The 112,805-nt window shown below is 72.0% G+C and carries 99 protein-coding genes, 3 tRNA genes, 13 pseudogenes and 1 riboswitch; of the genes and pseudogenes, 64 read left to right on the forward strand and 51 right to left on the reverse strand.

Features of this window, described 5'->3' with window-relative positions:
• The 5 genes and pseudogenes from ACIQ1J_RS07085 to ACIQ1J_RS07105 all read left to right on the forward strand — a co-directional run.
• On the forward strand, nt 1–435 hold a 435-nt coding region (locus tag ACIQ1J_RS07085; RefSeq protein ID WP_403554848.1), incomplete at its 5' end, for a flavodoxin-dependent (E)-4-hydroxy-3-methylbut-2-enyl-diphosphate synthase.
• Between the two features lie 63 nt (nt 436–498).
• A pseudogene (locus tag ACIQ1J_RS07090) lies at nt 499–797 on the forward strand (1-deoxy-D-xylulose-5-phosphate synthase); the annotation flags it as partial.
• Nucleotides 798–2,183 carry an aspartate aminotransferase family protein gene (locus tag ACIQ1J_RS07095; protein WP_403554850.1) on the forward strand — a complete coding sequence of 462 codons (1,386 nt, stop codon included), beginning with the start codon at nt 798–800 and terminating at the stop codon, nt 2,181–2,183.
• A 118-nt stretch (nt 2,184–2,301) separates the two neighbouring features.
• Nucleotides 2,302–2,940 (forward strand): helix-turn-helix domain-containing protein, encoded by a 639-nt coding sequence (locus ACIQ1J_RS07100; protein ID WP_403554852.1) that lies wholly within the window; start codon nt 2,302–2,304, stop codon nt 2,938–2,940.
• Nucleotides 2,937–3,059 (forward strand): DUF6126 family protein, encoded by a 123-nt coding sequence (locus tag ACIQ1J_RS07105; protein WP_403554854.1) that lies wholly within the window; start codon nt 2,937–2,939, stop codon nt 3,057–3,059. The genes ACIQ1J_RS07100 and ACIQ1J_RS07105 overlap by 4 nt, the downstream gene beginning before the upstream one ends.
• 9 nt (nt 3,060–3,068) lie before the next feature.
• On the opposite strand, the gene ACIQ1J_RS07110 is transcribed toward ACIQ1J_RS07105, so the two are convergent.
• Complete coding sequence (locus ACIQ1J_RS07110; RefSeq protein ID WP_403554856.1) at nt 3,069–3,866, reverse strand: tyrosine-protein phosphatase; 798 nt, start codon at nt 3,864–3,866, stop codon at nt 3,069–3,071.
• Between the two features lie 423 nt (nt 3,867–4,289).
• Nucleotides 4,290–4,449: riboswitch (cyclic di-AMP (ydaO/yuaA leader) on the forward strand.
• A 2-nt stretch (nt 4,450–4,451) separates the two neighbouring features.
• Here ACIQ1J_RS07110 and ACIQ1J_RS07115 point away from each other — a divergent pair.
• Both ACIQ1J_RS07115 and ACIQ1J_RS07120 read left to right on the forward strand, forming a co-directional pair.
• Nucleotides 4,452–5,420, forward strand: a complete 969-nt coding sequence (locus ACIQ1J_RS07115) for a peptidoglycan DD-metalloendopeptidase family protein (RefSeq protein WP_403554858.1) — start codon at nt 4,452–4,454, stop codon at nt 5,418–5,420.
• A gap of 204 nt (nt 5,421–5,624) precedes the next feature.
• Complete coding sequence (locus ACIQ1J_RS07120) at nt 5,625–6,410, forward strand: SGNH/GDSL hydrolase family protein (RefSeq protein WP_403555786.1); 786 nt, start codon at nt 5,625–5,627, stop codon at nt 6,408–6,410.
• 438 nt (nt 6,411–6,848) lie between these two features.
• On the opposite strand, the gene ACIQ1J_RS07125 is transcribed toward ACIQ1J_RS07120, so the two are convergent.
• Together ACIQ1J_RS07125 and ACIQ1J_RS07130 are read right to left on the reverse strand one after the other, a co-directional pair.
• Nucleotides 6,849–7,469 carry a TetR/AcrR family transcriptional regulator gene (locus tag ACIQ1J_RS07125; RefSeq protein ID WP_403554860.1) on the reverse strand — a complete coding sequence of 207 codons (621 nt, stop codon included), beginning with the start codon at nt 7,467–7,469 and terminating at the stop codon, nt 6,849–6,851.
• 59 nt (nt 7,470–7,528) lie between these two features.
• Nucleotides 7,529–8,113 carry a carboxymuconolactone decarboxylase family protein gene (locus ACIQ1J_RS07130; protein WP_403554862.1) on the reverse strand — a complete coding sequence of 195 codons (585 nt, stop codon included), beginning with the start codon at nt 8,111–8,113 and terminating at the stop codon, nt 7,529–7,531.
• Between the two features lie 169 nt (nt 8,114–8,282).
• Here ACIQ1J_RS07130 and ACIQ1J_RS07135 point away from each other — a divergent pair, with 169 nt between their 5' ends.
• Nucleotides 8,283–9,476 carry an MBL fold metallo-hydrolase gene (locus ACIQ1J_RS07135; RefSeq protein ID WP_403554864.1) on the forward strand — a complete coding sequence of 398 codons (1,194 nt, stop codon included), beginning with the start codon at nt 8,283–8,285 and terminating at the stop codon, nt 9,474–9,476.
• Between the two features lie 152 nt (nt 9,477–9,628).
• Here ACIQ1J_RS07135 and ACIQ1J_RS07140 read toward each other — a convergent pair.
• Nucleotides 9,629–9,862 (reverse strand): annotated as a pseudogene (locus ACIQ1J_RS07140) (short chain dehydrogenase); the annotation flags it as partial.
• Nucleotides 9,863–10,253: 391 nt separating this feature from the next.
• Between ACIQ1J_RS07140 and ACIQ1J_RS07145 the strand changes: the two are divergent.
• From ACIQ1J_RS07145 to mnhG, 19 genes are all read left to right on the forward strand, one after another.
• A complete protein-coding gene (locus ACIQ1J_RS07145) occupies nt 10,254–12,143 on the forward strand; it encodes a sensor histidine kinase (RefSeq protein WP_403554866.1) in 1,890 nt (629 codons plus the stop codon).
• Between the two features lie 98 nt (nt 12,144–12,241).
• On the forward strand, nt 12,242–12,676 hold the full coding sequence (locus tag ACIQ1J_RS07150; RefSeq protein ID WP_279560566.1) for a roadblock/LC7 domain-containing protein: 435 nt from the start codon (nt 12,242–12,244) through the stop codon (nt 12,674–12,676).
• A gap of 2 nt (nt 12,677–12,678) precedes the next feature.
• Nucleotides 12,679–13,053, forward strand: a complete 375-nt coding sequence (locus ACIQ1J_RS07155; protein WP_210964398.1) for a DUF742 domain-containing protein — start codon at nt 12,679–12,681, stop codon at nt 13,051–13,053.
• Nucleotides 13,031–13,675: a GTP-binding protein gene (locus tag ACIQ1J_RS07160; protein ID WP_403554868.1), complete on the forward strand. Its 645-nt coding sequence runs from the start codon at nt 13,031–13,033 to the stop codon at nt 13,673–13,675. The genes ACIQ1J_RS07155 and ACIQ1J_RS07160 overlap by 23 nt, the downstream gene beginning before the upstream one ends.
• A 71-nt stretch (nt 13,676–13,746) precedes the next feature.
• On the forward strand, nt 13,747–14,322 hold the full coding sequence (locus ACIQ1J_RS07165; RefSeq protein WP_403554870.1) for a GAF domain-containing protein: 576 nt from the start codon (nt 13,747–13,749) through the stop codon (nt 14,320–14,322).
• Between the two features lie 175 nt (nt 14,323–14,497).
• A complete protein-coding gene (gene tdh, locus ACIQ1J_RS07170; RefSeq protein ID WP_403554872.1) occupies nt 14,498–15,526 on the forward strand; it encodes an L-threonine 3-dehydrogenase in 1,029 nt (342 codons plus the stop codon).
• A gap of 53 nt (nt 15,527–15,579) precedes the next feature.
• Entirely contained in the window at nt 15,580–16,773 is a 1,194-nt protein-coding gene (locus ACIQ1J_RS07175; protein ID WP_210964402.1) for a glycine C-acetyltransferase, read from the forward strand.
• A 59-nt stretch (nt 16,774–16,832) separates the two neighbouring features.
• Entirely contained in the window at nt 16,833–17,735 is a 903-nt protein-coding gene (locus tag ACIQ1J_RS07180; RefSeq protein ID WP_403554874.1) for a LysR family transcriptional regulator, read from the forward strand.
• A 46-nt stretch (nt 17,736–17,781) separates the two neighbouring features.
• Complete coding sequence (locus ACIQ1J_RS07185) at nt 17,782–18,369, forward strand: helix-turn-helix domain-containing protein (RefSeq protein ID WP_403554876.1); 588 nt, start codon at nt 17,782–17,784, stop codon at nt 18,367–18,369.
• Nucleotides 18,366–18,911, forward strand: coding sequence for a GNAT family N-acetyltransferase (locus ACIQ1J_RS07190; RefSeq protein WP_403554878.1), 546 nt, complete (start codon nt 18,366–18,368; stop codon nt 18,909–18,911). The genes ACIQ1J_RS07185 and ACIQ1J_RS07190 overlap by 4 nt, the downstream gene beginning before the upstream one ends.
• A 30-nt stretch (nt 18,912–18,941) precedes the next feature.
• Nucleotides 18,942–19,301 carry an MmcQ/YjbR family DNA-binding protein gene (locus tag ACIQ1J_RS07195; protein WP_403554880.1) on the forward strand — a complete coding sequence of 120 codons (360 nt, stop codon included), beginning with the start codon at nt 18,942–18,944 and terminating at the stop codon, nt 19,299–19,301.
• Nucleotides 19,302–19,466: 165 nt separating this feature from the next.
• Entirely contained in the window at nt 19,467–20,792 is a 1,326-nt protein-coding gene (locus ACIQ1J_RS07200; RefSeq protein WP_403554882.1) for an MFS transporter, read from the forward strand.
• Between the two features lie 103 nt (nt 20,793–20,895).
• Nucleotides 20,896–20,969: transfer RNA gene (locus tag ACIQ1J_RS07205), tRNA-Pro, on the forward strand.
• A 116-nt stretch (nt 20,970–21,085) separates the two neighbouring features.
• On the forward strand, nt 21,086–24,004 hold the full coding sequence (locus ACIQ1J_RS07210; RefSeq protein WP_403554884.1) for a Na+/H+ antiporter subunit A: 2,919 nt from the start codon (nt 21,086–21,088) through the stop codon (nt 24,002–24,004).
• Complete coding sequence (locus ACIQ1J_RS07215; protein ID WP_403554886.1) at nt 24,001–24,762, forward strand: Na(+)/H(+) antiporter subunit C; 762 nt, start codon at nt 24,001–24,003, stop codon at nt 24,760–24,762. The genes ACIQ1J_RS07210 and ACIQ1J_RS07215 overlap by 4 nt, the downstream gene beginning before the upstream one ends.
• Nucleotides 24,759–26,420, forward strand: coding sequence for a Na+/H+ antiporter subunit D (locus ACIQ1J_RS07220; protein ID WP_403554888.1), 1,662 nt, complete (start codon nt 24,759–24,761; stop codon nt 26,418–26,420). Before ACIQ1J_RS07215 ends, ACIQ1J_RS07220 begins: the two co-directional genes overlap by 4 nt.
• Complete coding sequence (locus tag ACIQ1J_RS07225; RefSeq protein WP_403554889.1) at nt 26,417–27,016, forward strand: Na+/H+ antiporter subunit E; 600 nt, start codon at nt 26,417–26,419, stop codon at nt 27,014–27,016. The genes ACIQ1J_RS07220 and ACIQ1J_RS07225 overlap by 4 nt, the downstream gene beginning before the upstream one ends.
• Nucleotides 27,013–27,330 carry a monovalent cation/H+ antiporter complex subunit F gene (locus ACIQ1J_RS07230; RefSeq protein WP_403554891.1) on the forward strand — a complete coding sequence of 106 codons (318 nt, stop codon included), beginning with the start codon at nt 27,013–27,015 and terminating at the stop codon, nt 27,328–27,330. Before ACIQ1J_RS07225 ends, ACIQ1J_RS07230 begins: the two co-directional genes overlap by 4 nt.
• On the forward strand, nt 27,327–27,692 hold the full coding sequence (gene mnhG, locus ACIQ1J_RS07235) for a monovalent cation/H(+) antiporter subunit G (RefSeq protein WP_403554893.1): 366 nt from the start codon (nt 27,327–27,329) through the stop codon (nt 27,690–27,692). The genes ACIQ1J_RS07230 and mnhG overlap by 4 nt, the downstream gene beginning before the upstream one ends.
• A 30-nt stretch (nt 27,693–27,722) precedes the next feature.
• On the opposite strand, the gene ACIQ1J_RS07240 is transcribed toward mnhG, so the two are convergent.
• The 8 genes and pseudogenes from ACIQ1J_RS07240 to ACIQ1J_RS07275 form a co-directional block, all read right to left on the reverse strand.
• Entirely contained in the window at nt 27,723–28,250 is a 528-nt protein-coding gene (locus tag ACIQ1J_RS07240; RefSeq protein ID WP_210964426.1) for an NUDIX hydrolase family protein, read from the reverse strand.
• 16 nt (nt 28,251–28,266) lie between these two features.
• Nucleotides 28,267–28,452 (reverse strand): annotated as a pseudogene (locus ACIQ1J_RS07245) (hypothetical protein); the annotation flags it as partial.
• A pseudogene (locus tag ACIQ1J_RS07250) lies at nt 28,450–28,834 on the reverse strand (glutamine synthetase); the annotation flags it as partial. The pseudogenes ACIQ1J_RS07250 and ACIQ1J_RS07245, both read right to left, overlap by 3 nt.
• A 113-nt stretch (nt 28,835–28,947) precedes the next feature.
• A complete protein-coding gene (locus ACIQ1J_RS07255; RefSeq protein ID WP_403554895.1) occupies nt 28,948–29,832 on the reverse strand; it encodes a hypothetical protein in 885 nt (294 codons plus the stop codon).
• Nucleotides 29,833–29,941: 109 nt separating this feature from the next.
• On the reverse strand, nt 29,942–30,592 hold the full coding sequence (locus ACIQ1J_RS07260) for an endonuclease (RefSeq protein WP_403554897.1): 651 nt from the start codon (nt 30,590–30,592) through the stop codon (nt 29,942–29,944).
• 2 nt (nt 30,593–30,594) lie between these two features.
• The gene (locus ACIQ1J_RS07265) at nt 30,595–30,927 is read right to left on the reverse strand and encodes a DUF3140 domain-containing protein (RefSeq protein ID WP_403554899.1); all 333 of its coding nucleotides are present in this window, start codon (nt 30,925–30,927) and stop codon (nt 30,595–30,597) included.
• A 59-nt stretch (nt 30,928–30,986) separates the two neighbouring features.
• Nucleotides 30,987–31,204, reverse strand: a pseudogene (locus ACIQ1J_RS07270) (WhiB family transcriptional regulator); the annotation flags it as partial.
• 73 nt (nt 31,205–31,277) lie between these two features.
• Nucleotides 31,278–32,087: an alpha/beta hydrolase gene (locus ACIQ1J_RS07275; protein WP_210964417.1), complete on the reverse strand. Its 810-nt coding sequence runs from the start codon at nt 32,085–32,087 to the stop codon at nt 31,278–31,280.
• A 138-nt stretch (nt 32,088–32,225) separates the two neighbouring features.
• Here ACIQ1J_RS07275 and ACIQ1J_RS07280 point away from each other — a divergent pair, with 138 nt between their 5' ends.
• The 4 genes from ACIQ1J_RS07280 (at nt 32,226) to ACIQ1J_RS07295 (ending at nt 36,733) form a co-directional block, all read left to right on the forward strand.
• Nucleotides 32,226–33,413 (forward strand): thiolase family protein, encoded by a 1,188-nt coding sequence (locus ACIQ1J_RS07280; RefSeq protein ID WP_210964418.1) that lies wholly within the window; start codon nt 32,226–32,228, stop codon nt 33,411–33,413.
• Between the two features lie 153 nt (nt 33,414–33,566).
• Nucleotides 33,567–35,078 carry a long-chain fatty acid--CoA ligase gene (locus tag ACIQ1J_RS07285; protein ID WP_403554901.1) on the forward strand — a complete coding sequence of 504 codons (1,512 nt, stop codon included), beginning with the start codon at nt 33,567–33,569 and terminating at the stop codon, nt 35,076–35,078.
• Nucleotides 35,079–35,150: 72 nt separating this feature from the next.
• Nucleotides 35,151–35,927, forward strand: coding sequence for a sulfite exporter TauE/SafE family protein (locus ACIQ1J_RS07290; RefSeq protein WP_403554903.1), 777 nt, complete (start codon nt 35,151–35,153; stop codon nt 35,925–35,927).
• Between the two features lie 20 nt (nt 35,928–35,947).
• Nucleotides 35,948–36,733 (forward strand): cobalt-precorrin-6A reductase, encoded by a 786-nt coding sequence (locus ACIQ1J_RS07295; RefSeq protein WP_403554905.1) that lies wholly within the window; start codon nt 35,948–35,950, stop codon nt 36,731–36,733.
• Here ACIQ1J_RS07295 and ACIQ1J_RS07300 read toward each other — a convergent pair.
• The 3 genes from ACIQ1J_RS07300 to ACIQ1J_RS07310 form a co-directional block, all read right to left on the reverse strand.
• A complete protein-coding gene (locus ACIQ1J_RS07300) occupies nt 36,717–38,792 on the reverse strand; it encodes an MDR family MFS transporter (RefSeq protein WP_403554906.1) in 2,076 nt (691 codons plus the stop codon). The genes ACIQ1J_RS07295 and ACIQ1J_RS07300 overlap by 17 nt on opposite strands.
• An 88-nt stretch (nt 38,793–38,880) precedes the next feature.
• Nucleotides 38,881–39,654: a precorrin-6A synthase (deacetylating) gene (gene cobF, locus ACIQ1J_RS07305; protein WP_403554908.1), complete on the reverse strand. Its 774-nt coding sequence runs from the start codon at nt 39,652–39,654 to the stop codon at nt 38,881–38,883.
• A gap of 163 nt (nt 39,655–39,817) precedes the next feature.
• Nucleotides 39,818–40,357: a DUF309 domain-containing protein gene (locus ACIQ1J_RS07310; protein ID WP_403554910.1), complete on the reverse strand. Its 540-nt coding sequence runs from the start codon at nt 40,355–40,357 to the stop codon at nt 39,818–39,820.
• 100 nt (nt 40,358–40,457) lie between these two features.
• Between ACIQ1J_RS07310 and ACIQ1J_RS07315 the strand changes: the two genes are divergently transcribed.
• A tRNA-Pro gene (locus ACIQ1J_RS07315) sits at nt 40,458–40,531 on the forward strand.
• A gap of 88 nt (nt 40,532–40,619) precedes the next feature.
• On the opposite strand, the gene ACIQ1J_RS07320 is transcribed toward ACIQ1J_RS07315, so the two are convergent.
• On the reverse strand, nt 40,620–41,042 hold the full coding sequence (locus ACIQ1J_RS07320; RefSeq protein ID WP_403554912.1) for an ankyrin repeat domain-containing protein: 423 nt from the start codon (nt 41,040–41,042) through the stop codon (nt 40,620–40,622).
• Entirely contained in the window at nt 41,039–41,482 is a 444-nt protein-coding gene (locus ACIQ1J_RS07325) for a MarR family winged helix-turn-helix transcriptional regulator (protein ID WP_403554914.1), read from the reverse strand. Before ACIQ1J_RS07325 ends, ACIQ1J_RS07320 begins: the two co-directional genes overlap by 4 nt.
• Nucleotides 41,483–41,736: 254 nt before the next feature.
• On the opposite strand from ACIQ1J_RS07325, the gene ACIQ1J_RS07330 reads away from it, so the two are divergent.
• Entirely contained in the window at nt 41,737–42,414 is a 678-nt protein-coding gene (locus ACIQ1J_RS07330; RefSeq protein ID WP_403554916.1) for an NUDIX domain-containing protein, read from the forward strand.
• Nucleotides 42,415–42,604: 190 nt separating this feature from the next.
• On the opposite strand, the gene ACIQ1J_RS07335 is transcribed toward ACIQ1J_RS07330, so the two are convergent.
• The 5 genes from ACIQ1J_RS07335 to iolC are packed head-to-tail and all read right to left on the reverse strand — an operon-like array spanning nt 42,605 to nt 48,076.
• Nucleotides 42,605–43,390: a GntR family transcriptional regulator gene (locus tag ACIQ1J_RS07335; RefSeq protein WP_403554918.1), complete on the reverse strand. Its 786-nt coding sequence runs from the start codon at nt 43,388–43,390 to the stop codon at nt 42,605–42,607.
• 35 nt (nt 43,391–43,425) lie between these two features.
• Entirely contained in the window at nt 43,426–45,300 is a 1,875-nt protein-coding gene (gene iolD, locus ACIQ1J_RS07340; RefSeq protein WP_403554920.1) for a 3D-(3,5/4)-trihydroxycyclohexane-1,2-dione acylhydrolase (decyclizing), read from the reverse strand.
• Nucleotides 45,297–46,190 (reverse strand): 5-deoxy-glucuronate isomerase, encoded by an 894-nt coding sequence (iolB, locus tag ACIQ1J_RS07345; RefSeq protein ID WP_403554922.1) that lies wholly within the window; start codon nt 46,188–46,190, stop codon nt 45,297–45,299. Before iolB ends, iolD begins: the two co-directional genes overlap by 4 nt.
• 22 nt (nt 46,191–46,212) lie before the next feature.
• A complete protein-coding gene (locus ACIQ1J_RS07350) occupies nt 46,213–47,100 on the reverse strand; it encodes a deoxyribose-phosphate aldolase (RefSeq protein ID WP_403554924.1) in 888 nt (295 codons plus the stop codon).
• A 13-nt stretch (nt 47,101–47,113) separates the two neighbouring features.
• Nucleotides 47,114–48,076 (reverse strand): 5-dehydro-2-deoxygluconokinase, encoded by a 963-nt coding sequence (iolC, locus tag ACIQ1J_RS07355; RefSeq protein WP_403554925.1) that lies wholly within the window; start codon nt 48,074–48,076, stop codon nt 47,114–47,116.
• Nucleotides 48,077–48,310: 234 nt separating this feature from the next.
• Between iolC and ACIQ1J_RS07360 the strand changes: the two genes are divergently transcribed.
• The 5 genes and pseudogenes from ACIQ1J_RS07360 (at nt 48,311) to ACIQ1J_RS07380 (ending at nt 52,896) form a co-directional block, all read left to right on the forward strand.
• Nucleotides 48,311–49,333 (forward strand): sugar ABC transporter substrate-binding protein, encoded by a 1,023-nt coding sequence (locus tag ACIQ1J_RS07360; RefSeq protein WP_403554927.1) that lies wholly within the window; start codon nt 48,311–48,313, stop codon nt 49,331–49,333.
• On the forward strand, nt 49,333–50,409 hold the full coding sequence (locus ACIQ1J_RS07365; protein WP_403554929.1) for an ABC transporter permease: 1,077 nt from the start codon (nt 49,333–49,335) through the stop codon (nt 50,407–50,409). Before ACIQ1J_RS07360 ends, ACIQ1J_RS07365 begins: the two co-directional genes overlap by 1 nt.
• A 7-nt stretch (nt 50,410–50,416) precedes the next feature.
• Nucleotides 50,417–51,409: an ATP-binding cassette domain-containing protein gene (locus ACIQ1J_RS07370; protein ID WP_403554931.1), complete on the forward strand. Its 993-nt coding sequence runs from the start codon at nt 50,417–50,419 to the stop codon at nt 51,407–51,409.
• Nucleotide 51,410: 1 nt separating this feature from the next.
• A complete protein-coding gene (locus ACIQ1J_RS07375) occupies nt 51,411–52,313 on the forward strand; it encodes a sugar phosphate isomerase/epimerase family protein (RefSeq protein ID WP_403554933.1) in 903 nt (300 codons plus the stop codon).
• 168 nt (nt 52,314–52,481) lie between these two features.
• Nucleotides 52,482–52,896 (forward strand): annotated as a pseudogene (locus ACIQ1J_RS07380) (VOC family protein).
• A 30-nt stretch (nt 52,897–52,926) separates the two neighbouring features.
• Here the strand turns inward: ACIQ1J_RS07380 and ACIQ1J_RS07385 are convergent.
• The 6 genes from ACIQ1J_RS07385 to ACIQ1J_RS07410 all read right to left on the reverse strand — a co-directional run bounded on the left by ACIQ1J_RS07385 (nt 52,927) and on the right by ACIQ1J_RS07410 (nt 59,051).
• Nucleotides 52,927–53,931 (reverse strand): Gfo/Idh/MocA family oxidoreductase, encoded by a 1,005-nt coding sequence (locus ACIQ1J_RS07385; protein ID WP_210963313.1) that lies wholly within the window; start codon nt 53,929–53,931, stop codon nt 52,927–52,929.
• A gap of 41 nt (nt 53,932–53,972) precedes the next feature.
• Complete coding sequence (locus tag ACIQ1J_RS07390) at nt 53,973–54,752, reverse strand: SDR family oxidoreductase (protein WP_403554935.1); 780 nt, start codon at nt 54,750–54,752, stop codon at nt 53,973–53,975.
• A gap of 5 nt (nt 54,753–54,757) precedes the next feature.
• The gene (locus ACIQ1J_RS07395) at nt 54,758–55,927 is read right to left on the reverse strand and encodes a phytanoyl-CoA dioxygenase family protein (RefSeq protein ID WP_403554937.1); all 1,170 of its coding nucleotides are present in this window, start codon (nt 55,925–55,927) and stop codon (nt 54,758–54,760) included.
• A 256-nt stretch (nt 55,928–56,183) separates the two neighbouring features.
• On the reverse strand, nt 56,184–57,347 hold the full coding sequence (locus tag ACIQ1J_RS07400) for a Gfo/Idh/MocA family protein (protein ID WP_403554939.1): 1,164 nt from the start codon (nt 57,345–57,347) through the stop codon (nt 56,184–56,186).
• A 132-nt stretch (nt 57,348–57,479) separates the two neighbouring features.
• Nucleotides 57,480–57,827, reverse strand: coding sequence for a cupin domain-containing protein (locus ACIQ1J_RS07405; RefSeq protein ID WP_403554941.1), 348 nt, complete (start codon nt 57,825–57,827; stop codon nt 57,480–57,482).
• Nucleotides 57,828–58,091: 264 nt separating this feature from the next.
• On the reverse strand, nt 58,092–59,051 hold the full coding sequence (locus ACIQ1J_RS07410; protein ID WP_403554943.1) for a bile acid:sodium symporter family protein: 960 nt from the start codon (nt 59,049–59,051) through the stop codon (nt 58,092–58,094).
• Nucleotides 59,052–59,244: 193 nt separating this feature from the next.
• On the opposite strand from ACIQ1J_RS07410, the gene ACIQ1J_RS07415 reads away from it, so the two are divergent.
• The 4 genes from ACIQ1J_RS07415 to ACIQ1J_RS07430 all read left to right on the forward strand — a co-directional run bounded on the left by ACIQ1J_RS07415 (nt 59,245) and on the right by ACIQ1J_RS07430 (nt 62,946).
• Nucleotides 59,245–59,318: transfer RNA gene (locus ACIQ1J_RS07415), tRNA-Pro, on the forward strand.
• 603 nt (nt 59,319–59,921) lie between these two features.
• Nucleotides 59,922–61,163, forward strand: coding sequence for a sensor histidine kinase (locus ACIQ1J_RS07420; RefSeq protein WP_403554945.1), 1,242 nt, complete (start codon nt 59,922–59,924; stop codon nt 61,161–61,163).
• On the forward strand, nt 61,160–62,326 hold the full coding sequence (locus ACIQ1J_RS07425; RefSeq protein ID WP_403554947.1) for a hypothetical protein: 1,167 nt from the start codon (nt 61,160–61,162) through the stop codon (nt 62,324–62,326). The genes ACIQ1J_RS07420 and ACIQ1J_RS07425 overlap by 4 nt, the downstream gene beginning before the upstream one ends.
• Nucleotides 62,269–62,946 carry a response regulator gene (locus tag ACIQ1J_RS07430; protein WP_403554949.1) on the forward strand — a complete coding sequence of 226 codons (678 nt, stop codon included), beginning with the start codon at nt 62,269–62,271 and terminating at the stop codon, nt 62,944–62,946. The genes ACIQ1J_RS07425 and ACIQ1J_RS07430 overlap by 58 nt, the downstream gene beginning before the upstream one ends.
• Nucleotides 62,947–62,957: 11 nt before the next feature.
• On the opposite strand, the gene ACIQ1J_RS07435 is transcribed toward ACIQ1J_RS07430, so the two are convergent.
• From ACIQ1J_RS07435 to ACIQ1J_RS07465, 7 genes are all read right to left on the reverse strand, one after another.
• Entirely contained in the window at nt 62,958–63,812 is an 855-nt protein-coding gene (locus tag ACIQ1J_RS07435) for an ABC transporter permease (protein ID WP_403554950.1), read from the reverse strand.
• Between the two features lie 33 nt (nt 63,813–63,845).
• Nucleotides 63,846–64,781: an ATP-binding cassette domain-containing protein gene (locus ACIQ1J_RS07440; protein ID WP_403554952.1), complete on the reverse strand. Its 936-nt coding sequence runs from the start codon at nt 64,779–64,781 to the stop codon at nt 63,846–63,848.
• Nucleotides 64,778–65,203, reverse strand: a complete 426-nt coding sequence (locus tag ACIQ1J_RS07445; protein WP_403554954.1) for a lasso peptide biosynthesis B2 protein — start codon at nt 65,201–65,203, stop codon at nt 64,778–64,780. Before ACIQ1J_RS07445 ends, ACIQ1J_RS07440 begins: the two co-directional genes overlap by 4 nt.
• Complete coding sequence (locus tag ACIQ1J_RS07450; RefSeq protein WP_403554956.1) at nt 65,200–65,460, reverse strand: lasso peptide biosynthesis PqqD family chaperone; 261 nt, start codon at nt 65,458–65,460, stop codon at nt 65,200–65,202. The genes ACIQ1J_RS07445 and ACIQ1J_RS07450 overlap by 4 nt, the downstream gene beginning before the upstream one ends.
• Nucleotides 65,461–65,466: 6 nt before the next feature.
• Nucleotides 65,467–67,302, reverse strand: coding sequence for an asparagine synthase-related protein (locus ACIQ1J_RS07455; protein WP_403554958.1), 1,836 nt, complete (start codon nt 67,300–67,302; stop codon nt 65,467–65,469).
• Between the two features lie 165 nt (nt 67,303–67,467).
• A complete protein-coding gene (locus ACIQ1J_RS07460) occupies nt 67,468–67,596 on the reverse strand; it encodes a lasso RiPP family leader peptide-containing protein (protein ID WP_345638333.1) in 129 nt (42 codons plus the stop codon).
• A gap of 660 nt (nt 67,597–68,256) precedes the next feature.
• Nucleotides 68,257–69,336, reverse strand: coding sequence for a hypothetical protein (locus ACIQ1J_RS07465; protein ID WP_403554960.1), 1,080 nt, complete (start codon nt 69,334–69,336; stop codon nt 68,257–68,259).
• Nucleotides 69,337–69,408: 72 nt separating this feature from the next.
• Here ACIQ1J_RS07465 and ACIQ1J_RS07470 point away from each other — a divergent pair, with 72 nt between their 5' ends.
• Nucleotides 69,409–71,229: a LuxR C-terminal-related transcriptional regulator gene (locus tag ACIQ1J_RS07470; RefSeq protein WP_403554962.1), complete on the forward strand. Its 1,821-nt coding sequence runs from the start codon at nt 69,409–69,411 to the stop codon at nt 71,227–71,229.
• 191 nt (nt 71,230–71,420) lie between these two features.
• On the opposite strand, the gene ACIQ1J_RS07475 is transcribed toward ACIQ1J_RS07470, so the two are convergent.
• A complete protein-coding gene (locus tag ACIQ1J_RS07475; RefSeq protein WP_403555789.1) occupies nt 71,421–74,072 on the reverse strand; it encodes a CHAT domain-containing protein in 2,652 nt (883 codons plus the stop codon).
• Nucleotides 74,073–74,256: 184 nt separating this feature from the next.
• Here ACIQ1J_RS07475 and ACIQ1J_RS07480 point away from each other — a divergent pair, with 184 nt between their 5' ends.
• From ACIQ1J_RS07480 to ACIQ1J_RS07490, 3 genes are read left to right on the forward strand one after another with little or no spacing between them, the layout of a single operon-like run.
• Entirely contained in the window at nt 74,257–75,690 is a 1,434-nt protein-coding gene (locus ACIQ1J_RS07480; RefSeq protein ID WP_403554964.1) for a S8/S53 family peptidase, read from the forward strand.
• A gap of 8 nt (nt 75,691–75,698) precedes the next feature.
• Nucleotides 75,699–76,337 (forward strand): RNA polymerase sigma factor, encoded by a 639-nt coding sequence (locus ACIQ1J_RS07485; RefSeq protein WP_210963325.1) that lies wholly within the window; start codon nt 75,699–75,701, stop codon nt 76,335–76,337.
• A complete protein-coding gene (locus tag ACIQ1J_RS07490) occupies nt 76,334–76,828 on the forward strand; it encodes a hypothetical protein (protein WP_403554966.1) in 495 nt (164 codons plus the stop codon). The genes ACIQ1J_RS07485 and ACIQ1J_RS07490 overlap by 4 nt, the downstream gene beginning before the upstream one ends.
• 22 nt (nt 76,829–76,850) lie before the next feature.
• Here ACIQ1J_RS07490 and ACIQ1J_RS07495 read toward each other — a convergent pair.
• From ACIQ1J_RS07495 to ACIQ1J_RS07515, 5 genes and pseudogenes are all read right to left on the reverse strand, one after another.
• Nucleotides 76,851–77,212: pseudogene (locus ACIQ1J_RS07495) on the reverse strand (cytochrome P450); the annotation flags it as partial.
• A gap of 117 nt (nt 77,213–77,329) precedes the next feature.
• Nucleotides 77,330–78,175: an N-formylglutamate amidohydrolase gene (locus ACIQ1J_RS07500; protein WP_403554968.1), complete on the reverse strand. Its 846-nt coding sequence runs from the start codon at nt 78,173–78,175 to the stop codon at nt 77,330–77,332.
• A gap of 168 nt (nt 78,176–78,343) precedes the next feature.
• Entirely contained in the window at nt 78,344–80,563 is a 2,220-nt protein-coding gene (locus ACIQ1J_RS07505; protein ID WP_403554970.1) for an NADP-dependent isocitrate dehydrogenase, read from the reverse strand.
• Nucleotides 80,564–80,716: 153 nt separating this feature from the next.
• Entirely contained in the window at nt 80,717–81,778 is a 1,062-nt protein-coding gene (locus ACIQ1J_RS07510) for a mechanosensitive ion channel family protein (protein WP_403555791.1), read from the reverse strand.
• A gap of 235 nt (nt 81,779–82,013) precedes the next feature.
• On the reverse strand, nt 82,014–82,913 hold the full coding sequence (locus tag ACIQ1J_RS07515; RefSeq protein ID WP_403555793.1) for a lysylphosphatidylglycerol synthase domain-containing protein: 900 nt from the start codon (nt 82,911–82,913) through the stop codon (nt 82,014–82,016).
• Nucleotides 82,914–83,144: 231 nt separating this feature from the next.
• Here ACIQ1J_RS07515 and ACIQ1J_RS07520 point away from each other — a divergent pair, with 231 nt between their 5' ends.
• Nucleotides 83,145–85,028, forward strand: a complete 1,884-nt coding sequence (locus ACIQ1J_RS07520; RefSeq protein ID WP_210963356.1) for an ABC transporter ATP-binding protein — start codon at nt 83,145–83,147, stop codon at nt 85,026–85,028.
• 44 nt (nt 85,029–85,072) lie between these two features.
• Here the strand turns inward: ACIQ1J_RS07520 and ACIQ1J_RS07525 are convergent, their stop codons facing one another.
• From ACIQ1J_RS07525 to ACIQ1J_RS07535, 3 genes are all read right to left on the reverse strand, one after another.
• Nucleotides 85,073–86,854, reverse strand: a complete 1,782-nt coding sequence (locus tag ACIQ1J_RS07525; protein ID WP_403554972.1) for a SpoIIE family protein phosphatase — start codon at nt 86,852–86,854, stop codon at nt 85,073–85,075.
• A gap of 448 nt (nt 86,855–87,302) precedes the next feature.
• A complete protein-coding gene (locus ACIQ1J_RS07530) occupies nt 87,303–88,313 on the reverse strand; it encodes a LacI family DNA-binding transcriptional regulator (protein ID WP_403554974.1) in 1,011 nt (336 codons plus the stop codon).
• An 85-nt stretch (nt 88,314–88,398) separates the two neighbouring features.
• A complete protein-coding gene (locus ACIQ1J_RS07535; RefSeq protein ID WP_403554976.1) occupies nt 88,399–89,355 on the reverse strand; it encodes an endonuclease/exonuclease/phosphatase family protein in 957 nt (318 codons plus the stop codon).
• A gap of 300 nt (nt 89,356–89,655) precedes the next feature.
• Here ACIQ1J_RS07535 and ACIQ1J_RS07540 point away from each other — a divergent pair, with 300 nt between their 5' ends.
• Nucleotides 89,656–91,377, forward strand: coding sequence for a carbohydrate-binding module family 20 domain-containing protein (locus ACIQ1J_RS07540; RefSeq protein ID WP_403554978.1), 1,722 nt, complete (start codon nt 89,656–89,658; stop codon nt 91,375–91,377).
• 218 nt (nt 91,378–91,595) lie between these two features.
• Here ACIQ1J_RS07540 and ACIQ1J_RS07545 read toward each other — a convergent pair whose 3' ends face one another.
• Nucleotides 91,596–93,062, reverse strand: coding sequence for a non-reducing end alpha-L-arabinofuranosidase family hydrolase (locus ACIQ1J_RS07545; RefSeq protein WP_403554980.1), 1,467 nt, complete (start codon nt 93,060–93,062; stop codon nt 91,596–91,598).
• Nucleotides 93,063–93,772: 710 nt separating this feature from the next.
• Here ACIQ1J_RS07545 and ACIQ1J_RS07550 point away from each other — a divergent pair.
• The 4 genes and pseudogenes from ACIQ1J_RS07550 to ACIQ1J_RS07565 all read left to right on the forward strand — a co-directional run.
• Nucleotides 93,773–95,203, forward strand: coding sequence for an endo-1,4-beta-xylanase (locus ACIQ1J_RS07550; protein ID WP_403554982.1), 1,431 nt, complete (start codon nt 93,773–93,775; stop codon nt 95,201–95,203).
• Between the two features lie 157 nt (nt 95,204–95,360).
• On the forward strand, nt 95,361–96,314 hold the full coding sequence (locus tag ACIQ1J_RS07555; protein ID WP_403554984.1) for an SbcC/MukB-like Walker B domain-containing protein: 954 nt from the start codon (nt 95,361–95,363) through the stop codon (nt 96,312–96,314).
• A 282-nt stretch (nt 96,315–96,596) separates the two neighbouring features.
• Entirely contained in the window at nt 96,597–98,486 is a 1,890-nt protein-coding gene (locus tag ACIQ1J_RS07560) for a DNA/RNA helicase domain-containing protein (protein ID WP_403554986.1), read from the forward strand.
• Between the two features lie 894 nt (nt 98,487–99,380).
• Nucleotides 99,381–100,553, forward strand: a pseudogene (locus tag ACIQ1J_RS07565) (DUF2075 domain-containing protein); the annotation flags it as partial.
• Nucleotides 100,554–100,850: 297 nt separating this feature from the next.
• Here the strand turns inward: ACIQ1J_RS07565 and ACIQ1J_RS07570 are convergent.
• Nucleotides 100,851–101,186 (reverse strand): DUF6408 family protein, encoded by a 336-nt coding sequence (locus tag ACIQ1J_RS07570; RefSeq protein WP_403555795.1) that lies wholly within the window; start codon nt 101,184–101,186, stop codon nt 100,851–100,853.
• 289 nt (nt 101,187–101,475) lie between these two features.
• A complete protein-coding gene (locus ACIQ1J_RS07575; RefSeq protein WP_403554988.1) occupies nt 101,476–101,871 on the reverse strand; it encodes a hypothetical protein in 396 nt (131 codons plus the stop codon).
• On the opposite strand from ACIQ1J_RS07575, the pseudogene ACIQ1J_RS07580 reads away from it, so the two are divergent.
• From ACIQ1J_RS07580 to ACIQ1J_RS07590, 3 genes and pseudogenes are all read left to right on the forward strand, one after another.
• Nucleotides 101,824–102,324: pseudogene (locus tag ACIQ1J_RS07580) on the forward strand (nuclease-related domain-containing protein); the annotation flags it as partial. The gene ACIQ1J_RS07575 and the pseudogene ACIQ1J_RS07580 sit on opposite strands and share 48 nt — an antisense overlap.
• A gap of 22 nt (nt 102,325–102,346) precedes the next feature.
• Nucleotides 102,347–102,532: pseudogene (locus ACIQ1J_RS07585) on the forward strand (DUF397 domain-containing protein); the annotation flags it as partial.
• Nucleotides 102,533–102,792: 260 nt separating this feature from the next.
• Nucleotides 102,793–103,671 (forward strand): hypothetical protein, encoded by an 879-nt coding sequence (locus ACIQ1J_RS07590; RefSeq protein ID WP_403554990.1) that lies wholly within the window; start codon nt 102,793–102,795, stop codon nt 103,669–103,671.
• A gap of 43 nt (nt 103,672–103,714) precedes the next feature.
• Here ACIQ1J_RS07590 and ACIQ1J_RS07595 read toward each other — a convergent pair.
• The 3 genes and pseudogenes from ACIQ1J_RS07595 to ACIQ1J_RS07605 all read right to left on the reverse strand — a co-directional run.
• A pseudogene (locus ACIQ1J_RS07595) lies at nt 103,715–103,843 on the reverse strand (transcriptional regulator); the annotation flags it as partial.
• A gap of 161 nt (nt 103,844–104,004) precedes the next feature.
• On the reverse strand, nt 104,005–104,643 hold the full coding sequence (locus ACIQ1J_RS07600; RefSeq protein WP_403554992.1) for a DUF6879 family protein: 639 nt from the start codon (nt 104,641–104,643) through the stop codon (nt 104,005–104,007).
• A complete protein-coding gene (locus ACIQ1J_RS07605) occupies nt 104,636–104,905 on the reverse strand; it encodes a hypothetical protein (protein ID WP_403554994.1) in 270 nt (89 codons plus the stop codon). The genes ACIQ1J_RS07600 and ACIQ1J_RS07605 overlap by 8 nt, the downstream gene beginning before the upstream one ends.
• A 226-nt stretch (nt 104,906–105,131) precedes the next feature.
• On the opposite strand from ACIQ1J_RS07605, the gene ACIQ1J_RS07610 reads away from it, so the two are divergent.
• The 4 genes and pseudogenes from ACIQ1J_RS07610 to ACIQ1J_RS07625 all read left to right on the forward strand — a co-directional run.
• Entirely contained in the window at nt 105,132–105,542 is a 411-nt protein-coding gene (locus ACIQ1J_RS07610; RefSeq protein WP_403554996.1) for a hypothetical protein, read from the forward strand.
• Nucleotides 105,539–107,674 carry a tetratricopeptide repeat protein gene (locus ACIQ1J_RS07615; RefSeq protein WP_403554998.1) on the forward strand — a complete coding sequence of 712 codons (2,136 nt, stop codon included), beginning with the start codon at nt 105,539–105,541 and terminating at the stop codon, nt 107,672–107,674. Before ACIQ1J_RS07610 ends, ACIQ1J_RS07615 begins: the two co-directional genes overlap by 4 nt.
• A 377-nt stretch (nt 107,675–108,051) precedes the next feature.
• Nucleotides 108,052–108,571: pseudogene (locus tag ACIQ1J_RS07620) on the forward strand (DUF6079 family protein); the annotation flags it as partial.
• A pseudogene (locus ACIQ1J_RS07625) lies at nt 108,531–109,068 on the forward strand (ATP-dependent helicase); the annotation flags it as partial. The pseudogenes ACIQ1J_RS07620 and ACIQ1J_RS07625, both read left to right, overlap by 41 nt.
• A 63-nt stretch (nt 109,069–109,131) precedes the next feature.
• On the opposite strand, the gene ACIQ1J_RS07630 reads toward ACIQ1J_RS07625, so the two are convergent.
• Complete coding sequence (locus ACIQ1J_RS07630) at nt 109,132–109,326, reverse strand: hypothetical protein (protein ID WP_403555000.1); 195 nt, start codon at nt 109,324–109,326, stop codon at nt 109,132–109,134.
• A 118-nt stretch (nt 109,327–109,444) separates the two neighbouring features.
• Here ACIQ1J_RS07630 and ACIQ1J_RS07635 point away from each other — a divergent pair, with 118 nt between their 5' ends.
• From ACIQ1J_RS07635 to ACIQ1J_RS07655, 5 genes are all read left to right on the forward strand, one after another.
• A complete protein-coding gene (locus ACIQ1J_RS07635) occupies nt 109,445–109,672 on the forward strand; it encodes a hypothetical protein (protein WP_403555002.1) in 228 nt (75 codons plus the stop codon).
• Nucleotides 109,673–109,768: 96 nt separating this feature from the next.
• Complete coding sequence (gene drmC / locus ACIQ1J_RS07640) at nt 109,769–110,338, forward strand: DISARM system phospholipase D-like protein DrmC (RefSeq protein WP_403555004.1); 570 nt, start codon at nt 109,769–109,771, stop codon at nt 110,336–110,338.
• Nucleotides 110,339–110,580: 242 nt separating this feature from the next.
• The gene (gene panD, locus ACIQ1J_RS07645) at nt 110,581–111,000 is read left to right on the forward strand and encodes an aspartate 1-decarboxylase (protein ID WP_310869841.1); all 420 of its coding nucleotides are present in this window, start codon (nt 110,581–110,583) and stop codon (nt 110,998–111,000) included.
• 33 nt (nt 111,001–111,033) lie between these two features.
• The gene (locus ACIQ1J_RS07650; RefSeq protein ID WP_403555007.1) at nt 111,034–111,378 is read left to right on the forward strand and encodes a GNAT family N-acetyltransferase; all 345 of its coding nucleotides are present in this window, start codon (nt 111,034–111,036) and stop codon (nt 111,376–111,378) included.
• A 48-nt stretch (nt 111,379–111,426) separates the two neighbouring features.
• On the forward strand, nt 111,427–112,086 hold the full coding sequence (locus tag ACIQ1J_RS07655; RefSeq protein WP_403555009.1) for an aspartate/glutamate racemase family protein: 660 nt from the start codon (nt 111,427–111,429) through the stop codon (nt 112,084–112,086).
• The last annotated feature ends 719 nt before the right edge of the window (nt 112,087–112,805 follow it).

The following is a 112,805-nucleotide window of genomic DNA, read 5'->3' on the forward strand; positions in this document are numbered from 1 at the left end:
CAGGGCATCGGCGACACCATCCGGGTCTCCCTGTCCGCCCCGCCGGTCGAGGAGATCAAGGTCGGCATCCAGATCCTGGAGTCGCTCAACCTGCGCCGGCGCGGCCTGGAGATCGTCTCCTGCCCGTCCTGCGGGCGTGCCCAGGTCGACGTCTACAAGCTGGCCGAGGAAGTCACGGCCGGTCTGGAGGGCATGGACGTCCCGCTGCGCGTCGCCGTCATGGGCTGCGTCGTCAACGGCCCCGGCGAGGCCCGCGAGGCCGACCTCGGCGTCGCCTCCGGCAACGGCAAGGGCCAGATCTTCGTCAAGGGCGAGGTCGTCAGGACCGTCCCCGAGTCCAAGATCGTGGAGACGCTGATCGAGGAGGCGACGCGGATCGCCGAGCAGATGGAGAAGGACGGCGCGTCGGGGGAGCCGGCCGTCACCGTGAGCTGAACAGCACGGACCGAAGGGGGCCCGAGCGTGACGATTCTGGAGAGCATCCGGGGACCACGCGACCTGAAGGACGACAGCCGTGCCGCCGGGGCCGGTTCGGCGGTGCCGCTGGCGCTGGTGACGCCGACGTACCCGTGCGCCGGTTCGGCATCCCCGCGCGGTTCCTCGCGCACGCCAAGCGCGCCGAGGTGCTCGCCGACATCGGTCTCACGCCGGTCGGGATCGCCGGGCGGATCAGCGCGAGCCTGGCCGTTGGGGCGCAGGCCGTCGGCGCCCGAGCCGTTGGCACGCCGGCCGGGGAAGAGGCCGGAGATCAGGCCGTGGACGTACGGACCGTCACGCCAGTCCAAGGAGAGAACTGAATGACCAAGGGGTTCGATCTCGCCGCGCTCCTGGCCGAGCGCGGAGCCGAGCGGTACGAGCTGCACGCCAGGCACCTCAACCACCAGCTGCCGCGCGTGCTGCACACCATCGGCTTCGACAAGGTCTACGAGCGGGCCGAGGGCGCGCACTTCTGGGACGCGGACGGCAACGACTACCTGGACATGCTCGCCGGGTTCGCGGTGATGGGCCTGGGGCGCCACCACCCTGTCGTACGCAAGGCGCTGCACGACGTCCTCGACGCCTCGCTGGCCGACCTCACCCGCTTCGACTGTCCGCCGCTGCCCGGGCTGCTCGCCGAGAAGCTGCTCTCCTACAGCCCGCACCTGGACCGGGTCTTCTTCGGGAACAGCGGCACGGAGGCGGTCGAGACCGCGCTGAAGTTCGCCCGGTACGCGACCGGCAGGCCGAGGATCCTGTACTGCTCGCACGCCTTCCACGGGCTGACCACCGGCTCGCTGTCCGTCAACGGCGAGGACGGCTTCCGCGACGGCTTCGCCCCGCTGCTTCCCGACACCGCCGTCCCGCTCGGCGACCTGGACGCCCTGGCGCGGGAGCTTGAGCACGGCGACGTGGCCGCGCTGATCGTGGAGCCGGTCCAGGGCAAGGGCGTGCACGAGGCCCCACCCGGCTATCTGCGCGCCGCGCAGAAGCTGCTGCACCGGCACAAGGCGCTGCTGATCGCCGACGAGGTGCAGACGGGCCTCGGCCGGACGGGCAGGTTCTACGCCTTCCAGCACGAGGACGGCGTCGAGCCCGACCTGGTGTGCGTGGCCAAGGCGCTGTCCGGCGGATACGTGCCGGTGGGGGCGACGCTGGGCAAGGACTGGATCTTCCGGAAGGTGTTCTCCTCGATGGACCGGGTGCAGGTCCACTCGGCGAGCTTCGGATCCAACGCGCAGGCCATGGCGGCCGGACTCGCGGTGCTGTCGGTGATGGAGAACGAGGAGATCGTGGCGAACGCGGCCGCGGTGGGGGAGCGGCTGAAGTCCCGGCTGACGGAACTGGTGGACCGCTACGAGCTGCTCGCCGACGTCCGGGGGCGGGGGCTGATGATCGGCATCGAGTTCGGCCGGCCCAGGTCCCTGAAGCTGCGCAGCCGCTGGGCGATGCTGCAGGCCGCGCGCAAGGGTCTGTTCGCGCAGATGGTCGTGGTGCCGCTGCTGCAACGGCACCGGATCCTGACGCAGGTGTCCGGCGACCACCTGGAGGTCATCAAGTTGATCCCGCCATTGATCATCGACGTGGCGGACGCCGACCGGTTCGTCGACGCCTTCACCGAGGTGATGGACGACGCCCACAACGGCGGCGGCCTCATGTGGGACTTCGGAAGGACCTTGGTCAGGCAGGCGGTGGGCAACCGTTAGCGCGTCCCGCCCGCGACCGTCCTGGCCCTGGAGGACTGCCTCCCGTCGGCTTGTTCGCGTCGTTTGCCTCTGAGGCAAGAAAATTGCCTGACGGACAAGTCTCGGGCTGAATGGAGGCATGACCTCCCATGAGACCGGTCCGCCGTCGCCGGACGCGGTGTCCGTCGTGGCACCGCAGCTGCGCGCCCTGCGGCGCAGGGCCGACCTCACCCTGGAGGCGGCGGCCCGGGCCGCCGGGCTGTCGCCCGCCCACCTCTCCCGCCTGGAGACCGGGCGACGCCAGCCCTCGCTGCCGATGCTGCTCTCCCTCGCCCGGGTCTACGGTACGACCGTCTCGGAGCTGCTCGGCGAGACGGCCGCGGACCGGGACGCCGTCGTGCGCGCCGACGCCATGGAGCCGACGTTCGCGGGCGGCTGGACGTACTGGCAGGCCGGCGGGGCCGGGCGCGGGATGCAGGCCCTGCGGGTCCATGTGCCGCACGGCTCACAGGGAGACATCGTGCGGGTGCATCCCGGGGAGGAGTGGCTGCACGTCCTGCGCGGCCGGCTGCGTCTGCGCCTCGGGGACACCGTGCACCGGCTCGGTCCGGGTGACAGCGCGCACTTCGACTCGCTGACCCCGCACCGGATCGTCGCTCAGGACGCCGACGGGGTCGTCCTCCTCTTCGTCCACACCCTGCTGCAGAGCCCGGCGACGGCGCTGTGCCTGGGCCCGGCCACCACGCCGGCCCACCCCACACTCGGAGAGACGCCATGAACCTGCAGGAGAAGTTCCCGCGCGCCCTGTGGGTGCGGCTCTTCATCTACCTCGTCGCGGGCCACGTCTTCGCGGCCTTCATCTACCTGCTCTTCGAGGTGGGCGCCAACAGCCGGTGAGCGGGTGGCTCAGTCCAGCATCCGCTCGCGCAGCCGCTCCCGGATCTCCGGCGTGACCCGCAGGCCCTTCTCCAGGTAGGTGTCGACCCCGCCCCAGGTCTCCTCGACCGTCTCGAAGGCCGCCGCCAGATACTCGGCGCGCGCGTCGAAGAGGGGGCTGAGCAGCTCCATGACCTCGGGGGAGTAGGCGGAGGCGGCGGAGCTGCTGCGGCGCACCTTGTAGCGGCGGTGCGTGGCGTTCGACTTCAGGTAGTCGTCGACGATGGCGTCGCGCTCGACGCCCAGGGCGAGCAGGGTGATCGCGATCGACAGGCCCGCGCGGTCCTTGCCGGCCGCGCAGTGCATCAGGGCGGGGACGCTGTCCTCGGCGAGCGCGTGCAGCACCCGGGAGTGCTCCGCCGTGCGCTCCTTGATGATCATGCGGTAGGACTCGATCATCCGGTTGGCGGCCTTGTCGTCCGCCAGGATCTCGTGCAGCTGGTCGAGGTCGCCGTCGCGGACCATCTTCCAGAACTCGGCACCGTCGGCCGGATCGCTCAGCGGCAGGTTCACATTGCGCACGCCGGGCAGCTCGACGTCCGGGCCCTCGAGCTTCTGGTCGGCCGCGTTGCGGAAGTCGAAGATGGTGTGCAGGCTCAGCGAGGCCAGGAACGCGGCGTCCTCCCCGGTGGCGTGCGCCAGGTGGCCGCTGCGGAACAGCACCCCTTGTCGCACCCGCCGCCCGTCCACGGTCGGCAGCCCGCCCACGTCACGGAAGTTTCGCACACCGGCCAGCTCGGGTTCGGTCGACGGGACCTGCTGCGTCACGGGGGCTCCTCCCACTCCGCCCCGTCGGCGCTGCTCGCCGACGGGCACCACTCGAAGATACGGCACGGTCCGGGGGCCTCGGCGGCACAGCCGCCCGACTACGTCGCATATAAACCGTCTGTCCGAATTGATGCCTTCGTTCCAAGTAGCCCTGAAATGCAAGGGGCTGGAGAGACGGCGCGTGAGCAGCGTCATATCCGTGACCGTGCGTTGCCCGTCATGCTCACGTAATGCGGCCGGTTTTCAAGGCTGTTCACGCGAAAGGGCACCGCGTGAATCGACGGAGGGTGACCGGTAATTCCCGTAAAGGATCAATCGGAACACCTGTCAATGGAACCCCTCGCTTGTCCCCGCGCGTCTTGGTCCCTTACGTTCACCACCGATCCGGACGGACGCCTAATCCTGCCGCCGACCGGAGCCCGCACTCATCCACCACCCGTACACGGCAGGAGCGGGGGACCCACAGGTACAACTGCCTGTTCCGGTTCCCGGAACGGCTTGGGGTTAAGCCGCGTCTCGGCGCGGCCGGGCATCTCCAGCTCGCACCCGACAGCTCACCTCGTAGGCGCCGGAGAGGAAAACGCCATGCCCGCGAAGGGTAAGCACCGCCGTACCAGGGCCATGCGCCTGACCCGCACCATCGCCGTCGCCGGAACCGGTGGCGCCGCGCTCGCGCTGCCGCTGCTGGGTGCCGCCGGCGCCCACGCCGCTCCCGCGCAGTCCGTCTCCGAGCAGGCCGTGCAGTCCATACCGACGACCGCGAAGAAGGCCGCCGGCAGCAGCGCCGAGAAGAACTCGGACTCCCGGACGTACACCGTGAAGAGCGGTGACTACCTCTCGAAGATCGCCGACGAGCAGGACGTCGACGGCGGCTGGAAGAAGCTGTACGCGGACAACCGCGACGTCGTCGGCTCGGACCCGTCGCTGATCCACCCCGGCCTGAAGCTCTCGGTCGGCGAGCAGGCCGCCAAGTCCTCGGCCCCCTCCTCCGCCGAGTCCGAGAAGCCGGCCGAGAAGCCCGCCGCGCCGAAGAAGTCGTCCGCCGAGAAGTCCGAGCCGGCCGAGAAGTCGTCGGACGCCGCGAAGACCTCGTCCTCGGACTCCTCCGACTCGTCCAACACGAGCGCCCAGCCCGTCGGCACCACCGGCGGCTTCGTGTCGCCCGTTCCCGGCGGCACCGTCGGCACCCCGTACCACCAGACCGGCAGCATGTGGTCCAGCGGTTACCACACCGGCACGGACTTCGTCATCCCGACCGGTACCTCGCTCAAGGCCGTCGGCGCGGGCACCGTCGTCTCCGCCGGCTGGGGCGGCGCGTACGGCAACCAGGTCGTCATCCAGCTCGCCGACGGCCACTACGCCCAGTACGCCCACCTGTCCTCGCTCTCCGTCTCCGCCGGTCAGTCCGTGACGGCGGGTCAGCAGGTCGGTCTCTCGGGTGCCACCGGCAACGTGACCGGTCCGCACCTGCACTTCGAGATCCGCACCACGCCGGACTACGGCTCGGACGTGGACCCGATCGCGTACCTGCGCTCGCACGGCGTCTCTCTCTGACGACCGCTCGGGCGCGGCCTCCGCGCCGCTGAAGGCCGGACCCCGATCCCCGGGTCCGGCCTTCGGTGTATTCCGGAATTGACGAACACTTTAGGCGTGGTTTTTCTCACCGCCCGTCAACCCCTTCCTACGGTCGCGTAGGTCACATTGCAAGGTGAATCATGGGCCGACGTGGCAGACGATTCGAGAAGTGACAGCAGAGAAGTGATCGGGTCGTACGTGGCGGTGGGGGACAGCTTCACCGAGGGCGTCGGCGACCCGGGCCCCGGCGGGTCGTTCGTCGGCTGGGCGGACCGGTTGGCCGTACTGCTCGCGGACCGGCGCCCCGAGGGCGACTTCAGGTACACGAACCTCGCCGTGCGCGGCAGGCTGCTCGACCAGATCGTGGCGGAGCAGGTCCCGCGGGTCGCCGAACTCGCGCCCGACCTGGTCTCGTTCGCGGCGGGCGGCAACGACATCATCCGGCCCGGCACCGATCCGGACGAGGTGGCCGAGCGGTTCGAACGCGCGGTGGCCGCGCTGGCCGCGGCGGCCGGCACCGTCCTGGTGACGACCGGCTTCGACACCCGTGGAGTGCCCGTCCTCAAGCATCTGCGCGGCAAGATCGCGACCTACAACGGGCACGTCCGTGCCGTCGCCGACCGCTACGGCTGCCCCGTGCTCGACCTGTGGTCGCTCCGGAGCGTCCAGGACCGCAGGGCGTGGGACGCCGACCGGCTGCACCTGTCGCCGGAGGGCCACACCCGCGTGGCGCTGCGTGCGGGCCAGGCCCTCGGTCTGCGCGTCCCCGCCGATCCGGACCAGCCCTGGCCACCGCTCCCGCCCCGCGGCACCCTGCTCGTCAGGCGCGACGACGTGCAGTGGGCGCGCGAGTACCTGGTGCCGTGGATCGGACGCCGACTGCGAGGCGAGTCGTCGGGCGACCACGTGACCGCCAAGGGGACGCTGTCTCCGGACGACATCAAGGTGTGGATCGCGGCGGTGGCCTGACGGCGGTGCGGGGTGCGAGGTGTGGATCGCGGCGGTGGCCTGACGGCGGTGCGGGGCGCGTGGCGGTGGCCTGACGGCGGTGCGGGGTGTGCGGGAGCGCGGCTTGCGGCGCGGTGTGGGGCGTGCGGCGGAGGGTCGCGGGGTCGTTTGCCGGTTGCGCGGGTGGTCGTGGGCCGGGCGGGCGGACGCCGGCGGATGGTCGGTGGCTCGGGTGCGGGCGGTCGGCCGGGGTCGGGCTCGCGCCGGCCGGCGGCGCGCGGGGGCGTGCTCGGCCGCCGGTGGAACGGTGGCTGGGGGGCCGGTCGGTCGTGCTGCGGCTGTGGGGAAGGGTCCGGCCGTCGTGGAACGGTGATCGAGGGGTCGGCCCGTCGTCCCCGGGCGACGGTGCGGGGGCGCCCGTCCGCGGTGAGGTGCCGCCGGTCCCGCGCACGGCCGTCGCTAGCGGCGTGGTGTCGTCAACGCCTCGCGGCTCAGGCCGAGTTCGCGGGCGAGGGCCTCGTCCGTCCACTCCTGGGCCTTGGCCCGGGACACCGCACCCGGGTAGGACGTCAGCTGGACGGCCAGCCCGTCGAGCAGGGCGGTCAGACGCAGGGCCGCGCCGTCGGGCTCCGGGCACGTGAACTCCCCGGCGGCCACGCCCTCGGTGATGACCTCGGCGATCGCCGCCTTCCACTGACGGTCCAGTTCCCGCGCGACCTCCCGCAGCGTGGGCTCGCGCAACGCCACCGCCCAGCCCTCGATCCACAGCCGCCACCCCTTGGCCTGCCCGGTCGGGGCGTACCAGCGCACGGCCGCCCGCAGCCGGCGCAGTGCCGACGTACGGCGGCCGAGCAGCTTGCGCAGACGGGAGAGATCATCCTCGGCGGCGTACGTGAACGCGGCGGCGACGAGCTTCTCCTTGGTGGAGAAGTGGTAGAGCACCAGCGCGTTGCTGACACCGAGCGCGGCGGCCACGTCGGCGATCCGCAAGGCCGCCACACCCCGCGCCGATATCTGCTCGATCGCCGCGCGCAGCAACTCCTCGCGCCGCTCCGCGACACCCAACCGGACTCTCACCACGCCCGTCACCCTATACACGCACCCGGACATGCGGCGACGGCCGCTTCAGGCCCGCTCACTCAGTCCGTCGTCGCGGTGACCGGGCCGGTGCGCCCCGTGCCGGGCAGATCGCAGGAGTCCTTGAAGCCCTGGCTGGTGAGGTCGAGCGCCGCGTTGATGCGGGAGCGCAGGTTCTCGACGGCGACCATGGCGGTCAGCTCCACGAACGCCGGCTCGCCCAGCCGGGATCGCAGCCGCCCGGCGAGGTCGTCGCCGACGGTGGGCGGCGTCGCCGTCACCGCCTCGGCGTACTCCATGACGTCCCGCTCCAGCGGCGTGTACGCCTCGCTCTCCCGCCACACCGGAACGTCGTGGAGCTTGCGCCGGTCCATGCCGCGCCCGGCGTTCTCCCAGTACCCGAAGTCGATGCACCAGGAGCAGCCGACCGAGGCCGCCGAGGCCATCACCGCGAGCGCCTTCAGGTCGGAGTCCAGCCTGTTCCACTTGGCCACGGCCTGCTCGAAGCGCAGGTCGCCCCAGAGCACGCGCGGGTTGTGGGCGAGCGCCTTGCCGGGGTCGAGGACCTTGCCGTAGGTGCGCCGGGAGTACCACTCCATGACGCGGAGGAGGAGCGTCCGGGGCGGGGTGAGGGATACACGGGCCATGAGGGCCACCTTCCTGTCCGTGAGGCGTGCCGTTGGTTTCCGGGCGCTCCGGCGGGGGGCGCCCTCACCGGTACGACGGGTGAGGGGAACTCGGATGTGACATCGGGCGTTCGAGGTGACGTCGGACGGGGCGACAATGGGACCCTGACCTACTCCACCTGGAGGTACCGTGGCCGGTTTCCGTTCCCCGAACCCGGGGTTCCGCGTGCCGCGACCCGCGGCCTTCGGCGCGGACCCCAGCGGTGAGCGCATGGCGCGCATCCGCAGATCGCCGCACTTCCGCGACGGCGTCTTCCAGAACCCCGGAGGCGGCGCCCGGACCCGGCCCTCCGGGTCGGCCGCGGAATTCGCCAAGATCTACTTCGACCGGCAGGCCCGGCTCCGTCGCGCGCCGCTGGGCACCGTGCCCGTGCACGCCACCACGCTCGCCGACCTCGCCCGGCCGCCCGCCACCGGACTGCGGCTGACCTGGACGGGGCACTCCAGCGTGCTCGCCGAGATCGACGGACAGCGGGTGCTCTTCGACCCGGTCTGGGGCGAGCGCTGCTCCCCGTTCCCCTTCGCCGGCCCCAAGCGGCTGCACCCGGTCCCGGTGCCCTTGGCGGCCCTCGGCCCGGTCGACGTCGTCGTCGTCTCCCACGACCACTACGACCACCTGGACATGCCCACGATCAAGGCGCTGGCCGGCACGGACACCCTGTTCGCGGTGCCGCTCGGCGTCGGCGCCCACCTCGAACACTGGGGCGTCCCCGCCGGCCGGCTGCGCGAGCTGGACTGGCACGCGTCGACGCGCGTCGGCGGCCTCACCCTGACCGCCACCCCGGCCCGGCACTTCTGCGGACGGGGCCTGCGCAACACCCAGCACACCCTCTGGGCGTCCTGGGTCGTCGCCGGGGAGGAGCACCGCGTCTACCACAGCGGCGACACCGGCTACTTCGACGGCTTCCGGGACATCGGCGCCGCACACGGCCCGTTCGACGCCACGATGATCCAGCTCGGGGCGTACGCCGAGTTCTGGCCGGACATCCACATGACCCCCGAGGAGGGTGTACGCGCCCACCTCGACCTCCAGGGAGGCCGGCCGGGGGGCGCCCTGCTGCCGATCCACTGGGGCACATTCAATCTCGCACCGCACGCGTGGGCGGAGCCGGCGGAGTGGACGAGGGATGCCGCCGGGGAGGCGGGACAGGCGGTGGCTCTCCCTCGCCCCGGCGAGCCGTTCGAGCCGGCGGGGCAGTTGCCCGGGGAACCGTGGTGGCGGGCGGTGTCCGGTCCGCTCGGGCATGCGTGGCGGCGCCCCGGTGACGCCGAGAAGAAGGCCGATACGGGCAGCAGCGGTTTCGACCTCGCGGGCGAGCGGTGAGGGCGGGCCGCGGAAGATCCTGGTGGTAGTGCCGCAGCTGTCCTGATCAGCGCCCGGGCCGCCGGTCGGCGCTGGACTGAGCACGAGGCCCCGTCCGGCCCCGGGGGCCTCGGGCGAGGCCGGGCCTCCCGGAGTAGCGGCATCGGGCGGGATCGAACGCCCGTGAGTTCCTCGGAGGTCTGCCACACGCGCCGCACTTCCTCGGTGCCGCGCAGGCGGCTGTACAGCCTCTGCTCGGCCGGAGGGCCACCCAGGTGTCCGGGCCCGCTCGGCCCGTAGATCCCGCCGCCCGCGGCCCGGGGGGAAGTGGCGGCGTAGAGGGTGGGCAACTGTGCCGTGCGGACCGTGCCGACGACGATCCCGCGCGCGGACAGGGCGCGGATCAGGTGACCGGCCCGGGCCCCCGACGGCGCCCGGGCGTGCGACCGCGAATCCCCCGTCGTCACGCATGGTGACCGAATTTGATCGAGTCGGACCGGTTGCCAGTGTTTCGCGAGTGAAAGCTTCACCGGCTTATCGGGCTGTCGTACGAAGCCTCATACCAGAGCGGGACGTTGTCCGAGGGAGTTCGGCAACTGCCCACCGCACATGATGTGCGGGCGACTACTGTCAGTGTCCGTCGGGCGACGTAGACCGGATCCCCCGGTCCGCTCGGTCGACACCGCGACGACGCGTGCCCGCGTGGCGTCGCGTGTCCGCGTGGCCATTCGCCACCACGCGCGAGCATCAGGGCCCGATCCGGGCCCGACGGACCAACGGACCAGTACGAGGACCCCGATGTCTCACCTCCGCGCCCCGGCCGCGCGAGCAGACCGCCGCGAGGGCGGGCGGCACGGCCGGCCGGCCTCCCGTACCGCACCCGCGCTGCCTGAGACCCACATACGCCCCCAACTCCTGCGTCTCGCCGTGCTGCCGCCCGTCGCGGTGGCCCTCGGCGCCTGCGCGGTCGTCCTGTTCACCATCCGGTCCACCGGCGCCCGGCCCGGCCTCGTCCTGTGGGGCGTACTCGCGGGTGCGGTCTCGGTGACCCTCGCGGCCGTCGTCATCGCCGCCGTCGCCGCCGACCGTGCCGCGCGGTCCGTGCACGACCGCGTCGGCGCCCTGCGCCGCAGCACCGCGCGCTCGGAGGGCGATCTGCGTGCCGTGGTCGAGGCGTTGCGCCGCGGCGAGACCCCGCCCCAGCGCAAACCCTGCGGCGGACCGCCGGAGGACGCCGACGACTTCGAACTGCTCGCCGCCGATCTGTCCCGCGCCCACGACGGCGCCGTCACCGCCGTCGTCCGGGCCGCCCAGCTCTCCAGCCAGGCGGGCAGCGAACAGAAGCTGGAGGTCTTCGTCAACCTCGCCCGGCGCCTGCAATCGCTGGTGCACCGGGAGATCTCCATCCTGGACGAGCTGGAGAACGAGATCGAGGACCCCGACCTCCTCAAGGGCCTCTTCCACGTCGACCACCTCGCCACCCGCATCCGCCGCCATGCCGAGAACCTCGCCGTGATGGGCGGCGCCGTCTCGCGCCGGCAGTGGAGCAACCCCGTCGACATGACCGAGGTGCTCCGCTCGGCCATCGCCGAGGTGGAGCAGTACTCGCGCGTCCGGCTGGTCCCGCCGATCGACGGCACCCTGCGCGGCCACGCCGTCGCCGACGTCATCCACCTGCTGGCCGAACTCGTCGAGAACGCCACCCTGTTCTCCGCACCGCAGACCCAGGTGCTGATGCGCGCCAACCTCGTCACCTCGGGCCTCGCCGTCGAGGTCGAGGACCGCGGACTCGGCATGCCCGTCGGCGAGCAGAGCCGGATGAACGCCCTGCTCGCCGACCCCGACCAGGTCAACGTCGCCCGCCTGCTCGCGGACGGCCGCATCGGGCTGTACGTCGTCTCCCAGCTCGCCAAGAGGCACGGCATCACCGTCCGCCTGCAGACCAACATCTACGGCGGTGTCCAGGCCGTACTGGTCGTGCCGCAGGCCCTGTTGGGCACGGTGCCGGGAGCGCTCCCCGGAGGCGGGGCCCGGCAGGCGGAGGTCGGCGGGGCCGAACCCGTGCCGCTGCCGCCGCCCCGGCAGCAGCCGCGGCCCGGCGCCCCCGCGACACCGCCGGCTCCCGCCGCACCCGCAGCCGCGCCCGCTCCCGTCCCCTTCGAGCCCGGCCCCACGGTGTCCACGCCGGCCCCGGCCCGCAGGGCGGATGCGGGCGAACCCGTGCCGTTGCCCGTGCGCGGCGCCCACCGGGACCGGCCCACTCCGGCAGCCGCCGTGCCCGGTGTCCGGCCCGAGGGCCGGGGCGTCCTCGCCGAGCACGCGGCCACCCCGCCCGTCCCGCGCCACAGTGCGGTGCGCGGCACCATGGGCAAGCCCCAACTGCCCCGCCGCCGCGCCCAGGAGCACCTCGTCCCCCAACTGCGTGGCGGACCCGCACCACGCCAGGAACCCGAGCAGCACACCGGCCACGACCCCGGGCTCATGGCGGCCTTCCAACGCGGCATCGGCCTGGCGGAGGCCCAGCAGCACAGGGACTCGGCCCCCGTGGAACCGACCCGCGTCGATCCGCCGCCGGCCTCCATGGAACCCGCCCCCGCGGAGCCCATCCACATGGAGCCCATCCACATGGAGGACAGCTCCATGGAGCACAGCCCCATGGAGCCGACGCACAGGGACCCGGCCGGATGAGCAACCCCGTGACCACCCCCCGCTTCCTCCTCACCCCCACCCCCACCACCACGACCAGCGCTCCCGCAGACCTTCGTACCCCAAGGAGTCGATCCACCATGGCGAGCGACGCGCCGACCGGCCATGTATCCGACCTCGACTGGCTGATGAGCGGCCTCGTGCAGCGCGTGCCGCACACGTCCAGCGCGGTGCTCCTGTCCTGCGACGGACTGGTGAAGTCCGTCCACGGCCTCGACGCGGACAGCGCCGACCACATGGCGGCCCTGGCCTCCGGCCTGTACTCCCTCGGCCGCAGCGCCGGTGTCCGCTTCGGCGACGGCGGGGACGTACGGCAGGTCGTCGTCGAACTCGACTCGACCCTGCTCTTCGTCACCACCGCCGGCTCCGGCACCTGCCTCGCCGTGCTGGCCGGCCGCGAGGCCGACGCGGCCGTGCTCGGGTACGAGATGGCGATGCTGGTCAAGAGCGTCCGCCCCTACCTGGTCACCGCGCCCCGGCAGCACGCCGTCGAACCGCCGGCGATGAGGCCTTGAGGGTGGCCGCGGCCGGCGACGGGCCCTGGCTCGACGACGCGGCCGGACGGCTGGTGCGCCCCTTCACCGTGAGCAACGGCCGTACCCGGCCCACCGTCGAGCTCGACCTGATGTCCCAGGTGATGGCCACGGGGGCGACCCCCCTCGGTTACCTCGGTCCCGAACACACGCAGGCACTCGACCTGTGCCGGGCGCCCCTCCCGGTCGCCGAGCTCGCCGCCCATCTGAGGCTTCCGGTGGCAGTCACCAAGGTGCTGCTGTCGGACCTCGTCGACTGCGGCGCGCTGACCACCAAACCCCCCGCCTCGTTCCACCACAACCCCACGGACCGGGCCCTTCTGGAGGCAGTGCTCGATGGACTACGACGACAGCTCTGACTACGGCCACGGACCCGTCCCGGGACCCGGCCACGACACCACCGACCCCTTCCCCACCGCGCTGAAGATCCTGGTGGCGGGCGGGTTCGGGGTGGGCAAGACGACCTTCGTCGGCGCGGTCAGCGAAATCGCACCGCTGAGCACGGAGGAACTGCTCACCACGGTCAGCGCCGCGACCGACAACCTCGACGGAATCGAGAGCAAACTCGAAACGACCGTGGCCATGGACTTCGGCCGCCTCACCCTCGACCCGGAACACGTGCTGTACCTGTTCGGGACGCCCGGCCAGGAACGGTTCTGGTTCATGTGGGACGAGTTGTGCGAGGGCGCGCTCGGTGCCGTGATCATCGCCGACACCCGCCGCCTCGAGGAGTCGTTCGCCGCCGTCGACTTCTTCGAGGAGCGCGGACTCGGCTTCATCGTGGCGATCAACGACTTCGACGGTGCGTACCGCTACGACCCCGAGGAGGTGCGCGCCGCCATGGACCTCAATCCCGAGATCCCCATCGTGCGCTGCGACGCCCGGATCTCCAGTTCCGGCGTACAGACCCTGCTCACCCTCGTACGCCACCTCATCGCCCACACACCGGCCCCCACGACGGGGCACGGCGCCCACAGGTGACCCCAGGTGATTCCCGTACCCACCGCCACGGAGCCGCACATGACGCACGCCCACAGCGACGGAGCCCGCCCATGAGCTATGACCCGCCGCGCCCGGTCGGACGGCTGCTGCTCACTCCCGAGGACCGGGAGGCCCCGGCACGGGTGCGACGGCTGCGCCGGCTCGGGCTGGCGGAACGACCGGATCCCGCCCTCGACGCCTACGCGGCCCATCTCGCCCATCTCGCCGAGGCGCCGTACGCGATGGTCAACTTCCTGGTCGAGGGCGGGCAGTTCTTCGCGGGCCTGCGGGTGCCCGAGATCGCGCCGGTGACGCGGGGGGACGGCACCAGTCCCGAGTTCGCCCGGGTCCAGCCGCGCGACCACGGCTTCTGCCCCCATGTGGTGGTCCGGCGCAAGGCCCTGGTCCTGGAGGACGTGCGCGACTATCCGCGCTTCGCGGGCAACCCGGTCGTCGACGAGTTCGGCATCCGCTCCTACCTGGGGGCCCCGCTCATCGACAGCACGGGGACGGTGCTGGGCGCGGTGTCCGCCGCCGACGTGAGGCCTCGGCCCTGGGGCAGGGCGGGACTGGCGACGATCAAGTCGACTGCGGCCGATCTCGTGCGGCGCATCGAACGCAGCGCGGAGGACGGGCTCCCCCTGTGAGGCGGGCGCGACCGGTGTGAGGGCGTGAAGCAGAGCTGCGACCGGGCTTAAGAAACGCTCGATGGACCCGGGACGGTGTCGTACGGCAGATTGCTGTGCGATTCCCCTCCCCTTCCCGGACGCGGGCTGCCTCTGCATGCCCGGCGCCGGGACCTCACCGTCAGGAGCCGTAGCGTTGAAGGCGCTGGTCAAGGAGAAGGCGGAGCCCGGCCTCCGGCTCACGGACGTACCCGAGCCCGTCATCGGACCCGGTGACGTGCTCATCAAGGTGCTGCGCACCGGCATCTGCGGCACCGACCTGCACATCCGGGCCTGGGACGGCTGGGCCCAGCAGGCCATCCGTACTCCGCTCGTCGTGGGTCACGAGTTCGTCGGCGAGGTCGTCGACACCGGGCGGGACGTCACCGACATCAAGGCCGGTGACCGGGTCAGCGGCGAAGGACACCTGGTCTGCGGCAAGTGCCGCAACTGCCTGGCCGGCCGGCGCCACCTGTGCCGCGCCACCGTCGGGCTCGGGGTCGGCCGGGACGGGGCGTTCGCCGAGTACGTCGCCCTGCCCGCCGCCAACGTCTGGGTGCACCGCGTCCCCGTCGACCTCGACGTCGCCGCGATCTTCGACCCGTTCGGCAACGCCGTGCACACCGCCCTGTCCTTCCCGCTGGTCGGCGAGGACGTCCTCATCACCGGCGCCGGGCCGATCGGCCTGATGGCGGCCGCCGTCGCCCGGCACGCGGGGGCCCGCAACGTCGTGATCACCGACGTGAGCGAGGAACGCCTGGACCTGGCGCTCAAGGTCGGCGTGAGCCTCGCCCTCGACGTGTCGAAGTCGACCATCGCCGACGGACAGCGCGAACTGGGCCTGCGCGAGGGCTTCGACATCGGCCTGGAGATGTCCGGCCGCCCCGAGGCCATGCGCGACATGATCGCGAACATGACGCACGGCGGCCGGATCGCGATGCTCGGCCTGCCGTCCGAGGAGTTCCCGGTCGACTGGGCCCGGATCGTCACCTCGATGATCACCGTCAAGGGCATCTACGGCCGCGAGATGTTCGAGACCTGGTACGCCATGTCGGTGCTGCTCGAAGGCGGCCTCGACCTCGCCCCCGTCATCACCGGCCGCTACAGCCACCGCGACCACGAGGCGGCGTTCGAGGACGCGGCCGGCGGCAAGGGCGGCAAGGTCATCCTCGACTGGACCGCGTAAGTCACCTGCCTCTTCCAGCGCCCTCTCCAACGCCTCTTCCAGGAGCTTTCGACATGTTCGACTCCGTGCGCGACGACCTGCGCGCCACCCTCGACGAGATCCGCGCCGCCGGCCTGCACAAGCCCGAGCGCGTGATCGGCACCCCGCAGTCCGCGACCGTGAACGTCACCGCGGGCGGCCGCCCCGGCGAGGTCCTCAACTTCTGCGCCAACAACTACCTCGGCCTCGCCGACCACCCCGAGGTCGTCGCCGCCGCCCACGAGGCGCTGGACCGCTGGGGCTACGGCATGGCGTCCGTGCGCTTCATCTGCGGCACCCAGGAGGTGCACAAGGAACTGGAGGCCCGGCTCTCCGCGTTCCTCGGCCAGGAGGACACGATCCTCTACTCCTCCTGCTTCGACGCCAACGGCGGCGTCTTCGAGACCCTCCTCGGCCCCGAGGACGCGGTGATCTCGGACGCCCTGAACCACGCGTCGATCATCGACGGCATCCGCCTCAGCAAGGCCAGGCGCCTGCGCTACGCCAACCGCGACATGGCCGACCTGGAGGCGCAGCTCAAGGCCGCGGGCGACGCCCGCCGCAAGCTGATCGTCACCGACGGCGTCTTCTCCATGGACGGCTACGTCGCCCCGCTCGGCGACATCTGCGACCTGGCCGACCGCTACGACGCCATGGTCATGGTCGACGACTCGCACGCCGTCGGTTTCGTCGGACCCGGCGGGCGCGGCACCCCCGAGCTGCACGGCGTCATGGACCGCGTCGACATCATCACCGGCACCCTCGGCAAGGCCCTCGGCGGCGCCTCCGGCGGCTACGTCGCCGCGCGCGCCGAGATCGTCGCCCTGCTGCGCCAGCGCTCCCGGCCGTACCTCTTCTCCAACACGCTGGCCCCGGTGATCACGGCCGCCTCCCTCAAGGTGCTCGACCTGCTGGAGTCGGCCGACGACCTGCGCGTGCGGCTGGCCGAGAACACCGCCCTGTTCCGCCGCCGGATGACCGAGGAGGGCTTCGACATCCTCCCCGGCGACCACGCCATCGCGCCGGTGATGATCGGCGACGCGTCGAAGGCGGGCCGCATGGCCGAGCTGCTGCTGGAGCGCGGGGTGTACGTGATCGGCTTCTCCTACCCGGTCGTGCCGCAGGGCCAGGCCCGCATCCGGGTGCAGCTGTCCGCCGCCCACTCGACGGAGGACGTGAACCGCGCGGTGGACGCCTTCGTGGCGGCACGCGAGGAGCTGACCGCCTGACGCGGACGTGACCTGCGGTCACGGGCGCAGCGGGTGCGGCGAGTGAGAGAATCGATCCCGTGATCGAAGCGCGGCGGCTGCACATCCTCCGAGCGGTGGCGGACCACCGCACCGTGACGGCGGCTGCCGCCGCGCTGTACCTCACCCCGTCGGCGGTCTCCCAGCAGCTGGCCGCCCTGGAGCACGAGACCGGCCACCGCCTGGTCGAGCGCGGCGCCAAGGGCGTACGGCTGACCCCGGCCGGCGAGATCCTGCTCAGCCACACCAACGCCGTCCTCGCCCAGCTCGAGCGGGCCGAGGCAGAACTCGCCGCGTACAGCTCGGGCGACGCGGGCACGGTCACGGTCGCCTCCTTCGCGACCGGTATCGCACTGGTCGTCGCGCCCGCGCTGGCCCGCCTCGCCGAGTCGGCGCCCGGCATCCGCATCCGCGTCCAGGACGCCGAGGGCGACGCCAGCCTGCCGATGGTCCTCGACCGGCAGGTCGACGTGGCCGTCGCCGTCGAGTACCGGGGGGCGCCGCCCGCCGACGATCCGCGGCTGACCCACGTCCCCCTGTACGCCGAGCCCTTCGACGCGGTCGTCCCTCTCGCCCACCGCCTCGCCGATGCCGACGAAGTGCCGCTCGGAGAGCTGGCCAAGGACTCGTGGATCGGCCCCTACCCGGGCAACCCCTGCCATGACGTGGTGGTGCTGGCCTGCGAGAACGCCGGCTTCCAGCCCCGTATGGAGCACTCCTCGGACGACTTCCGCGCGGTCGTGTCGCTCGCCGCGGCCGATGTCGGGGTGGCACTCGTCCCGCGCTCGGCCCTGCACGGCACGGACCTCACGGGCGTGGTCGTCCGCCCGGTCGACGGGATCGCGCCCACCCGCCGCGTCTTCGCGGCCGTGCGCCGGGGGGCCGAGGAGCACCCGCTGATCCGCCCGGTCCTGGACGCGCTCGACGAGGCGGCCCGGGCGTGAGGTCTCCGTAACACGGCCGTCTCATATCCGGGATAGCGTCCCGAATATGAGAGACACGGATGAGGACCCGAAGGCTCCCGACCTCGTGGACGCCCGGCTCGCCGTCCGGCTGGCCGAGCTGCGCGCCGAACGCGGCTGGTCACTCGGGGAGTTGGCGGAGCGCAGCGGAGTGAGCCGGTCCACCCTGTCCCGCGCCGAACGGGCGGAGACCAGCCCCACCGCCTCCCTGCTGAACCGCCTGTGCGCCGTCTACGGACGGACCATGTCCCGGCTGCTCAGTGAGGTCGAGGCGGAACCCGCGCTGCTGGTGCGGGCCGGCGAGCAGCCGTTGTGGGAGGACCGGTCCGCCGGATTCGTACGCCGCTCCGTGTCCCCGCCGCATGCCGGGCTGCGCGGCGAACTGGTCGAGGGACGGCTCGCCGCCGGCGCCGACCTCGCCTACGACCGGCCGCCCGTGCCCGGCCTGGAACAGCACATCTGGGTCCTGGAGGGAGCCCTCAAGGTGACGGCCCAGGACGTCGAGCACCACCTCGGCACCGGGGACTGCCTGCGGATGCGGGTGTGGGGGCCGACGAGGTTCCGGTGCGCCGGTCCCGAGGACGCGCGCTATGTGCTGGCGGTGGTGCTGCCGTGATCGTGACCCGAGTGGACGAGGGGCGGCTCACGGCACTGCTGGAAGAGTTGGCCGACCTGCTGACCGACACCGTCGAGGGCGGCGCGTCCGTCGGCTTCCTCGCGCCGCTCGACCGGGCGGACTCCGTCGCCTGGTGGCGGGCGCGGGCCGCGGCCGTCGCCGCCGGGCGACTCGCCGTCTGGGTCGCGCACGAGGGGGACCGGGCGCTCGGAACGGTGAGTCTCGCCCTGCCCGACAAGCCCAACAGCCGCCACCGCGCCGAGCTGGTCAAGCTGATGGTCTCGCGCACGGCGCGCGGCCGGGGGCTGGGCCGCCGGCTCCTGACCGCAGCAGAGGAGGCGGCCGCCGCGGCCGGCATCACCCTGCTCCACCTGGACACCGAGACCGGCAGCCCCGCCGAGCACCTCTACCGCTCCGCCGGGTGGACCCGCGCCGGCACGATTCCCGACTACGCGGCGGACCCGGGCGGGCAACTGCGGCCGACGACGCTCTACTTCAAGCAGGTCGGCAGGGAGTCGGGCGCCCCGTCCGGCGCCGGGTGAATGTCAGTGGCGGCGGCTACCGTGCCTGACATGCCGGACGCAGAAGACGTACGCCGTATCGCCCTGTCCCTGCCGGAAACGACGGAGAAGGCCGCCTGGAGCATGCCCACTTACCGGGTCGCGGGGAAGATGTTCGCCACGCTGCCCGAGGACGAGACCTCCATCGCCGTGCGCTGCCCCAAGGAGGAGCGCGACGAACTCGTGCTGGCTGAGCCGGGAAAGTTCTGGATCGCGGGCCACGAGGCGCAGTTCGCCTGGGTGCGGGCCCGCCTCGCCGTCCTGGAGGGCGAGGACGAGCTGCGCGACATCCTCGCCGACTCCTGGCGCCAGGCGGCACCGACCCGGCTGCTGGAGGCCCACCCCCGGCTGGGGCTGCCGGCCGGGGGCTGAAATCCCCTCGGGCGTTGTCAGTGCCCCGTGGCATGATCCGGGGCGTGCGTGGAGCCGGGGCCAAAGGGGGCTCCGGCTGTCGGACGTACGACGCGCGCGGGGATCAGCAGGGGCCGCACGGGGCGGGTGGCCGGCGGGGGCCGGCCGTGGAGGGGAGAGCGCTGGATGGCCGGGACGTCGTCGCAGCCCAGGCACGAGCGGGCGGCCGGGGTGGGCACGACGCGAGCCGTCTGGTCGCGGGACTTCGGGCTGTTCTTCGTGGCCCGGGCCATCGCCCGGCTGGGCGACGCCATGCTGCCCGTCGCGCTCGCCGCCGGTCTGCTCCAGCACGGGTACGGGGCGGGGGCGGTCGGTCTCGCCATGGCCGCGACGGCCGCCGCGTTCGCCGGCCTGGTCGTCTTCGGCGGGGTCCTCGCCGACCGCTTCAGCACCCGCAGACTGATGATCGGCGCCGACCTGGTGCGGCTCGGCACCCAGGCGCTGGCCGCCGCCCTGTTCTTCTCCGGCCACGTCGTGCTGTGGCAGATCTGCGCCATCGGTTTCGTCAACGGCGTCGCGGGCGCCGTCTTCCAGCCCGGCGTCGCCAGCACCGTGCCCCGGCTCGCCTCCGACATCCAGGGCGCGAACGGCGCGATACGCGTCGCCGAGTCCGCCGCCCAGCTCGCGGGACCCGCCGCGGCCGGTCTCCTGGTCGGCTTCGCCTCACCGGGCGGGGTCTTCGCCGCCCACGCGACCACCTACGGAATCAGCGCCCTGTGCCTGCTGCTGCTCCGGCTGCCACCGCTCGCGCCGGGCCGCCGAGTGGTGGTCGGCGGCGGGACGAAGGCGTTCCGCGCCGACCTGGTCGAGGGGTGGCGGGAGTTCCGCTCCCGGCGGTGGCTGTGGAGCGTCATCGCCGTCTGGGGCGTCTACATGATCGCCGTGTGGGGCCCGACCGTCCCGCTGGTGGCGACCGAGGTGGTACAGGAGCACGGCCCACGCGCGTACGGCCTGGTCAACTCCGCCCTGGGCGCGGGAACCGTCGCCGGCGGGCTCCTCGCGCTGCGGCTGCGCCCCCTCCGGATGCTCCGCGCCGGCGCGATCGCCCTCGTCGGCTTCGCCGCCTTCCCCGCGAGCGTCGGAGCCGGGCTCGGCGTACCCGCCATGGCGACCGGAGCCGCCGTCGCCGGGGCCGGGATGTCCTTCTGGGGCGTCATGTGGGCGACCAGTGTGCAGACCCAGGTCCCGCCGGACGTGCTCAACCGCATCCACGCCTACGACGTGGCGGGCTCGCTGGCCATGATGCCCGTCGGCCAGGCCCTCGCGGGACCGGCGGCCTCGGCCATCGGCGCCGACCAGGTGCTGCTCGTCGCCGGCGCGACGAGCTTCGCCGTCTGCGCCGCGCTGCTGCTGATACCGGCGGTACGCGGACTGGTGCGGGTCGACCCGGCCGCGGCCGGCTCCGAGCGTACGGCGGCCACACCCGAGCCGTCCCGTGCGGAGAAGTGCTGACGGCGGACCGCGACCCGGAAAAGCGATGCGCGACCACCGGCCCGAGTGCGGTATGGTTTTCCTGCGCGTTCGGCCGGAGGGAAACCCCAGGTCAGGCGGGCAACGGGACGTGGCGCAGCTTGGTAGCGCACTTGACTGGGGGTCAAGGGGTCGCAGGTTCAAATCCTGTCGTCCCGACTGGAGACGGTCGTTGGTCGAGGGGCGGTTTCGGAGAGATCCGAAACCGCCCCTCGATTGTCTGCCCTGCGGCGTGGCTGGGCGCCCAGGCGAGATGCCCGATATATCACTGTCGAGTGTCCGTGCTCATCCTCTGCCATTTCGCGCTCGCGCTGTTCGCCGCGCCGCTGGTGAGGTGGTGCGGGACCCGTGCCTTCATCGTGCTGGCCCTGCCGCCCGCAGCGACGGCCGCCTGGGCGGCCACCCGGTGGAGCACGACGGCCGCGGGCGGCGCCGACACCACCGAGTGGGCCTGGCTTCCGGCCTACCACGTGGACTGGGCGCTGCGGCTGGACGCCCTCGCCGAACTCATGGTGCTGCTCGCCGCGGGAGTGGGCGCCCTCGTGCTGGTCTACTGCGCCTCCTACTTCGACGACCGGTCGCGGCAGCTGGGCAGGTTCGCCGGGAACCTCCTCGCCTTCGCCGGGGCGATGCTCGGCCTGGTCCTCGCCGACGACCTGATCCTGCTGTACATCTTCTGGGAACTGACGACCGTCTTCTCCTACCTGCTGATCGGCCAGACCAGCGACCACAAACGGAACCGGCGCAGCGCCCTGCAGGCCCTGACGGTCACCACGCTCGGCGGACTGACCATGCTCGTCGGCTTCCTGCTCCTGGGGCGCCAGGCGGGCACCTACCGGATCTCGGCAATCCTCGCCGACCCGCCGCCCGCGTCGACGGCGCTGTCCACGGCGATCGTGCTGATCCTCGTCGGCGCCCTCTCCAAGTCCGCGATCTGGCCGTTCAGTCTGTGGCTGCCCAACGCCATGGCCGCCCCCACCCCGGTCAGCGCCTATCTGCACGCCGCCGCGATGGTCAAGGCCGGTGTCTACCTCATGGCCCGGCTCGCTCCCGCGTTCGCCGAGGTCACACCCTGGCGGCCGCTCCTGCTCGTCCTGGGCTCCGCGACGATGCTGCTGGGCGCCTGGCGGGCGCTGCGCCTGAACGACCTGAAACTCGTCCTCGCGTACGGCACGGTCAGCCAGCTCGGCTTCCTCACCGTCCTCGCCGCTGCGGGCCGCCACGACACCGCCATCGCCGCCACCGCCATGATCCTCGCCCACGCCCTGTTCAAGGCCCCCCTCTTCCTGGTCACGGGGATCGTCGACCACGCCACCGGCACCCGTGACCTGCGAAAACTCTCCGGGCTCGGGCGGCGGCTGCCCGCCGTGTGCGCCGTCGCCGTGGTCGCCGGACTGTCCATGGCCGCCGTACCGCCGCTGCTCGGCTTCACCGCCAAGGAGGCCGCCTTCCAGTCCCTCCTGGGCGGGGACACCGCCGACCGCTGGGCGCTCGCCATGACCGTCGTCGGCTCGGCCCTGACCACCGCCTACACCCTGCGCTACCTCTGGGGCGCCTTCGCCCGCAAGCCCGGTGTCCCGGACACGGACGCGCACGCCGTCCCGTCCGCCTTCCTCGCGCCGCCCGCCGTGCTGGCCCTGGCCTGCCTCGTCCTCGGACCCGGCGTGTCCTGGCTCCAAGGGCTCCTCGGCACCTACGCCGGGCAGTTCCCCCTACCCGCCCACCCGTACCACCTGGCGCTGTGGCACGGGGCGGGTCTGGCCCTCGGACTGTCCTGCGCGGCCTGGGCGGGCGGTGTCCTGCTGTTTCTCGCCGCGAGCCCCGTCGGGCGTATCGGGCAGGCCCTGGCCTGGCGCTCCGCCGACCGGATCTTCGGACGGTTCCTGCTCGGCCTGGAACGCACCGCCCTGCAGTGCACCGGTTTCGTGCAGCGCGGCTCGCTGTCGGTGTACCTCGTGACGACCATGAGCGTGGTCCTCGCCGGGCAGATCGCCGTGCTCCTCGCGGACGAACCCTGGGCCGGAGTGCCCGCCCCGCGGCTGTGGGACCACCCGGCCCAGGCCGGTGTCGCGCTGCTGACCTGTGCCGCCGCCGTGCTGTGCCTGGGTGTGCGGCGCCGGATGAAGGCCGTCGTGCTCGCCGGGCTCACCGGATACGGCACCGCGCTGCTCTTCGTCGTGCAGGGCGCTCCCGACCTGGCGCTGACCCAGTTCTGCGTGGAGACCGTCTCGATGATCGTCTTCGTGCTCGTGCTGCGCCGGATGCCGGTGAACTTCGAGGAGAACTACAGCCGGTCGCGGCGCGCGCTGAGGATGCCGGTGGCACTCGCGGGCAGCGCCGCCGTCGCCCTCGTCGTCTGGATCATGGCGGGGCACCGCCGGGCCGACAGCGCCGGGGCGGCGATGGTCGAGGAGACCGCCCACCACGGCCTGAAGGACGTCGTCGCGACGATCCTCGTCGACCTGCGCGCCTGGGACACGATGGGGGAGTCCGCGGTCCTCGCCGCCGCCGCGATCGGTGTCACCAGCCTCATCTACCTGCACCGCCGCACCGACAGCGCCGAGCAGCCCGTACTGCCGCTGCCCGGGGACCACCCGTACGCCGGCCTGCGCACCGCCTGGCGGGCGACCTCGTACGAATCGGCGGGCCTGCCCAGCGGCGACGAGGGCGCACCGGAGCGGACCTGGCTCGCGGCCAGCTCCACCCTCGCCCCCGAGCGCCGCTCGGTGGTCCTGGAAGTGGTCGCGAGCCTCATCTTCCACCCCATCCTCGTCCTCTCCGTCTACCTGCTGATGTGCGCGGAGAACCTGCCGGGCGGCGGCTTCGTCGCGGGCCTGACCGCGGGCGTCGCCTTCATCGCCCGCTATCTCGCGGGTGGCCGGCACGAACTCGCCGACGCCGTGCCCTTCAAGGCGGGCGTTTTCACCGGGCTCGGCCTGTTCCTGTCCACCGGGGTCGCACTGGGCGGCCTGGCCGAGGGCACCGTGCTGCACGGCTGGACCTGGCACGGCCAGCTGCCCGTGTGGGGCGAGGCCCACCTGTCCACCGCCGTCCTCTTCGACTGCGGCGTCTACCTCCTCGTCCTCGGCGTGGTCCTGGACATCGTGCGGGCCCTCGGCGCCCGGATCGACCGGCAGATCGAGCGGGCGGCCGCCGGCCGGACCGCCCCGCGCGGTGAGGCGGGCCCCGCATGACCGTGAGCCTCTCCCTCCTGGTGGCCGCCGCCGTCCTCAGCGCCGTCGGCGCCAGCCTGCTGCTGACCCGGTCCCTGACCCGGATCCTGCTCGGCGCGGTCGTCCTCGGCAACGGCGTCAACCTGCTCATCCTCACCTCGACGGGCAGCGCGGGCGCCGCCCCGCTGCTCTACCCGGACGTCATCCGCAACCGGGTCACCGACCCGCTGCCCCAGGCCATTGCCCTCACTGCGATCGTCATCACCCTCGCCACCACCGCGTTCCTGCTCGCCATGGCCTACCGCAGCCACCAGGTCACCGGCTCCGACGAGATCAGCGACGACACCGAGGACCGACTGGTCGCCCTGCGCGCCGAGTTCCTCGACCGGCGCGGCGAACTGCGTGACCGCTACCGCGAGGCGCGCGCCGAGCACGGCACCGACCCCGAACTCGGCGCCCGCTACCGCGCGGCACGCAAACGGCTGCGCCGGCGGGTCCGCGAGGAACGCGCCTACCAGGCCCGCGCCAACGACGTCTCCGGCAACCTGTGGAACGACATCCTCGGCGCCGACCCCGAGGACTACCGCGAGGGCCGCGAACTGGGAACCACCGACCCGTCGGGCCGGCCGGGACCGGCACCGGCCCGCGTCGCCGGGCCCTCCAACGACCCCGAGGAGACCGGCCGCGAGCCCGACTCGCACCCCGGCGAGGACTCCGGCCACCCAACGCCCGACCAGCCCGACGATCCCCAGGGCGCCGGCACGGAAGGAACCAGGTGAACGCGCTCGTCCCCCTCCCCGTCCTGCTTCCCCTGTGCGTCACCGGCCTGAAACTGGCCATCGGCCCCCGCCTCCAGCGGTTCCAGCGCTTCATCACCCTCGCCGTACTCGGCGCGGTCCTCGTCCTCTCCGTGCTCCTCATGGTGGCCGCCGACCGCCACGGCCCGCTCAGCGTGCACCTCGGCGACTTCGCCCCGCCGGTCGGTATCACCCTCGTCGCCGACCGGCTCGCGGGCCTGATGCTCACCGTGTCCAGCGCCGTCACCCTGCTCGTCAACCTGTACTCGCTGGGCCAGGGCATGGCCGACCGCGACGACCAGACACCGGTCGGCGTCTTCCACCCCGCCTACCTCATCCTCGTGGCAGGCGTCTCCTGCACCTTCCTGTCCGGAGACCTCGTCAACCTGTACGTCGGCTTCGAGATCATGCTCGTCGCGAGCTTCGTCCTGCTCACCATCGGCGGGACCGCGACCCGGATCCGGGCCGGGTCGACGTACGTGATCATCTCGCTGTTCTCCTCGGTGCTCTTCCTCGCCGCCATCGCCATGACGTACTCGGTCGCGGGGACCGTCAACTTCGCGCAGCTCGCGGGGCGGCTCCAGGAAGTCCCGGTCGGAGTGCGCACCCTGCTGGAGGCCATGCTGCTGACGGTCTTCGCGATCAAGGCGGCGGTGTTCCCGCTTGCGGCCTGGCTGCCCGACTCCTACCCGACCGCGCCCGCACCGGTCACCGCGGTCTTCGCCGGTCTGCTCACCAAAGTCGGCGTGTACTCGATGCTGCGCACCCAGACCCTGCTCTTCCCCGGCCACCGCCTCGGCGACCTGCTGATGCTCGCCGCGCTCGCCTCCATGGTCATCGGCATCCTCGGCGCGGTCGCCCAGACCGACCTGAAGCGGGTGCTCTCCTTCACCCTCATCAGCCACATCGGCTACATGGTCTTCGGCATCGCGCTCGCCGGGCGCGGTTCGATCGCCGGGGCGATCGTGTACGTGGCCCACCACATCACGGTGCAGACCACCCTCTTCCTCGTCGCCGGGCTCATCGAGCGCCGCGACGGCACCACGGAACTCACCCGCCTCGGCGGTCTGGCGAAGACGGCGCCACTGCTCGCCGTGCTGTTCTTCGTGCCCGCCATGAACCTCGCGGGCATCCCGCCGTTCTCCGGGTTCATCGGCAAGCTGGGCCTGATGCGGGCGGGCGTCGACAACGGCGGCGGCTGGGCCTGGGCGCTGGTCGCAGGGTCCGCCGCCACCAGCCTGCTCACCCTCTATGTCATGGCGAAGGTCTGGAACCTCGCGTTCTGGCGCGACGCTCCGCCCGGGTCCGAGGGCGAGGGGAGGGTGCTGGAGTCCGCCGAGGACGAGCCGGACGACGACGGGGACGGCAGGGACGGTGGGGCCGGCGGGGACACCGCGGCGACCGGCGCCGGGAGCGGCCTGCCGGAACCGGCGGGTGCCGTGGTCTCCGCCGGCTTCCTCGGGCAGTCCATCACCACCACCAAGCGGCTGCCCTGGCCGATGGTGGTGGCGACCGGCGCCGCCGTCGCCCTCGGCCTCCTCTACACCGTGCTCGGCGGCCCCCTCACCACCTTCACCGAGGCCGCCGCCACCGAACTCCTCGCCCGTACCCCCTACATCGAGGCGGTGCTCGGCCGATGAGCAATCTCTTCCGCGACCGTTCCCCCTACAGCTGGTCCTTCCGCGTCGGCAGCGGCAGACGCGTTCTGGACCTGCCGCTCACCGCCTGGCTCACCGTCATCTGGATCCTGCTGTGGGGCACCCTGTCCTGGGCCAACCTCGTCAACGGCGTCATCGTCGCGGTGTGCCTGTGCCTCGCCTTCCCGCTGCCGGCCGTCGACCTCGGTCTGCGACTGCGTCCGCTGGGCATCCTGCGGCTCACGGCCTACCTGCTGTACGACATGTTCTCCTCGAGCGTCGAGGTCACCCGGCAGATCTTCGCCAGGGGCCCGTACCCCGCAGCGGTCGTCGCCGTACCGCTGCGGGTGCGCAGCGACCTCATGCTCACGGCCACCGCCGTCGCCGTCTCCAACGTCCCCGGCGGCTCCGTCATCGAGGTGCGCCGGTCGACGGCCACCCTGTTCCTGCACGTCCTCGACGCCGACGATCCGGGCGAGATCGAGAGTGCCCAGCGGTCGGTGTGGCGCATGGAGGAACTCGTGGCCCGCGCTTTCGGCACCGCCGAGGACATCGCCCTCGTCGCCCAGCCCGTACCGGAAGGGGAACCCTCGCCGTGACCACCCTGCACGCCGTCGAAGAGGCCGTGCTGGCCGGCGCGGCCGTGATGATCCTCGTCGCGGGCGCCCTGCTGCTGTACCGCATCTGGTACGGGCCCTCGATGCTGGACCGCGCGGTCGCCCTGGACGTGGCGGCGGCGCTCATCATCGCCGGCCTCGGCGTCAAGGCCGCCCACGACGGCGACTCCTTCTACTTCCCGGTGATGCTGGTGCTCGCCTTCCTCGGCTTCACCGGCTCGGTGGGCATCGCCAGGTTCATCGCCGTACGCGACCGGCCGTCGGTGCGCGCGGACGGCACGGAGGACCACCGGTGAACGCCTTCGCCGATGCCGCCGATCTGATCGGGGCGGTCCTCCTGCTCCTCGGCTGCCTGCAGTGCCTGCTCGGTGTGATCGGGATGCTGCGCTTCCCCGACGTGCTCTCCCGCAGTCACGCCGCCACCAAGCCGCAGACCCTGGGGGTGCTCCTCGTCCTCGCCGGGGTGGCGCTGAGGCTGCGCCACGGCATCGACCTGGGCACCCTCGCCCTCATCGTCTTCTTCCAGTTCCTCACCGGCCCGGTCGCCTCCCACCTGGTGGCCCGCTCCGCCTACCGCACCGGCCAGACGGGCTCCCGGGGTCTGCTCCGGGACGACCTGGACCCGCAGTTGAGCGACGGGGAGCGGCCCGGGGAGTAGCTCCGCGGGGGCGGGCCGGCCACCGGGCCCTCAGACCACGCAGCCCACATGCGCCAGCGCCTGCTTCAGCAGCACCCCGTGTCCGCCCGGCATCTCGCTCTGCACCGCCGGTGACAGAGCCTCCTGCGGGCTGAACCAGACCAGGTCCAGCGCGTCCTGGCGCGGCCGGCAGTCGCCGGCCACCGGCACGACGTAGGCGAGGGAGACCGCGTGCTGCCGGGGATCGTGGTACGGCGTGACGCCGTGCGTGGGGAAGTATTCGGCCACCGTGAACGGCTGGAGCGAGGACGGCACCCGGGGCAGCGCCACCGGGCCGAGGTCCTTCTCCAGGTGACGCAGCAGGGCGTCCCGGACCCGTTCGTGGTGCAGCACCCGGCCGGAGACCAGCGTCCGGCTGACCGTCCCGTCGGGACCGATGCGCAGGAGCAGTCCGACGCTGGCGACTTCTCCGCTGTCGTCGACGCGCACGGGCACGGCCTCGACGTAGAGGACCGGCATGCGGGCGCGTGCCATCTCGAGTTCGTCGGTCGACAGCCAGCCCGGCGTGGTTTCGGTCATGTCAGACATCGCTTGATCATACTTTCAGCCGTTCCTGCTTCCCGGGCGGCGCTCCGGGAGTGTGACCGGTCCCACGTCGCTCAGCCGTCGTCCACCAGGCCCCCGGCAGCCGGTAGACCCGGCGCGCGTTGTCCCGCCCCGCCCAGCGCGCGATGCGCAGCGCGTCCGGCAGGGCCAGTTCGTCGGCGTCCACCCGCTCCTGCCCGCACGCCGGATGCGGCTCGCCCTCCTGCGTGATCCGGTCGACCGGCGCCCACGCCCAGCCGGGCTGCGCCGCCAGCACGACCAGCCCGTCGAGGTCGGGATGGAGGCGCAGATCGCCGTCGGGGGCGCCGAGGACGTCCGTGGTGACGATCGTGTCGTCGGCGAGGAACGTGTCGAACACCGGCGACATGCCGACGCCCCGGGCCGCGGCCTGGGGGGAGCTTCGCGGTGGGAACGGTCTTCACCCTGCCGATCCCCGCCGTGTCGACGTAGGACAGCACGACTCCGTGCACGCCCCGCCCGGACAGCTCCCCGCTCAGTGCGGTGGCACGCTCGACCTCACCCGGACGCCCGCCGGGGACGGGGTCGCTCTCGCTCACGTCTCGGCTCCTTCGCGCGTGCGCCGTCCGTCCCGCACCATTGTGCCGTCCCGTGATCACGCTGTCCGGGTTTCGCCCGAGGTGTGCGGGAGGCGGGTAGCCCTCGCGGTCGGTCAGTCCAGGTCGGCGGGCCGCGGAGAAGGGGTACCGCCGTCCAGGACGGTCTTCAGGCGCTCGGTCCCCTGCCGCACCGCCTGCTCCACGGACGCGGCCTCGTCGCCGTCGAGGCCGCCGCCGGTGACGGTGAGGGCGGAGGTGCCGACGCGTACGGCGACGAGGTCCAGGGTGAGCGTGGCAGGGTTGTCGGCCGCGGTTCCCCGCACGGTCACGTGCAGGCCTTCACGCGCGTCGCCGGCCTCGGGCGCCGAGGCCTCGGTGACCTGGACCGTGCGCTTCTCGCCCGCCTCGCCGGTCGCCGTGAACTGGTCGCACTTCTGCGGCAGGGAGTCCATCCACTTCAGGCTGTCGTCCAGGCCGGCGCGGTCGTAGGCGGCGACCTGCTCGAGGAGACGGGAGTCGCCCTGCTCGAAGCCGGTGAGCGCCGACGGTCCCGACGGCTCGCCCAGAAGATCGTCGCGGTAGAGGCCGTCGAGGAGTTTCTGGCAGTCCGCCGCGTCGGTCCTGGCGGTGAGGAAGTCGGAGACGTCGACCTCGCCGACGAGCAGCCGGTCGCGCCACTTGTCCGCGTCCTGGACCTGGTTCCAGCCGCCCTCCAGGTCGGCCTCGGTGAGCAGGGCGGCCTTCGCGCCGGACTCGGTGAGGGTGGCGGGGGACGCGGTGGGCGAACCCGTGGGCGACGTCGCGGGGGAGCCCGTCGGCTGCTTCTCCGCGGCGTCCCTGTCCGCGTCCTTCTCGGCGGCGCGGGCCTGTGCTGCGGCGGTGTCCGAGGCCGCACCCGGCCCGTCGCCGTCGTCCGAGCAGGCCGCCGTGGTCAGCAGCGCGGCCGCCGCCAGGGCGGAGGCCATGAGACGGACGGGTTGGGACGGACGACGGCTCATCGCGGATGCCTCCTGGGACGTGACACGGTGTCCTCAGCGCATCACCGCGCCCGCGGACGCACCAGCGCACGGGGTTGTTCGGGTGACCGGCGGCCGGAGCCCGGAAGGCTCACCCGGCGCGTTCGAGGGTGTCCCGCGCGACCTCCTTGTCCAGCGACGCGCGCACCAGCGCCGCCGCGAGGACGGCCGGTTCCGTCGTCCCGGCGAGGTCGAGGAGCCGGTCGGGGTCGCCCGGCAGGCCGAGGCGCTGCGCGCCCTGGAGGGCCTTGCGGTCCAGGTGGGGAGCCGCCTCGGGCCAGACGCGCTGCGCCTCGCGCAGGAAGATGTCCGCGCCGGTCGGGCCCACCCCGGGGAACTCCTGGAGCAGCCGCCGCACCTCGGGCACGTCGCCGTCCGCCTTCTTCCGGAGCCGGCGCAGGTCCCCGCCCCATCGCTCGATCAGCAGTTCGGCCGCGTCGCCGAGCTGGGTGGAGGTGCGCTCGTCGTAGCGCCGGTAGCCGCCCCGGCCGAGCGCGTCCACCCGCTCCTGCCAGTCGGCGGCGGCCATGCGGCGCGGGTCGCGCAGCCCCGCCGCATGCAGGGCACGGGCGGTGGCCACGGCGATCGAGCCGCTGATGCGGGCGCTGAGCAGATGAGCGAGGACGAGCAGCCGGTACAGCGGCTGCGGGGTGTCCTTCAGCCGGATGCCCGCCTCCTCGGCGTAGGTCCGCCCGTGCGCGTCGACGAGTGCGCGTACGACTCGCCGCTGGTCACGGCTCACGGCTACGGCTTCAGCGGGTCGTGACCGACCGTCATCAGCCGGTGCCTGAGCCGGGTGTCCTCGGACCGGGGCTCGTTCTCCGGGTCGGTCTGCGAGGTCACCGTGTCCACGACCTTGCGCATCGCCCGGAGGTCGTCCTCCGTCAGGTCCGTGCGCCGCTTCTGCAGGATCGCCAGGACGTGCTGCCCCAGCGGTGAGCCGGCGTCGTCCGGCAGCGGCTCGGTCAGCTCGCCGGAGTCGCGCACCCGGAGCCAGTCCGAGAGTTCCGCGGAGGTCATGTTCACCACGCGGTGGAAGTCCTCCCACAGCGCGTCGAGTTCGAGGGCGTCGGCCATGAGTTGCCCCTCATTTCGTCGTGCGTATGTGCGTAGTCGTGCGCAGGTGCGTACTGCGCGGTCGTACGGAGCAGAGCGACGCGCTCCTCCTCGCCGGTGCCTCCCCACACACCCGACGTCTGCCCCAGCTCCAGGGCGGACGCCAGGCACTGGGCGCTCACCGGGCGCAGACGTCCTTGGCGGCCTCGGTGTCCCGCAGAGCCGGTCCGGCCGTGCCCACCGGGAAGAACGGTCCGGGGTCCTCATCCACGCAGGCGGCGCGGCGCAACCACTCCATGGGGGCGCGGGTGCCCATGGGGCTCCGGGGCAAACGCCCCCGCCGGGGCACCCGGGGGTGAACGCCCGGCCGCTCAGCGGGCGAGTACGCCGTCCAGGAAGCGCGTGACGTCGGTGAACACCTCCGCCCGGTTCGTCTCGTTGAAGATCTCGTGCCGGGCGCCCGGGTAGATCCGCTCGGTCAGGTCGCCGCCGCTGAGCTGTTCGACGCCGACGCGGCTGCCGGGCAGCGGCACCAGCCGGTCGTCGCCGCCGTGCGCCCACAGCAGCGGGAGCCGGCCGACGTCGCCGCCCTCGGCCACGGTGTCCAGGGTCCGCACGAACGCCTGAGCCGTCGGCCGCTTCATGGGGCCGTGCCACACCAGCGGGTCCGCCGCGTACGCCGCGCCGACCGCCGGGTCCCGGGAGAGCGAGGACGGGCTGATCGGGGTGTCGGGGATCTCCTGGAGGGCGAGCAGCGTGCGCGGCAGCTCCCAGTCGCCGATGACCGGCCCGGACAGCACCAGTGCGGTCAGCTCGCCCGGGTGGCGCTGGGCGTAGCGGGACGCGATCAGGCCGCCCATGGAGTGCCCGATCATGACGACGGGCAGGTCCGGGTGGGCGGTCCGGGCCCGCTCCGCCACCGTGTGCACGTCGGTGACCACGTCCTCGAAGTCCTCGATCAGCACGCGTTCGCCGTCCGACCGCCCGTGCCCGGCGTGGTCGACGCCGTAGACGGCCGCGCCGTGCCCGGTCAGGACGCCGGCCACCTCTTCGTAGCGGCCGATGTGCTCGCCGTATCCGTGCACCAGCAGCGCCACGTACGCGGGCCGCCCGGCCGGCCACTCGCGGGCGGTGAGCCGTCCCCGTGTTCCGCTCAGGACGTGCTCGCGGGCCTCGGTCATCTCTCCTCCAGCTGCGTCGGTGAAGGTCACCGGAGGATCTTCCCAGGGAGCCGTCCGGCGGTCTATAGTCCAAAACTAGCAGTGCTAATTAAGTGTTCGTTCGCCGTCCGGCGACCGAGTGACGGTCAGGAGTCCCCCGTGCGTCCCGTCCACTTCGCGGCCGCCCGCCGCACCCCGATCGGCAAGCTGCGCGGCGCCCTGTCCACCGTGCGGCCCGACGATCTCGCCGCCGCCGTGATCCGGGGCCTGGTCGCCGACGTCCCCGCGCTCGACCCCGCCCGCGTCGACGACGTCTACTGGGGCGCCGCCAACCAGGCCGGCGAGGACAACCGCAACGTCGCCCGCATGGCCGCCCTGCTCGCCGGCCTGCCCGAATCCGTGCCCGGCGCCACGGTGAACCGGCTGTGCGCCTCCGGCCTGGAGGCCGTCACCACCGCCGCCCGCACCATCGCCGCGGGCGAGGCCGACATCGTGCTCGCCGGCGGCTCGGAGTCGATGAGCCGCGCACCCTTCGTGCTGCCCCGCCCCGACGAGGCCCTGCCGCACCGCATCGAGACCGTCGACACCCGCCTCGGCTGGCGCCTGGTCAACCCGGCGATGAAGGACTTGCACGGTCTGCTGGCCATGGGCGAGACCGCGGAGGAGGTCGCCGAGCGGTACGGCGTCCCGCGCGAACGCCAGGACGAGTTCGCCCTGCGCAGCCACCGCCTCGCCGCCGAGGCCCGGAAGAACGGCCACTTCGACGACGAGCTGCTCCCCGTCGAACGCCCCGACGGTGTGGTCGTCGACGCCGACGAGTGCGTCCGCGAGGACACCTCCGTCGAGAAGCTGGGCCGCCTCAAGCCGGTCTTCCGTGCCGGCGGCACCGTCACGGCGGGCAACGCCTCCCCGATGAACGACGGCGCCGCCGGCCTCCTCCTGGTCAGCGAGGAGGCCCTGAACGACCTGGGCCTTGAGTCCCTCGGCCGCTACGTCGCGGGCGGCTCGGCCGGCGTCCACCCGGACGTCATGGGCATCGGCCCGGTCCCCGCCACCCGCAAGGTCCTCGCCCGCGCCGGCTGGAGCGTCGACGACCTCACGGCGGCCGAGTTCAACGAGGCCTTCGCCGCCCAGGCCCTCGCCTGCGTGGACCAGCTCGGCATCGATCCCGACCTCGTGAACCCCAGCGGCGGCGCCATCGCGCTGGGCCACCCGCTCGGCTGCTCCGGCGCCCGCATCCTCACCACCCTGCTCCACCGCATGCGCCGCACGGGAGCGGCCCGCGGGCTCGCCACGATGTGTGTCGGCGTGGGGCAGGGCAGCGCGGTGCTGGTCGAACGGCACTAGGGGGTGTCGTTCGGATCCTGCCGGGGTCGCGAGGCGCCGTCCCCCGGAGCCGACCTGATCCGAACGACACCCCCGGCCCCAGCCGGACGCACATGATCCGCCCCCGCTGCCAAGCCGCAGCAAGGAAGCAGCAAGGAAACGGAGCAACACCCCATGGCAACCCTCTCCGTCGCCGCCATCCTCGCCGAGAACGCCCGGCGCCGTCCCGGCAAGGAGGCACTGGTCGAGGGCGACCTGCGGCTGACCTTCGCCGAGGTGTGGCAGCGGGCCCGGGCCCAGGCCGGCGCCCTCACCGGTCTGGGGGTCCGGCCGGGGGACCGGGTCGCGCTGATGGCGCCGAACACCGCGGAGTTCCCGCAGGCGTACTACGCCATCGCCGCGACCGGTGGCGTCGTCGTCCCGGTCCACCTGCTGCTGTCACCGGGGGAGGTCGAGCACGTCCTGCGCGACAGCGGCGCCACCCTGCTGCTGTGCCACCCGGCCCAGGCGGAGACCGGAGCGGCCGCCGCGCGGGAGGCGGGCGTACGGGTCGTCACCCTCGGCGACGAGCTCGAGAAGCTCGCGGCCGGCGCCGAGCCACTGCCCTCCTACGTCACCCGCGACGCCGACGACCCGGCCGTCGTCTTCTACACCAGCGGCACCACGGGCGTCCCCAAGGGCGCTGTGCTCAGCCACTTCAACCTGGTGATGAACGCGACCGTCAACGCCTTCGACGCCAACGACATCCGCCCCGACGACGTCGCACTCGGCGCGCTGCCGCTCTTCCACGCCTTCGGCCAGACCGTCTCCCTGAACTCCACCTGGCGCGCCGGAGCCACCCTCGTCCTGCTGCCGCGCTTCGACGCCGCGCGCGCGATCGAGCTGATGGTGCGGGAGAAGGTCAACACCTTCCACGGCGTCCCGACCATGTTCGTCGCCCTCGCCGCCGCGGCTGCCGGGGCCGACGCCCTGCCCGCCCTGCGGGTGTGCGTCTCCGGCGGTGCCTCGCTGCCGGTGGCCGTCCTGGAGCGGTTCGAGGAGACCTTCGGCGCGAAGATCTACGAGGGGTACGGGCTGTCGGAGACCTCCCCGGCGGCGGCCGTGAACCAGCCGGTGTTCGGCGCCAGGCCCGGCACCATCGGCCACCCCCTGTGGGGCGTGGACGTGGAGATCGCCCGCGCGGAGGCCGAGGACCGCGTCGAGCTGCTGCCGCCCGGTGAGCTGGGCGAGGTCGTCGTACGCGGCCACAACGTCTTCTCCGGCTACCTGGGCCGCCCGGAGGCCACCGCCGAGGCGCTCGTCGACGGCTGGTTCCGCACCGGGGACCTCGGCACCAAGGACGACGACGGGTTCCTCCGCATCGTCGACCGCAAGAAGGACATCATCATCCGCGGCGGTTACAACGTCTATCCGCGCGAGGTCGAGGAGGTGCTGATGCGCTGTCCCGGCATCGCGCAGGTAGCCGTCATCGGCCTTCCGGACGAACTGCACGGCGAGGAGGTGTGCGCCGTCGTCGTCCCGGCCCCCGACGCGACGCCGGACGCCGCCGAGGTCACCGAGTGGTCCAAGCAGTACCTCGGCAAGTACAAGTACCCGCGCCGCGTGGAGTTCGCGGACGCGCTGCCGCTGGGCCCGAGCATGAAGGTGCTGAAGCGGGAACTGCGGGTGCGGTACGCGGCCGGGTAGTCGGCTGAGGGGTCACCAGGCGAGACGGTGCTTACGGGCACCGGACAGGTGCACATAGCATCGGTGCCCGCAATGGACACCATGACGCTGTGGCACCTCACCGGCTGGGAATTCGCCGCACTCGCCTTCGCGGCCCTGCTCGTCGGCTTCTCCAAGACCGCCGTGAGCGGGGCCAACACGGTCAGTCTCGCGATCTTCGCGGCGGTCCTGCCCGCCCGCGCCTCCACCGGCATCCTGCTGCCGGTGCTGATCGCCGGTGACGTCCTGGCCGTGCTCACCTACCGGCGCCACGCGCACTGGCCCACGCTGTGGCGGCTGTTCCCGGCGGTGGCGGTCGGCGTGGTCGCGGGCACCCTGTTCCTGGTGTGGGCCGACGACGCGATCGTCCGGACGTCGATCGGTGTGATCCTGCTGTTCATGGCCGGGGTGACGATGTGGCGCCGGCGGCCGGCCGCCGACGCGGACGGGCAGCCCGACGAGGTCACCTCACGGACCGGCCGCGTGAAGGCCCGCTCGTACGGCGTCCTCGGCGGCTTCACCACGATGGTCGCCAACGCGGGCGGCCCCGTGATGTCGATGTATCTCCTCTCCGCGGGCTTCCGCAAACTCGGCTTCCTGGGTACGTCGGCCTTCTTCTTCCTGATCGTCAACGTCTCCAAGCTGCCCTTCAGCGCCGGCCTGGGCCTGATCGACGGCCGCTCCCTGCTTCTCGACGCCGCGCTCGTGGTCTTCGTGGTGCCCGGGGCGTTCATCGGCACATGGGCGGTGAACCGGATCAATCAACTCCTCTTCGAGCGGCTGGTGATCGCGGCGACGGTGGTGGGGGGCCTCCAGCTCCTCCTGTCCTGACGGACCGTAGTCTCGACACCATGTCCCGCCTCCTCCCCCCGTCCCCGCACGTGCTGATCCTCGGCGGCACCACCGAGGCCCGCCGCCTGGCCGCCGACCTGGCGGCGCGATCCGGGGTCCGCGTCACCACCTCCCTCGCGGGACGCGTGACCCGGCCGGGTCCCCTCGCCGGGGAGGTGCGGACCGGCGGCTTCGGCGGACCCGAGGGGCTGGCCGCCTGGCTGGGCGAGCGGCACGTGGACGCCCTCGTCGACGCGACCCACCCGTTCGCGGAGACGATCACGGCGAACGCGGTCCGCGCCGCGGCGGCCACCGGCACCCCCGTGGTGATCCTGCGCCGCCCCGGCTGGCAGGCCGGACCAGGCGACCACTGGCATTCGGCCGCCTCCCTCGCCGAGGCGGCCGGCCTGCTGCCGGGCCTCGGCCGCCGCGTCCTCCTGACCACCGGCCGACTGGGCCTGGCGGCCTTCGCGCACCTGCCCGACCACCACTTCGTCACCCGCTCGGTGGAGCCCCCCGAGCCGCCCCTCCCACCAAACACGCGCGTGCTGCTGGCCCGCGGCCCGTTCACCGAGGCCGACGAGAGGGACCTCCTGCGCGAGCACCGCATCGAGGTACTGGTGACCAAGGACAGCGGGGGAGCGGCCACCGCGGCCAAACTCACGGCGGCCCGCGAGCTGGCTCTCCCGGTGGTGGTCGTCCGCAGGCCCCCGCTGCCGCGGGGCGCGGACGTGGTGCCCGACGTACCGGCGGTTCTGGAACGGCTGGAACGGCTGGAGCGGCTGGGGCTCAGCGGGCCGCCCTGACCGGCTGCCGCACACGCTCCGGCAGACCGCTGCTCAGGTCCTCGACCAGCAGACGCTTGGCGATCGAGTCGACCGCGGCACGCAGGTCCGTGTCCGAGGGCCGGCCGATGTCCCGCTCCACCCGGTCCTCCAGCCACGCCGACCAGGCCCGGCCGATGACCAGGGCCTCGCGGGCGCCGGCGTCGGTGTGGGAGAGCAGGGAGCCGTGGCGGGTCAGGAAACCCTCCTCGACCATGCGGTCGAAGACCGGCAGCAGCACCTCCGGCGGCAGCCGGCGGCGAGCGGCGATCAGGCCGAGACTGGCGTGCCCGACCAGCCGCGTGAACAGGTCGACCTGCATGACGGCCCAGGCACCGGCGACGTCGAGCCGGGTGTCGCTGTCCGTAATGATCCGGCGCGCGGTGTCCAGCTCCGTACTGCCGATGATCTTTCCGACGGAGGCCTCCAGCGCCCGCCTGTTGTCGGCGTCGTGCGGCGAGGCGAAGCCCTCGCCCATGTCGGTGGAGCCCAGCCGGGCGCTGTCGCGCAGCTGGACCTGCTTGAGGAACAGCGCGACGAGGAAGCCGAGCGCCGCGACCGGGACCGTCCACAGGAACACGGTCTGGATGGTGTCCGCGTACGCGCCGACGATGGGCACCGACGCATCGGGCGGCAGCCGGTGCACGCCCTCCGGACTGGTCGCCGCCCTGCTGATCGCGGCCGGATCGGCGGCGCCGGTCCCCGCGGCGGCGGACACGCCGTCCCGCAGGTTGGGGCCGAGTGCGTTGGCGTAGATGGTGCCGAAGACGGCGGTGCCGAAGGAGCTGCCCAGCGTGCGGAAGAAGGTGACGCCGGAGGTCGCGGTGCCGAGGTCGGCGTAGTCCACCGTGTTCTGCACCGCGATGGTCAGCACCTGCATGGACAGGCCGATGCCGGTGCCGAGCACGAACATGTACAGCGACTCCAGCCAGGCGCCCGTGGACGGCCCCATGAGCGACATCAGATACAGGCCGACGCCCATCACCAGGGTGCCCACGATCGGGAACAGCCGGTACCGTCCGGTCTTGCTGACCACAGTCCCGCTGAAGACCGAGGCGATCAGCAGCCCGGCCACCATCGGCAGCGTGCGGACGCCCGAGACGGTGGCCGAGTCGCCGTCGACGTACTGCAGGTAGGTCGGCAGATACGTCAGCGCGCCGAGCATCGCGAAGCCGACGATGAAGCTGAGGACCGAGCAGACCGTGAACACCGGGCTGGAGAACAGCCGCATCGGCAGCATCGGTTCGGCCGCCCGGGTCTCCACCCAGCAGAACAGCCCGAGTGCGATCAGCCCGCCCGCGAACAGGCCGATGATCACGGCCGAGCCCCACCCGTACTCGTTGCCGCCCCAGCTGGCCGCCAGGATCAGCGCGCTCGCGCCCACCGCCACCAGGGCGATGCCCAGATAGTCGATGACGGGCCGGACGGCCGACTTCACCACCGGGATGGTGCGCGCGGCGGCGATGACGACGACGATCGCGATGGGCACGTTCACGTAGAAGGCCCAGCGCCAGGACAGGTGGTCGGTGAACAACCCGCCCAGCAGCGGGCCGATGACCGTCGCCACCCCGAACACCGCGCCGATCGCGCCCTGGTACTTGCCGCGCTCCCGCAGCGGGATGACGTCCGCGATCAGCGCCATCGACGTGACCATCAGGCCGCCCGCGCCGATGCCCTGCATCGCCCGCCAGATGATCAGCAGCGGCATGCTCGTGGCCAGCCCGCACAGGAACGAGCCCGTGATGAACACGATCGCCGAGACCTGGAAGACGACCTTGCGGCCGAACATGTCGCCGAACTTGCCGACCAGCACCGTGGCCACGGTCTCGGCGAGCAGGTACGAGGTCACCACCCACGACATGTGCTCGCCGCCGCCCAGGTCCGACACGATCGTCGGCAGCGCGGTACCGACGATCGTCTGGTCGAGGGCCGCGAGCAGCATGCCCAGCATGATCGTGACGAAGACGACGTTGCGGCGGCGCCTGTCGAGCACGGGCGGCTGGGCAGTGGCGTTCCGCGGGGTTTCCTCGGCGACTGTCACACGGTCACGATCACACCGGTGCACCGGCCACGCATGCGGGACGGTCCGCCCGGGTGCGCCCCTCGGGGTGGCCGGGTGGTCGGTCCGGCTAGCGGTCGCTGGGGTTGCGCCGCAACAGGTACGTGTCCATGATCCAGCCCTTGCGCTCCCGCGCCTCGGCGCGCAGCCGCTCGATGCGGGGCGCGGCCTCGGCGATCGGGCCGGAGGCGAGGATCTCGTCCGGGGTGCCTATGTAGGCGCCCCAGTAGATGTCGATGTCCTGGTCCGCGTACTGCCGGAAGGCCTGGTGGGCGTCGAGCATCACGACGACGTCGTCCACCCCTTCCGGAAAGCCCTCCGCGAGCCGCCGCCCGGTGGTGATCTGCACCGGCCGCGCCACCCGGTTCAGCCCGGTCCGGTGCCGGGCGACGAGTGAGGAGACGCTGCTGATGCCCGGTACGACGTCGTACTCGAAGGCCACCGCGCCGCGCTCCAGGATCTCCTCCAGGATGCCCAGCGTGCTGTCGTAGAGCGCCGGGTCGCCCCACACCAGGAAGGCACCGCTCTCGTCCTCGCCCAGCTCCTCGGCGATCAGCCGCTCGTAGATGCCGGCGCGGGCACTGCGCCAGTCCCCGACGGCGGGGGAGTACGCCGTGCCGCCCGCACTCCGGTCCCGCTCGGGGTCGCGCGCCTCGACGATCCGGTACGTCCCCTCCGGTATGTGCGTCTCCAGCATGTCCCGGCGCAGCCGCACCAGGTCGGCCTTCACCTCGCCCTTGTCCAGGACGAAGAACACGTCCGTGCCGCGCAGCGCCCTGACCGCCTGCAGGGTGAGCTGGTCGGGGTCGCCCGCGCCGATACCGATCACATGAATCTTCCGCACGCCACGAGTCTGCCGTACGCCGCTGACAACGCCCTGGGCGGGCTGCCCTCAGCCCTCGCGGCGGGCTGCTCTCAGCCCTCGCGGCGGGCTGCTCTCAGCCCCGCGGCGGGGGTGCCCGCAGCACTTCGGCGAGACTTCCCTCAGCCCCGCGGCGAGGTCCGCCTCAGCCCCGCAGCCGAGGTGCCCGGGCCCCCGCGTCCACGGTCGCGCCGCTCTCCACGTCCTCCGCCAGCTCCCGGGCCCACCCGGCGACCCGGTCCAGGTCCATCCCGTACGGCCGCCCCCGACCGGACGCCGAAGCCGCCCACGCGGTCACCGCCCCGGCCCCGCGCCGCAGCAGCCTGGGCCCGCCGGTGACGTTGCCGCGGGCCGCGTGCGTGAGTCCCACGGCCAGCTGGGCCATTCCCCGCCACAGCTCCCGCTCCTCCTCGGGGCCCGACTTCCAGGCGTCCTCGAACACCTCGTGCGCGTGGAACGGCCGCCCCGCGCCCAGCAGCCGCTGCGCCTCGGCGACCGTCTCCTCGGGCGCCCGTACGATGCCTTCCGGCTGGCGGGGGACGCCGTCCGTGCCGTACGGCAAGGGGCGGCCGAGGCCGTCCCGGGGCCGGGCGTTGCGCGCCCGTCCCTCGTCGTCGCGGTCCCGCGCGTCCACCGGCCGGTTCGAGGCTGTGCTGTCCATGGGGCTGTCGGCAGGGCTGTCCATGGGACCGATTGTGCACCGCCCGTGCCCGCTTAGGAGCGGCCCGGGGTGTGAGGTAGTGTTCTGTCCGCGTGATCGCGCGGTTCGCCGCGTGTCAGCGGACCGGGACGTGGCGCAGCTTGGTAGCGCACTTGACTGGGGGTCAAGGGGTCGCAGGTTCAAATCCTGTCGTCCCGACGGTGTGAGGGGCCTTCACGGGCGAGAACCCGTGGAGGCCCTTTCGCTTGCCGCCCTTCCCCGCCGTGGGTCACGACCGCGCCGTGGGTCACGAGCGCGGGCGGGCCCCCGCCGCGACGAGCAGGTCCACCGTCTCCGGATACGGCCCCTTCGAGGCCCAGTCGAGCGGTGCCCAGCCCGTGCCGTGATCCTCCCGGAGCTGTGGGTCGGCGCCGTGTTCGAGGAGTGCGCGTACGGCCTCGGTGTGTCCCCAGCAGGCGGCCCCGCACAGCGGTGTGCCCTCCGAGCCGGTCCCGCTCTCCGTGTCGGGCGAGGCGCCGGCCGCCAGCAGCACGCGGACGATGTCGGCGGCGCCGTTCACGGAGGCCTGGTACAGCGGTGTGGTGCCCGCGGCGTCGGCCGTCTCGGCCGGCGCTCCGGCTCGCAGTACCGCTCTCACCAGCGCGATGTCACCGACCAGTGTCGCGTCCACGAGACGCCGGGACAGCTTCTTGTGCCGTCGCCTGTTCACGGGGCCTCCACGACCGGCGGCTCGCCGCGCGGCAGGGTCAGGGCGGTCCGCAGTGCCGTGGCCTGCGCGCCGCCGATGCGGTCGGCCAGCACGCCCTCGACGAGGTCGAGGGTCGCCTGCGCGCGTCGGTGGACGCGGGTGCCCTCCGTGGTGATGCGGATCAGGCGGTTGCGTGCCGAGGCGGGGTCCGGCACCTGTTCCAGCAGACCCAGGGCGAGCAGCCCGTGCACGGCCTGGTGGGCGGTCTGACGGGTGACGCCGAGGCGGCGGGCGAGCTCGGCGACCGTGGTGCCCTCCGCGTCCAGGAGCGCGAAGATCTGGCCCTGGGCACTGCTCAGCGGCTGCTCGCCGGCTGCCCGCATGCTCGCCGTCAGCGCGTCGTCGAGCCAGCGCTTTGCCCCGGCCAGCAGCAGGGGCAGGTTCTGTACGGTTTCCGTCATGTCTCCTCGGGTTCCTCCGGCTCCGAGCATACGGGCAGCCTCGCCGGGCGTCCGGGCGGTCCGCAGGGCGCCGGCCGGCCCGTGCGGCGGACCCCGGGGCGAGCGGGAGGAGAAGCCGCTCACCGCCGGCGGCTTCGGCTTCTGCCGCTCACCGGGGAACTACTTCGTGCGCGGCCCGACCGGGTGATAGAAGCGGGCATGACCAACTCGCCCCGCCCCATGCCGTTGAAGCGTCCGAGTCCGGACGGCCGCCGATGACCGCCGGCATCGACACCCCGGACCGCCGGGGCCGCACCGGACTCGACCGGGCCGGCCGGGACCTGACCGGCAACCCCCGGGTCAGGGTCCGGGACGTACGGCTCCTCTCCAGCCACTGGTACGTCGAACGCACCACGACCTTCGACTTCCGGCGAGCCGACGGCACCTGGAGCACCCAGGAGCGCGAGACCCACGACCGCGGCAACGGCGCCACCGTCCTGCTCTACGACACGGAACGCGAAACCGTGCTTCTCACCCGCCAGTTCCGCCTGCCCGTCTACGTCAACGGCCACCCCGACGGCATGCTGATCGAGACCCCCGGCGGGCTGCTCGACGACGAGGACGAGCACCCCGAGGTCGCCGTGCGGCGCGAGGTCGTCGAGGAGACCGGGCACAGCGTCGGAGAGGTCCGGCACGTCTTCGACGTCTACATGAGCCCCGGTTCGGTCACCGAACGCGTCAGCTTCTACGCCGCCGCCTACGGCCCCGTCACCCGCACCCACCAGGGCGGCGGCCTGGACGAGGAGGGCGAGGACATCGAGAGCCTCGAACTGCCCTTCCGCCGGGCCCTGGACATGATCCGAACGGGCGAGATCGCCGACGCCAAGACCATCATGCTGCTCCAGTGGGCGGCGCTGGAGGGCCCCTTCGCCCGCCCTGCCGGAAAGGGCTGACGCCGAACCCGCTTGACTTGAAGTGCACTTCAAACCGAAGACTCCCTCTCGTGCCCGGACGACCGGGTACGAAGGGGAGGAACACCATGAAGTACCGGGCTGACCGTCGAGCACGAGGAGTACGTCCCGGAGGGCGACGTGGGGCACTCCCTGTTCCGGGCCCGCCGGCCGCTCGGGACGACGCCCACCCCTAGCCCCTGGCCAGCAGCTGGAAGTCGAACGCGTACCGGGACGCGCGGTATATGTGCGTCCCGTACTCGACCGGCCGCCCGGTGTCGTCGTACGCCGTGCGCTGCATGGTCAGCAGTGCGGCGCCCTCCTTCTCGTCCAGGCGGTCCGCCTCCTCGCGGGTGGCCGAGCGGGCGCCCACGGTCTGGCGGGCACTGTGCAGGGTGATGCCGGAGCCGCGCATCATCCGGTACAGGCCGGTCGACTCCAGCCGGGCGTCGTCGAGGTCCAGCAGCGTCGCCGGCAGGTAGTTGCACAGCAGCGCCACCGGCTGGCCGTGGGTGAGGCGCAGCCGCTCCAGGACGGTGACCTCGCCGCCCTCCGCGATACCGAGGGCGGCCGCCACGTCGGCCGGGGCGGGCACGCCCTCGTTGCGGACCACCCGTGTGGTGGGTCCCTGCCCGGCCGCCTCCAGGTCGTCGTAGAGACTGCTCAGCTCCAGGGGGCGTTTGACCTGGCTGTGCACCACCTGCGTGCCGACCCCGCGCCGTCGGACCAGCAGCCCCTTGTCGACCAGGGACTGGATGGCCTGGCGGACGGTCGGCCGGGACAGGCCGAGGCGGACGGAGAGGTCCACCTCGTTGCCCAGCAGGTTCCCCGGGGCGAGGACGCCCTGTTCGATCGCCGCCTCCAACTGCTGGGCCAGCTGGTAGTACAGCGGCACCGGACTGCCCCGGTCCAGGGCGAAGTCCAGGGTGCTGAGCGCGGGGGCGGTCACGGCACGTGCGGGGACGCCGGTCTTCGCCATGGACGTACCTCCCTTGCGTAGGTGACGGGCCGGCGTCAGAGGTGACGGCGGCGGTCGGCGACGGCGCGTTCGTACTGCGCGCGGGCGCCGGTGGCGGCCTCGCGGGCGGACACCTCGGCCACCGGCACGTCCCACCAGGCCGCGGCCGGGGGAGCGGCCTGCGGCGCCGGATCGGTCTCCACGTACACGCACGTCGGACGGTCCGCCGAGCGGGCCGCCCGCAGGGCCTCGCGCAGTTCCCGCACCGTCTTGGCGCGCAGTACGTCCATGCCGAGGCTGGCCGCGTTGGCGGCGAGGTCGACGGGGAGCGGGGCGCCGGTGAACGTGCCGTCGGCGGCGCGGTGGCGGTAGTCGGTGCCGAAGCGCTCGGCGCCGACCGACTCGGACAGGCCGCCGATGGAGGCGTAGCCGTGGTTCTGGACCAGGACCAGCTTGACCGGCAGGTTCTCCTGGACGGCGGTGACGATCTCCGTCGGGTTCATCAGGTACGTGCCGTCGCCGACCAGAGCCCACACCGGCGTACCGGGCGCGGCCTGCTGGACGCCGAGCGCGGCCGGGATCTCGTAACCCATGCAGGAGTAGCCGTACTCCAGGTGGTACTGGCGAGGCGAGCGGGCCCGCCACAGCTTGTGCAGGTCGCCGGGGAGCGAGCCGGCCGCGTTGATGACCACGTCCTCGTCGCCGACGACCGCGTCCAGCGCGCCCAGGACCTGCGTCTGGGTCGGCACGGCGCTGTCGTCGTCGGCGCGGTAGGCCGCCTCCACCGTCTCGTCCCAGCGTGCCTTGCCGGCGCGGTACTCGGCCTCGTACGCCGCGTCCACCCGGTGGCCGGACAGCGCCTCCGTCAGCGCCGTGAGCCCCGTCCGGGCGTCGCAGACCAGCGTGCGGGCGGCGAGCTTGTGGGCGTCCGAAGCGGTGATGTTGAGGTTCAGGAAGCGGACGTCCGGGTGCTGGAAGAGGGTGCCGGAGGCCGTGGTGAAGTCCGAGTAGCGGGTGCCGGCCCCGATCACCAGGTCCGCGGTGCGGGCGAGGTCGTCGCTGACGGCGGTGCCGGTGTGGCCGATGCCGCCGAGGTCGGCGGGGTGGTCGTGGCGCAGCGCGCCCTTGCCTGCCTGGGTGGAGGCGACCGGGATGCCGGTGGCGTCCACCAGGGCTACGAGCGCCTCTTCCGCCTCGCTGTGGTGGATGCCGCCGCCCGCGACGATCAGCGGGCGCTCGGCGGCCCGGATCGCCCCGGCCGCCTCGGTCAGCTCCACCGGGTCGGGCGCCGGACGCCGTACCCGCCAGACCCGGTCGGCGAAGAACTCCTTTGGCCAGTCGTACGCCTGCGCCTGCACGTCCTGGGGCAGCGCGAGGGTGACCGCGCCGGTCTCGGCCGGGTCGGTGAGCACGCGCATCGCCTGGAGGGCGGAGGCGACGAGGGCCTCCGGGCGGGTGACGCGGTCGAAGTAGCGGGAGACGGGGCGCAGGGTGTCGTTGACGGAGACGTCGGCCTCGATCGGGTGCTCCAGCTGCTGGAGCAGCGGATCGGCGGCGTGCGAGGCGAAGTAGTCGCCGGGCAGGAGCAGGACCGGCAGGCGGTTGATGGTGGCGAGGGCGGCGCCGGTGACCAGGTTGGTGGCGCCGGGGCCGATGGACGTCGTCACCGCCTGCGCGGACAGGCGGTTCAGCTGGCGGGCGTGGCCGACGGCGGCGTGCACCATCGCCTGTTCGTTGCGTCCCTGGTGGTAAGGCATGACGTCGGCGTACTCGACGAGGGCCTGGCCGAGGCCGGCCACGTTGCCGTGGCCGAAGATGCCCCAGGTGCCCGCGATCAGGCGGTGCCGTACACCGTCGCGTTCGGTGTACTGGGCGGCCAGGAAGCGCACCAGGGCCTGGGCGGTCGTCAGTCGGCGGGTGGCGGCGCTCATGCGGACCTCTCCGGTGCGGTGTAGAGGGGGAGTCGGGGGTCGACGGGCCGGCCCGCCCAGGTGTCGCGGATCCAGGCGTGGTCGGGGTGGTCGCAGATCAGCCAGGCGCGTTCGGCCGCCGGGCCGGCCATGACGTTGAGGTAGTACATGTGGTGGCCGGGGACGGCCATCGACGGTCCGTGCCAGCCGTCGGGGATGAGGACCACGTCGCCGTCGCGGACCTCGGCCAGCACGTCCGTGCCCTGCCCCCGGCCGGACGGGGAGACCCGCTGGTAGCCGAGGCCGGGGGTGCCCTCGTGGTCCGCGAACTCGAAGTAGTAGATCTCCTCCAGTACCGACTCCTCGCCGGGGCGGTGCTCGTCGTGCTTGTGCGGCGGGAAGGAGGACCAGTTGCCGCCCGGGGTGACGACCTCGACCGCGATGAGCCTGTCGCACTCGAACACCCCCGCCGCACCGAAGTTGTTGACCTGCCGGGAGCAGTTCCCCGTGCCCCTCAGCTCCACCGGAACCGACGACGCCGGGCCGTAGCGGCTGGGCAGGCGGCGGGTGCAGCGGGCGCCGGTGAGGGCGAAGCGGCCACCGCCGGTGGAGGTCACGGTCGTGCGGGCGTCGCGCGGTACGTACGCGAAGTCGCTGACGCCGCTGAACACGTCGGCGCGGCCGGTGAGTTCGAAGGTGTCCTGGCCGAAGTCGTCGGCGGTGGCGACCGTGCAGCCGCCGCTGAGCGGGAGGACGAGCCACTCGCTGTCGCCGCTGTCGAAGGTGTGGGTGCCGCCGGGCGGCAGTTGGAGTACGCGCAGGGCGGAATGGCCCCAGCCGGCCTTCTCGGGCGTCACGTCCACGGCGTAGGCGCCGCTCGCCGCCTTGCCCGCCGGAAGGTGGTACGTCATCTCCTCGTCCTCTCCTGGTAGGTCACAGCAGTCCGACGGCCGTGTCCACCGCCTGCTCCACGCTGCCCTCGGCCGGGTAGAGCAGCGAGCGGCCGACGACCATGCCCTGCACGGTGGGCAGCCTGAGCGCCTTGCGCCAGCGTTCGTAGGCGGCGACCTGGTCCGCGGGGGAGCCCCCTATGTCACCGCCGAGCAGGACGGCGGGCAGTGTGGAGGTCTCCAGCACCTCGCCCATGTCGTCCGGGTCGTGGGTGACGGGCAGCTTCAGCCAGGTGTAGGCGGAGGTGCCGCCGAGGCCCGAGGCGATGGCGACGGACCGGGTGACCGCGTCGGCGGACAGGTCGTTGCGGACCCGGCCCCCGACGCGGCGCGAGATGAACGGCTCCACGAAGACGGGCAGTTCACGCTCGGCCATGGCGTCGACCGCGCGCGCCGTGGACTCCAGGGTGGCCAGCGAACCGGGGTCGTCGTAGTCGATGCGCAGCAGCAGTTTGCCCGCGTCGAAGCGCAGGCGGGCGATGTCCTCGGCGCGGTGGCCGGTGAAACGGTCGTCCATCTCGAAGGCGGCGCCCGCGAGGCCGCCGCGGTTCATCGAGCCCATGACGACCTTGTTCTCCAGTGCGCCGAGCAGCAGCAGGTCCTCCAGCACGTCGGCGGTGGCGAGCACCCCGTCGACGCCGGGCCGGGACAGCGCGGTGCACAGGCGCTCCAGCAGGTCGGCCCGGTTGGCCATGGCGAGCCGGCGGTCGCCCACGCCGAGCGCTCCGCGCGCCGGATGGTCGGCGGCCACGATCATCAGGCGGCCGGAGGCGCCGAACAGCGGGCGGCGTACCCGGCGGGCCGCCGCCTCGGCGATCGCCTCCGGGTGCCGGGCTCTGACCGCGGTGAGGTCGGGGATGCTGAGGGACAAGACGAAGCTCCGTTCAGGGAGTGGCTCGCGCGAGGAGGTCGTCGACCTCGGCCTCGGTGGGCATCGCGGAGGAACAGGCGAGACGGGAGGCGACGAGTGCGCCGGCCGCGTTGGCGTACCGCATGGTCCGCTCCAGCTCCCAGCCGAAGAGCAGACCGTGGCAGAGCGAGCCGCCGAACGCGTCGCCCGCGCCGAGGCCGTTGACGACCTCGACCGGCACCGGCGCAACCTCCGCGCTCCGGCCGTCGCGGTGCACGGCCAGGACGCCCTTCGGGCCCTGCTTGACGACGGCCAGCTCCACACCGGCCGCCAGGAGCGCCTCGGCGCAGGCGCGCGGCTCGCGTACGCCCGTGGCGATCTCGCACTCGTCGAGGTTGCCGACCGCGACGGTCGCGTGCCGCAGCGCCTCGGTGTAGTACGGGCGGGCCTGGTCGGGGTCGGCCCAGAACATCGGGCGCCAGTCCAGGTCGAAGACCGTGGTGCCGGCCTTGGCGCGGTGGGCGAGGGCGGCCAGGGTCGCCGTACGGCTCGGCTCCTCGCTGAGTCCCGTGCCGGTGATCCAGAAGATGGCGGCCGCCCGGATCGCGTCGAGGTCCAGCTCCTCCGGGTGGATCTCGAGGTCGGGGGCCTTGGGGCGGCGGTAGAAGTACAGCGGGAAGTCGTCCGGCGGGAAGATCTCGCAGAAGGTGACGGGCGTCGGGTATGCGGCGACCGGGGTGACCCAGCGGTCGTCGACACCGAACTCCCCGAGTGCCTGGTGCAGATAGCCGCCGAACGGGTCGTCGCCCGTGCGGGTGACGACGGCCGTGCGGCGGCCGAGACGCGCGGCGGCGACCGCCACGTTGGCGGCCGAACCGCCGAGAAACTTGCCGAAGGTCTCAACCTCCGCCAGGGGTACGCCCGTCTGCAAGGGATAGAGATCGACCCCGATGCGGCCCATCGTGATCAGATCGAAACGCGGGACTGACTCGGCCATGTGCGACGCTCCTCGGGCTGGGCGGGGGCCTGCCGCCTCCCAGGTGTATGACTCCGAGGCGACCGTGTCAATACTTTGTACTTACATTCGGACCTGCGAGTGAAAGGATGTCTTGACAAAGTATTGACAGCGGGCGTCCCAAGGACTTGTATCCGGTCCCAGCGCAACAGCCGTTCTCTCCGGCTTGGCACACGGCTTCCCCGTCGCACAGTCGCACAGTGAGGTGCAGGAAAGATGGACCGCTCTTCGCACGCCCGCTCCCGCGGATTCGCCCCCGCCGTGGCCCTCGCCGCCGCCGCGGCCCTGACCCTCGCCGGCTGCTCCAGCGGCTCCGGGGGCAAGAAGGCCGACGAGGAAGGGGACTCGGGCGCTTCCGCGGGCAAGGCGAACACCCCCCGCATGACCGTCGCCCTGGTCACCCACCAGGCACCCGGCGACACCTTCTGGGACATCGTCCGCAAGGGTGCCGAGGCGGCCGCGGCCAAGGACAACATCAAGCTCGTCTACTCCGCCGACCCGAACGCGGGCAATCAGGCCAACCTGGTGCAGAACGCGATCGACCAGAAGGTCGACGGCATCGCCGTCACCCTCGCCAAGCCGGACGCCCTCCGCGGCGTGCTCGGCAAGGCCGAGAAGGCCGGCATACCCGTCGTCGGCCTAAATTCCGGACTGGCGGACTGGAAGAAGCTCGGCCTGATGTCGTTCTTCGGGCAGGACGAGACCGTGGCCGGCGAGGCGCTCGGGAAACGGCTGAACGAGGACGGCGCCAAGAAGGCCGTCTGCGTGATCCACGAGCAGGGCAACGTCGGCCTGACCCAGCGCTGCGACGGCGTGAAGAAGACCTTCGAGGGCTCCATCGAGAACCTCTACGTCAACGGCACCGACATGCCCTCGGTGAAGTCGACCGTCACCGCCAAGCTCAAGCAGGACGGCGAGATCGACCGCCTCGTCACGCTCGGCGCCCCGTTCGCCATGACCGCCGTGCAGTCGGTGGACGAGACCGGCAGCGAGGCGAAGATCGCCACCTTCGACCTCAACAAGGAACTGACCGGCGCCATCGAGAAGGGCGACATCGAGTTCGCCGTCGACCAGCAGCCCTACCTCCAGGGCTACCTGGCGGTCGACGGCATGTGGCTCTACAAGAACAACGGCAACTACAGCGGCGGCGGTGAGCAGCCGGTGCTGACCGGCCCGGCCTTCGTCGACGAGTCCAACGTGAAGGCCGTCGCCGAGTTCGCCGCGAAGGGCACCCGGTGATGAGCATGACCCAACAGGCTGAACCGGCGGTGACCACACCGCCGGTCCCCGGCCCGGGGCAGACCGACGGACGGACCCGGCAGCGCTCGCTGGCGCTGCGGCTGCTCGCCCGGCCCGAGGTCGGGGTCTTCCTCGGCGCCGTCGCCGTGTTCGTCTTCTTCCTGATCGCAGCCCCCTCGCTGCGCGACGGCAGCTCCCTGGCGACGGTCCTGTACCAGTCGTCCACCATCGGCATCATGGCGCTGCCCGTCGCCCTGCTGATGATCGGCGGCGAGTTCGACCTGTCGGCCGGTGTCGCCGTCATCGCCTCGGCGCTCACCGCCAGCATGCTCAGCTACCAGCTGACCATGAACGTCTGGGTGGGCGTGATCGTCGCCCTCGCCGTCTCCCTCGGGGTCGGCGCGTTCAACGGCTGGGTGCTGATGAAGACCGGCCTGCCGAGCTTCCTGGTGACGCTCGGCACCTTCCTGATCCTCCAGGGCGTCAATCTCGCGGTCACCAAACTGGTCACCGGCAACGTTGCCACCGACGACATCAGCGACATGGACGGTTTCGGCCAGGCCAAGGCCCTCTTCGCCTCGTCCTTCGACGTCGGCGGCGTACAGGTGAAGATCACGGTCGTGTGGTGGCTCGTCTTCGCCGCCCTGGCCACGTGGATGCTGCTGCGCACCAAGTACGGCAACTGGATCTTCGCGGTCGGTGGCAACAAGGACAGCGCCCGCGCGGTCGGCGTCCCCGTCGCCTTCACGAAGATCACGCTGTTCATGCTGGTCGGCTTCGGCGCCTGGTTCGTCGGCATGCACCAGCTGTTCTCCTTCAACACCGTGCAGTCCGGCGAGGGCGTCGGCCAGGAGCTGATCTACATCGCCGCCGCGGTGATCGGCGGCTGTCTGCTCACCGGCGGCTACGGCTCCGCCATCGGCCCGGTCTTCGGCGCCTTCATGTTCGGCATGGTGAACCAGGGCATCGTCTTCGCCGGCTGGAACCCCGACTGGTTCAAGGCCTTCCTCGGCGTGATGCTCCTCGGCGCCGTCCTCATCAATCTGTGGGTCCGCCGCGCGGCGACCCGGAGGTGATCGGAAAATGACCAGCAAGACCGCCGGCACCCACGGGGCCGTCCTCGCCGACACCGTGCCCGAGGCAGACCGGCCGATCGTCCAACTGCGCGGCGCCGGCAAGGCCTACGGCAACATCCGCGCCCTGCACGGCGTCGACCTCGCGGTCCATCCCGGCCGGGTGACCTGCGTGCTCGGCGACAACGGCGCCGGCAAGTCCACCCTCATCAAGATCATCTCCGGGCTGCACCAGCACACCGAGGGCGAGTTCCTCGTCGACGGCGGGGCCGTGCGCTTCACCACCCCGCGTGACGCCCTCGCCCGGGGCATCGCCACCGTCTACCAGGACCTCGCCACCGTGCCCCTGATGCCGGTGTGGCGCAACTTCTTCCTCGGCTCCGAGATGACCAGGGGCCCCTGGCCCGTGCGCCGCCTCGACATCGCCCGCATGAAGCGGACCGCCGACGAGGAACTGCGCAACATGGGCATCGTTCTGGACGACCTGGAACAGCCCATCGGCACGCTCTCCGGCGGCCAGCGCCAGTGCGTCGCCATCGCCCGCGCCGTCTACTTCGGCGCCCGCGTCCTCATCCTCGACGAGCCCACCGCCGCCCTCGGCGTCAAGCAGTCCGGCGTGGTCCTCAAGTACATCGCCGCCGCCCGCGAACGCGGCCTCGGCGTCATCTTCATCACCCACAACCCCCACCACGCGTACATGGTCGGCGACCACTTCAGCGTGCTGCGCCTGGGCACCCTGGAACTCAGCGCCGCCCGCGCCGACATCACCCTCGAAGAACTGACCAACCACATGGCGGGCGGTGCCGAACTCGCCGCCCTCAAGCACGAACTGGCGCAGGTCGGCGGGGTCGACGTGGAGGCGCTCCCGGACGAGGAGCCGGAGGTGTCCGCGCCCGCCTCCGCGGCGCCCGCCTCCGCCGTCCCGGACTCCGCGGCGCCCGCCACCGGCGTCCCGGACTCCGCGGCGCCCGACTCCGCCGCACCCGCCGAAGGGAAGGCCTGACATGCCCGCTGCCCTCGACCGCATCCGCGTCGGCTCGGCCCCCGACTCCTGGGGCGTCTGGTTCCCCGACGACCCCCGGCAGGTGCCCTGGGAGCGTTTTCTGGACGAGGTCACCGAGGCCGGCTACGAGTGGATCGAGCTGGGCCCCTACGGCTACCTCCCCACCGACCCGGCCCGCCTCACCGACGAAGTGACCCGGCGCGGCCTCAAGGTCTCCGCGGGCACCATCTTCTGCGGCCTGCACCGCGGCCCCTCGGAATGGGACGCCACCTGGGAGCAGGTCAGCCGCGTCGCCGCCCTGACCCGGGCCATGGACGCGAAGCACCTCGTCGTCATCCCGTCCTTCTGGCGCGACGACAAGACCGCCGAGATCCTGGAACCGCCGGAGCTGACCGGCCAGCAGTGGGCGCACCTGACCAAGGGCATGGAACGCCTCGGCCACGAGGTGCGGGAGACCTACGGCCTCGACATCGTCGTCCACCCGCACGCCGACACCCACATCGACACCGAGGAGCACGTCGAGCGCTTCCTCGACTCCACCGACTCCGACCTGGTCAACCTCTGCCTGGACACCGGCCACTACGCCTACTGCGGCGGCGACAGCGTCAAGCTGATCGAGACGTACGCCGAGCGCATCGGCTACCTGCATCTCAAGCAGGTCGACCCGGAGATCCTCGCCGAGGTGCGGGCGGGAGGGGTGCCGTTCGGGCCGGCCGTGCAGCGCGGGGTGATGTGCGAACCGCCCACCGGTGTTCCCGAGCTGGGTCCGGTGCTCACGGCCGCCCAGAAACTGGGCGTGGACCTGTTCGCCATCGTCGAGCAGGACATGTACCCCTGCGAGCCCGACAAGCCCCTGCCCATCGCCGTCCGCACCCGCAGGTTCCTGCGCTCCTGCGGCGCCTGAGACGTCGGAGGCGTTCGAGACCTCCGAGACCCCTGAGACCCCTGAGACCGAGACTGCTGACCGTGCCGGCGGGGCGGGTCCCGCCGGCACGCCGCTCGGCGGGCCGTTGCCGGTGGCGCGCGCCAGCGTGCACAGCACTGGCACTTCGTCCCGTTCCGGGAGGCGGTCATGTCCTCACGTCTCAACCCCTGCCTCAGCTTCGACGGCGATGCCCGACAGGCGATGGAGTTCTACGAGCAGGTGTTCGGCGGCACGCTGGCGCTGAACACCTTCGGCGCGTCCGGCATGGCCGACAGCCCCGACGCCGACAAGATCATGCACGGCATGCCGGAGACACCGGGCGGCTTCACCCTGATGGGCACCGACACCCCCGCCCGGGACGGAGCACAGCCCGGGGAACACCTTCTCGGTGAGTCTCAGCGGCGAGGACGAGAGCGGGCTGCGCGGCTACTGGGAGCAGCTCTCCGCCGGCGGCTCCGTCGCCGTGCCGCTGGAGAAGCAGATGTGGGGCGATGTCTTCGGCATGTGCACGGACCGGTTCGGCGTTCCCTGGATGGTGAACAGCAGCGAGCCGGCGAGCTGATCGCGCGGCCCGCCGGCCCGCACGCCCGGCTCACCCCCGCCGAACCTCGTCGATCGTCACCGGCCGGTGCTCGCGCAGCGACAGCGTGCACGCCTCGGCGATCCAGCCCGCTTCCAGCGCGTCCTCGATCGTGCAGGGGGAGCTGCGGTCACCGGCGACGACCTCGGTGAACGCGGTGAGTTCGGCGCGGTAGGCGGCGGTGAAGCGGTCCATGAAGAAGTCGTGCGGAGTGCCGGACGGGAAGGTCACGCCGGGCTCGACCGAGCGCAGCGGCAGCTTGTCCTCCAGGCCGACGGCGATGGAGTCCGCGAAACCGTGGATCTCCATGCGGACGTCGTAACCACGCGCGTTGTGGCGGCTGTTGGAGACCACGGCGATCGTGCCGTCGTCCAGGGTGAGCACCGCTCCGGTGGTGTCGGCGTCGCCCGCGTCCTTGATGAAGTCGGCGCCGCGGTTGCCGCCGACGGCGTACACCTCGGTCACCTCGCGGCCGGTCACCCAGCGGATGATGTCGAAGTCGTGCACCGAGCAGTCGCGGAAGATGCCGCCGGAGGCGGCGATGTACGCGGCGGGCGGCGGCGCCGGGTCCAGCGTGGTGGACCGCACGGTGTGCAGCTTGCCCAGCTCACCGCCCCGCACGGCCGCCCGCGCGGCGACGAACCCGGCGTCGAAGCGGCGGTTGTAGCCGATCTGGATCGGCACGTCGTGACCGGCGACCGCCTTGAGCACCTCGACGCCCTCCGCCATGGTGCGGGCGACGGGCTTCTCGCAGAAGACGGGGACGCCGGCCTCGACGGCCGCCAGGATCAGACCCGGGTGGGCGTCGGTCGCCGCCGCGACCACCACCGCGTCCACCCCGGCGGCCAGCACCGCCTCGGGGGAGTCCGCGACCTCGGCGCCGAACCGCCCGGCGGCGGCCTTCGCGGCGTCCGCGAACGGGTCGGCGACGACCAGCGAGTCGACGGACTCGAGTCCGGAGAGGGTCTCGGCGTGAAAGGCGCCGATGCGGCCGAGGCCGAGGATTCCGATGCGCATGTGCTCCGCTGCTCCCTGTGTGTGGTTGCGGTGGTGAGGTCTCAGTCCAGGCCACCGAGGACGTTCTGGTCCCAGTCGATCACCGAGCCCGTGACCACCCCGGACCGGTCCGACAGCAGCAGGACCACGAAGTCGGCGATCTCGTCCGGCTGCCCGAGCTTGCCCATCGGCAGCCGGGCGGCGGCCTCCTCGCGCCAGTCGTCCCCGGCACCGTGGAAGGAGCGCTGGGTCGCGTCCTCGCCCTCGGTCGCCGTCCAGCCGATGTTCAGGCCGTTGATCCGCACCCGGTCCCAGCGGTGTGCGTGCGCGGCGTTCCTGGTGAGACCCGCGAGCCCCGCCTTCGCGGCGACGTACGGCGCGAGGAAGGGCTGCCCGCCGTGCGCCGAGGACGTGATGATGTTGACGACGGTGCCGGGCGCTCCCCGGCCCACCATGTCCGTGACCGCGGCCTGCATCGCGAAGAACGGCGCCTTGAGGTTGATCGCGATGTGCTGGTCGAACAGCTCGGGAGTCGTGTCCAGCAGCGTCCCCCGTGAGGTCAGCCCGGCCGAGTTCACCAGGCAGTCGACACGGCCGAACGCCTCCACCACCCGGGCCACGCAGGTCTTCGCCTGCTCCGCGTCCGCCAGGTCGGCCCGTACGAACACCGCCGTGCCGCCCGCCGCCGTCAGCTCGGCCACCAGGGCGTCACCGGGCTCCGGGCGCCGTCCGGTGACGGCCACGACCGCGCCCTCGCGGACGGCGGCCCGCGCGATGGCGGCCCCGACGCCCTGGCTTCCGCCGTTGACCAGGACGACCTTGTCGTCGAGAAGTCCCCTCACGCCCGTCACCTCCCTCGGCTCTCCCGGCGTTCCCGGCCGGCCCGCAGTACCTCGCGCAGTGCCTCCGGCGTCCACTCCTCGCGCAGCGCCCGCCGTACGACATCCGCCTGCGATGACGGGGCCAGACCGTCGACCGGTGGATCGCTGTCGAGGTTGGTGGGGAAGGGGTAGCCCTCGGCGCTCGCGGCGACCACGTTCTCCAGCCACCGCTCGTCCACGCCCTCGCCCCGGCGCTTGAGCAGCACCGGGTAGACGGCGTTCGCCACCGCCTCCCGGTCCACGGTCTCCATGGCGCGGCCGAACGCGGAGGAGACCTGGAGCAGGTTGGCCATGCGACGGACGTCCGCGGAGCGGTTGGTGCCGGCCGCGTGGAAGAGCGCGGGGTTGAAGAAGACCGCGTCGCCCTTGGCGAGGGGCAGTTGGACGTGGTGCGCCTCGAAGTAGGCCCGGAACTCAGGGAGGCGCCAGGCCAGGTAGCCCGGTTCGTACTTCTGGGAGTGCGGCAGGTACATCGTGGGCCCCGACTCCACGGGCATGTCACGGTGCGCGACCGCACCCTGCAGCGTCAGCGCGGGGGAGAGGCGGTGCACGTGCGCCGGATAGGCGGCGGCGGCCTCGTTCGAGAGGAAGCCGAGGTGGTAGTCGCGGTGCACGTTCTGGGCCGTGCCGCCCGGGTTGACCACGTTGATCTGGGAGGTGACCTGGTAGCCGGGGCCGAGCCAGGCCCGGGCGACCAGGGCCAGCGCGTCGTTGGCGTAGTAGTCGGCGAAGGCCTCGGCGTCGTGCAGGGCCGCCTTCTCCAGGGCGTTCCACACCCGGTCGTTGGCCCCGGGCGCCGCGAAGTGGTCGCCGGCGTCGGTGCCCGAGGCGCGTTGCTCGGCGATCAGGGCGTCGAAGACGGCGGTGGCCCGGTCGACGACCGACGGGTCCGGGAACGCGCCCTCGAGGACGACGATGCCGGGGCCGTCGGCGAGGGCGCGGACCAGCTCGGCCGCCGTCTCGCGGTCGTCGTGCAGCCGGCCGGCGTCGTAGACCGGGACGTTCCGCTCCACGGCGCGGGCCCGCGGATGATCGGCGGGGTCGGTGGGCCGCTCGACGAGCGCGCGGAACGTGTCGAGGTCGCAGTCCCGCTCGGACAGCCAGGTCCGGCGGGAGGGGACGGGAGACAAGGACATCGTCGTCCTTTCGGTGGCCGGTGGCCGGTGGCCGGTGGCCGGTGACCGATGGCCGGTGGACGGTGGCCGGTGGGCGGTGGGCGGTGGGCGGTGGGCGGTGGGCGGTGGGCGGTGGGCGGTGGCCGGTGGGCGGTGACCGGGGCCGGTGGCCGGGGGACGGTGACCGGGGCCGGTGGCCGGTGGACGCAGGACGGGCACGCGGCGCGAGCGCGCCGACCGGTGCGGGGACCTACGGGCGTCTGCGGGTGTCCCGCTCTCACCCCTCCGGCCGGACCTCGGTCCAGGCCCCCCGCTCCGCCGACCGCGCCATCGCGTCCAGTACGGCCGCGCTGTGCACCGCGTCCGGCAGGGTGGCGCCGTACGGGGTGCCCTCCGCGATCGAGCGCAGGAAGCGGTGGGCCTCCACCACCTTGAGGTCGTCGTAGCCCATGGCGTTCGCGGCTCCCGGCTGGAAGGCGGCGAACTCGCCGTGCGCGGGTCCGGCGTAGACGGTACTGACTGGCTGGTCCTGGTACGCCGTGCCGCGGCTGACGCCCAGTTCGTTCATGCGGCGGAAGTCCCAGAACACCGCGCCCTTGGTGCCGTGCACCTCGAAGCCGTAGTTGTTCTGCTCGCCGACCGAGACCCGGCAGGCCTCCAGGACACCGCGGGCGCCGGAGGCGAAGCGCAGCAGACAGCTGACGTAGTCCTCGTTCTCGACCGGGCCGGGCTCGCCGCCCGCGGCCAGGGAGTGACCGGCGGTGGCTGCGGCCGGGCGGGCCCGCTCGGGCAGGAAGATCGCCGTGTCGGCGGTCAGCGACGCGATGTCGCCGAGCAGGAAGCGGGCCAGGTCGGCACCGTGCGAGGCCAGGTCGCCGAGCACCCCGCTGCCGCCGCGCTCCCGCTCGTAGCGCCAGGTGAGCGCGGACTCGGGATGGGCCGCGTAGTCGCTGAAGAGACGGATGCGGACATGCGTGACGGTGCCGATCTCCCCGGACGTGATCAGCTCGCGGGCGGCCTCGACGGCGGGTGCGTTGCGGTAGTTGAAGCCGACCGCGCCCTGGACACCGGCCTTGGCGACCGAGTCCGCCACCGCACGGGCGTCCCCGGCGGTCAGGCCGACCGGCTTCTCGATCCAGATGTGCTTGCCGGCCTCGGCCATCGCCACGGCGATCTCGCGGTGCAGGAAGTTCGGGGCGGTGATGCTGACCGCTCCCACCCTCGGGTCGGCGGCCACGTCGCGCCAGTCCCGGGTCGTCGAAGCGAACCCGAACTGCGCGGCGGCCTCCTCCGCCCGCCCCGGCACGTCCTCGGCGACCGTCACCAGTTCCGGGCGCAGGGCGAGTTGCGGGTAGTGGTGCCGGACACGGGCGTACGCCTGGGTGTGCACCCGGCCCATCCAGCCGAAACCGACGACGGCGACACCCAGTGCGTCCACCATGAAAGCCCCTCTTCGGACCGGTCCCTGCTCTGTCCCGCCCACCCTGGGCGGAGCAGCGGCATCATGTCAACCTTTTGACAGGACAAAGTCCACCGTCCGGGCCCGGTGCCCTACGAGCCCGGGGCCGTCCACCTACCCGAGGTTGACCGAGTACGTCTTGCGCAGCGTCTCGTGCACCGTCCACGTCGTACGGTCGCCCTCGCGCAGCACGGCCAGGTCGCCCGGCCCCACCGTCAGCGTCGGGCCGCCCTCTATTTCGATCGTGGCCGACCCGCTGAGCACGACGAACACCTCGTCCGCCTCGGTGTCGGTGACGACGCCCGGCGTGATCTGCCAGATGCCCCGCTCCTGGCGGCCGTCCGCCGACCGCCAGACCACCTTGCCCGTCACCTCGGGTGTGCCGGAAACGATCTGCGCGGGGGAGAGGGGCTCGGCTTCGAGCTCGGTGTCGGGCACGTGGACAACGAAACTGTGGGTCATGCCGTGACGCTAACCGGGGCGCACGGTGCGTCGGGGGCGACAGGGTGTGGTGCATCCGGCCGGGCCCGCGGACACTTCGTCGCCCTGCGGGGCGGCGCCCACGTCATCGCCGGCTCGCGGCCGAGTGATGCGAACGGCGCCGGTCACGGTGTGCCGCCCGGGAAAGGGAGGGGACACACGCTCACGTCGGCGAAGGGGACACGTCTCCCGCCGAGCCCGGGGCGGAGTACGGGGAATGATCCGGCCTCCCCGGCCGGCCGGGGGTCACCGCCCCCGGCGTGAGAACCAGGCCGCGGTGACCGCGCCGGAGACGTTGTGCCAGACGGAGAACACCGCGGCCGGCAGGGCCGCCAGCGGGCTGAAGTGGGCGGTGGCCAGGGACGCCGCGAGGCCGGAGTTCTGCATGCCGACCTCGAAGGCCATGGCACGGCTCGCCGGTTCGCCGAGCCGGCCGATCCGCCCCGCGCCGTAACCGAGCGCCAGCCCGAGGCCGTTGTGCAGCACGACGGCGACGAACACCAGCCCCGCGGCCGACTTGATCGCGTCGGCGCTGCCCGCCACCACCACCGCCACGATCACCGAGATCGTCAGCGCGGACAGCCAGGGCAGCGCCGGCAGCGCCCGCTCCACGAACCGCCCCGCCAGCAGCCGTACGGCCAGGCCGGCGAGGACCGGCAGCAGCACCGTCTTGAGGATGTCGGTGACCATGGATGCGGCGTCCACCGGGAGGTACTCGCCGGCCAGCAGCAGCGTCAGCGGCGGCGTGACCAGCGGCGCGACGAGCGTCGAGACGGTCGCCACGGAGACCGACAGGGCGACGTCACCCCGGGCCAGGTACGTCACCACGTTGGAGGCCGTGCCGCTGGGCGCGCAGCCGACGAGGATCACGCCCGCGGCGAGTTGCGGGGGCAGGTCGAGCAGGTGGGCGATGGCCCAGCCGAGTCCCGGCATGATGACGTAGTGCGCGACCAGCCCGAGGGCCACCGCCCAGGGCCGCTTGGCGACCCCGCGGAAGTCCTTCGGGGTCATGGTGATGCCCATGCAGAACATCACGACGCCCAGCAGGTACGGCACCGACTCGCTCCACCCGGTGAAACTCCCGGGGAGCAGCAGGCCGAGGGCACCGGCCGCGAGGACGAGGATCGGGAAGAGGGTCACGGCGCGCCGCGCGGAGCGGTCGCCGCCGGCGTCGTCGCTGAGGTGTTCGGGTCGTTCGGTTCGCACCGTGCGAGGTAACGCCTGGCGGGCGGGGCGACGCAAAGCCGTCTCGCGATGTGATCATCGGGAGGTTTCACGGCGGCGACCGACAGCGCCGGCGCCCTGTTCTCCGAGGACGCCCGCGCGGTGGTGGCTCCGCCCCGCAGCGCGGATGAGGTAGTCTTGACCAGCGCGATCACACGCAACGTGGGCCGCGCACCGGGACGTGGCGCAGCTTGGTAGCGCACTTGACTGGGGGTCAAGGGGTCGCAGGTTCAAATCCTGTCGTCCCGACTGGTGACAGTCGCAGTTCAGGGCCGGTTTCGGAGGCATTCGAAACCGGCCCTTGACCAATCTTGGGGACCGGCTGGGGGTCGGCCGAGGACCGGCGCCTGACGATGCCGCCGGGCCCCGTCGCCTGGCCGAGTGCTTCGTCCAGCCCTTGCCGGGTACGCGACGGCCTGCTCGGGGCGGGCATGCGTTGCACGGTCGTTCTCTCCTCCCCCGACTCCTTGCCCTGGGTACGCGCCTCCTGCCTACGCGCCCGGTGAGTGTCCCGTGGGCGATCGGAGTGCGCGATCGGGCTGTGCACTACTGGCACAGTCCCGTGCACAGCTGACAAAGACCGAGGCTCACGACGGTCCTAGAGTCCAGGGTCGAGGCTCACCGAGACGACGCCACCGACCGGAAGGACCGCATCGTGCAGCGAGTGTCCACGCCGCATCGCACGGTCCGGGCGGGCTGCCCGGAGGGCGGGCAACTCCGGTGGCACCGAGAGAACTCACGGCGCCGGCACGGTCGAGACGGTCACCACTTATCCTCCGCGCCGGCGCGATCCTCCCCGTGTCGCCGTCGCGGCGGAGGTGACCCGCCCTCCATTTCGGGTGCACCGCACTGATGTCCGAGCAACGCGAGCTCGCCGGCCACGCATCGGCGCCCGTCCGGGGGCAGCGCGCGTTGCCGGCCCACGGTCCAGCCGTACTCAGTCTCGAGCGTCAGGCCCTGCTGGTCACCGTGGTTCTACGGATGTCCAGCGCCGCGGTGGCCGCGGTGGTCGCACTGCTGGGGCTGGGATCGGCGGCGAACCCCGCGTGGGTGTTGCTGTCCGCCGCCGCGGTGCTGGTCTGGGCGGGCTCGTTCGGCGTCCACACACTCCGCGGCAGACCGGCCTCCCGGTTTGCCGCGGGTGACGTCGTGGTCTGCACCGTGCTCTGCCTGCTCCACGGCCAACTGGTACCCGCCTCGGTACTGGCGGCGTCCGCCGGCTCCGGGTGGGTCGACCTCATAGCCAGCGTCACCGTGCTCAACGCACAGTGCTTCCTGCGCCAGCCCCACGGGCTGCTCGCGACCGTCGTGATCACCGCGGCCTACACGGTCGGCGCCCCGGGGCTGCGGGAGGCTCCCGTCGTACTCCTGCTCCAGGGCACTCTGAGCGCCGGGATGTTCATGCTGCTGCGCCGCGCCGCCCGATCGGCGGACTCCGCGCTGGTGGCCAAGGCCGAGGCCCGTGCGAACGAGCTGGCGAGGGCGGCGGCCCGTGCGGACGAACGTGACCAGCAACGGCGACTGCACGACACCGTGCTCGCCACCCTCACCATGGTGAGTACCGGAGCGATCACCGGGCATTCCACTGTCCTGCGCGACCGCGCCGTGTCCGACCTCCGCGTCATCCGGGCTCTCGGAGCCGGCACGGACGCCTCGGCATACCCAACCGGGTCGGTCGGCCCCTACGGCACGACCACTCCGCTGGTCCGCCTCGATACCGCGCTGCGCGCCGCGGCCTTCGCGGCGCGGCCAGGACTGCCCCCGCTGACCGTGGAGCTCGGGACCGTTCCGGTACTGCTGCCTCTGCCCCGCCGGGTCCTGACCGCGCTCGTCGATGCCGTGGCGGAGGCCCTGACGAACGTTGGCCGGCACTCCGGCACCACTACGGCGCAGGTGCGTGTGGAACCGGCCGGAGCAGGTGTGGTCGTCAAGGTGCTGGACGCGGGACGCGGCTTCGACCTCACGACCGTACCCGCACACCGTAGGGGGCTGCGGGAGTCGATCAGGGGCCGGATGGCCGCGGTGGGCGGGGACGCGCTCATCGAGACGCGCCCCGGCGACGGCGTTCACGTCACGCTCCGGTGGCCACGATGAGGAGCGATGCGGGCGCCCCCGCGGGCGAGTCGGTCGCGGTTCGGTACACCCGGGTAATCAGCGTCGTGGTCGTGGTCATCGTTGTCGTCTGGCACTTCGGCTACGACTCCCTGATCCTGGTTCGCGGCTGGTCGCGGTACGAGCCGGCGTGGGCGGCGCTGACCTCCTGGCTGGTGCTCTCCGTCGTCCAGCTGGTCGGTTCCGTCCTCCTGCTCCGGACCGCGTTACGCGGCCGTCTGGCCCCGTTCCTGACGTCCGTCGCACTGCTGGCCGGCATCGTCGCCGTCGCGACGTATCCGCGGGGTGCGGCGATCAGCGACCTCAGCTGGGCCGCGAACACGGTCGGTTGGTTCGGCGTACTCCTCCTGATGCAGCGCCCGATGCGTGAGTTGGTTGCCCTCCTCGCCTGTACCGTCGCGATGACGATGGCGGCACTCGGGGCGCACGGCGAACTGGACACCCGTGAGGCGTGGTCCCGTCTGATCGCCCAGTCCTACACCACGGCTGGTATCCAACTGGCCTTCGTCCTGCTCACCCGGGAGTTGCACCACGCCGCGCGACTCACGACCGGCGCGGCGCGGGCGCAGGCCGACCGCATGGCCCGGCAGGCGGCCGAAGAGACCCGGCACGCCGAGCGGCGGCGGCGCTACCGCTATCTGCGCGACCGCATCGCACCGCTGCTGCAGGACCTGGCCGAGGGCCGTGCTCACCCGGGCGACGAGGGGGTCCGGCGATCGAGCGCGATCGAGGCGGCGCGACTGCGCAGGCTGTTCGCCGAGACGGAGGACGCGGCCCATCCCTTGCTGCACGAACTGCGCGCCTGCGCGGACGTCGCCGAACGCCGGGACGTGGACGTCACGTTCGTCTGCTACGGGGAACTGCCCGACGTCCCCGTGGCGGCGCGCCGGCAGCTGACCGACGGCCCGCTCCTCGCGCTCGCGTCGGCGAAGACCGTCGCCCGCGTCACCGTCGTGGTGACGGCCGGCGAGGTGACCGTGAGCGTGGTGGCCGACGCAGCGGCCCCCGCAGCGCCGCACGCGATCCGTTTCGCCGGCACATCGGTGCTGTTCGACGAGAAGGAGAACCTGCTGTGGCTGGAATCCCGATGGCGCGTACCGCGACCGCCTTCGACGTCGGCATCGTCGACGATCACCCGGTGGTGATCGACGGTGTCCGGGCCTGGCTGGCCGAGGCCCCCGGCATCCGCGTCAGACACACCGGCGACACCGCGGCGGACCTGCGCTCCGGCGCGGTGGACGTCCTGATCGTGGACCTCAACCTCAACGGTCGACTGGTGCTGTCGGACATCGGTGAACTGACCGCCGAGGGCCGGAGGCTGGTCGTCTTCTCGCAGTTCACCGACGAGTCGCTGGTGCTGGACGTGTTGAACATGGGCGTTGCCGGGTTCGTCACCAAGAGCGAGGGCCAGGCCCATCTGCTTCACGCGGTGCGCGCCGCCGCGGCGGACCGTCCCTACGTGCCGCCGACGACAGCCGGCGTTCTGGTGTCCGACCGCAGTCCGGTGGCCCCTCGGCTGTCCCAGCAGGAGCGGACGTCGCTCCTGTGGTGGTTCCAGTCCATGTCCAAGGCGTCGGTGGCCCGCCGCATGGGCGTGTCCGTGCACACCGTGGACATGTACATCAAGAGGGCCCGGGTCAAGTACGCCCAGGTCGGTCGGCCCGCACCGACGAAGACCGACATGCTGGCCCGGGCGATCGAGGACGGCCTGGTCACCCCCGCCGAGCTCGCGGACTCCCCCCAGTGGACGCCGCCACCGGCGTGAAGGGCCACTCGCTAACCCGCACGGGAGAAGCGGCGGGCCGCCAGCACCAGGGCCGCGAGGCCGAGCACGCACATCACCAGCAGTTCGACGAGGAGCGGCGGTGTCCAGCCGCCCCAGTCCGGCCCGGCCGGGAGCACGCCGCCCGGCGCGGCCCCGGCCACGGTCTGTCGCAGCGCGTCCACGGCGTAGGTCAACGGGTTGACGAGCGTCATCGCGGCCAGCCACACGGGCAGGCCCTCCACCGAGAACATCGCGCCCGACAGGAAGAACAGCGGCAGCATGGTCACGCCGAGCGCTGACTGGAACGTTTCGATCCGGGTGATGCGGACGGCCGCCAGGGTCACCAACGCGGTCAGGGTGAACGCCACCAGCGCCAGTTCCCCGAGCAGGGCGAGGAGCAGCAGCGGGTCGTAGGGCAGGCCGGCGAGCGGGGCGAAGGCGAGGAGCAGGCCCCCCTGCGCGGTCGCCGTCGCCGTGCTGCCCAGGCACTTGCCGACCAGGAAGGTGTCCCGCCGCACCGGAGCGACCAGCACGGCACGCAGCAGCCCCGTCTCCCGGTCGCGGACGATGGACATCCCGGCGTTCAGCGCGGGCATCTGCACGGCCATCATCAGGATTCCCGGGTAGACGTAGGTCATGTAGTCCCCGGTGCCGGATGTGGACCCGACCATGCCCTGCAGCCCGGTCCCGAGGACCACGAAGTAGAGCAGGGGGTTCAGCAGCGTCAGACCCGCCTGGGCAGGGCTGGCGACCAGCCGGGTCGTCTCCCGTCGGACCAGTGCCCGCAGCGCGGCCAGCTCGGCGGTGCGCCGGCCGGGCGACCGCGTCGTGGGCCTGCGTGGGCGCTGCGTGATGGACTCCAGCACGTCGGCTCCCTCCCTCTTCCTCTTGCTCGTCTTCTACGGATTGCGCATGGAGCGGCCGGTGTGGTGCAGGAACACGTCGTCCAGGCTGGGCCGGGTGACGGTCACCGACGTGACCCCCGTGGTCAGGTGGGCACAGAGCGTCGGAACCCAGCGCGCCCCGTCCGCCGTCGTGACCCGCACACCCTCCTGCGTCGCCTCGGCGTCCAGACCGAACCGCTCCCGGATCGACCGGGCCGTGTTCGCGTCGTCGTCCGTCCGCAGGTGCACGATGTCGGCGCCGACCGCCGACTTGAGTTCGTGAGGTGTCCCCTGCGCCACCAGGCGGCCGTGGTCCATCACCGCTATCCGGTCGCAGTTCTCGGCCTCCTCCAAGTAGTGCGTGGTCAGGAAGACGGTGACCCCGTCCTGCCGGCCGAGCTCGTGCAGCTTCTGCCAGACCTGGGACCGGCTCTGCGGGTCGAGTCCGGTCGTCGGCTCATCGAGGAACAGCACGCGCGGCCGGTGCATCAGGGCCCGGGCCACCTCCAATCTGCGCTGCATACCGCCGGAGTAGGTGCCGACCGGAGCGTCACCGCGGTCGGCGAGGCCCATAAGATCGAGCAACGAGCGGGCCTGGGCGCGCACTTCACGCCGAGGCATGCCGTACAGGCGCGCGTGGAAGTGCAGGTTCTGCCACCCGGTCAGTTCGCGGTCGGCGGTCGGTTCCTGGAAGACGACCCCGATCCTGCGCCTGACCTCGTCGGGGCGGCGCGCGACGTCCACTCCGGCCACGGCCGCCCGCCCCCCGCTGGGGCTCAGGAGGGTGGACAGCATGCTGATGGTGGTGGACTTGCCCGCGCCGTTCGGGCCGAGGAAACCGAACTTCTCTCCCGCGGCCACCGTCAGATCCAGTCCGTGCACCGCCACGGTGTCGCCGTAGACACGCCGCAGGCCGCGGGTGCGGACCGCCGTGGACTCGGGGGCGCTCACCGGCGGGGTGGTACGGACATGATGATGTGGAAGGCGCCGACGTGTGCGTCGTCCTCGCCCACGGGTTCGCCGTCCACGGCCACCCAGGCGTGTGCGCCGAAGGGCTCGGTGACCACACCGGTGCACCACTGGGGCCAGGTGCCACCCAGTCGGCACAACAGCGCCACCGCGACGGACCGTTGCAGACAGCGTGGGCCGGCGCAGGCCAGGCTCACGTACACCACGGCGTTGCGCGCCCGCAGCGCCTGCGCCACGTTCGCCGGGCCTGCGCCCCGGCTGGCGAACTCCAGTACGCGGCGCAGCCTGGCCGGCGGCAGCCGAGTCAGCACGCGTGCGACGCCGGCGGCGAGCAGGGCGGGCGGGCGCAGCAGCCAGGGTGGCGGATCGGCGGACTCGAGGCGCAAGGTGGTTCCGCCGCTCACGGGACCATCACCTTGGCCGTACGCAGGGCGTCGAGCAGGCTCTCCACGTGGGCAGCGGCCCGCTCGGGCGCGTCGGGGTAGCGCCGCAGCAGTGTCCGGGCGGCCTCCCGTGGCGACTCGCCGTCCAGCAGACAGCGCAGCACGACAGCACCGGTGCGGTTCAACATCCAGTAACGGCCGCTGCGTTCGTCGAGCAGCACGGTGCCGTTCTCGGTGTCGGCGACGGACACGCCGGGCACCAGGGCGAAGGTCATCATGCCTCCTTACGTGGTTCGGAGCGAGGGCACAGCGGCGGCCGTGCCCGCGAGGGGCAGAGATCGCAGCCACAACTCGCAGGCGAGGGTCGGGTCGAAGGGCATCAGCGGCCGGGTGTCGGCGTGGGTGGTGACCAGCAGCCGACGCAGGGCCGCCCCGTCGATGAGCCCCATGCCGGCCAGGCGCGTGTTCTCCGCGAAGTCGAGCAGCTCGCCGCGGCGCCGGCGCAGGCCCGAGAACAGGGTGGGACTGGCGTCGTCCTTGCCGGTGCGGTGGAGAATCTCGGCCGGCACCATGCCGTCCAGTGCCCGCGCGAGCACGGGCTTGAGCCGGCCCTCGGCCACCCGGTCGGCCAGTCGCACGGACAGGACCGCCTCCAGCACCCGGTCGTCGGTGTAGGGGGCGTGGAAGGAGACGCCCGCGTGGGCGCCGATACTGGAATTCCGGCGCATCACCGTGCCGTTGACCCGGTTGATCCACATCATCTCGTGCTGTACGGGTAGCGCGGCCAGCGGCTCGGGGCCCGCCGCGATCGCTTCGCGCATCAGGCGGCGTACGGTCGACGCGGCGTCCGGGGTGATCCAGGGCGGCAGCTTCGCCGAGACCTCCCAGTACGCTCCCGAGCCCCAGGCCCTGTCCGCGGCGAGTTCGCCCGCCTCGGTGGCCAGCCATCGACGGTAGGACGGCGCGGCCGCCATCGTGCGCACCGTCGTGGCCATCGACCAGCGGCGCTTGGACCGCAGCGCCCGCACGTGCGGAAGGGCGGCAGCCGGGTCGCGCCGGAGCAGCCCGTGCAGGCACATCGTGCCCGGGAGGAACAGCTCGTCGCCCCCGACACCCTGGAGGTGACGGCGTGCGCCCAGGGAGGCGACGAGAGCGGCCTGGTGCTCGACGGTGGCCCTGGCCCGGACGAACATCAGCGGGCCCTCCCGGTCGTGCGGAGTGTGCTCGAACGGCGCGTACCAGTCCGGCGTCTCCGTCGGCGGCACGACCACGTGACGGGCCCGCGGCAGCGCCGCTGCCGCCCGGCGGGCGTGAGCCAGGTCCTCGCCCCGGCCGCCGTGTGCCTCGTAGTGCAAGGTGGCCAGGTCCGTGCCGGCGGAACGGTCGGCGACGAAGCACAGACTCGTCGAGTCGAGACCGCCGGAGAGGTCGGCGCTCACGACCTTCTGGTTCGCGGTCCGCGCCGCCACGGCCTCGAACAGCGCCTCGCGGACGAACCCGCCGTCGCCCAGGGGACGTTCGGGCTCGGGTGGAGTCCACCAACGCCGAGTGCGCCCGGTGCCGTCGCGGCTGATCTCCAGGCAGTGCCCGATACGCGGGCTGCGCACACCACGCCACACCGAACCCTCGCTGAAGGGCTCCGGGGGCCCGAACGGGGACAGCAGTTCGAGTGCCACGCGTTCCGCGTCGACGCTCGCGCCGACGCGTCCGGCCAGGCTGTCGGCGCGGGAGGCCGCCAGCGTCACGCCGGCGACGCGGGCGTAGAAGACCTGGCACGCGGTGGACAGTGTGCCCTGGACCCGGACGTCGCCGTCGAGCGATGCCACGAGGTGGAAGCTGCCGGCGGGCAGCCGGGCGATTTCGTCCAGGTCCGCCAAGGACCGGACCCGGCCCAACCGGGCCTCCAGGACGCCGGGGTGGGCGGTCGCGCAGCCGAGCAGGGCCAGACGGCGCGGGCCCGCGGAGACGCACACGATCTCGTCGTCCTGCCAGTTGCCCACGAGCCAGGGGCGCCCTGAGTGGTGTGCGATCACCTTGGGATGCGGCAGCCCGTGAGACGGTACCGGTGCGAGGGCGGCCTCGGCGCCGGCGGAATGATCGGGAAGTACCACGAACTCCATGCGTATCCTCCACCGGAGTGCCAGAGTGGGGTGGCCCGACCGGCATGTGGCGTCGGTCGGGCCACCCCTGGGTGGAGTGACCGGGATGCGGAACGGCCGCTTCGTCAGACTGCCGCCCCGGCGGTGTCTCCCGTGTCACTCGGCCCCGTGGGGCCTACGGGCGGCTCAGAGCCACCAGGCGCCCCACGGGCTGTCGATCCAGTAGCCCCGCGACGTGAGCTGGGTGAGCTCGGCGAAGTCGCCGACCTCGATCAGGGTGGGAACCTCGTACACGTTCTCGTTTTCGTTGGCCATGAAAGCCATCTCCATCTGTCGGGTGACGCCGGTGTTCCCGGTCGCCGGGTACGGTCCGGCGGAGCGGCCCAATTCGTTCACCGGCCCGTCCGCCTGGCACAACGCTATGGACCGGCCCGCGCTCGCGCACGACACCTGTTCGGGTAACACGCCCTTGTTCGAGGCTCACTTCACTCACCGAAGTGCAAGGTGTCGCCCGCGGGTCGGTGCTGCCCGCGCGGGGAAGCCCGGGGCCGGCCGGGGGACGTCGGTCATGGCACCGGCAGGTCTCACGGAGCGTCCGGCGGTGGAGTCACGACTGCGGGCGTGGGCAGACTGGGGACCACGCGGTGTGCGCGATGGCACACGACGGAGCCTCCTGCGCCCTACTCGCCCCCGCGTTGGGCGCGCTACGTCCCGACCATGCCACTGACCCTCACTCCGGGGTCAAGGGGCAAGGGGGCAAGGGGCAAGAGGGCAAGGGGGCGCGGAGGCAAGGGTGCCCCGAGCTCGCGGGCCCGACGGCATCCGCGGGCCTCGTGCAACCGCGGTGCCCGCCGACCCCCGTGCGGCGGGCGCCGCGTGGCCGGGGACGTCACCCTCCCCCAAGGGTGGCGTCCCCGGCCGCCTACCCCCGGCGCCGGCCTGTGGCCGCCGGCGGCCCGGGTGCTCCGTGGGCGGTCACCAGCACATGACCGCCGTCTCGCCCGCACCCCACGAGGAGTACAGACGCACCCGGACGACATAGCGGCGGCCCTTGACGAAACGGGCCCTGATCGTGGCGTTGCGGGGTGTTCCCCCGTCGTCCAGACCGGCGAGGTAGCGGGGCACACCGTCCCGCTCCTCGAAGATCACGACGACGGCGTCGCTGTCACCGAAGGTGCCCACGGAGTACTCCCGGGTCTCCGGCGGGTCGATCCGGAAGTCGGCCTGCTCGCCCGGCCCGAGCCCGAGCGGCACCGAACGGAACGGCACCAGCGGCCCCGGCCGGCCGGTGGGCGGATACCAGCGCAGGGCGAACTCCTTGTCGGCGGTGGAGAGGGTGCCGGGCGGGTGCAGACCCGAACGGTAGTGCTCCGGCTCCAGTATCAGCCCCGACGGGAAGGGGTACTCCATGATCGACTGCGGGTCCCAGACCGGGTTGTTGGCCTCGTCCGTGTCGAGCTTGCGCAGGATGTTGTGGAACGTACGCTCCCGGCTCCAGTGGTTCGGCGGGCCCGCCAGTTCGGCGTAGACGGCCTCGTCGTCCCAGAGGATGCCGGCGAACGGGCTCTGGTGCTCGTGCAGCATGCCGAGCGCGTGCCCGATCTGGTGCAGGGCCGTCGCACGCTCCCCGGGCGCGGTCAGGTCCCAGCCGAAGTTCATCGTACGGTCGTTCAGACCGACCCGGAGCGCGTCCTTGCCCACCGCCGACCAGGAGCCGTCACCGGGCTGGAAGCCTATCCGCAGCTCGGCCTCCGAGCGGTCGCCCACCTCGGCGAGGACGAGTCCGATGCCCAGGTCCTGCCACTCCCGGAAGCAGTCGCGCACCACCTCCCGCTGCTCGTCGGTACCCACCCACGACACCCGCCGAGGACGGCCGGTGCCCGGCATGGGAACGACGGACGAGTCGGTGTCGCCACCGAGGAAGCAGTAGTGCAGAACCGTGCCGTTGACCCACATCCGCTGCCCGCCGACGAGCGCGGCGAGGCGCTCTGCGGCCAGCCCCGGCGCGAACACGGGGGCAGGCTGCTGCGCGAGCGAGCAGTAGCGTGCGGTCATGACCCCCAGACTGCCGTCCGGGCCGCTCCGGGCGCCTGAGTCGGGGGCTACTCAAGTCACCCTGTATCAGGGATGAGTATGCCGACTCATGTTGCCGTGACGACTTCTCCGCGGGACCCGAAGACCCTCCAGACGCCTTGGCCGTTCACCGGACGGGCGGACGAACTGGAGCTGGTGCGCCGGTCCCTGACCGCCGGACGCGGCGGCCTCGTGGTGACGGGCCCGGCAGGCTGCGGCAAGAGCAGGCTCGTGACGGAGGCCGTCCGGGGCACGGACTGCGCCAGGGCGGCCGGGACGCCCGAGTCCCGGGAGATCCCCTTCGCCGCGTTCGCCCACCTGCTGCCCGAGGCCGTCACCCTGAACCGTGCGGTACAACTCCTGTCCGGCGTACGGCTGCTGCTGGTCGACGACGCCCATCTGCTCGACGACGCATCCGCCGCCCTCGTACACCAACTCGCCGTGCACGGCCGCACCCGGCTCCTGGTCGTCGCCACGGAAGGCGTCCCCGTGCCGGGCGCGGTGTCCCGGCTGTGGTCCGGTGAGCTGCTGCCGCGTCTCTCCCTGGAGCCGCTGTCCCGCGAGGAGACCGCCGACCTGCTCGCGGCCGGTGCGGGCGCCGCCGTCGAGCCGCTCACCGTCGACCGGCTGCACCGCCTGTGCCGGGGGGACCTGCGGCTGCTGCGCGAGCTGCTGACCGCCGTCCGCGAGCGGGGGCTGCTGGCACGGGTCCCGGACACGGACCAGCGGGAGTGGCGGGGACCGGTCCCGATCACCGCGGCCGTACGGGAACGCACCGCCCACGTCCTCGACCGCGCCCGCGTCGAGGAACGCGAGACGCTCGAACGCCTCGCCTTCGCCGAGCCCCTTCCCCTCGGCCCGGACGCCTTCGACGTACGGACCCTGGAGCGGCTGGAGGCCGAGGGCCTGGTCGCCGTCGACGACCACGGTGCCACCCGGCTCGCCCACCCTCTGCACGGCCCCGTCCTGCGCGCCGCCGCCGGCCGGCTCCGGGCCCGGCGGCTGGCCCGCACCCCGGACCAGTGCGCGCCGGCACTGGCGGCGGAGCGGGCGGCCCTGTCCCTGCGCATCGAGCAGGCCGACGTGCGGGCGTTGGAGACACCGGTGGGGGAGTGGCTGGTGGCCGAGGGAGCGCCCCTGCCGGCGGAGTACGCGGCGCTCCGGGCCCGGTTCGCACGCCTGCGCGGCCGGCTGTGCGAGGCCGCGGCCTGGGCCCGCGAGGGTCTGCGCGCGGGCCCCGACGACGCGTGGTGCCGCGAGGAACTCGCCCTGGCCGCTGCCCAGTCGGGCGACGCGACGGCGGAGAGTCACGGGGCGGCCGCGGCCTGGGCCGCCGCCGCACGCGGCGACCTGGACGAGGCGGTCCGGGCGGCCGCTCGCACCGGGGACCCGTACGACGCCGTCCGGCTCGGTACCCCCGACGGGTCGGCCGGCCGGCTGACCGGAGTCTTCGCGGCGCACGCCGACGCCCTCGTACGGGGCGACGGGCCGGCGCTGGACCGCGTGGCCGGGGAGCTGGAACGGCGCGGGTTCCTGCTCTTCGCGGCCGAGGCGCAGGCCCAGGCGGTACGCGCCCATCGTGCCCCCGGCGCCGTCCGCACCGCCCGCACCCGCGCCGTCGCCCTCGCCCGGCGTTGTCAGGGCGCGCGCACCCCCGCCCTGTCCGGTCTGGTGCTGGGTGAACTCACCGCCCGCCAGCGGCAGATCGTCACTCTCGCCGCCGCCGGTCTGAGCAACCGGCAGATCGCGGAGAGACTCACTCTCTCCGTCCGCACCGTCGGCAACCACCTCTACGGCGCCTACACCCGCCTCGGCGCGGGCGACCGGGGCGCCCTGCCCTGGCTGATGGAGCTGCCCGAGCCGCAATCCGCCTGAGCACGGAGGGACCACGGAGGGACCACGGAGGGACCACGGAGGGAGCAGGGAGCACGGAGGGAGCAGGGACCACGGAGGGAGCACGGAGGGAGCAGGGACCACGGAGGGAGCACGGAGGGAGCAGGGACCACGGAGGGAGCACGGAGGGAGCAGGGAGGGAGCAGGGAGGGACCACGGAGAAAGACCGGTGCTCAGGCCGCTCCGAACGCGGAGAACGCCCACCCCGTCGCCTGGTGGACCGCGTCGTCCGGCAGCGCCGCCCGCGCGTCGCGCAGCGCCTCCGCCAGGGACAGCCCCGCGTCCAGGCCTTTGTGCAGCGCGAGCATCAGCGGCACCACAGCCGCGTCGTTGACCGGCGCGCTGCACGCCACCACCCCGGCCGTACCCAGCGGCAGCAGCGCGGTGACCAGCCCGAGCAACTCGTCCGCGCCGACCGAGGCGAAGCGGGCGGTGTCGCAGCAGGACAGGATGATCCGGTACGGGCTGCGGTCCAGCCGCTCGAAGTCGTGCACGATGAGCGGCCCGTCCGCCATCCGCAGCGACGAGAACAAGGGGCTGTCCGCGCGGAACGTCCCGTGCGCCGCGATGTGCGCCAGCGCCGCCCCGTCCAGCTCCCGCAACACCCGCGGCACCCGCGCCGCGGTCCCCTCCAGCACGGTGGGCACCTCACGCCGTCCGGCGCCGCCCTCCGGTCCGGCCGGCCGGGCCCCGCGCGCCGCCCACGCCTCCACGCCGCCCGGCGACCGCGGCGGCGTTCCGTACCGGTCGGCGAGTTCCGGTACCTCGGCACCGCCGCTCGCCAGCCCCGGACCGCGCACCAGGACCTGGCGGCCGCTCCGCGGGGGCGCGGTCTCCTTCGCACGGAGCCAGCTGCTCGCGGACGGCGACACACTCAGTACCCGTTCGCGCAGTGCGGGCAGCAGGGCCCAGGGCACCCGGTGCAGCCGGCCCGGGGGGACCACGACGACCGGGCCGGAGCCGAGGTGCGCCGCGGCGGGGCCCAGCAGCAGCTCCTGGAGGCGCCCGCCCGCCGCCTCCACCAGCGGCAGCCGGGCCTCCGCGCCCGGGTGGGCGAGGCGCCGGAGGCCGGCCTGTACGTGCTCGGCCTCCCGTTCCGCGTCGGCCAGCAACCCGGCCTCGAACCGCCGTACCCGGCCCTGCCCGCACAGCAGTACGTGCACGCGTCCGTCGAGCACCGCCAGCTCCACCAGCCGCACGTCGTCGCCCAGCCGCCGCAGCAGGCGCCCCACGTCGAACCGGTCGCCGTCCCCCGGCGCCTCGCCGCGCATGTGCAGGGTGCGGGACCGGATCTCCCGCTCCAGGCGGCGCTGTTCGCGCTCCAGGGCGGGGACGGGACGGCCGCCGTCCGTCCGGGCCTCCTCCGCGCGGGCGGCGATCTCGCGGAACGCCGTCATGCCGCTCAGCAGCGCGGGGTCGGCCGGCGGCCGGGTCGGCGGCGCGGACAGCACGGTCGCGCGCCAGCGCTCGCTCCACACCAGCAGCCGCCGCGGCCCGCCCGAGACCAGGCTCGCCCGCTGCGCCAGGGCCGCCAGCTCCGCGCCCTGCGCGGTGGCCCGTGCCCGCAACTCCGAGGCGCCCAGCGTCATCCGGTGGTCGTCGAGAACGTCCAGACCCCGCCGGCAGGCCTCCAGCACGCCCCGCGCCGACCCCGCCCGCAGCGCCTGCGCCGCCCAGCCCGTCATCCGCGCCAGCGGCGGCCCGCTGTGCCGGCTGCGCGCGGCGACCGCCAGATGCCGTTCGGCGTCCGCCGTCCAGCCAAGACCCAGCGCGATCCGGCCCGCGAGCAGCGACGCCTCCGGCGCGGCCGGCGCCCCGAAGGCGGCCAGCCGCTCCGCGACCTCCGCCGCGTCCGCGACCAGCCGGCCCGAACCGCGCCCCGTCGCCACGCGCGCCTCGATCAGCACCAGCCGGGCGTGCGTCTCGTACCAGGTGCGCCGCTGCCCGGCGAACAGCCGTACCGCGACGGCCGCGCGCGCGAGCGCCGTCTGCGGATCACCCGCCAGCCGGGCCGCCCGCGCCGCGACCAGCAGCAACTCCGCCTTGCGGGTGGACTGGCCGCCGATCCCGTCCAGCGCGGCGAGCGCCCCGTCCGCCTCGGTCAGCGCCTCCGTCGCGAGCCCCGCCGCCATCAGCACCTCGCAGCGCCGGATGGTGAGCATGAACGTCGGCGTGCCCAGCTTCGCGTACCGCTCCTCCGCCTCGTCCAGCAGCCGCAGCGCCGCCGGCACGTCACCGGACCGGAACGCCGCGAGCCCCCGGCTCTCCACCGCGTCCGCCTTGTCGTGCTCCTGGCCGGTGGTGTCCCACAGCGCCTCCGCCGCGGTGAAGTCGGCGTCCGCCCGCTCCACCGCGCCGAGCGCCAGGTGCACGGTGGCCCGCAGGGTCAGCGCCCGCGCCGTCCAGATCACGTCGTCCGCCTGCCGCAGCACCGGAATCGCCCGCCGTACGTCCTCCAGCGCCGCGCCGTGCCGGCCCAGCACCCACCACACGTACGCCCGCCGGTACAGCACTCGCGCGCGTGTGTGCCCGGTACCGCGCGACACGCCCCGCTCGAAGGCGGCCAGGCCCTCCCGGGTGCGGCCGGAGTGCACCAGCGCGACACCCAGCGTGGCCAGTACGTCCGCCTCCCGCTCGGCCGAGTCCGCGCGCGACGCGAGATCGCGGGCGCGCCGCAGATGCGCCAGAGCCCGCCGGGTGTCCCCGAAGTCCCGCTGCCAGATGCCGATCACCTGATGGGCGATCGAGGCGTGCAGCGGTGAGGGATCGGCCCCGAGCAGGCCCTCCGCCCGCGCCAGCGCTTCGTTGGGGGCGGCGAACACCATCGGCAGCAGTTGGAGAACCGAGTCGCTTCCCGCTGTCACTCCACGGATGGTAGTGCTCCGGAACCGCACCACACAGGTTCGAGTCTGTATCAATCAGCCGTCCCGGGACTCTGATTGTCGACCGTAGCCACGACCGTCGACGCGACCGCACCATCACCGCCGCCGCCTCAGTGGAGGACATGCCATGGCACCACAGCGTTTCCGCGAGCAGTTCGACCAGATCCAGCGCTCGATGCCGGACGTCCCGCTGGCGATGGGGCCGGACGACTCCGCCGAGTTCTTCTACGAGAAGGGCGTCGTCCTCGCCCGCGACGGTGCGGAGGCCCGCCTCGTCGAGGACACCGTGCGCGACCACTTCACCACGATGGCCGGCCTGGCCCCGGACCACGTGCGCCGGGCGAGCCCCGAGACCAACCGCACCGGCATCACCCGCATCCAGGTCGCCGATCCCGGCGAGGGCGACCGCGCCGGCGATCCCACCGTCGCGCACGCCCTGCGCTCGCTCAGGACGGTGGAGGGACGCGCGGGCCGCCGGCTGATCAGCCGCAACCACGTCGTCTCCATCGCCGTCAACGCCTGCCCCGGCGACGAGCCCGTACCCGTACCGATCAGCGAGCCGCCGAACCCGGCCGCCGACGGGACGCCGTACGACGCCGGGACCGCCGTCGGCGTCCTCGTCATCGACACCGGCCTCATGCACGACTACCGGTCCTACCCGCTGCTGGCCCACACCGACGGCGACGCCCAGCTCAGGGAGTGCGACGACGACGGCATACTCCAGCAGTACGTCGGCCACGGCACGTTCATCGCCGGACTCGTCGCCGCCGTCGCCCCCAACACCGAGGTGACCGTCCGCAACACCCTCAACGACGCGGGCGCCATCCTGGAGTCGGAGCTGGGCGAGAAGCTCTTCGAGGCCGTCGACCGGAGCGGCTGGCCCGAGGTCCTCAGCCTCTCCGCCGGCACGTCCAACGGGCGCACCGACGGCCTGCTCGGCGTGCACGCCTTCATGGAGGAACTGCGCGACCGGCGCACCCTGCTCGTCGCCGCCGCCGGCAACAACGCGAGTGCCACGCCCTTCTGGCCCGCCGCCTACGCCGACCTGCCCGGCTGGGAGAAGTCCGTGCTGTCGGTCGGCGCCCTGCGCACCGACGGCGAGTTCGGCGCCTGCTTCAGCAACCACGGCGGCTGGGTCAAGGCCTACGCCCCCGGCGAGCGCCTCACCAGCGCCCTCACCGGCTTCGGGACACCCGTGCCGTACGTCTACCAGCACTCCACCTACGACGCCTGCCGGTACGGCTTCGGCTACGCCTGCACCTGCCAGTTCCCCAGGCACAACGGGATCCTGAGCGAGCCGGGCGAGGCACCCGCCAAGCCGGACCAGGTGATGTTCGAGGGGCACGCGCAGTGGAGCGGCACCTCCTTCGCCACCCCCGTCGTCGCCGGCCTGGTCGCCTCCCACATGACGGCGCACAAGGAGCGGGACCCGCGCGCGGCCCTCAAGCAGCTGCTCGCGGCCAACACCGAGTACGCGGAGGTGCGCGGCGCGCACGTACCGGCGCTGCTGCCGCCCACCTGGCGCCCCGTCACCCTCGACCCGCCGTCCGGTGAGGCGTGAGCGGCCTCATGGCGGGCGGAACCACCCACTCCACGGCGTACGATGGCGTGTCGTACACGAGGGGTGGGACCGTGGACCGTGCGGATGTCGGGGTGCTCGTCCAGTCTGCCGCCGACGGGGACGCGGCGGCCTGGAAGTCGCTGGTGGACGGGCTGGGCCCGCTGGTGTGGTCCGTGGTGCGGGCCCACGGGCTGTCCGACGCCGACGCGCACGAGGTGTACCAGACCGCCTGGTTCCGGTTCGCCCAGCACCTGGGGCGGATCCGCGAACCGGAGAAGACCGGCTCCTGGCTGGCGAGCACGGCACGGCACGAGTGCCTGAAGCTGATCAGGGCGTCGAAGCGGTGGACGCCGACCGACGACGCGCAGTTGCTCGACCGGCCGAGCGAGGACCGTACGCCGGAGGAGTCGGTGCTCGACTCCGAGGAGGCCGCCGCGCAGACCGAGCGCGTGCGGCGGCTGTGGCAGGAGTTCGAGGAACTGGGCGAGCGATGCCGCCAGTTGCTGCGCGTGCTGATCTCCTCGCCGCCGCCCAGTTACCAGGAGGTGTCCGCCGCGCTGGGTATCGCGGTGGGCAGCATCGGGCCGATGCGCCAGCGCTGTCTGCGCCGGCTGCGGGCCCGGCTAGAGGCACGGGGGACGATATGAGCGACATGAACGACGACTTCGGGGACGAACCGTCCGACGGGACGTTCACCGACGAGGAACTCGGCACCGGACTGCTGGAGGAGGAGCTGCGGCAGGCCGCCGCGATCCTGGACCCGGTCCCGGCCGGGCTGCGGCAGACCGCCGTCGACGCCTTCGCCCTGCACGACCTCGACGCCCGCGTCGCCGAGCTGACCTTCGACTCGCTGGTCGACGCCATCCCGGTCAGAGGAGAGACGGACCCGCCGCGGATGCTGACCTTCCGAGCGGACGAGATGACCGTCGACGTCGAGGTGACCGCGGACGGTCTGATCGGCCAGGTGCTGCCGCCGGGGCCGGCCCGGATCGAGGTGCTGAGCGGTCCGCTGGCCCATGCGCGGCTGACGGCGGACGACATGGGCCGGTTCACCGGCGGGGCCCCGCCCACCGGCCCGTTCGCGCTGCGGCTGCGGACCGGCCGGGAGGTGGTCGTGACGGAGTGGCTGCGCGCCTGAACCGCCGGTCCGCCGTGACGGCCTACCAGGCGCAGGGCAGGGTGCGCGGCCCGCGGATCAGGGTCTTGCGGCGCCGGGCCACCTGGTCGGCGGGGACCGCCGGCCGCAGCCCCGGCAGCCGCTCCGGCAGGGTGTCGACGAGCAGCTCGGTCCGCGTCCGCGCGAGGACGGCACCCGTGCAGTAGTGGTGCCCGTCGCCGGGTGCGGGCACGGATCGCGGCCGAGGTCGATCCGGTCCGGGTCGGGGAGGACGTCCGGGTCGCGGCCGGCGGCGAGGCAGGGCACGTGGACGGGGTCGCCGGCGCCGATGCGCACCCCGTGCACCTCGACGTCCTCCGACGCGAAGCGGGCGAGGCCCACCGAGGTGCGGTGCGAGATCCAGCGACGACCGGCGAGCACCGGGTCGAACCGCGGCCCGTCCAGTCGAGGGCGGGCCAGTCCCGTACCGGGGGCGGGGGCCGACCGGTCGGCGCAGTGGTCTCCTGCGTCACGCACCCACGTTCACCGCGGCCCGGGGCGGCCGTCGCGCGGGAGTGCTCCAGCCGGTGGGCGGGCCGCGGGTCGGCTCGATACGGCGTCGACGAGCGCCCCCAGCGACTCGGCGAGGCGGGCGAGCCCGGGCCCGGCCGGGCCGCCCGGCTCGGTCATGTAGGTGTCCCGGCGGATCTCCACCATCAGCGCGCGGACATCGCGCCGCTTCCCGTAGAAGTCCAGCGGCACGTACGTTCCGCTGAACGGGCTGTCCAGCCCGGTCTCCCCGCACGGGGCGAACGCCTTTTGGGCGGCGGCGAGCAGCTCGGACGGCGTGTGGAACTCGTCGGTGCCCAGGCAGACCGGCGGGCGCGGCCCCTCGCCGTGCAGTTCGTAGGGCAGCGGCTGGGTGGGGTAGGAGTGCACGTCGATGATCACGGCCCGTCCGGTGGCCGCGAGCCGGTCGGCGACCGCGTCGGTCATCGCCCGCGCGTACGGCCGGAAGTACCGCTCGATCAGCGGCTCCGGGTCGGTGCCGTGGGGCCGCAGCACCTCGCGGTGCGACGTCCGCGTGTACACGGCGCCCATCCCGACGGCCGTCATCTCCTCCCGCTCGTCGGGGAACCGCTCCGGGTCGACGACCAGCCGCGACGCCCGGTTGACGAACCGCCAGGGCATGACACCGGCCAGGTCGGCCGCCGCCTCGGCGATCCGGTCCGTGTGCGCATCGGTGATGTGGTCCAGCTCCCGTTCCAGCGCGGCGTCCTCCAGGACGATGCTGGGGCGGACATCGGCGGGTATCCGCCGAGAGGAATGCGGCACGTGCAGGATCACCGGGGATACGGGGGCGCCGGGGACGAGCTCGAACGAGGGCATGAGGCTGCTCCGCAGGAACGTAGACAATGCGGGGACGCGGGCACGCGGGCACGCGGGCACGCGGGCACGCGGGGACACGGGAGGCGAGGACGCGGGGACGAGACAGACGCGCACCCCGCCTCCGCGAACGGAGACGGGGCGCGCCGCAGCCTTCGGGCCGGGTGAGGATCAGGCGAGGGACGCCAGCGCCTCGTTCCAGGTGGCCGACGGGCGCATGATCCCGGCGGCCTTGGCCGGGTCGGGCTGGTAGTAGCCGCCGATCTCGGCGGGCTTGCCCTGGACGGCGTTCAGCTCGTCGACGATCTTCTGCTCGTTCGCGGACAGCGTCTCGGCGAGCGGGGCGAAGGCCTTGGCCAGGTCCGCGTCGTCGGTCTGCTTGGCCAGCTCCTGCGCCCAGTACAGGGACAGGAAGAAGTGGCTGCCGCGGTTGTCGATGCCGCCGATGCGCCGGGTCGGGGACTTGTCCTCGTTGAGGAAGGTCGCCGTGGCGCGGTCGAGGGCGTCGGCGAGGACCTTGGCGCGGGTGTTGCCGGTGACCTCGGCGTACTGCTCCAGGGACGGCACCAGGGCGAAGAACTCGCCGAGGGAGTCCCAGCGCAGGTAGTCCTCCTTGACCAGCTGCTGCACGTGCTTGGGCGCGGAGCCGCCGGCGCCGGTCTCGAAGAGGCCGCCGCCCGCCATCAGCGGGACGACCGACAGCATCTTGGCGCTGGTGCCCAGCTCCAGGATCGGGAAGAGGTCGGTCAGGTAGTCGCGCAGCACGTTGCCGGTGACGGAGATGGTGTTCTCACCGCGGCGGATGCGCTCCACCGACAGCTTGGTCGCCTCCACCGGGGACAGGATCTTGATGTCCAGGCCCTCGGTGTCGTGCTCCGACAGGTACGCCTTCACCTTGGCGATCAGGTTGGCGTCGTGGGCGCGGCCCTCGTCGAGCCAGAAGACGGCCGGGTCGCCGGTGGCGCGGGCGCGGGTGACGGCCAGCTTGACCCAGTCGCGGATCGGGGCGTCCTTGGTCTGGCAGGCGCGGAAGATGTCGCCGGCGGAGACCGCCTGCTCCAGGACGGCGTTGCCGTCGGCGTCGACCAGCCGGACGGTGCCCGTGGTGGGGATCTCGAAGGTCTTGTCGTGGCTGCCGTACTCCTCGGCCTTCTGCGCCATGAGGCCGACGTTCGGCACCGAGCCCATGGTGGAGGGGTCGTAGGCGCCGTTGGCGCGGCAGTCCTCGATGACGGCCTGGTACACGCCGGCGTAGGAGGAGTCCGGGATGACGGCGAGGGCGTCGTGCTCCTGGCCGTCCGGGCCCCACATGTGGCCGGAGGAGCGGATCATGGCCGGCATGGAGGCGTCGATGATGACGTCGGAGGGCACGTGCAGGTTGCTGATGCCCTTGTCGGAGTCGACCATCGCGAGCTCGGGGCCCTCGGCGAGCTCGGCGTCGAAGGAGGCCTCGATCTCGGCGCCCTCGGGCAGGGACTCCAGGCCCTTGTAGATGCCGCCCAGGCCGTCGTTCGGGGTGAGGCCGGCCTTGGCGAGGGCCTCGCCGTACTGGGCGAAGGTCTTCGGGAAGAAGGCGCGGACCACGTGGCCGAAGATGATCGGGTCGGAGACCTTCATCATCGTGGCCTTCAGGTGCACGGAGTACAGGATGCCCTCGGACTTGGCGCGGGCGACCTGGGCCGTGAGGAACTCGCGCAGCGCGGCGACGCGCAGCACGGAGGCGTCGACGACCTCGTCCTTCTTCACGGGCACGGACTCGCGCAGCACCGTGGTGGTGCCGTCGTCGCCGACCAGTTCGATCCGCAGCGCGCCGTCCTCGGCGATCACCACGGACTTCTCCGTGGAGCGGAAGTCGTTCTCACCCATGGTCGCCACGTTGGTCCTGGACTCGCCGGTCCAGGCGCCCATGCGGTGCGGGTGGGTCTTGGCGTAGTTCTTCACCGAGGCCGGGGCGCGGCGGTCGGAGTTGCCCTCGCGCAGGACCGGGTTGACGGCGGAGCCCTTGACCTTGTCGTAGCGGGCGCGGATGTCGCGCTCCTCGTCGGTCTTCGGGTCGTCCGGGTAGGCCGGCAGCGCGTAGCCCTGGCCCTGCAGCTCGGCGATGGCGGCCTTGAGCTGGGGGATGGACGCCGAGATGTTCGGCAGCTTGATGATGTTGGCGGCGGGCGTCTTGGCCAGCTCACCGAGCTCCGCCAGGGCGTCCGGGATGCGCTGGTCCTCGGTCAGGTACTCCGGGAACAGGGCGATGATGCGGCCGGCCAGCGAGATGTCGCGGGTCTCGACCGCGACACCCGCCTGCGAGGCGTACGCCCGGACCACCGGCAGGAACGAATACGTCGCCAGGGCCGGGGCCTCGTCAGTGTGTGTATAGATGATGGTCGAGTCAGTCACCGGGTGCTCCGCTCCACGTCTGCAACATTGCTCGACATCAAGATATCTCGTGATCGCCCCGGGCTCGACAGGGGCCGTGCGGAGATTCCGGCCAACCGGCCGCACGACCCATGTCGAACCCGTGAGCGAACACGCGAGCGGGCCGGTGGATGATCAGGCGAACGGAACGACGTCCTCGCCCGCCCGCTGCTGCGGAAACACCACGGTCCCCTGCTGGAGCGCGACCGTTCGGGCGGGCGCCGGAATGCGGATGCCCTCCTGGCGGTAGCGCTTGTGCAGGCGCTTGACGAACTCGTGCTTGATCCGGTACTGGTCGCTGAACTCGCCGACGCCCAGGATCACCGTGAAACCGATCCGCGAGTCGCCGAACGTGTGGAACCGCACCGCCGGCTCGTGCTCCGGCACCGCGCCGGCGATCTCGGTCATCACCTCGGCGACCACCTCCGTCGTCACCCGCTCCACGTGCTCCAGGTCACTGTCGTAGGAGACGCCGGCCTGGACCATGATGGTCAGCTGCTGCTCCGGCCGCATGAAGTTGGTCATGTTCGACTGCGCGAGCTTGCCGTTCGGGATGACGACCAGGTTGTTGGACAGGTCGCGGACCGTGGTCTGCCGCCAGTTGATGTCCTCGACATAGCCGTCCTCGCCGCTGCTGAGCTGGATGTAGTCACCCGGCTGCACGGTCTTCGACGCCAGGATGTGCACGCCCGCGAAGAGGTTGGCCAGCGTGTCCTGCAGGGCCAGCGCGACCGCCAGACCACCGACGCCCAGGGCGGTGAGCAGCGGCGCTATGGAGATGCCCAAGGACTGCAGCATCACCAGGAAGCCGATGGCCAGCACCAGGATGCGGGTGATGTTGACGAAGATCGTGGCCGATCCGGCGACCCCGGAACGGGACAGGGTCACCGATCGCACCAGACCGGCGACCACCCGGGCCGACGTCACCGTCGCTACGAAGATCAGCAGGACCGTCAGCACCTGGTTGACATTGTGCTGCACCGTCCGGGTCAGCGGCAGTGCCGCCGCCGCGCCCGCCACGCCGCCCGCGACCGCCGCCCACGGCGCCACCGTGCGCAGCGCGGCCACCATGACGTCGTCGCCGCTCCAGCGGGTGCGCCCGGCGTGTCCGGCCAGCCAGCGCAGCACCATGCGCAGCAGGAACGCCCCCAGCAGGCCCGCCGCCAGCGCGATGCCGGCGGGCACCAGGTGGTCCATGGCCAGGTCGTCCGTCACCACCGGCCACCTCCATGGGGCATGGCCGCGGCGAAGTCCTTCGCCGACGGCCGGATGTGAAATCTCGTCACGTAGTCACCTGCTCGATACCTGCTGGATCCCGGATGCGCGAATCGCGCCGGTCCGCAAGAGAGTTCGACCGGCGCGAGCGTTCATCCTGCCGTATCGCGCGTGGTGGTCGGTACCGCGCCGAGGTGCGAGGAGCGGTGTTTCGGCCTCAGATCACCTTCATCCGTACCAGCGCCGCCAACGTCAGCGCCCCGGGCAGCAGCGGCAGCCAGACGGTCATGAGCCGGAACGCGAGTACCACCGCCGTGGCCACCGCCGCCGGGCCACCCGCCGCCACCAGCGCCACGACCAGCGCCGCCTCCAACGAACCGATCCCGCCCGGGGTGGGCACCAGTGCGACCGCGACCGTCGCCGCCAGATACGCCACCGCCATGTGCGCGGCCGGCACCGGCAGCCCCAGCGACTCACCCACCAGCACCAGCACCGCCGCCTGGAGCGCGGGGAAGGCGAGCGCGCCGCCCCACAGCGCCAGTGCCCGCGCCGGGAGGGCGTGCACCGAGCGGGCCTCGCCGAGCGCCGTTCGCAGGAAGGAGACCAGCGCCCCGCGCAGCCGTGGCGCCAGCGCGAGTACGCCCGCCGCCACCACCGGCACCGCGCCCGCGACGATCAGCAGCGGACCCACGGACCCCTCGGGCAGCAGGGTGCCGAGCCGCAGCGCGTCGGGGAACGCGATCAGCAGGGCGCCCAGCAGGGCGAGGCGGCCCACGCTCTCCGCCAGCAGATACAGGGCGAGAGCGGCCGAGGAACGGGCGAGCGGCAGCCCGCACACCGCCATGAACCGCAGGTTGACCGCGCTCGCGCCCAGCCCCGTCGGCAGCAGGTGGTTGGCCGCGCCCGCCGCGAACTGCGCGGCGAGCAGCCGCCGCCGCGGCAGCCGCTCCACCACGGCGCCCTGCCGGGTGCAGGCCGCGGCGACCCAGGTCAGACAGGTCGCGCAGGCCGCGGCCAGCAACCAGGGCCACCGGGCGGTGGCGAGATGGCCGAAGCCTTCGGCGAGCACGGACCGGTGCCGCACCGCGACCACGGTGACCAGCAGCAACGGAAGCACGCAGAAGACCCGCCGGACCAGGCGGGCGCGGCTGTTGCGGCGGACGGGGGCGAAGCCGGGGACGGGCTTCTCGGGGAGTTGTACCGCTGTCACACCACAAGAGATTCCCGGTACGGCGCCAACTACGGATGACCGACGCGCGGACGACGTCTTACGGACGGCAGGCGGCCGGTCCACCCCCAGGCTGTTGACCTCAAGGAAGATTGAGGTTCTACCGTCACTCGCATGAGCATGGAGAGCACAGCCTGGACCCAACTGCACAGCGTCATGAACGCCGAGCAGGAGCGCCGACCCCTCGCCCGCGCGACGCTGCGCCGCATCGGCGCGTTCGCCCGCCCACACCGCCGCCGCATCGCCCGGTTCGTCCTGCTCGGGGTGGTGACGGCGCTGCTCGCCGTCGCCACGCCCGTCCTGGCCGGCCACGTCGTCAACGCGATCGTGTCGGGCGACGACGAGAGCGCGGTCGTACGCCTCGCCCTGCTGATCGCGCTCATCGCGGTCGCCGAGGCGGTGCTCGGCATCCTCTCCCGGAGGCTTTCGGCGAGGCTCGGGGAGGGACTCATCCTCGATCTGCGCACGGCTGTGTTCGATCATGTGCAGCGCATGCCGGTCGCGTTCTTCACACGTACTCGTACGGGAGCACTGGTCTCCCGTCTCAACAACGACGTCATCGGCGCACAACGGGCTTTCAGCAACACGCTGTCCGGGGTGGTGAGCAACCTGGTCACGCTGCTGCTCACCCTGGTCGTCATGCTCACCCTGTCGTGGCAGATCACCCTGCTCGCGCTGGTGCTGCTGCCGGTGTTCGTGTTCCCGGCCCGGCGCATGGGCCGCCGCATGGCCCGCATGCAGCGCGAGGCCGCCACCCTGAACGCCGCCATGGGCACCCGGATGACCGAGCGCTTCTCGGCCCCCGGCGCCACGCTGATCAAGCTGTTCGGCCGCCCCGAGGACGAGTCGGCCGAGTTCGCCGACCGCGCCCGCCGCGTCGCCGACATCGGCGTGCGCACCGCCACCGCCCAGGCGGCGTTCATCACCGCCCTCACCCTGGTCTCCGCCCTCGCCCTGGCCCTGGTCTACGGCCTCGGCGGCTGGTTCGCCCTGCGCGGCACCCTGAACCCGGGCGACGTCGTGGCGCTGGCGCTGCTGCTGACCCGCCTGTACGCGCCGCTCACCGCGCTGGCCGGGGCCCGCGTGGAGGTCATGAGTGCCCTGGTCAGCTTCGAGCGGGTCTTCGAGGTGCTGGACCTGACCCCGCTCATCGACGAGAAGCCCGACGCCCGCCCGGTCCCCGACGGCCCGGTCGCCGTCGAGTTCGACGACGTCCGCTTCGGCTACCCGTCCGCCGACAAGGTCTCCCTGGCCTCGCTCGAAGAGGTCGCCTCCCTGGACACCCGGGGCGGCGACGAGGTGCTGCACGGCCTCTCCTTCCGCGCCGAACCGGGCCAGACCATCGCGCTCGTCGGCTCCTCCGGCGCCGGCAAGTCGACCATCGCCCAGCTGCTGCCGCGCCTGTACGACGCCGACGGCGGCACCGTCCGCGTCGGCGGCGTCGACGTCCGCGACCTGGGCGCCAGGTCACTGCGCGACACCGTCGGCATGGTCACCCAGGACGGCCACCTCTTCCACGACACGGTCCGCGCCAACCTGCTGCTGGCCCGCCCCGGCGCCACCGACACCGAGCTGTGGGACGCGCTGCACCGCGCCCGCCTGGTCGACCTCGTACGGTCCCTGCCCGACGGCCTCGACACGGTGGTCGGCGAGCGCGGCTACCGGCTCTCCGGCGGTGAGCGCCAGCGCATGACCATCGCCCGGCTGCTGCTGGCCCGCCAGCGCGTCGTCATCCTCGACGAGGCCACCGCCCACCTCGACAACACCTCCGAGGCGGCCGTCCAGGAGGCCCTCGCGGAGGCATTGGAGGGCAGGACCGCCGTGGTGATCGCGCACCGGCTGTCGACGGTCCGGGCGGCCGACCAGATCCTGGTGGTCGAGGCCGGCCGCATCGTGGAACGCGGCACCCACGACGAACTCCTGGCCGTCGGCGGCCGCTACGCCCAGCTGCACCGCACCCAGTTCGGGCGCCGGGCGACGGAGAAGGCGAATCAGGCGGCGTGAGCGCCCGGGAGCGGGCGGTGCGGGCCGGGACGGTACGGGCGGCGCTACGCCGGGCCGGCCGCCCCGGTACGCACGGGCAGGTCCTGCTCGGCCCAGACGACCTTCCCCCCGGGCGTGCGGCACGAACCCCAGCGCCGGCACAGCATGTTGATCAGCTGGAGACCGCGCCCGCTCTCGTCGCTCACGTCCGCGTGCTGGATCTGCGGCAGGTCGGGCCCGGAGTCGGAGACCTCCACGGACAGCCGTTCGTGCCGCAGGAGCCGCAGCTCACCGGGGGCGTTGCCGTACCGCAGGGCGTTGCCGACCAGCTCGCTGACCACCAGCTCCGTCGTGTCGACCAGGTCGTCCAGACCCCACTTCAGCAACTGTTCGCGCACCGCGGTCCGGGCCTGCCCGGCGGCCTTGCCGTCCGGCGGCAGCGTCCGCACGTACACATCGCCTTCCGCACCGAGCGGCCGTACGCCGGCGAACAGGACGATCGCGTCGTCGGACCGGTCTCCGCCGACCCGCTCGATGATCGCCCGGCACACCGAGCCGTCCACGGGCACCCCGTAGCCGACCGCCTCACGCAGCCGCTCCATCCGGCCGGTGAGGCCCGCGGCGCGCGACCTGATCAGGCCGTCCGTGTACAGCGTCAGCCGGCTCTGCCCGGGTACGGGGCAGTCGACCGGGTCGTACGGGATCACCCCGGCTCCCAGCGGCGCCCCGGCGGGCACGTCCAGGAACGAGGCGGTGCCGTCCGGACCGGTCAGCACCGGCGGCGGGTGACCGGCGCTGGCGATGCGGAAGGTGCTGCCGAACGGGTCGTAGACCGCGCACAGACAGGTGGCGACCTGGTCCTCCTCCAGGTCGCGGGCGGCCAGGTCCAGCCGGGCCAGCAGCCGCTCGGGCGCGATGTCGAGCGCCATCAGGGTCCGGGCCACGGTGCGCAGCCGGCCCATGGTCGCGGCGGCTGCCAGGCCGCGTCCCATCACGTCGCCCACCATCAGCGCGGTACGGCCGCTGGGTAGCGCGACGACGTCGAACCAGTCGCCGCCCACGGCGGCCGGATCACCGGCCGGGTCGTAGCACGAGGACACCTCGAGGCCGGGCGTACTCGGGCTGGAGCGGGGGAGCAGGGCCCGCTGCAGCGTGACCACGTGTTCGCGCTCGCGCCCGTAGAGCCGGGCGTTGTCGATGTACACGGCCGCCTTGGACGCCAGTTCCATGGCCAGCGCGACGTCGGCCTGGGTGAACGGCGCCCGGCTCCCCGCCCGGACGAAGTCGGCGAGACCCAGCAGCACGCCGCGGGCCACCAGCGGAACCACCAGATAGGAGTGGACTCCCGCGCGACGCATGATGTCGGCCGACTCGGGCGTGGGAGCGACGACGGCGAAGTCCGAGCGCGTCATCCGGGCGAGCAGCACCGGTTCGCGGGAGATCAGGCACCTGAGCCCGAGCCGGTCGGCGGTGCGCACGGACAGTTCGCCCACCGGGTCCGGCGCGAGGTCCAGACCGTCGATCTCCGACACCGCCATGGCCCTGAGCTGCGGGGGCTCCGTCCCGCGGACGCGGTCACCCTCCTGGAACCGCAGCACGGTGTCCAGCAGGTCCACCGCGGAGCCGTCGGCCAGCTCCGGCACGGTGAACGCGGCCAGCTCCTCCGCAGTGCGCCGCAGGTCCAGCGTGGTTCCGATCCGCAGGCCGGCCTCGTTCAGCCAGGCCAGCCGGCGCCGCGCGCCCAGAGCCTCCGTCATCGGCCGCAGCGTGCCCCGCAGGATGCGGCGCCCGCCGACGAGGGGGTTCCGAGGGCGGCGCAGCCCGCGCTGCCACGGTCGTTCCCGCACGCGTCGCCTCCTCCCACGGCCTCCTGCCCCGATTCTGCCCTGCCTCGGGGCGACCGGCGACGGCGGCGCCTCGATCGGTCCGCCCACCGGACGAGGAGGCCGCCTCGTTGGCCCCGGACGCGCAGCCGCACCGCCGTGTCCCGCGGCAGCCCGTCGTCCGGTGCCGGCAGCCGGTCGAGGAAGCCGTCACCGAAACCGTCCGTGGAGCGCCGCGGGCGCGGCGCCTCGCGGTGGAGCGTGAGCGTCGACGCCGGGCCGGCGTCCTGGCGGTCCGCGGCGCGCGCCGACCGGCGGGGTGAAGAGACGGAGGTACCACTGACGTGGAAGGCGCCCCACCGCCGATGTGTGTGGTGCGCCGCTCACTCAACCACCGCGCGCCCAAATGGACGTAATATCTCGTGCGGATTGCGTAATTGCTCGACAACTTGTCGAAGACATTTGCAAGCGGTTACTTGGCGGATGCCTGTGCGGTGGAGCCGCGGACGACGAGTTCGGGTTCGAAGAGCAGCTCCCTGTGGGGGACTTCGGTGCCTTGGATCTGGGCGCAGAGGAGGTCGACGGCGGCGCGTCCCATCGCTTCGATGGGTTGGCGGACGGTGGTGAGCGGGGGTTCGGTGCAGGTCATGAAGGCGGAGTCGTCGTAGCCGACGACGGAGATGTCGCGGGGTACGTGGAGTCCGCGTCGGCGGGCGGCGCGGACGGCGCCGAGGGCGAGGGGGTCGCTGGCACAGATGATGCCGGTGACTCCGCGTTCGAGCAGGCGTGAGGCGGCTGCCTGGCCGCCCTCCAGGGAGAACATGGCCCGTTCGACGAACTCCTCGCGCAGCTCGGCGTTCATGGCCTGTGCGGCGTCCTGTGCGGCGGCCAGTTTCCTGCGGGAGGGGATGTGGTCGGAGGGGCCGAGCACCAGGCCGATGCGCTCGTGGCCCAGGGACGCGAGGTGTCGCCAGGACTGCTCGACGGCCACGGCGTCGTCGCAGGCGACGCAGGGAAAGTCGAGGTCCGCGATGGAGGCGTTGATGAGCACGACGGGGATGTTGCGCTCGGCGAGCAGCCGGTAGTGGTCGTGCGGGGCGTCGGCCTGAGCGAACAGCCCGCCCGCGAAGACGACCCCCGACACCTGCTGCTGCAACAGCAGCTCGACGTAGTCGGCCTCGGAGACGCCGCCCTTGGTCTGGGTGCACAGCACCGGCGTCAGCCCCTGCTGGGCCAGGGCACCGCCGATGACCTCGGCGAACGCGGGAAAGATCGGGTTCTGCAACTCCGGCAGTACCAGTCCCACCAGCCGCGCACGCTCACCCCGCAACTGCGTCGGCCGCTCGTACCCCAGGACGTCCAACGCGCTCAGCACGGACTGCCGGGTCGCCTCCGAGACCCCCGGTTTGTCGTTGAGCACCCGGCTGACCGTGGCCTCGCTGACCCCAACCTTCTTGGCCACCTGAGCAAGTCGTCGCGTCACAGCGAAAGGCTAACGCAAACTCCGTAAGCGGCTTGCTCTCCGGGCGTATTGGGGGTTTTGCGGCAAATGATAAGCGTATGCCCGTTCAGTCCATCCTGACCCGGGCGGCAACCGGAAGGTGATCGCTCCCGGTGGCGGGAAGGGTGCGGATGTGGCCGACGGTCGCGGATCGGGCCATGACCTGGTCGATCCGGGCCACCGGGAAGGCGGCGGGGAAACTCAGGGCGACGCCCCGCTCGGCCGCGTTCAGGCGCGTCGTCAGCGGAACCAGCGCGCGGTCGTCGACCGTGCCGTTGAGGTCGCCCAGCAGGACGACCCGGCTCAGCCGCTCGGCCGCGACGGCGTCCCCCAGCAGGCCGGCGCTCTCGTCCCGCCAGGACGACGCGAGGCCGCTCACCCCGACGCGGACCGAGGGCAGGTGCGCGACGTACACGGCGATCTCGCCGTGCGGCGCGCGCACCGAGGCCCGCAGGCCGCGGTTCCACTCGTCCGTGATGCCCCGGGGCTTGATGTCGAGCGGCCGGGCACCGGTGAGCGGATGCTTCGACCAGAGTCCGACCGTGCCCTGCACCGTCCGGTACGGGTAGTCCGGGGCGAGGGCCTTCTCGTACACATCGAGTGCCGGCGGCACCAGCTCCTGGAGCGCGATGAGATCGGGCCCGGCGCCGGTCAGCGCACGAGCCGTGCCCGCGGGGTCGGAGTTCTCGTCGCTGACGTTGTGCTGCACCACGACCAGGTCGGCGGCGCCGGGCTCCGGCGCGGGCAGGAGCAGGCCGCCGAAGAGATACGTCCAGGCCGCCAGCGGCAGGAGCAGCGCCACCAGCGCGACGGCCGAACGGCGCAGCAGCGCGAGGAGGAGCAGCACCACGATCACCAGGCCGAGCCACGGCAGGAACGATTCCAGCAGACTGCCCAGCCCGCCCACCGCGTTGGGAACCAGCCCGTGGAGCATCAGCAGGGCGGCCGTCAGCACCGCCGCCCCGGCGATCACTCGCCCCCGCTCCCAGACCGACCTGGCCCGCGCTTCCGTTCGTTCGACCATCGTTCCCGTCCACTCGTCCTCGCTCGTCAGGACGCTCCACCAGGTGGATCGGGTTCCGGCGGGGTCGGGCGCGACCGTTCTCCCGCTGCAAGTGGATGCGGAAATTTGCAGAAATGACGCCACGTCATGTCCCGGAGCCGGCCTCGTCCGAAGGCTTGACCGGCACCGAACAGTGCCTTTACGGTCACGTCCGCAACACCTTGCAGTCATCTTGCAGCAACGTATTGCAAGAGTGCGCCGACTCCCCAGTCAGCCATCGAACGGCATTCAGGACACCCGCATCCTCACACGGGAGACCCCATGCACGGGAGCACCAGCAGAGCGCGAAGAGGCACCGCCGCAGCGCTCGCACTCACCGCCGGCGTGGCCGGTGGCCTCCTCACCACCGCGGTACCGGCGCAGGCTTCGCCGCCCGGCGACAAGGACGTCACCGCGGTGATGTTCGAATGGAAGTTCAGCTCGGTCGCCAAGGCGTGCGCCGACACCCTCGGCCCGGCCGGCTACGGCTTCGTCCAGGTCTCCCCGCCGCAGGAGCACATCCAGGGCGGGCAGTGGTGGACCTCCTACCAGCCCGTCAGCTACAGGATCGCAGGCCGTCTCGGCGACCGCGGACAGTTCAAGAGCATGGTCGACACGTGTCACGCGGCGGGTGTGAAGGTCGTCGCCGACTCGGTCATCAACCACATGTCGGCCGGGAACGGCACCGGAACCGGCGGCTCGTCGTACACCAAGTACAACTATCCGGGCACCTACTCGGCGCCCGACTTCGACAACTGCACCTCGCAGGTCAGCGACTACCGCAACCGCTTCAACGTCCAGGAGTGCGAACTGGTCGGGCTCGCGGACCTGGACACCGGCGAGGACTACGTCCGGGGCCGGATCGCCGGCTACCTCAACGACCTGCTGTCACTCGGCGTCGACGGCTTCCGGATCGACGCGGCCAAGCACATGGCCGCCGCCGACCTGGCCGACATCAAGGCCCGCCTCAGCGACCCGAACGTGTACTGGAAGCACGAGGCCATCCACGGCGCCGGCGAGGCGGTGTCCCCGACCGAGTACCTCGGCAGCGGCGACGTGCAGGAGTTCCGCTACGGACGCGACCTCAAGCGCGTCTTCAACAGCGAGAACCTCGCGTACCTGAAGAACTTCGGCGAGTCCTGGGGCCACATGCCCTCGGACAAGTCCAACGTCTTCGTCGCCAACCACGACACCGAACGCAACGGCGAGACCCTCAGCTACCAGGACGGTGCCGACTACACCCTGGCCCACGTCTTCATGCTGGCCTGGCCGTACGGCAACCCCGACGTCCACTCCGGCTACGAGTTCACCGACCGCGACGCGGGCCCGCCGAACGGCGGCCAGGTGAACGCCTGCTACAGCGACGGCTGGAAGTGCCAGCACGCCTGGCGCGAGATCTCCTCCATGGTCGGCTTCCGCAACACCGCCCGCGGCCAGTCGGTGACCGACTGGTGGGACAACGGCGGCGACCGGATCGCCTTCGGGCGCGGCTCGAAGGCGTACGTCGCCATCAACCACGAGGGCTCCTCGCTGACCCGCACGTTCCAGACGTCGCTGCCCGCCGGTGACTACTGCGACGTCCAGTCCGGCAAGGGCGTCACCGTCGACGGATCCGGCCGGTTCACCGCCACCCTCGGCGCCCACACGGCCGTGGCCCTGCACGTCAACGCCCGGAACTGCGACGGTGGCACCGCTCCCGGTCCCGACCCGGTGACCTCCGGCGTGTCCTTCGCCGTCAACGCCTCCACCGACCCGGGCCAGAACATCTACGTGACCGGCGACCGGCCGGAACTGGGCGACTGGAACCCGGGCAGCGCCCTCAAGCTCGACCCGGCCGCCTATCCGGTGTGGAAACTGGACGTGGCGCTCCCCGAGGGCACGTCCTTCGAGTACAAGTACGTCCGCAAGGACGCGGCAGGGAACGTGACCTGGGAAAGCGGCGCCAACCGCACCGCGAACGTCACCTCCACCAGGGTCACCCTCAACGACACCTGGCGCGGCTGACGCCACCTGCGCGCCGTGTGGCCGCCCCCGCCTCCTTCGCGGGGACGGCCACGCCCGCAGTACCGGGCCCTCTGCGCGATGTCCGAACCGGGCGGCGCTCGTCCTGCGCCTGCCCCGTGCCCCGTGCCCCGTGGCGAGCAGGCGTGGGACAGGCACTGAACCGCAAGCGCCTCGCGGGGGAGTTCGGCGCTGACCCGAGCCGGATTCGCGTCCTGCCGTCAGCGCTGCAGGGTCAGCAGACCCGGACGGTAGGGCAGGAGGCCGTAGTCACCGCCGGAGTTGGGGCTGCGGCCCTGGTAGAGCAACTGCAGATTGCAGGGATCGACGGTCATGGTCTGATCGGCGCTGGTGCGGAGCAGTTCGCCGTGGCTGATGTCGTTCGTCCAGGTGGCGCCACTGTTGGCCTTGCCGGCGAAGGGGTTGCTCTCGGTCGCGGCCTGAGGTGTCCAGGAGCCGTTCAGGCTGGTGGCGGTGAACGAGCGGAAGTACCGGCCCTGCGAGCCGATCGCCTCGACGATCATGAGGTAGCGGTTCTGGCCCTGCAGTTTGTAGACCTGCGGGGCTTCGAACAGGTTGTTCGTCGTATCGCTCATGATCACCGTCGAGGTCGAGCCGAAGCTGCCCGGGAAGTTCCCGATCGGCATGTCCGCCCGGTAGATCTTGCCGTTGTCGCCGGCGAAGAACAGGTACATGTTCGTGCCGTCACCGATGAGTGTCTGGTCGATGGGGCCCGTTCCGGAGCCGGAGATGCTTCCGGAGAAGAGCACCTGCTCGGACGACCAGCCATTCGGGTTGGTGGGATCGCTCGACGTCCGGTAGGAGAAGGCGGTCCCGCCCCACTGGTAGGCGAGCACCCAGATGTTCTTCGGCGCGAAGTAGAAGAGCGTGGGTGCGACGGTGGAGGCCGACATCGTGTTCTGGCTCGTCGAGGCCATCTCCGACCAGTTGGTGAACGGGCCGAAGTTCATCGAACCCCACCTCGTCCCCGTGTCGTGCGTGGTGGCGTAGACGAGTTGTCTGCCGTTGTGGGGGGCGACGGTGAAGTCCTTGAGCGAGATCCACCCCTGCTTGGGCTGCGCCAGCGCGCCCGTCGACGTCCAGCGGTAGGCCGACGGGAGATCACACGAGCCAGGCGTGTCGGCGCCGACCTTGACGAGCTGCCACTGCTGGTTGGTGCCGCCCCAGTCGTCGTACTGGACGATGTTCGCGTTGTCGGCGTTGGAGGCGCCCTGTACTTCGAGGGCCTTGTTGCTGTGGCGCGAGACGAGCCTCACGTAGCCGTCCGAACTGTCGGCCAGCCGCCACTGCTGGTTGGTTCCGTTCAGGTCGGTCCACTGGACGATCGAGCCGCCGTTCGCGGTGGACCAGTTGTAGACGTCCAGTACCTTGCCCGAGTGGCGGGACTTGATGCGGTAGTAGCCGTCTCCGGAATCGACGAACTGCCACTGCTGCTGGCGCTGCTCGTTCCTGGTCCACTGGGTGATGCGGGCGCCGTCGTCGGTCGCCATGTTGTAGACGTCCAGGGCCTTGCCGCTGTTGCGGTTGACCAGCACGTACGAGGCGTTGGGGTCTATGGTCGCGGCCTCGGCGGGCCGGGCACCGAGGAAGGCGGCCACCAGCAGCAAGGGCGTAAGGACGCCGAACAGGCGTCTTGGGCGGACCGGGGACGGGTGGCGAAGCCACATCAGAGGGCCTCCTTGGAAGGCGGGCCTGGCACAGGGGGGTTCGAAAGTTTCGATACGATTTCGGGTCTGCGACGCCACAAGTTAGGAAGGCAGGGCTCTCCGGTCAAGGTCTGTCACCGATCTGTCCGCAAACAACTCTTCCCTCGGAGTGGGGCGAGGGCTTGCGTCGACTGCAGGCCACCAGGTAATTCGGGATGTGGCGCGCCGGCCAGGCATCCCACCTGTCTTGACGGAGCTCATCGAAAGTTTCGGTACCCAAACAGAAATTTTTCTGCCGCGGAGGATTGACGAGTCACCATCAACCCCCAATTATCTGTCTGGTAACCCGACCGGGTGCCGAGATGTCGAACGATGCGGGTCCTGGGTGGACTGTGCCGTATGGAGATCCGTGCACAGCTGCCCGACCGATCCGCGCGCCGAAGCGCCTGCGCCACCCCCGCATTTCGTCCCGGTGAGGCTCGCACCGACACATCCTGACTCTCCGTGCAGACGGAGAGGGATGCGACGCCGCGTGACGGCCTCCCGGCTGAGCCGCTATGGAGTACACCCGTGCCTGTGTCGAAAGACCGCTGCCGCCCGGCGTACGCCACTCGGCGGCCGACCGGCCCCGTCCGTGCCGATTGAGATCCTCCCGGATCCCATGACCACGGTGTCCGGTGATATCCCGCCATTCCCGCCATTCCCGCCATTCCCGCCTTGGAGGCACAGCCATGGGCTCGTATGCCCTTCCCGGACCCGTTGTCCGGCGCAAAGTCCGCGTTCTGCTACTGGCGTTGGTCGCCGGCGTCCTGGGTGTGGTCGCCGCACTGGTCGCGCCGCCACCCGCTCAGGCCGCCGAGAGCACGCTCGGTGCCGCGGCGGCGCAGAGCGGCCGCTACTTCGGCGTCGCCATCGCCGCGAACAGGCTGAGCGACTCGACGTACGCGACGATCGCGGGCCGTGAGTTCGACTCGGTGACGGCTGAGAACGAGATGAAGATCGACGCCACCGAACCGCAGCGGGGCCAGTTCAACTTCACGGCCGCAGACCGCGTCTACAACTGGGCGGTGCAGAACGGCAAGGAGGTGCGCGGCCACACCCTGGCGTGGCACTCCCAGCAGCCCGGCTGGATGCAGAGCCTCAGCGGCGGCGCGCTGCGCCAGGCGATGATCGACCACATCAACGGCGTGATGGGCCACTACAAGGGCAAGATCGCGCAGTGGGACGTCGTGAACGAGGCCTTCGCCGACGGAAGTTCGGGAGCCCGACGAGACTCCAACCTGCAGCGCTCCGGCAACGACTGGATCGAGGTCGCCTTCCGCGCCGCGCGCGCCGCCGACCCGTCCGCCAAGCTCTGCTACAACGACTACAACGTCGAGAACTGGACCTGGGCCAAGACCCAGGCCATGTATGCCATGGTCCGGGACTTCAAGCAGCGCGGCGTGCCGATCGACTGCGTCGGCTTCCAGGCGCACTTCAACAGTGGCAGCCCATACAACAGCAACTTCCGTACCACCCTGCAGAACTTCGCCGCCCTCGGCGTCGACGTGGCCGTCACCGAACTCGACATCCAGGGTGCCTCCGCCTCGACCTACGCCAACGTGGTAAACGACTGCCTGGCCGTCTCGCGCTGCCTCGGTGTCACCGTCTGGGGTGTGCGCGACAGCGACTCCTGGCGATCGGAGCACACACCGCTGCTGTTCAACAACGACGGCAGCAAGAAGCCCGCCTACACCGCCGTCCTCAACGCACTCAACGGCGGCTCCACCACACCGCCCGCGGACGGCGGAACGATCAAGGGCGTCGGTTCGGGCCGTTGCCTGGACACGCCCGGCAGCAGCACCACCGACGGCACCCAGGTCCAGCTGTGGGACTGCCACAACGGCACCAACCAGCAGTGGACGTACACCGACGCCGGTGAGCTCAAGGTCTACGGCGGCAAGTGCCTGGACGCCGCCGGCACCGGCAACGGCGCCAAGGTGCAGATCTACAGCTGCTGGGGCGGCGACAACCAGAAGTGGCGCCTCGGCTCCGACGGATCCATCGTCGGCGTCCAGTCCGGCCTCTGCCTCGACGCCGTCGGGGGCGCCACCGCCAACGGCACCCTGATCCAGCTTCACTCCTGCTCGAACGGCGACAACCAACGCTGGACCCGGGCCTGACCAGGCCTGCGCGAACACATCGCTGATGATCGAGAGGGTCGCCGCCACCACGGTGGCGACCCTCTCGAACGGCACGGCACGGTAGGACGGGCCCCGGCGCCACATGGCGCCGGTGAGGGCGTCACGACGGTCCGGCGAGCTGTCAACGTGCGAGCCCATGAGGGCGACGTGCTCGGCCGGAGTGCTCAGCTTTCCTCGCGAGTGTCGGTGTGGAGCGGGGAAGGCCGGCAATGGGCCTGTCTTCCAGCGCTTCCTGACCGGAGAGCTGGGCGACCATCCGTCCTCGCAGCTGCTCGCCGCGAGCGCCCTGGTCGCCGCCCTCAACACCACCCTCGCCACCGTCCGCACGTCCCACGGTCTGGGCGTCACCCTCGACCGGAGCCTGGCCGACGGAGTGGAAGCGGACGTCAAGGCGGCCGTGGACCTCCTGCGCAGCCCCTACGGCCTGCGCACCCGCGAACAGTCCGAGCAGCTCCGCGACGTGCTCCAGCGCCGTATCGAGGACGCCCGCCGCGCCGACCCGTTCGCCGGTTACGCGGCCCATCTGCGGACCGCTCCGGACTACCGCGACTGGTTCCCCTTCACCCCCTGGGTGGTGAACGACGCGGCACCGGGCAGCCGCCGCAAGCTCTCCGGCCGCACGGGCCTGAGCCAGGGCGAACAGCGGGTCCCGTCCTGTCTGGTCCTCTTCGCCGCTGCGGCGGCGCACTTCACCGGCCTCGCCGCCACCGCCCCGCAGGCACCTCGCCTGATCCTCCTCGACGACGCGTTCGCCAAGGTGGACGAGCCCACGCACGCCCGCCTCGGCCCCACCGCCAACTCCATCATGCACTCCCTGAACACCGACCGGTTCAACCTCCCCGGTCGCGAGGCGATGATCGCCGGCTTCTACCGTTCGGCGAACGCCCTCACCCCGCTGGCCGACCCCGCCACCCGAACCTCCCGGTTCGGCCGCCTCTCCGTCTCCCTGGCCACCCTGCCCGCCGGCACTCTCGCCCGCCCCAACTCCGCTGGTACGTCGACGGCCGCGAGGCGAGGCAGGCCCGCGGCAGGACGTCGGTCGTGCCGGCGGCCCGCGGAGTCCCGTCGGGCCGCCGCGCCCACACGGTAACGGCCAGGGTGGTGGACAGGACGATGGCGGTACGGAGTGCGGAGGTGCGGGGGATTACGTCGAACTCGGTGGCGTGGACGGTCAAAGGGGTGAGTCGTAGCGGTGAGCCGTCGAGGAGCGGTCGCACGGGTCCCTGCCGGGGAGTCCACCAGGGCCGGCAGGGCACAAGGTAATCTCGCAGGAATCGTCAAAGCGGCCCGACGGGCTTCCGTTCCACATTGGTGGAGTTAGAGGACACGCCCCCACCCGCACGAGTCACTTCGTGCTGCCTGGGGGAAGTTCTTGCTGTTCCGCGCGTCCGCGAAAACGGTCGCCGTCATGGCGCTCGACGGTTCGCTGTTCCTGCACCTCACCGACCAGTTCGTCCACATGCACGGTTACCAGCCCAGCACCTCGGAGGCCCGCTCCTGGGAGCGCAGTATTCCCGTCCTGGCCGCCGCGCTCAACGACGCGGGCCTGGGCGACGTGGAGATGATGCTGGAGTACGCCCTCCCGCTGAACAGCAAGCGCGCCGACGTCGTCCTCGCAGGCGTGCACCCCTCCACAGGGGAACCCTCGTACGTCGTGGTGGAGCTGAAGCAGTGGAGCGAGGTGCTGCCCCACGAGGACGATCCCACGCTGTGCCACGTCGAGCCCTACGCCCACCCTGTCCTCAACCCCATCGAGCAGGTGCGTCGCTACCGCGACTACTTGGTCAACTTCAACGGAGCGGTGGCCGAGCACGGACACCGGGTCAGCGGAGTGGCGTTCCTGCACAACGCCACCGAGTTCGACGTGGCCGGTCTGCGGGAGATAGAGCGCGACGGTCGCGGACTGCTGTTCACAGGGCAGCGCCGCGGTGAGTTCCTCGATCATCTCCGTTCGAAGTTGAGCGACCGGCATACTGGTGCCCGGGCGGCGGACGAACTGCTCTCGGGTGCCACGGTGCCGTCGAAGCAGCTCATGTCGGTTGCGGCCGAGGAGGTCCGCGAACGGCAGCAGTTCGTGCTGCTCGACGAACAGCAGGTCGCCTACCGCATGGTGCTCAACGCGGTGCAGAAGGCGAAGCGGGCCGACCGCAAGGAGATCGTCGTCGTCACCGGCGGCCCGGGCACGGGCAAGAGCGTGATCGCACTCCAATTGCTCGGTGAGCTGTACCGGCGGGGAATCACGGCCCTGCACGCCACCGGTTCCCAGTCGTTCACCAAGACGATGAGGAAGGTCGCCGGATCCCGCAAGCGTGAGGTGCAGGACCTGTTCAAGTACTTCAACAGCTTCATGACCACCGAGAAGAACAGCCTGGACGTCCTGATCTGCGACGAGGCCCACCGCATGCGGGAGACCTCGGCGAACCGCTACACCCGTGCCGAGCATCGGACCGGCAAGGCCCAGATCGACGAACTCATCGACGTCGCCCACGTGCCTGTCTTCCTTCTCGACGAGCACCAGGTGGTGCGGCCGGGTGAGCTGGGCACTGTGGCCGACATCAAGGCGGCAGCGGCCAAGCGGGACATTCCTTGCCATGTCGTCCCCCTGGAGAGCCAGTTCCGCTGCGGTGGCAGCGACGCCTTCCTGCGCTGGGTCGTCAGGCTCCTCGGCCTCGAGCCCGGCGGTCCGGTCGTCTGGGAGCCCGATGACCGCATGCAACTGCTGGTCGCCGAAAGCCCGCAGGAGATGGAGGCGTTCCTCGAAGCCCGGCGGGCGGAGGGGTACGGCGCACGCGTGTCCGCCGGCTACTGCTGGCGCTGGTCCCCAGAGCCCAAGCCTGGCGCGCCGCTCGCGCTGGATGTAGTCATCGGCGACTGGGCGCGCCCCTGGAATCTGCGGGGCGACCGCTCGGTCTCGGGCGCACCTCCGGCCGCGTTGTGGGCAACCGACCCGGCGGGCTTCGGACAGGTCGGCTGTGTCTACACCGCCCAGGGCTTCGAGTACGACTGGTCCGGCGTCATCATCGGCCCCGACCTGCTGTGGCGCGGAGGCCGCTGGATCACTGACCGCACCGCGTCCAAGGACCCGGTGTTCAAGAAGTCCACCCCGGACGACGACGTGGACCGCCTGATCCGCAACACCTACAAGGTGCTGCTGACCCGGGGAATGGTCGGCACGATCGTTCACTCGACGGACCCGGAGACGCGGGAAAGGCTCAGGGAGCTGGCGGGCGGTCGGCTGGATCAGCGAGCTTCCTCGGTGTGAGGGGGTACGTCTTCGCCACGGGGCACAGGATCCGGCCATGATGGCTACGCTTCGCGTCGACCACGGCCTCGTCACCGTGCGCGGAACGGCCGGCTCCCTAAGATCACGGGTACCGATTGCGGCCCGACGGGCTTCCTCACGAGGACATGCCCCCACCCGCACGAGCCACTCGTGCCCTGGGGGACCCACCTCGTGTCCATGCTCCTGCTGCGGCTCGCAGCACGGGATCTGCTGACCTTGAATTCACGGCGGCGTATGGTGCCGCACCTGGCTGCCAGATGGCGGCACTTCCGAGGCGCCGACGCCTCGTTGTCGGAACGCTCCGCGTGGGCCGACAGCCTCGTGCACCTCGCGGAGGACCTGGTCGCCGCTGGGCGCGGAAACGTGGAGATGATCGTCGAGTGCGCCGCCACCCTCGACGAGGCCGACCGCCCCGGCGCCCCCAGGCTCATCGACGTGGTCCTCGTGGGCCACCACCCCGCCGAGAGGCGGCTCTCCGTTCAACTGGTTGAACTGAAGCGCTGGTCGATGGTGACCCGGGTGGAGCGAGCCACCGCGGAACTGGTCCACGTACCGGGGATGGGCAGGAAGAAGCACCCGGCGCTGCAATTGCGCGAGTACTACGAGGCGTTCACGGGAGGCAGGGGAGCGCTGCATGGACTGGACTTCGAATGCGGAGGGTTCGCCTATCTGCACAACGCCACCGACGCCTCCGTTCGGCCACTGATCGACGTGGATGCTCCGACCGGCGCCTACGCAGCTGTCTACACGAACGACCGGCGCGCGCAGCTGATCTCCGACCTCCGCAAGCACTTTGCCGAAGAAGGGGGCGCCTCCGAGGCCGAGATACTGCTGCAGAACATGGGCTTACGCAATACGCCCCTCCTCGACGCAATGATCCACTCCCACGGCAAGGACACCGTGTTCACCCTGCGCGGTCGGCAGAAGAAGGTCGCCGACCAGGTCCTGGAGACTGCGGCCAAGGTGCTCCCAAACCCGCAACGCCCCGCCCTCCTGCCGGACGAGCGACGTGTCATCTTCCTGGTGACCGGCGGTGCGGGTACCGGGAAGAGCGCCATCGGCCTCCAGATCAAGGCGGAGCTCGAGGCGGGTGGCCGCACGGTCAAGTACGCCAGCGGCAGCAGAGCCTTCAATGGCGCGCTTCAGGAGCATGTCGGCTACGGCGACCGGGAGTTCAGGGAGAGCTTCACCTACTTCAGCAACTTCGTCACCCCTCCGGACCCGCCCCTTGACGTGCTGATCTGCGACGAGGCGCACCGCCTGCGGGACCGCTCGACCAACCGCTTCTGGAAACCCGAAAACCAGGGGACCAAGCCCCAGGTCGACGAGTTGCTCGACGCGTCCCGCCTGACCGTGTTCTTCCTCGACGAAGGACAGACGGTACGACCGCATGAGGTCGGCACCGTTGAATTGATCAGGGACGCGGCACAACGGCACAGCGCCACTCTTCTGGAGCACGAGCTGCGGGAACAGTTCCGCTGTGGCGGCAGTGACGCCTACATCCGCTGGGTGCGGGCCGTGCTCGGGGTGACGGACGAGGAGCCGGAACAGTGGACGCCGGACGGCCTGATGCACGTCGAGGTGGCGGACAGCCCGGAGGAACTCGAACGGATCATCCGTACCGAGGCGATCGCCGGAGCGTCCGCCCGTCTCGTCGCGGGCTATTGCTGGCCGTGGACGAAGCCCATCGGCAAGGAGAGGCGGCTGGAGGCCGACGTACGGATCGGGGACTGGCACAGGCCCTGGAACGCGGACAGCGACGCCTTCTGCGAGAACGGGGCACCGCCGTGCAGGATCTGGTCGGTGCACGAGAACGGGCTCGGCCAGCTCGGCTGCGTGTACACCGCCCAGGGCCTCGAGTGGGACTGGTGCGGCGTGATCATGGGTGACGACATGGTCCGGCGGGGCGACCGGTGGGTGTACCGCCGCGGCAAGGAGCGGAAGGACCCGGACTCGGGCCTCAGGCGCGTCGCCGTTCCGGGCTCGTTCGACCCCAAGGTGAAGGCCGCCAGCGTCGACGACGGGGAGTTCGCGCGGCTGGTCCGCCACGCCTACCACGTGCTGATGACCCGGGCGAGCCGGGCGACGGTGCTGTACTCCACGGACGAGGAGACCCGCACCTACCTGAAGGGCATGGTCGGCGAGGTCCAGGTCCACGGTCTTCGCCACGTGGGAGAACCTGCCGGAGGAAGCCCGCGTACCGCACCCGCCCCGGCCGCGCCGGGGACGGAACTCCCGCAGGAGGCGGCAGAGCACAGGCCCACACTCGCCCGACCTCTATCTGTTCTGACGCGCACCGCCTGTGTGGGAGTGGCGGGCTCTCCGGGCCCGCCACAAGCCCGCTCAGAAGAGCAGACGCGCTGCCGCCACCAGGGCCGTCACCACAAGCTGGGTGGCGACACCCGCGGCGACGTCGACCAGGATCTCGCGAAGCCGGTGACGACGTGCAGACTTGTACTCAACGGGGTTCATGGATGTCCACTCCTTGGCGTGACCTGGAATGGCGGGACCGCCCTTCCGGGCATCCGCAGTCACGCCGCGTGCGACACGCAGCGGAAACCACTCGTCAGTCACGGCCGGGAACCGACCTCCGAAACACCGCCGACGTACCCTCCGGGAAGGTGCGCAGCAGGGGCAACGGTAAGGGACCATCCATGTGCGCCCACGCTTTTCAGCCATCGCTCGGATGCGAGTCGCGAGCGGTCCAAGGTCCGGCTGCGGTCGAGCCGGGGCTTGGCGGTCATGTAGTGAAATCTGCGACCGCCGGACGCCGTTGTCCCCCACGACTCCTCGTCTTCGTCCCCCGCGTTGTCGATGAGGGGAACGAGGAGCGGGTGGACCCTGAATCCGGAGGCAGGGCCTGGGCCGTTCCTGTACTCAGCCGTGAGGACCGGCACGGCCGAGGCCGGAATCAGCCTCTGCTCCTGCAGGTTGCGACTGATCCGCATGATCGGCTTGGTGAAGCCCTTCAGAGTGCGGCCGTCGTCGTAGCCGCAGATCTTGTGGACCGAGCCGCCTCCACATGTCCGTCCGTCTCCGTCGCCTGGCGGATGACGTCGACGCGGTTGGCGTAACCCTCGTACGCCAGCCCGCGGAAGAGAGAATCAAGGGCTTCGGCGGTCCATCCGCCGTACGTCGCCCCGGCCTCGATGCGCTCGACCCGCTCGATGTCCTCGACGGAGCCGGCCTGAAGACTGAGTCGCAGAACGGGGGCGGCGACTTCCAAAAACGCCTTCGGTGACAGAAGGAACAGCCGGCCTCCGCCACGGGCCCGGAGCTCCGCCGTCAACTCCGGGCGCAGGCTCTCCAACCTGCGGTCGTTGCCCCCGGCGGCCTCTGCCTGATCGAGCTGAAGGACTGGCACGGCTCGGTCACCTCCGGGAACGGCACCTGGGTCCAGACCACCCCCGGCGGCCGCCGCCGCACCCACGGGAACCCGCTGCACCTGGTCAACCGCAAGGCCAGGGAACTGGCCGGCCTGCTCGCCCAGCCCGGCGCCAAGCGAGTCTGGGTCGCCGAGGCCGTCTGCTTCACCGACAACAGCCTCCGCGTCCGGCTGCCCGCCCACGACCAGAACGGCGTGTACACCGTCGACGAACTGGTCGACATGCTCAAGCAGCCCGCGCGCGACGAACCCCGCCGCATCACGGCCATCGGCTCACGCGAGGTCGCGGCGGCCCTGGCGAACATCGGCATCCGCAAGAGCGACGCACAGTACAAGGTCGGCCCCTACGAGCTGGAGCGGAAGTCCTTCGAATCCGGGCAGACCTGGGCGGACCACCTCGCCCGCCACAGCGACCTGCCCGAGACCGCTCGGTAGAGAAGTTGCTGGGAGAGCCATGAACGCGCACCTACAGCAGATGCAGATAAATCAGTTGGTATGGTGCAAGAGCAGCTACAGCAGCGAGGAAGGCGGCGAATGCATCGAGGTCGCCGTCCGCCCCACCACAGTCCACGTCCGTGACTCGAAGGACGCAACCCGCGCCGCACTCGCCGTAGAACCCACGGCATGGACCGCCTTCGTGAGTTCGCGACACGCTGACAGAGGTGGCACCGATCGCAGGGCCCTCGGCAGGCGTGCGCTTGCCGAGGGCCCTGCGTATCCGACCCCTACGGCACACCTTCAGCAGACCCGGCGCCTTGCCCGCCCGTGGTCGACTTCCCGGACGGTGATCGGCATCGTGAAGGAAGCCGGCTCTCACGCCACCGTGCCTCTCATAACGAGGTCTCAACGAAGCTGATCCATGCTGACCCTCGCAAGTCGGAGGCACTGTAGGTTCCTGCCATGAAGCAGGGTAAAGAGGTCGAGAACCCCGAGTCGCGTTTCTTCGCGGTGCTGCTGGCGGCGGCGAAGCTCCCCGGTGTGAGGATCAACAGGGAGGCATACCTCCGCAGTGCGCTCGCTCGCCACTGCTCCGAGGAAGAGATCCGACGAGCGATAGAGGAGACTCCCGCAGCCGCGGGCATCACTGTCGAGCTCCTCGACAAGGTCGCCAACGACTCCATCCGCTACGAAACCGCCAAAGTCAGCGCTCTCTCGGCTGCAGCCGGGATGCCCGGCATCTTCGCCCTGCCCGCCACGGTGCCCGCCGACCTGGCCCAGTACGTCGGCCACATGCTGCGCATCGCGCAGAAGCTCGCTTACCTCTATAGCTGGCCCGATCTCTTTGCCGACGAGGGCGAAGGCGTTGATGACGCGACGATGAGTGTGCTCACGCTGTTCTTCGGCGTGATGTTCGGGACCCAGTCGGCGAATGTCGCTGTGGGCAAGGTCGCCGGGATGATGTCGAAGCAGGTTGCGAAGAAGCTGCCACAGAAGGCGCTCACCAAAGGTGTCATCTACCCGATCGTGAAGAAGTCCGCGGCTTACCTCGGCGTCCAGATGACCAAGCAGTCCTTCGCTAAGGGCGTCTCCAAGGCCATCCCCATCGTCGGAGCCGTGGTGTCCGGCGGGCTGACTCTGTCGACGTACCTTCCGATGGCCAAGAGACTCAAGAAGCACCTCGCCGGCCTGCCCCTGGCGGACCCGTCGCACCGAGTGACTGAGGGGGAGGTCGTGGACGGCGAAGTCATGGAAGAACACGAGACGTTCGCCTCAGCGGACCCTGAACTGCGCGCTCCGGACACTACTGCCGTTAGGCTGGACGAGGACCCCAGGCCCTGACCCCGCGAAAGCCCTCCTGGCCGCCGGCGCGCAAGGGGAAGGCGATGTTGTTGGCGTCGTCCAGCCGCAGTTCGGCGTGCCAGTCGGTCCTCGGGCACCCAGAAGCCGTTGGCGGGCAAGATCTTGACGGTCTCATGAACGGGATGGCACCCATCTCGACCGCGTCCATGCCGTTGTTGCTCGCCCCGACACTACGCAATCAGGCAGGCGACAGCAGATGACCGTCAGTAGGAGTGCTACGGGGAGCCCCGGCCGGTGCCTTGTGAGGTGGGACAGCCGGCCAGGTCGTAGCAGTACTGCCAGGAATCCGTGAAACGCGGCCCGCCCCGCTGATCACCGCGAACCGCGAGAACCCGATGGAGCACTGGCCACCCCGGGCGGGGCCAGGTCAGCGATCTCCCGGTTGAAGAAATCATGGAACCCTTCGCCACGCTCATACAGGGCGTCGAATCCGGCGTTCGTTTCCCGGATCAGCGAGCGGTCGGTGTAACGCTTTGCTCCGGCCGCATTTCCGTCCTCGTCGTACACGACCTCGTACATGGCCGCATCGCCGACGATCACCACTTCCGGGACCGGGCGATGCCGCTCGATGTGCGAAATATCGCGAGCGTCGAGAATCTTGATGTCATCGCCCAGGCCCACCCGCACCCGCAGGACGAACAATTCCCACTGCACATACGGCGTGACCGGGAATTCCACGACGCGAAGACGGCGGTGCGCGATGCCCAGTTGTGACGCCCGGCGGATTTCCTCGGCGTAGTCCTCGCGCCTCTCCACGGCCAGGGACAGGGCCCTCTCCCAGTCGCCGTCGGCGAAGGCCTCCCAGCTCGGGAAGCCCCGCTCCTTGAAGTGCTGGCCGCGTTCGAGTTTGTTGAGGAAGCCGATCCCACTGGAGTAGACCCGGCTCAGGTCGGCGTGGTAGGTCGGGCGGTCCAGTCGCTGGGAGGCGCCGTGAGGGAAGCAGTCAAACACTGGGGATGTCCGGTTTCGCCGCGATGAGCATGTTCCTGGGGATGACCACGAGACGCTCGTCCGACCCGATCGAGACACCGTCAGGCAGGTTCTTGCCCAGAGACTGGGTGAGGTCCCGGCCGATGACAGCGATGTCGCCGTTGGTGAGTTCCCAGATGTCCGGACAGTCAGGAGTTCCGGTTGTGTTCCCGAGTTCCTGGGGAGTCTTTCCCACGCGCTGCTTGAAACCTGTATCCGGATCCGCTTCCCATGGCCTGGCCATTCCGCTTCCCCCTCGATCGGTCAGGGTGCTTCACTGTAGCGTGCATCTTGCCCGGCTGGCGATGTGTTGGAACCTGCCCCCATGGGTAATGGCGAGGATTGATTCCTCCTTGTCTCGTGTTGCGCACCGCTGGAACGCTATTGATCAGGAAGAAAATCATGTCAACGCCTGACAGGTGGCACATTTCCCCTTGCTGTCGGTAAATCGGGTGAACGGAGGGACGGCTGTGGACGCAGAAGTGGCCTTGCTCGCGCAGAGCGCGGGAACCACTCTGGTCGCGTTGATGGCGACCGATGCCTGGCACCGCGCGCGTGATGGGATCACACGGCTCTGGCGCCGGACGCAGCCCGAGCGCGCCGAGACCGTCGCCGCCGAGTTGGAGGCCGGTCGCGAGGACGTATTGGTCGCCGCGACGGCGGGCGACCAGGAAACCTTGGACGAACTACGGCGCCAGTGGCAGGGGGCGGTGCGCCGGCTGCTCGTGGCCCGGCCCGCCGCCGTCGAGGAACTGCGCGCCCTGCTGGACCAGCTCGATCCCGCCGGCTCGGCCGCCCGGCAGATCACCCAGCACGCCACCGCGTCCGGCCAGGGCCGGGTCTACCAAGCGGGACATGACCAGCACATCGCAGAGCGATGATGGGCGGGACGGACGGCCACGCCGAGGACCACGGACGCGTCTACCAGTCGCGGGGCGACCAGCACATCAGCGAGCACCACCACTACGGCGGTGACGGGCCGGAGCACGGCGGACCGGATTCGGTGCGCCGCCCGGCCGTCGGCCGGCTCCCCGTCGCGCTGCGCGACCGCAGCGAGGTCATGCAACGTCTGCGGGCGAGCGTCGAGGCGGAGCGCGGCGGACAGGTCTACGTGCTGTACGGCATGGGCGGCTCGGGCAAGACGGCGGTCGCCTGCTCCCTGTTCCAGGAGGTCACCGGAGAACAGGGCCGGGCGGGCCTGTGGGTCAACGCCTCCGACCGTGCGAGCCTGCGCGCCGGCATGCTCGCCGTCGCCGCCGACCGAGGGGCGGACGACGGTGAACTGCTCGCCGCACGCAACGGCCTCAGACCGGCCGCCGACCTCGTCTGGACGTACCTCGACCGTTCCGCCGAACCTTGGTTGCTGGTCCTGGACAACGCCGACGAGCCGGAGATCCTGCGGGACGGCCACTGGCTGCGCACCAGCCCCCGCGGAATCGTCCTGGTGACCACACGGCGAGCGGCCGCCCGGTGGTGGCCGGGTGCCGAGCTGCAGCACATCGGCGTCCTGCCCCGGGAAGACGCCGCGCTCGTGCTGCGCGACCTCGCACCGCACAGCGGGACGACGGAGCAGGCGGCACGGGTCGCGGACCGGCTCGGGCGGCTGCCCCTCGCCCTGAGCCTGGCGGGCGGCTTCCTCTCCCACCAGGTCATCGACCCCTGGACGATGGACGCCTACGCGAACCAGCTCGACGGAGACGAACGGGTCCAGCTGATCGACCGGGGAGCCGACGCGCTGTCCGAAGCGGACCCCCGGCATCTGGTCGGCCTGACCTGGCAACTGACCCTCGACGCGTTCGAGGCACGCGGGCTGCCCGAAGCGGCGGCCCTGCTCCGGCTGCTGGCCCGGTTCGCCGCCGAGCCGCTTCCGCTGGCCCTGCTCAACCACGCCGGCATCGGCGCAGTACTGCCCCGTGCCCGGACCGAGACGGCGCTCAGAGCCCTCCTCGACCAGTCGCTGTCCGAACTGGTCGACGCCGCCGGGGCGCGCTGCGTACAGAGCCACGGCATCCTGCTCGACAGCGTCTCGGCGGCGACCCCCGCGGACCTCGTGTCCGCTCTCGACACGACAGCCGTCCGGCTGCTCGACGCGGCCGTGCCCGGCGTACCCGACGCCGGTCCGCACGATCCGCGACTGCGGCTCCTGGTACCGCACGCGCTGGCCCTGCTGCGGCACCTCGGCGAGCCGTCCGCCGCCGACGCCCTGGCCGTCGCGACGCGGCTGTCGGTCGCCCTGCACCGGACCGGTGACTACCTCTCCGCCTGGGAGACCGCCCGAAACGCCGCGGACCTCGCCGAGCGACACCTCGAGGCCGACCACCGTACGGTCCTCGCCGCCCGCTCCAGGGCGGGGCGGGCACTGTTCCGGCTGGGCCGGTACGCCGAGGCCGAAGCGGCGCTCCGTACGGTCCGGGACACCCAGGAGCGCGTGTTCGGCGCGGACGACCCCGACACCGCAGACAGTGGCTACGGCCTCCAGCTCGTACTGGCGAACCTCGGCCGACGAGACGAATCCGTCGCGCTGCTCCGCGGCACCGTCACCGGGCGGCGCGCTGCGCTGGGCCCCACGCATCCGCTGACCCTGCGCGCCCGCGCCAGCCTGCTGGAGATGCTGCCCGCCGCCGACGTGATCGGCGAGGAAGGCGGTGCGCTGCTCACGCTGCCGTCGCAATGCGAGCGGGCTCTTGGCCCCGACCACACCGTGACCCTGGGCGCCCGGCACAACCACGCGTGGGCGCTGTATCTCCTGGGCCGCTTCGACGAGGCCGACCGTGAGATCCAGCGGGCCGCCGAGACGTACGTGCGGCGCTTCGGGCCCGAGTACCCGGTCGTGCTCGCCGCCCGGCAGCTCCTCTCCCGGACCCGGGCCGCGCTCGGACACGTGGAGGAGGCGACGGTGCTGATGACCGACGTCGTCCAGCGGCGGGAACGCGGCCTGGGATCCGAACACCCCTTCACCGTCGCGAGCCGGCAGCTGCTGGACGCCTACCGGTCGGGGCGGTGGCGGCCGTAGAGCCCACGGCGGGAGCGGAGCGGCCCGCGCGGGCGGTGCACGAGGGTATACGGCACGGGGGCGAGGGGAGTACCGATGTAGGGTGCTATGCGCAGGCTGTACGGGTGACGTTCAGTACGAGGGGGACGACGAGTGCAGACGCCGCGAATCCGTCCGACCTGAATCGGCCGACGCCGTGAGCGTCGTTCCCGTCCGGTCACCGCGTGACCGGATCCGTCCTCGCCGCAGGGCAGGACAGCCGGCCCGCCGCACCGGCCCCTTGTATACCTGAGCCGCGTCCCGCCCCTCGGACCGGCCTCGGGCTCCGGCGGCGGACCCGCGTGACAGCGAGTACGAGCAGCGGCACCCATCGCCGTCAGGGGGAGCGAGTACCTGCAATGGCCCAGCCGCCCCTGCTCCGCGATGTCATCGACATCGAGGGAGCCATCTCCACCTCGGACTTCGTGCTGTCCCTCGCCGAGGCGACGACACCCGAGGGCGCCGAGCACGCGCTCAAGGACTACGTCGTCACCGAGCGGCTGCTGGAGAACTTCGACGAGGCGCTGGCCCTCGTCAAGTCCGCGCTGGACGGGCAATCGCTCCAAGGCGGCGTACCTGCACGGCTCGTTCGGTTCCGGTAAGTCGCACTTCATGGCCGTGCTGTACGCGCTGCTCAGCGGCGGCCCGGCCGTCCGCGCCCGCACCGAGTTCGACCCGGTGCGGACCAGGCACGAGTGGCTGAGCACGGACGGCAAGAAGTTCCTGCTGGTGCCGTACCACATGCTCGGAGCTAAGGCCCTGGAGCAGCGGGTGCTCGGCGGGCACGTGCACCACGTCAAGAAGCTGCACCCGGAGGCCCCGACCCCGCAGGTGTACCGGACCGGCTCCCAAGTGGATGAGCGGCGGCATCGCCGGGCTGTCATACACCCTGACCCGCGCCATGCGTGGAGTCCTGCTAGGCGAGAACCTGCCCGTGTCACTCACACGACGCGCCGAGGCGTGCCTGGCGGAGCAACGGGAGAACAACGCAGCCGACACCGTGGATCCCGCCGGCACGCTGGTCACGCGTACCGGCGCCGACGTGCGCTGGTGGACCTGGGCGGGCTACCGTGCCAATGCCTCTCTCGCCTCCACCCTCCAATCGGTCACCGACCCGCTGCAACGCCCCACCGACTGCTGGCTGCGCCTGCGCGAGGGCATCACCCCCACCGACTGGCGAGCGGCCCGGGAGAGTGTGGGAGAGAGAGTCTCGTCCTGCCGGAGACCCCCGTGCCGTACGCGGCCTGAAATTCTCCGCCGCACTTCCCGAACGCCTGGCGGTCGCCACGGTGGCGGCCCGCCTGGCCGACTTCGACGGCGCGCGGGCCGTGTTGTCGGAGTCCGTGCGGTTCGTTGCCTCCAGCGATCGCGACTGAGGCGTGTGACCTGCTCAGCCCCGGGCAGACTCCCTATGCCAGGTCAGGATAGCTTCGGCCTGCCTACCTGCTCGGCCCCTGCACGCGCTCGGTGACCCCGAGATCCCTACGCATCTCGTCGCGCAGGTCGTTCAGCCTGTCCCAGAGGCCGTCCAGTCGCGCGAAACGGGTGGCGTTCACCAGGAGGGCGTCCTGGCTCGGAGGAGCGGCGGCGGAGCCGTCCGAGGCTGCGCGGAGGATCCACAACTGAAGTGACACGCTGTGTGGTTAGGCGCTACCGGGAGACAGGGAGACGACTGCGCGGAGTGCTCCGGACTTCGAGGGCACCCTGGGCGGTCTGGTCTCCCTGGCCGAAGAGCGGGAGTTCGACCGGATCGTGCGCCGGGCCCTGACTGACGCCCGCCACTGCTCGGCCGACCCGCTCTGCGCCGAGCGCCTGCCGCAGGACCCGGCGGACTTCCTCCACGGAGCCGCCTGCCAGGTCTGCCTGTTCGTGTCGGAAGCCACGTGCGAACGAGGCAACAGGTTCCTGGACCGTCGGTTCCTCGTCCCGCTCACCGGGGACCAGGATCCGGTGCTGACGCCGATCGGTCTGCTGCCGTGAGCCGACCCGCGTTCGAGGGCGCCGCCGAGGCCGCCGTCGCGGCGTTCTGCGATGCCATGGAGTCGGAGTCGGTACCTCCCTCCGAGGCGGCTGCATATGATGCGAGGCTATGTCGCCGCCCGGCGGAAAGCCCGGGACATCGTTCAGGTCCGCACCGTGTGGAGCGGCCCCTCGACACCGGCGGTGCCGGTGCGGGCCACCGCTCAGGTGCTGGTCGAGGTCATCAACGAGGCGCAGCGCGAGCTGCTGGCGATGACGTATGCGGCTCGTCCGTATCCGGCCCTGACCAGGGCCCTCACCGAGGCTGCGGGCAGGGGAGTCCAGACGCATGTCGTGGTCGAGACCCTGGCCGGCGCAGGTGGCCTGCTCTCGGGGAGGGAACCGGCTGAAGCGTTCGCCTCCGTACCCGGATTGCGGCTGTGGGTCTGGGTACGGGACCCGGCCGAACGGGGCCGCTCACGCCAGCACGCCAAGCTCGCCGTCGCGGACCGCCGCACTCTCCTGCTCGGCAGCGCCAACCTGACCGAGTCCGCCGCGCGGCGCAACATCGAGGCGGGTGTCCTGGTGACCGGCGGTGAAGCACCGCGACGCACGGCAGAGCACATCGTCGAGATGCAGCGTCTCGGCGTACTCAGGCCTGTCCCGCCACGTGAAGCTGCTGGTTGACCACCCGACTGTGCGCATGGTGAAGGCTCGTCGGCCCCCGGCGTCAGTGCGGCGTCCGTGGGTACCGCGCCACACCTTGCCGGCGGACCCGCCCGTGTCCGGGAGCGACAGGCCCACTCCCTTCTCGCCGACATGGAGCGATGTTGCTCACACTCTTCGAGTCGAGCGCGTGCCAGTTGTAGAGTGAGGACCGCCCTTGACCTGCACAAAGCAGGCAGGGAGCCGTCTTCCAGGAGTCCAGCATGCTGCGCACCATGTTCAAGTCCAAGATCCACCGCGCCACCGTCACCCAGGCCGACCTGCACTACGTCGGCTCGGTGACCATCGACGCCGATCTGCTCGACGCCGCCGATCTGCTGCCCGGTGAGCTCGTGCACATCGTGGACGTCACCAACGGTGCCCGGCTGGAGACGTACGTCATCGAGGGCGAGCGGGGTTCCGGCGTGATCGGGATCAACGGGGCCGCGGCGCACCTCGTCCACCCCGGCGACCTGGTGATCCTCATCAGCTACGCCCAGGTCACCGACGCCGAGGCGCGGTCGCTGCGGCCGCGGGTCGTGCACGTGGACGGCGACAACCGTATCGTCGCCCTGGGCGCCGACGCGTCCGAGCCGGCGCCGGGCTCCGACCAGGAGCGCAGTCCGCAGGCCGTGTCGGCCTGACGTAACGAAACCGTGCGGACGAGGAGCGTGGCCGTGAGCGACATCGAGATCCGTGAGGACCGGGCGGCGGGCCGTCTGGAGGCGGTCGCAGGCGGCGAGGTCGTCGGCCGTATCGAGTACTTCGTCCTGGACGCCCCCGAGCGCGCCCTCGTCCCCGTGCACACCGTCGTCGAGCCGGCCCACGAGGGCCAGGGCATCGCGGGCTCGCTCGTGCGTGAGGTGTACGCCGTGGCGCGGGGCGAGGGCATCGCCGTCGCCCCGCTGTGTCCGTACGTCGTGAAGTGGGCCGAGCGCCACCCGGACGAGGCGCCCGCGGCCGACCCCGAGCTGCTGCGTGCGGCGAAGGAGTGGCTCGTGGCCCACCCCGAGCGGTTCTGAACCGAGGATTTCCTGAAGATCACGAGGACCTGCGACGAAGGGGCGTCCGTGCTGGCGCTGTTGCACACCTCGCCCGTGCACGTCCCCGTCTTCGACGCCCTGCGTGACGAGGCGCACCCGGGGCTGGAGCTGCTGCATCACGTCGACGCCGAGCTGCTGGAACGGGCACGCCGCGAGGGGCCGGAGGCCGTGACGGACGCCGTGCGGACCGTGCTGCGGCAGGCCGTCGCCGAGGGGGCGCGGGCCGTTCTGTGCACCTGCTCGACCATCGGCGGTGTCGCCGAGGCGGCCGCCGGCGGGGCCGGGGTGCCGGTGTTGCGGGTCGACCGGCCGATGGCCGCCGCCGCGGTGGCCGCGGGTCTGCGCGTCGTCGTCCTCGCCGCCCTGGAAAGCACGCTCGCGCCGACCGCGGCACTGATCGGCGAGGAGGCCCGGCGCTCCGGCCGCCCCGTGGAGGTGCGGACCCGTCTGGTCGACGGTGCCTGGCCGCGGTTCGAGGGCGGCGACACCGAGGGCTATCTGCGACTGGTGGCGGAAGCGGCCGACGGGGTGTCGGATGCCGACGTGATCGTCCTGGCCCAGGCTTCCATGGCACCGGCCCGGGAACTGACCAGGGCCCCTGTCCCGGTGCTGGCCAGCCCCGCGCCGGGGCTGGCCGCCGGGGCGGCGGCGGCACGCCGCGTACAGCGCTCGCCGACGCCCCTGTGATCCGGCGCGGTGGGTCACCCGGGTCCGGCCGTTCACGCGGGGGAGTGAGTGGGGAGGCGGCTGTCGGGTAGGCGGGGGACAAGTCCAGAGCCGACGACGTCGACCGACTGGCCGGAGGACAGCGCCATGACGAACCCGTATCCGGATCCCGTCCCGCCAGGGCCCACCCCGGGACCCGCTCCCGGGCCGGACCCGGAGCCACAGCCGCACCCCGGCCCGGTGCCGTCCCCGGGCCCTGTCCCGGCGCCCCCGCACCCCGGCCCCGGTCCGGAGCCGACACCCCCGCCGCCGCCTCCGGGCCCCGGCCCCGAACCCACACCTCAGCCTCCGGGACCCGGACCGCAGCCCACGCCGCCGCCCCCGGGCCCACCCGAGCCCTCCCCGTCGCCGATCCCGCCGGGACCGGAGCCGGTGCCCAGTCCGGAGCCGGGCCCACCGCTCACCTGAGCCACAGGCCACGCCCGCAGACACACAGGGCATGCACCGGGGTCGGCGGGTGGCGGAGGTGCCGGTGGCGACCGCACCGGCCGTCGCCCGCCGCCCCTCCCACTAGATCCTGTCGTCAAACTCCCGTCGCCCGCCCGAAGGGCGGGCCTCGCGGCGTCAGGTGCGTGCTCTCGGCGTGCGGGGCCCTGATCCTCGTACTGGATGTACTTGGGTCAGGGCCCCGTGCGGCGAGAGTGCGTGCATGCTGTCGCGAGGCAGACGGGAGTTTGACG

This window comes from Streptomyces sp. NPDC097107, assembly GCF_044762405.1.
In the GTDB taxonomy this organism is placed as follows: domain Bacteria; phylum Actinomycetota; class Actinomycetes; order Streptomycetales; family Streptomycetaceae; genus Streptomyces; species Streptomyces thinghirensis.

Excerpts from the sequence above, each read along its gene's own strand:
- ACIQ1J_RS07375 (WP_403554933.1), top strand. The coding sequence starts at position 51,411 with ATGCCCGCTGCCCTCGACCGCATCCGCGTCGGCTCGGCCCCCGACTCC.
- ACIQ1J_RS07130 (WP_403554862.1), bottom strand. The coding sequence starts at position 8,113 with ATGGCCCGTGTATCCCTCACCCCGCCCCGGACGCTCCTCCTCCGCGTC.
- ACIQ1J_RS07450 (WP_403554956.1), bottom strand. The coding sequence starts at position 65,460 with ATGATGACCTTCGCCCTGGTGCCCGGCGTGTCCGTCGCCGACACCGAG.
- ACIQ1J_RS07335 (WP_403554918.1), bottom strand. The coding sequence starts at position 43,390 with ATGGCGAAGACCGGCGTCCCCGCACGTGCCGTGACCGCCCCCGCGCTC.
- ACIQ1J_RS07115 (WP_403554858.1), top strand. The coding sequence starts at position 4,452 with ATGCCCGCGAAGGGTAAGCACCGCCGTACCAGGGCCATGCGCCTGACC.
- ACIQ1J_RS07545 (WP_403554980.1), bottom strand. The coding sequence starts at position 93,062 with ATGTGGCTTCGCCACCCGTCCCCGGTCCGCCCAAGACGCCTGTTCGGC.
- ACIQ1J_RS07175 (WP_210964402.1), top strand. The coding sequence starts at position 15,580 with ATGTTCGACTCCGTGCGCGACGACCTGCGCGCCACCCTCGACGAGATC.
- iolC (WP_403554925.1), bottom strand. The coding sequence starts at position 48,076 with ATGGCCGAGTCAGTCCCGCGTTTCGATCTGATCACGATGGGCCGCATC.
- ACIQ1J_RS07420 (WP_403554945.1), top strand. The coding sequence starts at position 59,922 with ATGTCCGAGCAACGCGAGCTCGCCGGCCACGCATCGGCGCCCGTCCGG.
- ACIQ1J_RS07105 (WP_403554854.1), top strand. The coding sequence starts at position 2,937 with ATGAACCTGCAGGAGAAGTTCCCGCGCGCCCTGTGGGTGCGGCTCTTC.
- ACIQ1J_RS07150 (WP_279560566.1), top strand. The coding sequence starts at position 12,242 with ATGGCGAGCGACGCGCCGACCGGCCATGTATCCGACCTCGACTGGCTG.
- iolB (WP_403554922.1), bottom strand. The coding sequence starts at position 46,190 with ATGACGTACCACCTTCCGGCGGGCAAGGCGGCGAGCGGCGCCTACGCC.
- ACIQ1J_RS07365 (WP_403554929.1), top strand. The coding sequence starts at position 49,333 with ATGAGCATGACCCAACAGGCTGAACCGGCGGTGACCACACCGCCGGTC.
- ACIQ1J_RS07570 (WP_403555795.1), bottom strand. The coding sequence starts at position 101,186 with ATGGCTGAAAAGCGTGGGCGCACATGGATGGTCCCTTACCGTTGCCCC.
- ACIQ1J_RS07395 (WP_403554937.1), bottom strand. The coding sequence starts at position 55,927 with ATGTCCTTGTCTCCCGTCCCCTCCCGCCGGACCTGGCTGTCCGAGCGG.
- panD (WP_310869841.1), top strand. The coding sequence starts at position 110,581 with ATGCTGCGCACCATGTTCAAGTCCAAGATCCACCGCGCCACCGTCACC.
- ACIQ1J_RS07100 (WP_403554852.1), top strand. The coding sequence starts at position 2,302 with ATGACCTCCCATGAGACCGGTCCGCCGTCGCCGGACGCGGTGTCCGTC.
- ACIQ1J_RS07160 (WP_403554868.1), top strand. The coding sequence starts at position 13,031 with ATGGACTACGACGACAGCTCTGACTACGGCCACGGACCCGTCCCGGGA.
- ACIQ1J_RS07500 (WP_403554968.1), bottom strand. The coding sequence starts at position 78,175 with ATGCCCTCGTTCGAGCTCGTCCCCGGCGCCCCCGTATCCCCGGTGATC.
- ACIQ1J_RS07425 (WP_403554947.1), top strand. The coding sequence starts at position 61,160 with ATGAGGAGCGATGCGGGCGCCCCCGCGGGCGAGTCGGTCGCGGTTCGG.
- ACIQ1J_RS07240 (WP_210964426.1), bottom strand. The coding sequence starts at position 28,250 with ATGACCGAAACCACGCCGGGCTGGCTGTCGACCGACGAACTCGAGATG.
- ACIQ1J_RS07285 (WP_403554901.1), top strand. The coding sequence starts at position 33,567 with ATGGCAACCCTCTCCGTCGCCGCCATCCTCGCCGAGAACGCCCGGCGC.
- ACIQ1J_RS07405 (WP_403554941.1), bottom strand. The coding sequence starts at position 57,827 with ATGACCCACAGTTTCGTTGTCCACGTGCCCGACACCGAGCTCGAAGCC.
- ACIQ1J_RS07290 (WP_403554903.1), top strand. The coding sequence starts at position 35,151 with ATGGACACCATGACGCTGTGGCACCTCACCGGCTGGGAATTCGCCGCA.
- ACIQ1J_RS07200 (WP_403554882.1), top strand. The coding sequence starts at position 19,467 with ATGGCCGGGACGTCGTCGCAGCCCAGGCACGAGCGGGCGGCCGGGGTG.
- ACIQ1J_RS07480 (WP_403554964.1), top strand. The coding sequence starts at position 74,257 with ATGGCACCACAGCGTTTCCGCGAGCAGTTCGACCAGATCCAGCGCTCG.
- drmC (WP_403555004.1), top strand. The coding sequence starts at position 109,769 with ATGATGCGAGGCTATGTCGCCGCCCGGCGGAAAGCCCGGGACATCGTT.
- ACIQ1J_RS07195 (WP_403554880.1), top strand. The coding sequence starts at position 18,942 with ATGCCGGACGCAGAAGACGTACGCCGTATCGCCCTGTCCCTGCCGGAA.
- ACIQ1J_RS07510 (WP_403555791.1), bottom strand. The coding sequence starts at position 81,778 with ATGGACCACCTGGTGCCCGCCGGCATCGCGCTGGCGGCGGGCCTGCTG.
- ACIQ1J_RS07490 (WP_403554966.1), top strand. The coding sequence starts at position 76,334 with ATGAGCGACATGAACGACGACTTCGGGGACGAACCGTCCGACGGGACG.
- ACIQ1J_RS07330 (WP_403554916.1), top strand. The coding sequence starts at position 41,737 with ATGACCGCCGGCATCGACACCCCGGACCGCCGGGGCCGCACCGGACTC.
- ACIQ1J_RS07535 (WP_403554976.1), bottom strand. The coding sequence starts at position 89,355 with ATGGTCGAACGAACGGAAGCGCGGGCCAGGTCGGTCTGGGAGCGGGGG.
- ACIQ1J_RS07255 (WP_403554895.1), bottom strand. The coding sequence starts at position 29,832 with ATGAGCCGTCGTCCGTCCCAACCCGTCCGTCTCATGGCCTCCGCCCTG.
- ACIQ1J_RS07310 (WP_403554910.1), bottom strand. The coding sequence starts at position 40,357 with ATGGACAGCCCTGCCGACAGCCCCATGGACAGCACAGCCTCGAACCGG.
- ACIQ1J_RS07145 (WP_403554866.1), top strand. The coding sequence starts at position 10,254 with ATGTCTCACCTCCGCGCCCCGGCCGCGCGAGCAGACCGCCGCGAGGGC.
- ACIQ1J_RS07475 (WP_403555789.1), bottom strand. The coding sequence starts at position 74,072 with ATGGTGTTCGCCGCCCCCAACGAAGCGCTGGCGCGGGCGGAGGGCCTG.
- ACIQ1J_RS07590 (WP_403554990.1), top strand. The coding sequence starts at position 102,793 with ATGAAGCAGGGTAAAGAGGTCGAGAACCCCGAGTCGCGTTTCTTCGCG.
- ACIQ1J_RS07485 (WP_210963325.1), top strand. The coding sequence starts at position 75,699 with ATGGCGGGCGGAACCACCCACTCCACGGCGTACGATGGCGTGTCGTAC.
- ACIQ1J_RS07225 (WP_403554889.1), top strand. The coding sequence starts at position 26,417 with ATGAGCAATCTCTTCCGCGACCGTTCCCCCTACAGCTGGTCCTTCCGC.
- iolD (WP_403554920.1), bottom strand. The coding sequence starts at position 45,300 with ATGAGCGCCGCCACCCGCCGACTGACGACCGCCCAGGCCCTGGTGCGC.
- ACIQ1J_RS07470 (WP_403554962.1), top strand. The coding sequence starts at position 69,409 with ATGAGTATGCCGACTCATGTTGCCGTGACGACTTCTCCGCGGGACCCG.
- ACIQ1J_RS07550 (WP_403554982.1), top strand. The coding sequence starts at position 93,773 with ATGGGCTCGTATGCCCTTCCCGGACCCGTTGTCCGGCGCAAAGTCCGC.
- ACIQ1J_RS07520 (WP_210963356.1), top strand. The coding sequence starts at position 83,145 with ATGGAGAGCACAGCCTGGACCCAACTGCACAGCGTCATGAACGCCGAG.
- ACIQ1J_RS07325 (WP_403554914.1), bottom strand. The coding sequence starts at position 41,482 with ATGACGGAAACCGTACAGAACCTGCCCCTGCTGCTGGCCGGGGCAAAG.
- ACIQ1J_RS07275 (WP_210964417.1), bottom strand. The coding sequence starts at position 32,087 with ATGACCGAGGCCCGCGAGCACGTCCTGAGCGGAACACGGGGACGGCTC.
- ACIQ1J_RS07605 (WP_403554994.1), bottom strand. The coding sequence starts at position 104,905 with ATGGCCAGGCCATGGGAAGCGGATCCGGATACAGGTTTCAAGCAGCGC.
- ACIQ1J_RS07430 (WP_403554949.1), top strand. The coding sequence starts at position 62,269 with ATGGCGCGTACCGCGACCGCCTTCGACGTCGGCATCGTCGACGATCAC.
- ACIQ1J_RS07555 (WP_403554984.1), top strand. The coding sequence starts at position 95,361 with ATGAGGGCGACGTGCTCGGCCGGAGTGCTCAGCTTTCCTCGCGAGTGT.
- ACIQ1J_RS07615 (WP_403554998.1), top strand. The coding sequence starts at position 105,539 with ATGATGGGCGGGACGGACGGCCACGCCGAGGACCACGGACGCGTCTAC.
- ACIQ1J_RS07095 (WP_403554850.1), top strand. The coding sequence starts at position 798 with ATGACCAAGGGGTTCGATCTCGCCGCGCTCCTGGCCGAGCGCGGAGCC.
- ACIQ1J_RS07265 (WP_403554899.1), bottom strand. The coding sequence starts at position 30,927 with ATGGCCGACGCCCTCGAACTCGACGCGCTGTGGGAGGACTTCCACCGC.
- ACIQ1J_RS07360 (WP_403554927.1), top strand. The coding sequence starts at position 48,311 with ATGGACCGCTCTTCGCACGCCCGCTCCCGCGGATTCGCCCCCGCCGTG.
- ACIQ1J_RS07465 (WP_403554960.1), bottom strand. The coding sequence starts at position 69,336 with ATGACCGCACGCTACTGCTCGCTCGCGCAGCAGCCTGCCCCCGTGTTC.
- ACIQ1J_RS07385 (WP_210963313.1), bottom strand. The coding sequence starts at position 53,931 with ATGCGCATCGGAATCCTCGGCCTCGGCCGCATCGGCGCCTTTCACGCC.
- ACIQ1J_RS07540 (WP_403554978.1), top strand. The coding sequence starts at position 89,656 with ATGCACGGGAGCACCAGCAGAGCGCGAAGAGGCACCGCCGCAGCGCTC.
- ACIQ1J_RS07455 (WP_403554958.1), bottom strand. The coding sequence starts at position 67,302 with ATGGAGTTCGTGGTACTTCCCGATCATTCCGCCGGCGCCGAGGCCGCC.
- ACIQ1J_RS07215 (WP_403554886.1), top strand. The coding sequence starts at position 24,001 with ATGACCGTGAGCCTCTCCCTCCTGGTGGCCGCCGCCGTCCTCAGCGCC.
- ACIQ1J_RS07185 (WP_403554876.1), top strand. The coding sequence starts at position 17,782 with ATGAGAGACACGGATGAGGACCCGAAGGCTCCCGACCTCGTGGACGCC.
- ACIQ1J_RS07460 (WP_345638333.1), bottom strand. The coding sequence starts at position 67,596 with ATGGCCAACGAAAACGAGAACGTGTACGAGGTTCCCACCCTGATCGAG.
- ACIQ1J_RS07295 (WP_403554905.1), top strand. The coding sequence starts at position 35,948 with ATGTCCCGCCTCCTCCCCCCGTCCCCGCACGTGCTGATCCTCGGCGGC.
- ACIQ1J_RS07370 (WP_403554931.1), top strand. The coding sequence starts at position 50,417 with ATGACCAGCAAGACCGCCGGCACCCACGGGGCCGTCCTCGCCGACACC.
- ACIQ1J_RS07165 (WP_403554870.1), top strand. The coding sequence starts at position 13,747 with ATGAGCTATGACCCGCCGCGCCCGGTCGGACGGCTGCTGCTCACTCCC.
- ACIQ1J_RS07400 (WP_403554939.1), bottom strand. The coding sequence starts at position 57,347 with ATGGTGGACGCACTGGGTGTCGCCGTCGTCGGTTTCGGCTGGATGGGC.